Raw genomic sequence first — 112944 nt, 5'->3', positions numbered from 1 at the left:
ACGACCCGAGCGCCGTGGAGATCAAGGTGGAGACCTCGCTGAAGTCGACGCCCAGGGCCGCGGCCTTGGCCCGGTCGATGGTCAGGTCGAGCTGCGAGCCCGCGCTCAGGCCGGTGATGCGGGTATTGGCCAGAATCGGGTTCTTCGCGGCCATTTGCAGTAATTGCTGAGTGCCCGCCATCAGGGCGTTATGCCCCAGGCCGCCCCGGTCTTCCAGACGCATGTCGAAGCCCGCCGCATTCCCCAAAGAGGAAATGGCCGGGGGCACCACCGAAAAGACCATGGAGTCGGGCAAGCCGAACAACAACTGCTGGTTGGCCTTGGCAGCCAGGGCCTGGGCGGAGTTGGCGGCCCCCTTGCGCTCGGAAAAATCCTTGAGCGGCACGAAGGCAATGGCGGCGTTCAGGCCGTTGCCGTTGAAGCTGAAGCCCTGCACCGTCAGGACATCGGCAACCTGGGGCTGCTTCATGTAGAACTTCTCGACCTTTTCGATGGTCTCGATGGTCCGGTTGGCGGTGGAGCCCGCCGGCAATTCGATGTTGGAAATGATGTAGCCCTGATCCTCCTCGGGCAGGAAGGCCGTGGGCAGGCGGAAGTACATGACGCCCAGCACGATCAGCAGCAACAGGTATATGAACATCATGCGCCCGCTGCGCTTCAGGCTGCGGCCGACCCAGCCTTCGTATTTGCCGGTGACGCGTTCGAACGATTTATTGAACCAGCCGAAAAACCCTTTTTTGGTTTCGTGGTGGCCCTTGGGTATGGGCTTGAGTATGGTGGCGCACAGCGCGGGCGTGAAGGTAAGCGCCAAGAAGCCCGAGAAGAAGATGGACACTGCCATGGCCATGGAAAACTGGCGGTAGATGATGCCCACCGAACCACTCATGAAGCCCAGCGGCAGGAACACCGTGGCCAGTACCAGGGTCATGCCGACAACGGCCCCGGTGATCTGCGGCATGGCCTTCTTGGTGGCCTCGCGCGGCGGCAGGCCCTCTTCGACCATGATGCGTTCGACGTTCTCGACCACCACGATGGCGTCATCGACCAGAATGCCGATGGCCAGAACCATGGCGAACATGGTCAGCACATTGATGGAAAAGCCCATGGCCAGCATCACGGCGAATGCCCCGAGGATGGCAATAGGCACCACCAATGCGGGAATCAGCGTATAGCGCACGTTTTGCAGGAACACGAACATCACGATGAACACCAGCACCATGGCTTCGAACAGCGTGTGCACCACTTGCTCGATCGAGATCTGCACATAGGGCGTTGTGTCGTAGGGGATGGAATACGTGATGTTGCTCGGGAAGAAAGCCGACAGCTCTTTCATTTTTTCCTTGACCCCTTGAGCAGTGGACAAGGCATTGGCGTTGGCGGCCAGCGAAATGGCGAAAGCCGCGGTAGGCTTGCCGTTCAGGCGCGCGCCGAACTGGTAGGAGTCGGAGCCGATTTCCACCCGCGCCACGTCGCCGACCGTCACGCGGGAACCGTCGACGTTGGAGCGCAGGACGATGTTTTCGAAGTCCTTGACACTGGACAACTGGCCGTTGACGACGATAGGCGCGGTAACGCGCTGGCTGTCGGGGTTGGGCGGCGCACCGATGATGCCCGCCGAGATGAGCGTGTTTTGCTTGGCAACCGCGGCATTGACCTCGGCCATGCTCAGGCCGTAGCCGACGAGCTTGTCCGGATCGACCCAGATGCGCATGGCGCGCGGCGCCGCGAACAACTGGAACTTGCCCACGCCGGGAACCCTCGAAACGGCATTTTGCACGTTGCGGGTAATGTAGTCGGCCAGCGCGGTCTGGTCCAGCGACCCGTCGGTCGACGACATGGTGGCCACCAGCAGGAAGTTCGAGTTGCTCTGCCGAACCTGCAGGCCCTGCTTGGTCACGGCTTCCGGCAGCTTGGCCGTTACGTTGGAGATGCGGTTCTGAACGTCGACCTGCGCCAGGTCGGGATCGGTGCCAGGCGCGAACGTGGCGGTGATTTCGGCCTGTCCGTAGGAATCGCTGACCGATTCATAGTACAGAAGCCCCTTGGCGCCATTCAACTGGTTTTCGATGATGCTGGCCACCGACTCGGACACGTCTTCCGCGGAAGCGCCCGGGTACGTCGCCTGGATGGTAATGGCCGGAGGCGCCACTTCAGGATACTGGGACACCGGCATGTTGGGAATGGCCAATATGCCGCCCAGCATGATCGCCAGCGCGACCACCCAGGCGAAAATGGGCCTTTCAATAAAAAATTGTGGCATGTGAGCTCACTTTAGTGCTTTGGTACGTTACTGCGGGCATGCAGCCCGCCCGAACATTCGTTCATCGACAGAGGCTGGGCTCTACTTACTTCTTGGCCTGCTGCGGCTTGGAAGCTGCGTCCTTGCCGGCTTCAGCCGCGGGAGCGTGGCCGGCTTCCTTGCCGGCCGCTCCGCCGGCTGCCGGGGCACCGGCGCCCGGCCCGCCGGCCTGGGCGTTTTGCTTCCAGGGTATGCCCTGAACTTTGGCGCCCGGCCGGATCTTCTGGAAGCCCTCGACGACGACGACATCCCCGGGGTTAAGGCCCTTGGTAATGATGTACTTGCCGTTGATCTCGGCGCCCACGCCGACCGGCACGCTGGTGACCTGGCTGTTCTTGACCACCATCAGGCTGCTGAGCCCGTCGGCGGTGCGCTGCACCGCCTGAGTGGGAACCATGAGCGCCTTTTCGTCCACGCCCTGAGGCAGATTGACACGCACATACATGCCCGGCAGAAGGATCTGGTCGGGGTTGTCGAATTCGGCGCGCAGATTGACCTGGCCCGTGGTGGGGTCGACGGAAATGCCCGAGAACAGCAGCTTGCCGTCGTGGTTGTAGAGCGTGCCGTCTTCCAGCACCACCTGCACCTTGGCGGAGCCGTCGGGCAACTGCGCCAGGGCGCCGCTGGCCAGGGCCTTGCGCAGATTCGCCAGTTCGGTGGTGGAGCGGGTCAGATCGACGTAGACGCGGCTGATCTGCTGCACCGTCGCCAACTGAGTAGCCGACGTGGCGCTTACCAGCGCGCCTTCGGTGATCAGCGATTTGCCGATGCGGCCTGTAATGGGGGATACCACCTTGGTATAGCCGAGATCGATGTCGGCAGCATCCAGGGCGGCCTTTGCCGCTGCCACCGAAGCCTCGGCCTGCAGCGCGGCGGACTTGGCGTTGTCGTAGTCCTGCTGGCTGACCGCATGCGCACTGATGAGCTTGGCGTAGCGTTGGGCCAGCAGCCGCGCGCTTTGGGCGTCGGCCTGCGCGCGCTTGAGCTGCGCATAAGCCTGCCCGCGCGCCGCGCGGTACGGGGCCGGATCTATCGTGAACAACAGTTGGCCTTCCTTGACCTCGCTGCCCTGCTGGAATTCGATGCCGGTGACGATGCCGTTGACCCGGGCCCGGATCTGCGCGTCCTTGATGGCTTCGACACGGCCCGGCAACTGCGCGTAGATGTCCGCGCGGGTGGGTTCGACGGTGATCACGCTTACCGGCACCTTCATGTCGCCCATGCCGTGCTGGGATTTGTCGCCGCACGCCGCAAGCATCGCCGCGGACAGCACTATTGTTGCCAAAGCCTTTTGCCGCGCGGACAAATTAAGAATATGCATTTCAACCCCCGACGCAAACACGCCCCGTTCGGGGCGCACTTGCGATGCCTGTAATTTTTGGTAAACGTTGAGTATAAAGCAAAAACAATCTGCCTAGGCAAACAAAATTAACGCAAATTTATGAACAAAACGTTTCAGCGGATTTCATGCGCGCGCAGCAAGCCTGGCTGCCTTGCCGGCACGAGCAACGCCACCTGCAAGCGAGGGCGGCCTTCTTGTGAAGCGCAATACCGCGACGGAATACCTGGGCCTGCTAACCTGAGCCCTGGCGCTTCAGCCAAGCAGCAGGCCGTCGTCGGCAACGGCCTCGCCCCGCACGCGCTCGAACATGGCCAGCAGATCGACCACGCCCAGGCCTTTGCGCTCGTCGCCGGAGACGTCCAGCACCACCCTGCCCTCGTGCAGCATCACGGTCCGGTCGCCCACGTCGAGCGCCTGGCGCATGCTGTGGGTGACCATCAAGGTCGTAAGCCGCTTCTCGCTTACGATGCGCTGAGTAAGCTCCAGAACGAATGCCGCCGTGCGTGGATCCAGCGCCGCAGTGTGCTCGTCCAGCAGCAATATGCGCGAAGGCTGCAGCGTCGCCATCAGCAGGCTGACCGCCTGGCGCTGGCCGCCGGACAGCAGGCCGATGCGGTCGGCCAGGCGGGTTTCCAGCCCCAGGCCCAGCACGGCGAGCCGTTCCGCGAATTCGCTGCGCATGGCCTGCCTGACCGCGCGCGACAGACCGCGCCGCCCGCCCCGATCATAGGCCAGCGAGAGATTCTCTTCGATGGTCAGGTCTTCGCAGGTTCCCGCCATGGGATCCTGGAAGACTCTTGCCACCAGCTTCGCGCGCTTCCAGACGGGCAGGCCGGTTACGTCTGCATCGTCAAGCTCTATCGTTCCGGAATCGACCGGCTGGTCGCCCGAAACGGCATTGAGCAGCGTGGATTTTCCGGCGCCGTTGGACCCGATGACCGTGACGAACTGGCCCGATTCGATGTTCAGGGACAAACCTCGCAGGGCGTGGTTCTCGATGGGCGTGCCGGCGTTGAAGGTGATGTGCAGATTCGAGACCCTTAGCATTGGCGCGCCCTTTTCCCCTTGCTCAAGCGCTGCTTGACCAGCGGGATGACCAGCGCAAGCGTAACCAGCACGGCCGTGACCAGGTTGAGATCCTGGGCGCGCAGGCCGATGAAGTCGGCATTGAGGGCCAATGCGACGAAAAACCGGTATAGCACCGCCCCCACGATGGCGGCCAGAGTCATGACCCAGAGCTTGCGGGAAGGAAAAATGCTTTCGCCCACGATGACTGCCGCCAGGCCGATGACGATAGTACCGATGCCCATGGAAATGTCGGCTCCGCCCTGGGATTGAGCGAACAGGGCGCCGGCCAATGCGCACAAGGCGTTGGAAATGGCCAGCCCCGCGAGCACCATGGCCCCGGTGGCCACGCCCTGCGAGCGCGCCATTCTCGGGTTGGAACCCGTCGCGCGAATGGCCAGCCCCATCTGCGTGGCGAAATACCAGTCCAGCGCCAGCTTTACCGCAAGCACCACGACCAGCAGGATGATCGGCCGCATGATGTAGTCGGCAAGCGAACCGGCCTGCAGCACGGTAAAGACCGTGGGCTCGGAAATAAGCGGCACGTTGGGACGGCCCATCACGCGCAGGTTGATGGAATACAGCGCGATCATCATCAGGATGCTGGCCAGGAGATCCATGATCTTCAGGCGGACGTTCAGCCAGCCGGTAATGGCTCCGGCCAGCGCGCCGGCCAGCGCCGCCGCGAGCGTGGCGAGAAAGGGGTCATGGCCCGAGCTGATGAGGGTAGCCGCGACCGCCGCGCCCAATGGAAAGCTGCCATCGACGGTAAGATCGGGGAAGCGCAGCATGCGGAACGAGATCAAAACGCCCAGCGCCACCAAGCCGAACACCAGGCCTATTTCAAGCGCTCCCCATAGCGAGTACATGGACATGGCGGGAATTTACTTTATTACCTGCGCCGCCGACTTCACAAGTTCCGCCGGCAGCTCGACGCCTTGCTTCCTGGCCGCCGCCGGATTGACGAAAAGCTCGAGCTTGCTGCCGACCTCGGACGGCATCTCGCCCGGCTTGGCGCCCTTCAGAATGCGCACCACCATGTCGCCGGCCTGCACGCCAAGGTCGTGGTAGTTCACGCCCAGGGCCGCGATGGCGCCCCGCTTGACGCTGTCGGTGTCGGACGCAACGAGGGGAATCTGGGCATCGTTGCCTACCTTGACCAGAGCCTCGTAGGCCGACACGACATTGTTGTCGGTGTTGGTATAGATGACGTCCACCTTGCCCACCAGGCTGCGGGCCGCGGCCCCGACGTCGACCGACCTGGGTGCGGTGGCCTCGACCAGGGACATCCCGCGCTCGGGCAGCAGCTCGCGCAGACGCTTGACCACCACCACGGAATTCGCCTCGCCGGGGTTGTAAACAATGCCCACGCGCTTGGCGCCGGGCACCACCTTCTTGATGAGGTCGACCTGCTTTTCCAGGGACAAGGCATCGGAGACGCCCGTGACATTCGTGGCCGAAGCCTGCATCGACGGCACCAGTTGCGCCGCCACCGGATCGGTCACCGCCGCGTAGACGACCGGGATGGTCTTGGTGGCCGCCACCACAGCCTGCGCCGAGGGCGTGGCAATGGCCACGATGACGTCGGGATTGTCGCCGATGAACTTGCGCGCGATCTGGGCCGCGATGGCCGTATTGCCCTGGGCCGACTGGAACTGCCAATGCAGGCCCTTGGCCTCGGTGTAGCCGGCCTTGGCCAGGGCTTGCTTGACGCCGTCCCGAATGGAGTCCAGGGCCGGGTGCTCGACGATGGAGGTCACGGCAACCGATTGCGCCAGCGCCAGCGTGGGCGCAATCATGGCGGCGGCCAATGCGACGCCAAGCACGGGCCTGCGAAGGAAAGATAGAAAGGCGGCTTGCATTTGAACTCCTTCAATATCCAACAATTAAACGATCAGCTCGTCCGTGCCCCTGCGGCCGGCCAGCAAGGCCCGGGCCCAGCGCCGCGCCGGCAGCCCGTAGCGCGACTCCACGTCCTGGGCGCGCTCGAGAAAACGCGCGACCGACACTTGCAGCACCGGCCCCTTGAAGGCCAGCACGACGCGGTTTCCCGCGTCCACTTCGGGCAGCTCGAGCACCCGGCCGCCGAAAGCCTTGCAGATGTTCGCCATATTGCGCGGATAGCTGGCGTGTTCGCCGAACAGGTTCACCGTCATGACGCCCGCATCGTCCAGGGCACGATAACAGCCCTGGTAGAACTCGGCGGAATCGCGTACCGGCCCCTGGGCCGACGCATCGTATAAATCTACCATCAATGCCATGTGGATCCCGATGTTCCGGCTTCTGCCGAGCCAGGCCTGGGCATCCTCGTGGTCAATGCGCGACCGGGACGTTTCGGGAAGCCTGAAGTAAGCGCGGCACATGGACGTTACCGCCGGGTTCCATTCAACGGTGGCGACCTGCGCCCTGGTACGGGCCAGCGTAAAACGCAGCAGGGACCCCGCCCCCAGGCCCAGCACGCCCACATGGCTGTCCCTGTCCGGTTCCAGAAACAGCAGCCAGGCCATCATCTGCTGCGTGTAGGCCAGCACCAGCTCGTCGGGCTTGCGCAAGCGCATGGCGCCCTGCACCCACTCGGTGCCCAGGTGCAAATAGCGGATGCCATCCAGCTCGGACAAGGTGGGGATATCGTCGCTGGACGGGCCGTCGGCGCTCATGCCGCGGGAAATTCCAGGGTCGCCACCACCGGCGTGTGATCCGAGGGCTGCTCGTTGCGGCGCGGCTCTTTGTCGATGACGCAAGCCGCGCACAACGGCGTCAGATCAGTCGAAAGCAGGACGTGATCGATGCGAACCCCCGCATTGCGGCGGAACGAGAACTGGCGGTAGTCCCACCAGCTGAACGATTTTTCGGGCTGCTCGAACTGGCGGAACGCATCGGCCAGGCCAAGCTCGAGCAAGCTGCCGAACGCCTCGCGCTCGGGCGCGGAAACCAGCACCTGCCCTTCCCATTTGACGGGATCGTGCACATCCTCGTCGCGCGGCGCCACGTTGTAGTCTCCCAGCACGGCCAGCCGCGGGTATTGCTCGAGCTGGCTCGCCAGCCATTCGCGCAGCGCCGCGAACCACTTGAGCTTGTATTCGTACTTTTCGCTGCCCACCGCCTGCCCGTTCGGACAATAGGCGCTGACGACCCGGATATCGCCGGCGGCGCTGGGCAAGGTCGCGGCAATGATGCGTTGTTGATGGTCTTCGAAATTGGGCAGGTTGCGCTGTACCTCCCGCCCCTCCAGGCGCGAGACGATGGCCACGCCGTTATAGGTTTTCTGGCCGGCCCAACAGGCCTGGTAGCCCAGTTCGGCAAACGCGTCGAGCGGGAACTTGTCGTCCGCGAGCTTCAGCTCCTGCAGACACAGAGCATCGACGGGGTTGGCCTGCAGCCAGTCCAGCACCTGCGGCAAGCGCACTTTGAGGGAGTTGACGTTCCAGGTAGCGAGTTTCAAGGTAGAAGACAATTTATTGGATTATGAAACGAAGGATGAATCGGCGATGGACCCGCGCAAGCGCAAACACGGCCAAACACAGCAGCGCCAGGGCGGATAAAGCCGCATGTTAACGGATAACCCTTCATGGTGTGCGGTTCAGGGGCTTCGGGGATCCAGGATGTCCCAGGCGGCTCTTTTGCCGCTGGCGCAGTCGGCCAGGCGCTTGCGGGAAAAAGCCACCGCGCGTTCGCGCAATTCGGGCGAGCACCCCAGGGACTGAAGCGCCATGCGCACCGCCGAATCGATGTAGCTGCCGGGATCGGGCACGCCGCAGCGCACGGCCTGGATCACGCCGATCGACGCCCCCATGAGGAAATCCGTCGCCACGGTGGCGTCGTCGAAGTCGAACTGACCAAGCTCTTTGCCCCGGATCAGGTCCTTGGACATCGTGATGGCGATCCGGGACTTATGCGGCCAGGCGTCCATGCGCGTCATGAACGACGCCCACGTCGGGTCCTGCCAGTCGCGCAGGAGGTACAGGCGAAAACCCACGGCAGCCCTTTGCCACGGCTCGCGCAGGAAATCGTACAGCGGGACGATGTCGGAGATCATGCGGTCGCTCATCTCGATGCCCGCCGCCACCAGGGCTTCGTCCAGGGAATGAAAATGATTGTAGAAGCTGCCGCGCGAGATACCGGCTTCCCGCACCACGTCCTCGATGGCCGGCGCCGCGGCATTGTCGCGGGCAAACACCCTTGTGGTCGCATCCAGGATCCTGGCCCGCATCTGCTCGCGTTTTTTTTGGGCCGTTTCAACGCGGTGATCCACGATGCCTGCGTCGCAGGCCGGCGCAGCGCGCGATATCGCCATGATGCTGTCTCCTTCAACACAATGACATTTCATCATTATGACGCATCGGCATTCTGACTGCGGGCAAATCTGCATGGAGCCCGGGCCGGGACGACTATAGCATTCTCATCATGAAATCCACGACAAGCACCATCGAGCCCGCACAGTTTCGTAACGTGATGGGACACTTCGCCAGCGGGGTCACGGTAATCACCTACCACCGCGGCGGCGTCCCGGCCGGGATGACGGCCAATGCTTTCATGTCGGTTTCGATGAACCCGCCGCTGATCCTGGTTTCCGTGCGCGAAACCTCGCAATTCATCGGGCACGTCGGCCTGGGAAGCTACTACGGCGTCAATATCCTGGCCGAGCACCAGCAGGATCTCAGCCTGCATCTCGGCGGCCGCAGCATCGAAGGACTGGAAGTGCCCTTCGACCAGACATTGGCCGCCCCGCTGATCCAAGGCAGCCTTGCCCACATTGTCGCCAGGGTGATAGACATCCACGCGGCCGGCGATCACGTGCTTTACATCGCCCGGGTGGAACATCTGCATTGCGGCGACGAAGCCAAGCCCCTCATCTTCTACAGCGGCGCGTACAAGCAAATTCATACCCACGATCCCGTGCAATGGTCTTCCGAGTTCGGCTGGTAGCCCGGCGACGACCATTGATTTTCAAATATTCCAAGGAGACGACAATGCCAGACACCAACACCGGCGCCAGCCTGGACGAAACCGAACTTCGCACCGAACTCATGAACCGCGCACGCGCCCTGCACCCGCTGTTCAAGAAAAATGCCGCCCAGACCGAGAAAGACCGGCGAGTCGTCGAAGAAAACATCCTGGCCATGGAAGAAGCGGGCCTGCTGCGCATCATGCTGCCCAAGCGCTACGGCGGCTTCGAGGCCCCCGTGCGCACCCACGTGGACGTATGCGCCGTCATCGCCGAGGCCTGCCCTTCCACGTCCTGGGTCATGAACCTGATCGGCGTCTGCGCCTGGTTCGCCTGCCTGCTGCCCGGCAAGGCCCAGGACGAAATATTCGGCGCCAATCCCCTGGCGCGCGTGGCCGGCGTGTTCACGCCCAGCACCCAGACGCACCGGGAATCCGTGGAGGGCGGCCTGGTGGTCTCCGGCAAATGGTATTACGCCTCGGGCTGCCTGCATGCGGACTGGGGACTGATCGGGCTGAGCGAGCAGGACGAAAAAGGCAACCTCATCGAAAACTACCTCGCCTACGTGCCGATGTCGGAGCTGACCATCGAAGACACGTGGTACACCGTGGGCATGCGCGGCAGCGGCAGCAACTGCCTGGTCGGCAAAGACATCTTCGTGCCCGACCATCGCATGTATCCGCTCAGCGCCGCCGTCAACGGCCAATATCCCGCCGAATACAGCGGCATCGAATCGATATACCGCTCGGCCTTCGTCCCGCTGGCGGCCCTGATCCTCGTCGGCCCTCAGCTCGGCATGGCCCGCGCGGCCCTGGAGTACGTCATCGGCATGGCCGGCAAGCGCGCCGTTACCTATACCGTGTACGCCAGGCAAGCCGACTCCGTGACGTTCCAGACCCAGATCGCGGAAGCCGCCATGAAAATCGACACGGCCCATATGCACGCCTACCGCTGCGCCGACGACATCCAGCGGGACGCGCGCAGCGGCAACTATCCCGACGTCAAGGCGCGGGCCCGCCAGCGCTGCGACGTCACCTATGCCATCCGCCAATGCGTCGAGGCGCTGAGCATACTCATGAACATCCACGGCTCGGGCGCCTTCGCCGAATCCAGCCCGATGCAGCGCTGGTGGCGCGACGCGAACACCGCCGCAGGACACGCCGTGGCCCTGCCCATGGTCGCCTCGGAAATCTACGGCAAGGCGCTGCTGGGCGTGGACACCATGGTCACGCCCCTGGTCTGAGCCCGGCGTCGAACGCAAGAACCGGAAGCCAAAAGCCGACCCGGCCGTCCATGCGCGGCGGGGTCGGCTTTTGGCCGTTTTGGTTACAATTCGTCATCACCTCGGCGCTCCCCAACTGGTAATGTTCCGCAAACCGGGATTGCCGAAAACGGGCGCGGCGGCATGTGCGTGCCGCACCCTTGCGCGGGAGGGCCGCCTGGCGCGGCCCGGCCATCCCTTACAACACAAGGTGAATAGATGCATCGAGTTCTTCGCTTCGAACGTGCGCAGCGCATGAAGGAATACATACGCAATCTCGCTCCCGGCATCTTTCTTCAGGAACTCATCAATCGGCCATCCTCCGTCGGAGCAATCTGTCCCAGCTCCCGCTTCCTGGCTTCGAACATGGCACGGCAGGTGCCCGTCGAAGGCGAGGGCCTGGTCATCGAACTGGGCGCGGGCACCGGCGTCGTCACCCAGGCCTTGCTGAAGCGGGGCATTCCCGTCCAGGATCTGCTGGTCGTCGAGTTCTCGCCGGTATTCGTGCAGCGCCTGCGGCAGCGCTTCCAGGGTCTGAACATCGTGCACGGCAATGCGGCCGACCTGTGCCAGTTGGTGCCCCCGGAACGCAAGATCAAGGCCATCGTATCCAGCCTGCCGCTATGCTCCCTGCCGCCCACGGTCACCCAGGTCATCCTGCAGCAGTGGCAAGCCCTGCTGCAGCCTCACGGCGTGGCGGTACAATTCAGCTACCATCTGCGCGAACCCAAATGGCGCGAGCACCTCGACGCGCAACGCACGCACTCGAAAATCGTCTGGGCCAACCTGCCTCCCGCCAATATTTCCACCTTCTCATTCAAGGCCCCGGCCTGAACGCCCCCGCATCATGATTTCCCACAGCCGAACCCTTGCCCCAGCCGCCGACGGCGTCGTCCTGGACGTCGCCTTGGAGGAATTGCGCTTCATCGCCTATGTCGTCGTCAGCGCTCCCGACATCGAGCTGGTTGCCGACTTCGTGCCAAGCGAACAATTCGATGCCGGCGGCGACCTGCACGTCACGGCCATCGCCGACGAATCCGAAGCCGCCAGCCAGGTCGAAGAGCTGGCCTTCAACATGAATCCCGGCGATGCCGCCGTCTTCCTGTGCGCCAACGAAGCCGCCTACGACGCGGCCATCCAGGAGCTGGACTCCGAGTAGGGCCGGCGCGGCTTTATTTGATTCAACCGTTCAGGATTTGCTATTCTTTCATTCTTCGCGTGTTACGGTTGGATGGCAATGTCGGGTTCTGGCAATATTTTCATGGTGGTAGCCCCCAGCGGGGCCGGTAAATCCAGCCTGGTCAACGCGCTGCTGGGTGAAGACCCCGACGTCCTGCTTTCCATTTCGTGCACCACCCGCCAGCCCAGGCCCGGCGAACAAGACGCCAAGCACTACCGCTTCATCGGCAAGGACGAATTCCTGGCCATGCGCGACAACAACGCCCTGCTCGAATGGGCCGAAGTGCACGGCAACTTCTATGGCACGCCGCGCGCCTACATCGAGGACGCCATCGCCGAGGGGCGCGACGTGCTGCTCGAAATCGACTGGCAGGGCGCGCGCCAGATCAAGCAGCATTTTCCCGAAGCCGTAGGCATCTTCATCTTGCCTCCGTCCATCGAAGCCCTTGAAGCCAGGCTCAAAAAACGCGGCCAGGATGAACCCCAGGTAATTTCCAAGCGTTTGCTCGCGGCGGGGGGCGAAATGTCGCACGCTTCAGAGTGCCAATATGTTATTATTAATCAAGAATTTAGCGTCGCACTAACGCAGCTTCGGCAAATCGTGGCCGCCACGCGGCTGCGCTACGCCACCCAGGCGGCCCGCAACGCCGAGCTTTTTTCCAATCTGGGCATCAGCAAAACCATAGCCTGACGCCTCTTCGTTTTCTTTTTCGCACACAGGACACACCCGTATGGCCCGCATCACCGTCGAAGATTGCCTCGAAAAAATCCCCAATCGTTTCAACCTGACTCTGGCAGCCACCTATCGAGCCCGCGAACTGGCCCAAGGCCACGAAGCCCGCATCGCCAGCGACGACAAACCCACTGTCACGGCCCTGCGCGAAATCGCGGATGGCGTTACCGGCCTGGAAATGCTGCGTAAAGTCCCCTCCTGATCAACGGCGGCCCCATGGCGTTTTCCAGTCTACGCGGTGCATCGTCAGGGCTGCTGGCCGTACTCAAAAAGGGGCCTCGCCTGCGCAGGCGCCAGACCAAACGCCCGGCGCCGCCCTCGCCCGCTGCCGACACGCCCCCTAGCACCATTGCATCGCTGGCGCCGCTGACCAAAATCATCAGCCAGTATCTCGACGCCAAAGACGTCGAGCGCGTCAAGGAAGCCTACCGCTTCGCCGACCAGGCCCACCTGGGCCAGTTCCGGGCCAGCGGCGAACCCTATATATCCCACCCCATAGCCGTTACCGAGATCTGTGCCGGCTGGAAGCTCGACGCCGACTCGCTCATGGCAGCCCTGCTGCACGACGTCATCGAGGATCAGGGCATTCCCAAGCAAGAGCTGGCTGAAAAATTCAGCGCCGACGTCGCCGAGATCGTCGACGGGCTGTCCAAGTTGGATCGCCTGGAGTTCGCCACCAAGGCCGAGCAGCAGGCCGAAAGCTTCCGCAAAATGCTGCTTGCCATGGCGCGCGACGTGCGCGTCATCCTCATCAAGCTGGCCGACCGCCTGCACAACATGCGCACGCTCAATGCGGTCAATCCCGAAAAACGCCGCCGCGTCGCCCGCGAAACCCTGGACATCTATTCGCCCATCGCGCACCGGCTGGGCCTCAATGCCCTGTTCCGCGAGCTTCAGGATCTGTGCTTTCAGGCCATTTACCCCAACCGCTACCGAGTGCTGCACAAAGCCCTCATGGCCGCGCGCGGCAACCGCCGCGAAGTCCTGAGCAAGATCACCGAGGCCGTGAAAATCGCGCTGCCCGCGGCCGGCATCGAGGCCGAAGTCAACGGGCGCGAAAAGTCGCTGTACAGCATCTACACCAAGATGACCGAGCAAAAAAAATCGTTTTCCGACGTGCTCGACATCTATGGTTTTCGCGTCATCGTGCACACCCTGCCCGAATGCTATCTGGCGCTGGGCACCCTGCATCAACTGTATCGGCCGGTTCCGGGCAAGTTCAAGGACTACATCGCCATTCCCAAGCTCAATGGCTACCAATCCCTGCACACCACTTTGGTGGGGCCCTACGGCACGCCGGTGGAGTTCCAGTTCCGCACACGCGAAATGGACCACGTGGCCGAGGAAGGCGTAGCCTCGCACTGGCTGTACAAAGAAGACGACGTCACGCTCAACAACCTGCAGAAGCGCACTCACCAGTGGCTGCAGTCCCTGCTCGACATCCAGAGCCAGACCGGCGATTCAGGCGAATTCCTCGAGCACGTCAAGGTCGACCTCTTTCCCGACGCCGTCTATGTCTTCACGCCCCAGGGGAAAATCATTTCGCTGCCGCGCGGCGCCACACCGGTGGACTTCGCCTACACCATCCATACCGACATCGGCAACCAGGCCATCGCCTCGAAGATCAACGGCGAATTCTCGCCGTTGCGCACCGAGCTGCGCAGCGGCGACTCCATCGAAATCATTACCTCGCCCGCGTCCCGCCCCAGCGCGCAATGGCTCAATTACGTGCGCACCGGACGGGCCCGTTCGGAAATCCGCCATTACCTGCGCACCGTCAAGTACGAAGAATCCGTGGCTTTCGGGCAGCGCCTGCTCAACCAGGCATTCAACGAACTGAAGCTGCCCCACCCGGCCGACGACGATCCCGAATGGGAAAAACTGGCCAAGGGCTCGGGCGCCACCTCGCGCGAGGAAATCCTGGCCGACATCGGGCTGGGCAAGCGCCTGGCCGCGGTCGTGGCGCGTCGCTTCGCCCCCGAAAACGCCATGCTGGCCACTACGGCCGCCGCCGTCGACGAAATCACCTCCACGGCCGCCACGCCCATCCTCATCCATGGCAACGAAGGCCAGGCGGTGCAGCTTGCGCCCTGCTGCGGCCCGCTGCCCGGAGACGCCATCATCGGCGGCATCCGTCTGGGCCACGGCCTGGTCGTGCACATGGAGGAGTGCGCGGTGGCGCAGCGCCAGCGCGCCCGCGAACCCGAACGCTGGATACCCGTGGCCTGGGACACCAATACCGCGCGCCATCTTTCCACCCGCCTGGATGTCACCGTCATCAACGAGCGCGGCGTGCTGGGCCGCCTGGCCGCCGAGATCACCGACGCCGACTCCAACATCATCCACTTGACCATGCAGGACGAGGCCACGGCCACCGGCGTGCTGCACCTTACCGTCCAGGTGGACAGCCGCAAGCACCTGGCCCAGGTCATACGGGCCATACGCCACGTGCCGCAGGTGCAAAAAATCGTCCGCCTCAAAGGTTAGAGCACCGAAGGCCGCCGCACGGTGTCTCCCGCGGTTCTTCTTGTTCTTGCGCCCCCCGATGCCCGAGCTGAAAGCCGCCCGCCGGGGTCTGCCCATGGCCTCCCGGCTCGCCGGATCAGGGCTGGAAAGCCCCGATGAATATCGCTGGATCCACCCTCTGGCCGTTAAGGCTTACATTCCAGTGCAGGTGCGGCCCCGTCGCCCTTCCGGTCGAACCCACGCGGGCGATGACCTGGCCGCGCTTCACCGTTTGCCCGACAACCACGTCGAACGCGGACAGATGGCAATACATGGTCACCAGGCCCTGCCCGTGGTCGATGAACACCGTCTTGCCATTGAAGAAGTAGTCGTCGACGATCGTCACCACGCCGTCGGCCGGCGCCTTGACCTGCGTACCCGCCTGCACGGCGAAGTCCAGGCCGGAATGCGGATTGCGCTCTTCGCCATTGAAAAACCGCCGTAGCCCGAAAGGACTGGAAAGGCGTCCGCCGCTGACCGGCCTGTCCAGCAGCACATTGCTGGGCGTCACTGGGCGAAACTGCTCGTACGCACGGATCTGGGCCGCGTACTCGCGCTCGAACCGGACAAGCTGCGCGGGATCCGGATTGACCTGTTTCTTGTTCTTCAGCGTGATGTGCTGTTCTTTGTAGTGCTTCGTCCCCACCTGGAACGGAACGCGGCGGCGCGTCTTGCCATCGCTGACCTCCAAGCTTTGCTCACCGGTGGGCGTTTTCAGGCCCAGACCCACCACAGCCACCCATTGCTGATTCGTATCGCGCACCACCATCACGGATCGTTTTTCGTAGGTAACGCCGGGCGCCTGGCCCTGCCCCAACTCCACGACGGCAATGCCGCCCGGCACAGGATGATTCAGCATCCGGCCAATATAGCCTTGGGCATGCGCCACCCCGACAAACCACAGCGCGCAGCAAAGCGTAATCAAGCGAAACATAGGAATTCCTTCACCGCCTTGCCCTCTCGTTAATCGACCGACGGCCTGAGCGGACGACGCATATTGCAAGTGGCCACGCCAATGAGGGCCAGAGCAAAACCCGCCAATTGCACCAGCCCCAGCTTATCGCCAAACAGCACATAGGCTTCGACCGCTGCCAGCGGCGGGGCCAGGAACATCAGCGAAGCCGCCTTAGCGACTTGCCCTCGGCGGATAATCCACAAAAGCAGCACTGTCCCTATGCACGTCAGCACCACCGACGCCCATAACAACGATGCCCACAGCTGCGGCGACCATACCCAGCGATGCTCGCCCCGTATCCACACGAACAGGCCCGTAAATAACACGGTGCCTATGTTCTGCAGCACCGACGACACGCGAATGTCGACGGCCGCGATGGAGGTTTTTTGCAATATGGTTCCGAATGTGATGGACAATACGGCCAATAGCCCCGTCATGATCGCGCCAATCGTGAACGACGCGTCACCGACGGCGCCGAGCGCCGGCTGAATCACGCAGAACACGCCAACGACCCCAAGCGCCAGGCCCAGCCAGATCCGCCGGGTGGGGATTTCCTTGAGAATGGGAATGGCCAATACGGCAGTAAGCAAGGGCTGTAGCGAACCCAGCAACGCCATCACGGCTGGCGGCAGGCCGTCGGCCACCGCCCAGTATGTGGCCGAAAGGTAAAGCCCCTGCAGCAACATCCCCGCCAGCAGATGCTTGGGCACTTCGCGCCAGGACGGCCAGCGCACATCGGCGCGCAGCGCCACCACGCCGAAGATGACGGCCGAAATACAGACACGCACAAACAGGAACAAGGTGGGGTCGGCGTACGGCACGATCACCTTGGCGACGACGAAGCCGCTGGACCACGTAAAGACGAACAGCCCCGTCAGCAACAACACCATCATGCTTGCGGCTCCGGCACCACCAGGCGTCCGCCGTGCAAGCACAATATACGCTGGCAGCGCGAGGCCAGCGCGGGATCGTGCGTTACCAGAACCAGTGTGGCATCGCCTTCGTCGAGCAGGGAAAACATAAGGTCGATGACCAGAGCGCCGTTGCGCTCGTCCAGGCTGCCCGTGGGTTCGTCCACGAACAGCAGCCGCGGCTGCATGACGAAGGCGCGCGCCAGCGACACGCGCTGCTGCTCGCCTCCCGACAAGGTTTTCGGATAATGATGCAGGCGCGCCTGCATGCCCACGCGCTCCAGCGCGGCGCAGGCCTCATCGCGCGCCGCGCGGCCTGCAAGCTCCAGCGGCAGCATGACGTTTTCCAGTGCCGTCAGGTTGGGAAGCAACTGAAAGGACTGAAACACGAAGCCCACATGGCGCGCCCGGAATGCTGCACGCGCTTCCTCATCCAGCGCGAACATGGGCTGGCCCAGCAAGACCACCTCGCCCGAAGTCGGCACGTCCAGCCCCGCCATCAAGCCCAGCAACGTCGACTTACCCGACCCCGAACTGCCCGTTATTGCCACGGCCTCGCCCGCCTCGACCGTGAAACTGACATCGTCCAGAATATCCAGCGTGCCCGAAGAATCCGCCACCTGGCGGCAAAGGTTTTTGACTTCGATCGAATGGGTATTAGTCATGCTTGGGGACTTGCCTACAGTGATTCCGGGATATTGCAACGCGAGGGATACTTTACCTTACTTACGCCGTGCTATCGAAGGCTTTGCCCTGCTTTATACGGTACGATCGGAATATTCATAAAGCGGAGCCCGATGTTAAACGACATGAAGTTCGACGACAGAACGGTGCCGCAGGAATACTCTGCTTTGGAACCTGTCGGCCCGCATCAAAGAGTCGCCTTGATACGCGTTGACAGGCTCCGATCGAACAGGAATCAGACATGCGTATCCGCCGACGTTCATTCATTGCCGCATTGTGCTGCGCCGCCTGGCTGCCCGCCGCCGCGCACGCCGCGGCAAGCACCAACCACAAGGACATTCTTGTAATCGGCGACAGCCTCTCGGCGGAATACGGTTTGCAGCGCGGCTCGGGCTGGGTGGGCATTGTGGCCGAAAAGCTGGAATCGGAAAAATACGGCGGCGCCATCCATAACGCCAGCATCAGCGGCGACACCACCAGCGGCGGCCGCAGCCGCCTGCCAGCGGCGCTGGCGCGCTACAAGCCCAGCATCGTCATTCTCGAGCTGGGCAGCAACGATGCCCTGCGCGGGCTGTCGCTAAAAATGACCCAGGACAACCTTTCCGCCATGACCGTCGAGGCGCAAAAAGCCGGGGCCCGAGTACTGCTGGTGGGCATGCAAATCCCCTCCAACTACGGGCGCGCCTACACCGAACAGTTCCGCGACCTGTTCCCCCAGGTCGCCGCAGCCCATCACACAGGCCTGGTTCCCTTCCTCATGGAAGGCATGGCCACCAACAAGGCGTTATTCCAGGCCGACGGCATACACCCCAACGAACAAGCCCAATCCATCCTCGCGGACAATGTCTGGAAGCATTTGAAGCCAATGCTGGGCACGGGTTCGTGACTCAGGCGCCACTAATCGCAATCATGAGGCCGTGGCGTGCCTGTGCCGGCAAACGAAGTTGGAGCAAGCCATGGCGGCGGCCGTTTTCGGGGTGCAAGCGAACAGCTGTTTGAGGACGGCGTTTACGGCCAGCCGGGGGCTGGCCGTTCGTCCGAGTTCTGTGAGCGCCCGAAAACGGTTGTCGCCATGGGAAGCCTCGGCATAGCCGAGGCCGCAGCGACCTGAGCGCGCCGGTGCAGGCACGCCACGGCCGCTAAAGAACTCAGAACATGCCGACCGAAATAAACGATAGCTTCAAAATTAGCTTACCTAAAACTACCCATCGAAATAAACACCCTCAAATAAAACATCGGCTCATAAGCAAAGAGCCCAGTCAATGACCGGGCCCCTGAACCGCTAAGCTGACGAAACTCAGCCGTTTACTTCAGCAAGTGCCACTGGCCATCCTTGACCGTGATCAGCTCGCGGCCGCGTTGGTCGAAGCCGCTGTGGTCTTCAGGCGTCATGTTGTAGACGCCTTGAGTAGCCACCAGCTCTTTCGTTTGCTCCAGCGCATCGCGCAAAGCGCTGCGGAACTCCTTGGTGCCGGGCTTGGCCACCTTTTCGGCCTTGGGAATCGCGTGCTCGAGCAACAGCCCCGCGTCGTACACATTCGCACCGAACGTCGCCGGCTTCTCGCCGTACATCTTCTCGTAGCGGGCGATATAGTCCTCGGCCACCTTCTTCGATGCATTGCTGTTGGGGATTTCAGGCAGGACCAGCATCAGGCTGGCCGCCAGCACCGTGCCTTCCACATCCTTGCCGCCCAGCTTCAGGAAAGCAGGCAGCGCCGCACCGTGCGTTTGATAGAACGTACCCTTGTAGCCCTGCTTGTACAGCGTGACCTCGGGCAGAACCGCGGCTGCACCGGTGCCGGCGATCAGCACTGCGTCGGGCTTGGCCGCGAAAATCTTCAGCGCCTGGCCGGTTACCGAGCTGTCGGAACGCTGGTAGCGCTCGGTGGCGACGATCTTGATGTTGTGTGCGGCCGCCATCTTGCTGATGACGTTCAGCCAGTCTTCACCGAAGGCGTCGTTCAGGCCGATGAAGCCCAGGGTCTTGACTCCCGTCTTGACCATGTGCTTGATGAGAGCGTCGGCGATGATGTCGGTGTTCTGGGTGGTCTTGAACACCCATTTCTTTTCCGGCGACATGGGCAGCACGACCGAGGCGGTACCCACCGGCGCCAGCATGGGCGTGCCCGAATCGGCCGCGAACTGGATCACGCTCATGGCGTTGGGCGAGCCCGACGGCCCGATCAGCGCGTCGACGTGGTCTTCGGTGATCAGCTTCTTGAAGTCGGTGACCGACTTGGTGGGATCGCTGCCGTCGTCCAGCGAAATGTACTTGACGGTGAGGTCGCCGATTTTCGTGGGCAGCAGCGGAACCGTGTTGCGTTGCGACTTGCCCACCAGCGCGGTCGGGCCGGTGGCCGAGGTGACCACGCCGATTTTTACCTGAGCCAGCGCCGGCGCGGCGCTGAACGCCGACAGAACGGTGAGGGCGATTGCGATTTGTCTGATCTTCATAATAGTTTTTCTCGTTCGGTTAGGGATGGAAAAAAAGGCAGCCTGTTATTGTTGAACGCCTTGTCTGCAAAGGCCGGCGTCTGGATGGCCTTGGATAACAATAAAACCACTCATCGGCATTGTCCAACATTTATGGACGCAAAGCTCCTTTTTGCGACGAGTTGCAGGGTTTCTTCGGAGAAATCTAGATGACGATGGAGCCTATGCTGGCGCCACCGCACACGTAGAGGTTCTGGCCGGTGACGAAACTGTTGGCTGGGTCGGCGAAGAACATGACGGCGCGCGCCACGTCGTCGGAACGGCCCAGGCGCTGCACGGGAATGCCCTTGGCGATGTTCGCTTCGCGTTCGCTGCCGGCTTCCACCACATCGTAGAACATGTCGGTTTGAATGGGGCCGGGCGAAACGACGTTGACGGTGATGCCCTTGGGCGCCAGCTCCAGCGCCCAGGTTCGGGCCATGCCTATCATGCCCGATTTGGTGGCGGCGTAGGCGGTGCGGGTTTGCAGGCCCAGCGCGCCGCGCGAGGACATCAGCACGATGCGGCCGAAACTTGCCGCCTTCATGGCGGGCAGGCAGGCCTGGGCCAGCGTCATGGCCGACCCCAGGTGGATCTGGGTCAGTCCCTGGAGCTCGTCCAGCGTGACCTCTTCGAGCAGATGGGGCCAGATGACGCCGGCGTTATGGATAAGGTGGGAAACCTTGAATTCCCCGGTTACCTGGGCGGCGGCGGCCTGCGTGGCCTGCGCATCCAGCAGGTCGACCTTCACCGAATGCAGCCGGGCGTGGGTGAAGTCCGGGTCGCGGCGCGCCATGGAAATGACGGTATAGCCGGCATCCAGAAGCTGGCGGCTGATTTCGGCGCCGATGCCGGCGCTGCCGCCGGTGACGATGGCTGTATGGGTAGTGGACACAATGAACTCCTGGGGTGATTGGGGTTACGAAGCGTTGGGCACCAGCGCCAGCACGCGCAAGGGGCTGCCCGAACCACTGCGTATCTTCAGGGGCGCCGAGAAAATGACGGCGCCCTTGGGTGGCAATTGATGCAGGTTGGTCATGCATTGCAGGCCGTAGCGGTTGTTGCCGTGCATGAAGTAATGGCAGGGGTAGGGGGGATCCAGGTGCTGAGCCTGCCCCGCGTCGGTGCCGACCGATTCGGTGCCGAAGCCGTGCACGTCGCGCTCCTTGATGAGCCAGGGCACGACTTGCGCATCGGGGCCGGGCGAGTGCGCGCCGTCGTCTTTCATGTTCAGGTAGTCGTTGGGCTTTTGGCGCTGCGACCAGTCGGTGCGCATGAACACCCACGAGCGGGCGGGAATCGTGCCGTGCCTGGCTTCCCACTGCTTGACGAAATCGATGGTCAGCAGGAAGTCGGGGTTCTCGCGCGATTCGGCCGAGCAGTCGATGACGCAGGCATCGGCAATGAAGGACTCCAGGGGAATGGAGTCGACGGTGTTGTCGGGCAGATCCTTGCCCGAAACCCAGTGCACCGGCGCGTCGAAGTGCGTGCCCGTGTGCTCGGACATGGAAAAATTGTTCCAGTACCAGGCGGGGCCGCGCTCGTCGTAGCGCGAGATTTCCTCGATGCGGAAAGGCCAGGCCTGGCCGAACTCCGGCGGCATGACGATGGTCGGGAATTCGGGCGTCAGGGTTTCGGTCAGGTCGACGATCCGGATCTTGCCGCTTAACAGCTCCGCCATGAACTGGCTCAATACGGTAGTGCTCATTGTTGCTCCAAAAGCCGGCCCGGGATCGGGCCGCAGGCGTGCCGGACGGCTCAGCTTTGCGTGCCGAGTTCGCGCTCCAGCCCCTTGGGGTTGTCGTGCATGCGGGCCAGGAATTCCTGCGCGACGTCGCCGACGTAGGCTTCCTCGACGCCGTCCCGCAGCGCGCGCACAATGGCGCTGGCGATGGCTGAAGGGCTGACGCGCGGGGGAGGCGTAAGCTGCTCCCATTCGTAGTCGATGGGGCCTGAAAATACATTGACGACGCGGATGCCGGCCGGACGCAGTTCGTTGCGCAGGCATTGGCTGGCGGACAGCGCGGCGGCCTGCGAAGCCGACCACATGCCGCGCGACGGCAGATTCAGGTGGGCGTAGATGGACAGCGTGTTCACCCAGGCCACGGCGTTGGCCGTGCCGTCCGCGCCGCGCCCCGCCATGGCCGGGCCGAAGTGCTGGGCCAGGCGCATCAGGCCCAGGCAATTCACGTTGAATGCATCCTGCGCCTTGAGCAGGTCGCGATTGTGCAAAATGCCGCCTTCGCGCGCGTAGTCGGCGGTGTTGACCAGGATTTCCACTTTGCCGCCGATGGAGCGCGAAAGGCGTTCGACCGAGTCGGTGTCGGTGATGTCCAGGGCCTGCGGCAGCACGCGCGGGTCTTCGCACAAGGCGTCGAAGGCGCGGTTCTTCTTCCAGGTGTGCGGGTCGCCCGCGAATACCGTGGTGGCGCCGGCATCGAGCAGGGCCTTGATGACGGCCAGCCCCACCGCCGACTTGCCGTCGGTGACGAGCGCGCGCCGGAACTTGGGATCGCACGAGGTCTCGCGCAGGACTTTGTCGTCTTCCATATTGGGAGTCGCCTTTTCGGGTAGCGCAATCATGACGGCCTGGCCGCTGCGATCCAGTTTGAGGGCCAGCTTGACGGGCTTGCCGTCTTCGCAGTCGCCGTGGACGTGGGCGATGGCGCGCGGGCCCGATTCGAGCTGCACCGTGCCGATGCGCCAGGGCAGCCTTTCCCTGAAGAACAGGTCGTTGCTGTGATGCAGGGTGGTCGATGCCAGCAGCGTGCCGCGCGGGGCGACAGCCTGCCAGAGCAGTTGGTCGGAAAGGCAGCGGTGGCAGACTTCGCGCGGCGGGTACTGAACCGCCCGGCATTCCTGGCAGACCTGCAGGTCGAACCTGCCCGCCGCGGCCGAGGCGGTAAGGCCCAGGGTGCGGCGGCTGCGCGAAGCCGGCGGCAGCGTGGGCTGGCGCGTGCGGGCGACGGGGTTCTTGCGGGGTGGTTTGGACAGGGGCTGGGTCATGCCGCACCTCGCGCCAGAAGCGCCGCGGCGGTGCATATGCCGCGATCGTAGTTGATGAGGCCGAAGCCGCTGACCAGGCCGATGGCGGCGTCCTTGACCTGGGTGCCGCCGGCGGTGCCGGTAAGCTGGCGCAGGGCTTCGACCATGCCCAGGTAGCCGCCGGCGGCGCCCGCCTGACCTCCTGAAAGCTGGCCGCCATTGGTGTTGAAGGGCATCGTGCCATCCACGGTGAATGTGTTGTCGCGCACGAACTGCGGCGCCCCGCCTTTTTCGCACAGGCCCAGGTCTTCCATCTGCAGGAAGTTGATGACGGGGTAGTCGTCGTAGGCCTGCATGAAGTCGATGTCGCCGGGGCCGATTTGGGCCTGTTCGTAGAGATCGTCTTTGTCCATGGACCAGCCGCCGCGATACTGGATGGGGTCGTCGGCCCAGGCGTTGTGGCGTTCTATGGTCGACAGGATGCGCACGAAGGGCAGGCCGAGCGCGACGGCTTTTTCTTCGCGCATCACGAGAAAGGCGTCGGCGCCCGCGCAGGGCATGACGCAGTCGAACAGATGAATGGGATCGGTGATGAGCTTGGCGTCCATGTACTGCTGCAGGGTCAGCGGCTTTTTCATCAGCGCATTGGGGTGGCGCAGGGCGTTGTCGCGCTGGGCCACGCACAATTTGCCGAAGTCTTCGCGCGTGGCGCCCGTCATGCGCATGTAGTTGTGCGTCAGCAGGGCGAAGCTGGCGTTGGGCCCGCCCGCGCCGTAGGGATACACGGCGTCTTGCGCAAAGCGCGAGAACTGGCTGATGGTCTGGCGGAACGAGTCGACGTGGTTGGTGTCGCCCGACAGGCAGGCCACGACGTCGGCGTCGCCGGCCTGCACGGCCCGGGTGGCCCGGCGCAGCGCCACGACGCCGCTGGCGCCGCCCATGGGAATATGGTCGAGCCAGCGCGGCGCCATGTCCAGGTGCTGGGTGAGCCCCACGGCGGTGTCCGGCACCAGCGTAAAGCTGGAAACGCACATGCCGTCGATATCGTGCTTCCGCAGGCCGGATCCGTCGATCAGGGCGCGCAGCGCCTTGCCCAGCCACCAGTGCGCGCTGTGGATGGAGTAGCGCACATAGGGAACGGTAACCGGAACGGTGGCCACGACGCCTTCATAGCTGGCCCGGCGCCGCGTCATGAGCCCACTTCCTGGCGGGTTTTCATGGCGCGGGTATCGATGCATTCGGGCGTGCCCACCAGGGTGGGCGCCTTGGTTTTGAGCTCGCCGCGCTGGATCTTGTTGGTGGCGGTAAGCGGCAGGGCGTCGACGAAAGCCACGTAGCCCGGCGCCTTGTAGTACGACAGGCGCGACAGGCTCCATTTGACGATGTCCTGCGCCAGGTCGGGCATGCCGGCGGCATCGGGCGGCGTGGCGCAGACGATGCAGGCCAGGACTTCGTCGCCGCGTATGGCGTCCGGCACGGCGGCGACCGCCGCCGCCTTGACGGCCGGGTGCTGCAGCAGCACGCTTTCGACTTCCACCGCGGCGATGTTTTCGCCGCTGCGGCGGATGACGTTCTTTTTGCGGTCGACGAATTGCAGATAACCTTGTTCGTTGCGCACGACGATGTCGCCGGTATGGAACCAGCCGCCCTCCCAGGCTTCCTGCGTGGCGGCCTCGTCCTTGAGATAGCCCGAGAAGAAGCCGAAGCGCGGATTGTCGCCGGCATGTTTGACCAGCAGTTCGCCCTGTTCACCGGCGGCCCCAACGGGTTCGCCGGCGTCGTCGATGAGCTTGACCAGCACGTCGTCCCGCTCTTTGCCGAAGCAACTGGTGCCGATGAAGCGCGGTTCGTGATTGGCGATGACCACGGCGCCCGAGCCGGTTTCGGTCATGGCCCAGGCTTCGAGCAGGGGGAAGCCGAAACGCTCTTCGAACGGTGCGTGCAGGCTGCGGTCGATGCCGGCGCCGAAGCCGAAGCGCACATCGTGACTGGTGTCCTGTGTGCTGGGTTCGGCCTTCATGAGAATGGCCGGCATGACGCCCAGGTAATGCACGACGGTGGCGCGCGATTCGCGCACCGTGTCCCACCAGCTTCTGGGGTGGAAGCGGTCCAGCGGAATCAGGCAGCCGCCGGTGACGACCATGCCCATGGTGGAGCAGGCCATGGCGTTCATGTGTACCAGGGGCAGAGGTGTGAGCATGCGTTCGACGCCCGGCCGCAGCGTGGCCAGGCCGCCGATGCCCGCATACCAGTTGCCGGCGTGCAGGAAATATTCGTTGGACAGGATGCAGCCCTTGGGGCGCCCCGTGGTGCCCGATGTATACAGCAGCGCGCATTCGGTGGCGCTGTCGATGGGCTTGCCCGCCAGCGGCGCGGGGGTGGTCGCGGGGGCCGGCGCGTCGTCGGGGCCGATGACGGCCAGGGGGCTGCCGACAGCGTCCGCCGCGGCGCGCAGCACCGCGTGGTGGCTGGGCAGGGCGATGGCGATGCTGATTTCCGAGTGGCCGATCAGGTATTCCAGCTCGGCCGAACGCAGGTCGGCGTTGATGGGCACCACCGAAACGCCCAGTGCGTTAAGGGCGAACCAGTGCAGGAAGAAGGCGGGCCGGTTTTCCATGAGCAGGCCGGCCCGGTGGCCGTGGCCGTAGCCCGCGGCCTGATAGGCGGCTTTCAGGGATTCGATGCTGGCCACGGTTTGCGAATAGCTGTAGTCGCCCGATGGAATTTGATAGATCTGCGCGGTTTCAGGAACGATGTGTAGGAAGGGTTGATCCGGCCACTGCCGGGCGGAACTGGAAAAAGCCTGATATACCGTGGTGGACAAAGTCTGCCCCTTACATGAAGAGTTGAATGCCGTGCAATGCGGCGTCGCTGTTTACGATGTCGACCCGCTTTTGATGGATGCGCAAGGCGCCGTCCACCGTGACCAGCTCGTGCGTGGCCCATCCGGCATAAAGCCATTGCTGCTCCATGCGGGTTTCGACGTAATGGAACGCCGTGCGCACGACGTACTTGCCTTGTTCGGGCTGGTGCCCGGGGTGGGAGGTTTCGATTTCGGGGCGCGCCAGCAAGTGGTGGCTGCGGCTGGGCGGTTGCTGCGAATAGGTGCGAACCCCCGCCAGGCGTTCGACGCGCACCTTGAGCAGCAGCATGTCCTCGTACATCAGCGAGCCTTCCAGCAGCGGGTCGGTCTGGCCTTGGGTAAGGGGCATCCAGTAGTGGGCGTCGTCGGTGAACAGCGCCAGCCATTGCTCGAACTTCTGCTCGTCCAGGAGCCGCGCTTCGGCGTAGATGAAATCGTGGAGTTGTTGATCGTTGAAGGTGTTCATACGGCCTCCGTCATCGATGCTGTCATGTAACGGGCCCAGGCCTGGTATTGATTGCGCATTTGCCATTCGGTCGTGCCGTTGGTGGCTTCGTTTTTACGTTGGCTTTCAGTGGGGTCGTAGAGCCGGGCTACATTGACCCATTCCCGGCCCCTGGACGCCAAGCCCACCTGGGCACGCTCGTAGACTTCGAGGTCGTCGTGGCCGACGATGGAGGTTGGCGAATTGATGAGCCGGTTGTACATAAGCGTGCGCTCCAGGAGCTTGTCCGGCGCGCCCACCAGCTTGAAGGCCCAGGATTCGACCAGCGTCTTGTTGGCCGCAAGCGGCTTGAAGATGCGCAGGGTCTGGATGGGCCCCTTGACCATGATGTTGGGCCAGTACGTGGTGTTGTGGCGCACGTCGCCCAGGATCTCCTTGGTGCGCTCTTCGCCGTAGGCGGCATGCATGGCTTCCATGTAGCCGGGAATGGGCGAGTAGGCGGCGTGGATGGAGTTGTTGACGCCCGTGTGGCCGTGGCCGTTTTCCCAGACGCGAATGCCCATGCCCTCGAAGAAATCGTACGACGAGATGAAGGGCGCGAACTGTTCCACGGCCATGGGAGTGGGGCCTACTTTGCCCGACTCTTCCCATACATGAACGGCGGTACCGGCCGACGATTCGTGCGCGACCATGGGGTGGCAGGTGTCGGTTTGATTGTCCACCAGCATTTTCCAGTTGCAGTCGTGCATGTAGCGCAGCGGCTTGCCGGCGATTTCCAGCTTGCCCTGGGGCGAGCGGGCGATCATGTTGTCGATGGTGGTGAGCGATTCGCCGAAGAACTCCTCGAAGCCTTGCCCTTCGGGGTTCAGCCGGCAAAAAATGAAGTCATGGTAGTCGCGCACGTTCTCGACGGCGGCCATGCCATGGCTGGCTTCGCATTCGTTGAATACTTCGGGGTCGTAGCCGCGTTTCAGGGGCAGGGCCAGCAGGCTGCCGTTGAGCCGGAATGTCCAGGCGTGGTAGGGACAGCGGAAGAACTTGCCGGTGTTGCCGCAGCCTTCGGGGGCGACCTCGACCCCCTTGTGGGGGCAGCGGTTGTGCAGGACCTTGACGGTGTTGTCGGCGTCCCGCACCATGATGACGGGCTGGTCGCCCACGGTGGTGGTATAGAAGTCGCCCGGGTTGGGGATTTGGCTGCCGTGGCCCACGTAGACCCAGGTGTTGGCGAACAAATGCTCCATTTCGAGTTCGAAGATTTCGTCGTCGACGAAGATGTCTTTGTGGACTTCCGTGGGGCGGATCAACGCCTGGACGGCTTGCGGGTTGTTGCGATAGTTCATGGTGTGCCTAAACTGAATGTCGCCGCGGTAGTGGTGTGGGGGTCAGGATGCGGCCGGCTGGCTGGTTTGCTTGAGCATGGTGTCCAGCTGCTTGCCTTGCGGATCGGCCAGGGCGGCGTCGCGCAGCAGCCTCAGGCGGGTTGCCGCATTGGCCTGGCCGGGCAGCTTGGCCGCTTCGCGCAGCAGGCGCTGGTATTTGCTTTCGCCGCGTTCGTGCGTGTCGCTGTAGCCCTTGACCAGGCGGCGGCAGTTCACGATTTCGACGGCCAGGTCGTAGTCCTGGCGCACCGTATCGCCAATCAGCTTCAGCCATTGCGCAAGGCTCTTGGCCTCGACCTGGTGCCGTAGCGTGCCGCGCCGGAAGCGCCGCATACCGCCCAGCCCGTACAGCATCAGGAAGCCCGACAGCGTGCCGCTTTGCAGGAAGCGCCCCTTGCGACAGAACACGTTGATGAAGTTGCTGACGGGCTTGGAGTCTTGCATCCAGCGGCCCAGGCCGGCGGGCATGAGACCGCAGATTTCCGCGACCTGGGGGTGCATGTATTCGGTGGTGTAGACCAGTTGCTCGGGCTTGGCCAGAACCTCGTTGCGCACGCGCTCGAAGCGCGTGCCGCGGGTTTTGAGGTCGGCCACCCGGATGACGTCGTCGTAGGCCATGGCCACGGCCACGTAGCGGGCCGCCGCCGTGGTCAGCGCCCACGACTTGGCCGCGCCGCCGAACTGGCTGTCCAGCGTGTGGATGGTACGCATGTGCTCCAGGTATTCCTTGGCGTAGCGCAGATCCTGGAAGTCGAGCGTGCGGCGCAGGCCGGCCACGAGCATGGGCTGCGCCGGCGCGGGGAAGTTCTGCTTGATGTCGTCGAGCAGGGCCTGCACTTTGGGGTGCGAGGCCTTTTCGGGAATCTCGATGACGGGTTCGTTGCGGGCGACCTTGTCGGCGGTGGCGGGCGCATTGGCGGCCGCCTGCAGCCCGAGGTCGAAGGCCTTGAGGCTGGCGTTCACGCCCAGGCCGGCACGGCGTATGGTTTCTTCGTATTCTTCGCGGGCGAAAGGCAAGGCGCCGCTGCCGGCGATAGCGCCGAACAGGCTGGCGCTGATGACGCTGCCCGCCTGGTCGGCCAGGGCCTGCAGGTTGGTGCAGATGAAGCGTTTGGAGGCCTGGTTGCCGACTTCGATGATTTTGTTCGAATCGCCGATGCCGTTGCCGGGCGCCGCTTTTTCGTTGACCGAATACGCGCGGTGCGAGGAGGCGATGAGGATGCTGCGGTCGGGGGTGACGAAGCCGCGCTGGATGGCGCGCCCCGCTTCCATGAGTTCGGCGGCGACCACCAGGTCGACGTCGCCCGGCGTGGGCATCATGGCCAGGGCCGGCGCGCGGCCGGCGGCCTGCACGGCCGCGCCGGGCATGAGCTCGACGTAGTAGACCGTGGCGCCGGTGCGTTGCGCCACGCCCGGCACCGACGTGGTCTGGGCCCACCAGCCGGCGTTCTCTGCCAGGTCGACGACCCAGTCTGCCAGGACGCCGCCGCCTTGGCCTCCCATGGCGACGATGGCGATCTTGATGGGGGTGCCGGCATGAAATTGCGTTGTGTTTGCCATGATGCGTTTTCTTTTACAAGGAGTATTGGGCTTGGCGGCTGCTGCGGCGGGCTTGCAGGAAACCGATGATGCTTTGGCGCATTTTGGCCATGAACAGGTCCCATTTGCTGGGGTTGTTGACGATGTCGGCGCGATAGAACGACGGGCACAGCACGGCCGCGTGCGCGACCTCGCCGCAGTTGCCGCAGCCCACGCAGGTGTTGTCGACGTAGGCGATGGGGTCTTCGCGCAGCGGATCGGCGCTTTCCTTGATGGTAAGCGAGGGGCAGCCCGAAAGCCGGATGCAGGCGTGGTCGCCGGTGCAGACGTCGGGGTCGACGCCGAAGCGTTCCTTGACCATGCGCTTGCCTTCCTTGACCGCCTTGTTGAACTGCGGCTTGACGCGCCGCTGCTTGTTCAGCATGCACTCGGATTGGGCGATGATGATTTTCGGGCCCTTTTCCTTGGTGGTCAGGGCGTCTTCGATGGTGGCCCGCATTTTCGTGACGTCGTAGGTGCGGTCGAGCGTGCGCACCCATTTCGCGCCCACGCCCTTGACGGCCTCCTCGATGGGGTTGTTGGTGGCGCGGCGCTTGTTGAAGGCGCGCGAGGACAGGATGTCCTGGCCGCCGGTGGCGGCGGAATAGTAGTTGTCGACGATGATGATGACGCCGTCGTATTTATTGAAGACGGCGTTGCCTATGCCCGATGCCAGGCCGTTGTGCCAGAAGCCGCCGTCGCCCATGAACGAGATGGAGCGCTTGGAGGAGGGCACGTTGAAGGCGGCCGCGCTGGCCGCGCCCAGGCCGTAGCCCATGGTGGTGGCGCCCAGGTTGAACGGCGGCAGGATGGAAAACAGATGGCAGCCGATGTCGCAGGAAATATGGTGCTGGCCCAGGGTTTCCTGCGCCAGGGTCATGGCCGCGAAAATGGGCCGTTCGGGGCAGCCCGTACAGAATCCGGGCGGACGTGGCGGCACCACGGTGGACAGGCTTTTTACCTGTTCCTGCAAGGCCAGGGCGCCGTTGCCCGAGGCCGGCGCGGCGCTGAGCTGCCCGCCGTTGACGGCCGCCTGTTCGGCTGTGGGTTCGGCCACCAGCAGTTCCGCTTCCTGTTCTTCGACCAGCGCCTCGGCGATCAGGGCCTGGGCGACGTGCGCATGGGCGGGCGCTGCCTGGGCGGAGGGCGCAGGGCGGGAAATCTCGTTGATTTCGATGGGCTTGGCCGGGGTGGCAGGGGCTTCGGCGGGCCGGACCTTGGGGGTCTTGGGCAAAGCGTAGCCGGCCGGTTCGAGCGAAGGCAGGACGTCGGGCTGATGCGCCTCCAGGAATTTTTGCAGGCTGTCGCGCACCACCGCGGTGGTGTAGTCGCCGGCCAGGGGCAGAAGGTCTTTGCCCGACAAGATGGTGTTGATTCCCGCGTGGCGCAGGATGGTGTTCATGTTCTGCTCGATGAAGTTGGGCTGGCCTTCTTCAAGAAGCAGTACGGCTTTCTTGTTTTTACAGAAGTCGATGACCTCGTCGTCGACCACCGGGTAGGTGACGTTCATCACGTACAAGGGGATGCGGCTGTTGCCGAAGTGGTCGGCCAGGCCCAGAAGCTGCAGCGCCCGGATGACGCCGTTGTACAGCCCGCCCTGCAGGATGAGGCCCAGGTCTTCCAGATCGCCGTCGAAGAACTCGTTGAGCTGGTTTTCCTTGATGAAGTTGACGGCGGCCGGCCAGCGGTTCTGGACTTTCTCGCGCTCGTGCAGGAAGGAAGCCGGCGGCAGCACGATGCGGTTGACGTCGCGCACCGGGTTGGCCATGGCTTCGGCCAGCGTGTATTGCGGGCGCTGGTTGGCCTTTGCCGTGAAGCGGCCGTGCACGTGGCAGCTGCGGATGCGCAATTGCAGGATGACTGGCGTGTTGCTGGCTTCGGAAAGCTGGAAGCCGTCTTCGACGGCCTTGACCATGCTTTCGAGATTGGGGCGCGGGTCCAGCAGCCAGAGCTGGGATTTCATGGCGAACGCGTGGGTGCGCTCTTGCATGATGGAGGAGCCTTCGCCGTAGTCTTCGCCCACGACGACCAGGGCGCCGCCGGTGACGCCGCCCGACGACAGGTTGGCCAGGGCGTCGGATGCCACGTTGGTGCCCACGGTGGATTTCCAGGTGACCGCGCCGCGTATGGGATACATGACGGAAGCCGCCAGCATGGCGGCGGCCGTGGCCTCGGAGGCGCTGGTTTCGAAGTGCACGCCGAGTTCTTCGAGAATGTCCTGGGCGTCGGCCAGCACGTCCATGAGGTTGGAAATGGGTGAGCCCTGGTAGCCGCCCACGTAGCTGACACCTGACTGCAGCAGGGCCTTGGTGACGGCCAATATGCCTTCTCCGCGGAACTCTTCGCCCGCCCCGATACGTAGTTGCTGGACTTCTTTCTTGAATGAACGCTCTGCCATGTTGGACTCCTGCCGGGCTGCTTGATTCTCGCCGTGATTCGACCCGATCCGAACGTGCGGCGATGCGCGCTCTGGACTGATTCTGGTGTGTGTCTCAAATACTTTAGGAGTGAAGCATTCCCTTGTCAATGAGAAACATGAAAATTCATATACTTTGAAAATTTAACTGATATGCCGGTCGATTGCCTATCAGGGCAAACCATTAGGAAGGCTCGGGAAAAGCCGTCGCGCGGGCCTCTTCCCGGCCTGCCCACGGCTTGTCCCGCATTGACGCATACGCGCAATTGGAATACGATTTTTTCTTCACTGTGGCGTGTCCGCACCGGCATATTGCAGTGCAGTATATTTTGGTCGTCTGCAATGCTTGCGAGTTGACGGTCGGGTCTCAGGTAGAGCAATGCAAAAAGTAGAGCAACCCCGTTTCGTACACCGCTATCTGGCTTCCGTGCTGGCCTTGGCCAGCCACCGCATTTCCGCCGAATTCCACATCGAAGTCCGCAATGCGGGGCTTACAGTCACCGAGTGGCGGGTCTTGGGCAGCCTCATCGAAGGCGAAGGGGAAACCGTGGGCGCGCTGGCCGAGCTGGCCATCACCAAGCAGCCAACATTAAGCAAGGTGCTGCCCCGCCTCGAGGCCGAAGGCCTGGTTACCCTGCAAACCGTGCGTTCCGACCGGCGGCAGACCCTGGTCACCATCACGCCCAAGGGCACCAAGCTCATTCGCGGCCTGTGCGACAGCGCCCTGCAGCATCAGCACCGCATCCTGGAAAAGCTCGACCCCGATCATGCCGATCGCCTGGTCGACATGCTGCGCGCCATCATTGCGCATTGATGGCATGACGGGGGCTGCGGGTTTCGTTCACGGCGCGTCTTGATTCGACACGGCCTTGCTTTTGATGAAACGGATGTAGCGGCTGGTTGCCGGAGCTAGCGCCCGCCCAGTATCCAGAATTCGTCGGTCCAGTCCAGGGCCAGCTCCTGGCCGCTGCGGCTCATGAACAGGGCCGGTATCTTGTGCCGGCGCGCGTGCGCCAGTCCTTTTTCCAGGTCCAGGCACAGCAGGGCGGTGGCCAGGCCGTCGGCCACCATGCATTGCGCGTGCAAGACGCTGACCGATTCCAGGGCCTGCCGCAAGGGATGGCCGGTGCGTGGATCCAGCGTGTGCGCATAGCGCCGCCCATGGTGGTGGAAGCAGCGGCGGTAGTCGCCCGACGTGGCGATGGCGCAATCCGTGAGGGTCAGGGGGAAGCTCGACGAGGCGTGGCCGGGCGTCTCGATATCCAGGGCCCATTGCGCGCCTTGTGGATTCCGGCCCCTGGCTTTCAGTTCGCCGCCCAGCTCCACCAGGTAGTGCTCGGTGCCGTGCTCGTCCAGCACGCGGGCGATTTCATCCGCGCCGTAGCCCTTGGCAATGGACGACAGGTCGAATTGCAGGCCGCCGGGCTGCCAGACGCCTCGCAGCGGCTCGTTCAGGGCGGTGCGGCGCCAGCCGGCCGAGGATAGCGCGGCGACGACTTCCGCTTGCGCGGGAGGTTCCTGCACAGGGCCTTTCGGTCCGAAACCCCATAGATCGGTCAGCCGCCCCATGGTTGGGTCGTAGGCGCCGTCCGATTGTTCGGCGATCTGCAGGGCGCGCTGCAAGACGTGGAAGAATTCCGCCGGTATTTGATACCAGCCCGGCTCGGCCCGGTTCAACATGCTGATCACGCTGTCCGGTTCCCAGGTGCTCATTTGATCGACGACGCGATCCAGCGCGGCCTGGATGGCCTGCTGCAGCGGCAGGCCATGATTTTCGGCAGGCCTGCCGCCCGGCCCCTCGTCGGCGTCTGGCCCACCGGCGCCGGGGGCGCCGTTTTCGTGCGCCGCTTCGCGCGGGATAGCGTACTGGACCGTCCAGGTCGTGCCCATGCTCTCGCCCCGCAATTGCGCGTAGACGCCGGCGCGGCCATGGAGACGGGGCCGGAGATCTGGAGTGGAGGAAACCGCCCGGTCTGCGGTGTCGTCTGGCCGGTTCATGTTTCCGCCGCCTTCAGGGGTGTGGCCGCCGCGCGCCTCGATGGCTTATTGCGGCAGGACTTCCAGCGTGGCCGAATACAGCAGGGAGCGCTTGCTGGCCTGGGGCACCGATGTCTTTTGGTCCTGGCTGGAGATATGCAGCCAGTATTGGCCGGGCTGCGGCCATTTCACTTCGAACTCGCCCTTGTCGTTGGTAGTGAGCTTGATGGTGTTCAGCGTGTCGCGGTAGCGGCTGCCGCCTGGCACGATCTCGACGGGAATCTGGGCGGCGGGCTTGCCATCGATGGTGGCGATGAACTTGGCGTGTTCGCCGGAGAACAGATCGTTGGGGTGGGTGACGGGAATCAGGCTGATGCCTTTGTCGATCTTGCCGATGGCGGTGGGCTTGCCCTTGGTGACGAAGGTCTCGACGCGGCTCACGCGTTCCTGCACTTCGAGCCCCTCGGCCTTGGCCGGCACCTTCTTGGCGAGGTCGGCGGCCGGGCCGAACCAGCGCTTCATCTTTCCGTCTTCCTTCCAGCGTGCCGTGGCGCCGTCGCTGGCGATGGCGATGCGGTAGGTGCCGTCCGTGGTCAGGTGGACGTCGAAGCCGCTGCGCAGTTCGCCGCTGAATTTGTTTTCCGCTTCGACCTGCTTGCCGTCGGGGCCGGTGATCTGCAGGGCGCTCAGGTTCATGGGCCGGTGGTTGAAGTAGAACTTGTCGTTGCCGACGGCCGCGTCCACGGTGACCCAGCCTTCGTCGCCCGACAAGACGGTGGCGGAGGGAACGATCCAGATATCGTGGGCTTGCGTGGCGGCGGGCAAAAGAAAGGCCAGGGCCAGTAGTGGGGTGGCGAAACGTTTCATGACGCGGATCTCCAAAAAAACATGGAAGGCGACGGGCTTGCCCGTGGCCGGGTGTTGAGCGGCGGCTCCCGGAAGAGCCAGAATGGAATGGTTACGGCCCGATCCTGGCGGCGCCAGGGTTGCGGGCTGCCTACGGAGCTACCTTGATCTCGACGGCGCCCAGTTCGTGCTGGCCCTGGACGGTTTGCGTATCGGCCTTGGCGGGTGGCCAGGCCAGGGGCAGGCGCAGCAGTTCGCGTCCGCCTTTTTCGCGCGCCGCCTCGATCGACAGTTCGTAGTTGCCGGCGGGCAGCCCGGCCAACTGCTTGCTGTCGACGCGTATGGTTTGAACCCCCGCCGCGCGGGTGGCGCCGCTTACCCCGTCGGCCGGCGCACCCTGGCTGCGCCCGCTGACCCGCCACCATTGGCGCAGGTCCTTGAGGTACTTCTTGCCTTCTTCGTTCTTGGTGTTCTTTTGTTCGTACCAGACGGCGATGTCGCGCACGGTTTTCTTGTCGGCGCTTTCCAGCCAGACCGCCAGGTAGGGGCGATGGTATTCGGTGGCGTCGATGCGCGGAATGGTGACCTGGATGGTCATTTCCGCGGCCTGGGCGCCGGCGCCGGAAATGCCGGCCAGGGCGCATGCGAGAGTGGTCTTGAGCAGGTGTTTCATGGTTAGTGGCTAAAAAGTATCAGCAGGACGGCGGGAAAGACCAGGCCCAGGCCCACCATGGGCCAGGTCGAGATCCGGTTCTTGGAATGCAACTTCAGCAGCAGCAGGCCGGTCAGTCCGAAAATCAGGCAGGCCACCGCGAAAATATCGATGAACCAGCTCCAGACCACGCCGGTGTCCCGGCCCTTGTGCAGATCGTTCAGGTAGGCGATCCAGCCGCGGCTGCTGTGCTCGTATTCGACTTCGCCGCTGGCCCGGTCGATGGAAAGCCAGGCGTCGCCGCCGGGCTCGGGCAGCGATACGTAGACTTCGTCGGCCGAGAACTCGGCCGGCCGGCCATGTATGCGGATGCCCAGTTGCTGGTCGAGCCAGGTTTCGGCAGTGGCGGGCAGCTTGCCCTTTTTGGCCGAGGCCGGCGGCGGCAGTTCCTGCAGCAGGTTCTGGGGCATGGTGGCGTGGCGGGTGATGACCGAAGGCGCGCTTTCGAACAGGGCAGCGTTGTTCAGGGTAAGGCCGGTGGCCGCGAACAGGATCAGCCCGATCAGACTCAAGGCGGAGCTCATCCAGTGCCATTGATGCAGGGTTTTAAGCCAATAAGTACGGCGGCGAACTGAAGGCGAGGGCTTCATACGGGGTTGCAAAATAAGGTAGGGGCGGTGCTGGTGCGCGGGTGTAAAGAGCCGGTTGGGTTGGCCGTGGCAAAAAACCGCTTAATTCTACATGAAATGGGAATTATTATCAGCTAGAGCCTCGCGCGGACCTTTCCGGAGAAACAATTTAAATAATTGAAATCCGGGCTGTTTTCAGAACTTTTTCCCTATGGGGCAGTCATAAAATTAGCACTCTCGGCAACAGAGTGCTAATATCTGATAACGTGGTTTTTCTTTCTAAGGATCGCCCAAAACGATGACATCCAGTTCGCATTCCCTGGCCTTGTCCAATACGGCCTTGACAGCGGCCATTGCAAACCCTGGCGCGCTTGGCACCATCGAAGCCTACATAAGCGCCGTCCATCGCCTGCCCGTTCTCACGCACCAGCAAGAAATCGAGCTGGGCAAAAAAGTGCGCGACGACACCGACCTCGACGCGGCGCGCCAGCTTATTCTTTCGCACCTGCGGCTGGTGGTTTCCATCGCCCGTCAATACCTGGGCTATGGCCTGCCGCATGCCGACCTCATCCAGGAAGGCAATGTGGGCCTCATGAAGGCCGTCAAGCGCTTCGACCCCGATCGCGGCGTGCGCCTCGTCTCGTTTGCCGTGCACTGGATCAAGGCCGAAATCCACGAATACGTGGTGCGCAACTGGCGCATGGTCAAGGTAGCCACCACCAAGGCGCAGCGCAAGCTGTTCTTCAATCTGCGCCGCATGCGCCCCGACGGTTCCGCGCTCAATCCCGAGCAGATCCAGGAAATCGCCGCCGAGCTCAATGTTCGGCCTGAAGACGTCAGCGAAATGGAAGTGCGCATGTCCGGCCACGAAATGGCCCTGGAAAGCCCGCACGACGACGAAGACGCATTTGCGCCCATCGCCTACCTGTCCGACGACGCGCAAGAGCCCACCCAGGTGCTCGAGCGCCGGTTCCACGACGATCAGCAGGGTGCCGGCCTGGCCGATGCCCTGCAGGTCCTGGATCCGCGCTCGCGCCGCATCATCGAAGCGCGCTGGCTGCAGGACGAGGGCGGCGCCACGCTGCACGAACTGGCCGCCGAATTCGGCGTTTCGGCCGAACGCGTCCGCCAGATCGAAGCGGCCGCGCTCAAGAAAATGCGCCAATCCCTGGCCGCGGCCTGATCGCCGCCCCAGGGGCGGCTCGCGGCCGGTTTTGTGCTTTACAACTAAATACAAATTCCCGTAAAAATTGCCGAACTTATTGTCCGGCGGCGACACTAATCATCATGAGCAATATGACTGGTACCTGCTTCTGGCTCGTATCTGTTGTTCATTCGTCCGCTTCTGCTTCTCCTCAATCCCCTCCCTTTTGAAGCGGATGTTTATGGGACACCAGCACGGTGTCCCATTTTTTATGCGCCGCCGCTTTGCGCCGTGCGGGTCGCCCCAAGGTAAAAAGCCCCCTCGGGGGCAGCAAGCCGCTCGCGCGGCGCAGCGAGGGGGCACCTTTTATGCGTCGCGCACCTTGCGCTACACATTCGGCTGTAGCGGCGCCACGTTTCTCCTGTCTATTATCTGAATCCGGAAAGAAAAAAAGCGTATCCTACGCGAACGGGCGCCGGCAGCACGGGCGGAGGAAGCCGTTCGCCGCCACGCTCCCGGCAGGCGGCCAGGCCGGTTCGGGCATCCATGCCGAATCGGCCTCGTGCTTCGCGATGGCGGGCGTTCCGCCTCTCCTGCCGCGGCAAAACGTGTTCATACCATTTCGAGGGTGTCGTTGACGATGGATGTGGGGTTTCTGGTTTTCGGGGTGGCGGTGCTTCTGGCGCTGGTGTGTTTCATGCCGGCCCTGGCCGGCCGCCTGAGCCTGCCGTACTCGGTGCTGCTGGCCATCGTCGGCATCGTCCTGGGCGTGATCATCCATGTGCACGACTGGATGCCCAGAGTGCTGTCGGGCATTTTCAACGTGCTGCAGCACTTCGAGGTTTCCTCGGAGACCATCATCTACGTTTTCCTGCCCATACTCTTGTTCGAAACCTCGCTGGCCACCAATGTGCGGCGTTTGCTCGACGACATCGGTCCCATTCTCATGATGGCCATCGTGGCCGTGGTGGTGTGCACCGTGGCCGTGGGGTTCTCGCTTAGCGCGGCGTCCGACTACGGCCTGGTGGTGTGCCTGATGCTGGGCGCCATCGTGGCCACCACCGATCCGGCCGCGGTGGTCGGCATGTTCCGCGAGGTGGGGGCGCCCAAGCGCCTGACCACCCTGGTCGAAGGCGAATCGCTGTTCAACGACGCGGCATCCATTTCCCTGTATTCGGTGCTGCTTACCATGCTGTACAGCGGCAGTACCGACGTTTCGGTGCAGTCCATTTTTTCCAGCTTCCTGTACAGCTTCCTGTTCGGCGGCCTGGCGGGATTCCTGATCGGACGCCTGGCGTGCTGGTTGTTCATCCTGCTGCGGGGCTGGCCCATGTCCGAGGTCACCCTGACCGTGGCGGTGGCCTATCTGACTTTCTTCATCACCGAGCATTATTTCGGAGCATCGGGCGTGGTTGCCACCGTCATTGCCGGCCTGGTCGTCGGGTCGTCCGGCCGCACGCGCATGTCGCCCACCACGTTCGAGCAGCTCGAGCATTCGTGGTCGCAGTTCGGGTTCTGGGCCAATTCGCTGATCTTCCTGTTTGCCGCCATGTTGATCCCGCGCATGATGACCGACGTGACCTGGGTGGAAATCCTGCTGGTGGCGCTGCTGTTCGTGGTCACGCTGGCCGCGCGCGCCGTCATGGTCTTCGGCGTGCTGCCGCTGCTGGGACGGATGGGGCTCAGCACCAAGGTCAGCCGCTCCTATCGGGCGGCCATGTGGTGGGGCGGCTTGCGGGGCGCGGTGTCGCTGGCTCTGGCGCTGGCGGTCACCGAGCAGCAGCACGTGCCCTACGAAGCCCGCCAGTTCATTGCGGTGGCGACGACCAGCTTCGTCCTGCTGACGCTTTTCATCAACGGCGTGTCGCTGCGTCCGCTTATTCGCAAGCTGCGCCTGAACCAGCTTTCCCCCATCGAGCGCACCATCCGCAACCAGGCGCTCATCGTCGCTCTCGAAGATCTACAGGAAAAAACCGACGAAATCGCCCAGAATGAGCATATCGGCGCCGAGGCCCAGACCCGCATCCGTTCGGTCTTCAACACTACCCTGGCCAGCGCCAACGATGGCCAGGTGCGGCAGTTGACGCAGGACGAAAAGGTGGCGGTGGGCCTGGCCATCGTGGCGTCGCGCGAAGAGGAAATGTTCTTCGAAATGCTCAAGGCCCAGATCGTGGATTGGCGCATTGCCGAGAACGTGCTGGCGCGCGCCGAGCGCATGAGCGATGCCGTGCGCGCCGGGGGGCTGGCCGGCTTCGAGGCGGCCATCGAGGCCGACATGCGCTATTCCATGGCGTTCAGGCTGGCCTTGCGCCTGAATTACGCCTTCGGCTTCCAAAGCTGGCTGGCCAACGAAATCGCCAAGCGTTTCATGAGCCTTCGGACTAAACGCTCCGAAGCCCAGCATTTGCTGGCGTTCGCCCGCAAAGAGCTGCCCCCCATGCTGGGCAACGAAGCCACCGACATCATCGTGCAGGCGCATCAGCGCAGGCTCAAGCGCCTGGACAGCGCGCTGCAGACGCTGAACCTCCAGTATCCTTCGTTCGCCCTGTGGCTGCAGGAATCGTATCTGGGGCGCATGGCCCGCTCCATGGAGCGCATGCGCTATCGCGACATGCTGTCGCAGTTCCTGATCAGCGGCGAGGTGTACGCCGACCTGCTCAAGCAAATAGACCAGCGCTGGGTCTACGTCGAACAGCGGCCGGCCATCGACATCGCCATGAGCGCCGACGACCTCATCAAGCGCGTGCCCTTGTTCGAGGGCATGTCGCCCGACACCCTGCATGCCATCGGCAAGCTGCTCAAGCCCAGGCTGGTGGTGCCGGGGCAAGAGGTCAGCATGCAAGCGGGGCGGACGCGGGCCATGTACTTCGTGGCCTCGGGGGCGGTAGTCATCGTCCTGCCAGACCAAACCACCATCGAGCTTGGCAGCGGCGAGTTCTTCGGCGAAGTCGCCTTGATCAAGGGCATGGAATTCGAGGCCCGTGTCACATCGCTGGGGTATAGCCAACTGCTCATGCTGCAGGAACGCGATTTCAACCAGTTGCTGGAACGCGACCCGCAATTGCGGGAAAAAATCGAAGCGGTCGCCAAGCAGCGCATGCGCGCGCTGGAAGTCTGGAAGCAGTTCCAGTCGGGTGAGCGCCAGCACGAGCCGTTGCCCGACCTGTCGAGCCCGAATTAAAGCAGTTGCTGGATGTCGTGGGCGATGACGCCGGCCTGCGCATTGCCCGGCAGCAGTATGCGGGCCTCGCCGCTTTTGTCCATGATGTAGAACGACGAGCTGTGATCCATGCCGTAGTCCTGCGGCGTGGGGCCCGGCGACTTGGCGTAGTAGGCCCGGAACGATTTGGCCGTTTTGGCCAGTTGCTCGGGCGAGCCGCTAAGGCCGATGAAGCCGGGGTTGAAGGCGCTGGCGTAGCGCTGCATGACTTCGGGCGTATCGCGCTGCGGGTCGACTGTGATCATGATGACCTGGACCTGGTCGGCGTCTTTTTTCAGCAGGCTCATGGCCTGGGCCAACTGTGCCATGGCTGTGGGGCAGACGTCGGGGCAGTGGGTGTAGCCGAAGAAAATGACGGCGATCTTGTTCTTGTAGTCGGCCAGGGTGCGCACCTGGCCGCTGGCGTCCACCATGGCCAAGTCGCTGCCCAGATGGGTGCCGGTAATGTCGCTGCCTTGGATAGCCAGCTTTTTGGGCTTGTCGTTGCAGCCCGCCAAGGCCAGGGTGGCGGCGGCCATCGCCGCGCCCAGCAGCACGCGTCGCTTAGGTTCGAACGGAAGCATTCGGGGTTTTTCCAATAGTCGGCAAGAAAATTAAATAAGCGTTATCCAGTGATCCACCAGCAAGGCCCCGAACAGCAGCGACAGATACAGGATGGAGTAATGGAACAGCTTGCGGGCCAGCTCGTCGCTGTAGTCTTGATACAAGCGCCACGAATACCACACGAACAGCCCGCTTAGCACGACGGCCGCCGCCAGGTAGGGAAAGCCGCTCATGCGCACCATGAAGGGCAATAGCGTGGCCGCGAACAGCACCAGGCTGTACAGCAGCACGAACAGCAGCGTGAACTTCTTGCCGTGCGTGACGGGCAGCATGGGCAGGCCGGATTTTTCGTAATCGTGGTTGCGATACAGCGCCAGGGCCCAGAAGTGCGGCGGCGTCCAGATAAAGATAATGAGCACAAGCACCCAGGCTTCGGCCGGGACGGCGTTGGCAATGGCCGCCCAGCCCAGGGCCGGGGGCATGGCGCCCGAAAGGCCGCCGATGACGATGTTCTGCGGGGTAAGGGGCTTGAGGATGATGGTGTAGATGACGGCATAGCCGATGAAGGTGGCGAACGTGAGCCACATGGTCAGCGGATTGACCCAGTTGTACAGCACCAGCATGCCCAGGCCGCCCAGCACGCCCGAGAACAGCAGCACCTGGATGTTGGAAATGGTGCCGCGCGCCGTGGCCCGCCGGGCCGTGCGCAGCATTTTGGCGTCGATTTCCTGCTCGATGAGGCAGTTGATGGCGAAAGCCGCCGCCGCCAGCAGCCAGATGCCCAGGGTGCCGGCCACTACCAATCGCATATTGGGCAGCCCCGGCGCGGCCAGGAACATGCCGATGACGGCGCAGAATACGGCCAGTTGCGTGACGCGAGGCTTGGTCAGCACCAGATACTGGCGCAGAAGACTGGATTGAGGGACGGAGGCGGTAGTCATGCGGCTATTTTAGAACTATTGGAGCGCGCAATGCGAACCAATAGCGTGACGGTGATCAAAACCAGGCCGGCCGCCCCGCCGTTGTGCAGCACGGCGATAAGCAGGGGCCACTGGAAGAATATGGTGGTCAGACCCGTGAACAACTGGGCCAGCAACAGCGCCAGGAGCAAGGTTGCCGGGGCTTTCAGGCCGGGCTCGGCGCGCAGCTTGAAGCCCAGTACACCCATGTAGATGAATACGATAAAGGCGAAATTCCGGTGTGTCCAGTGTATGGCGGTCAGGGCGTATTGGGAAATCGCCTCGCCCGAGGGCAGCAGGCCCAGCCCGCGAATCAGCGAATACCCGCTGTGGAAGTCCATGGGGGGCAGCCATTCGCCGTGGCAGGTGGGAAAGTCCAGGCAGGCCAGCGCCGCGTAATTGGTGCTGACCCATCCGCCCAGCGCAATCTGCACGAACAGCAGCACCAGGCCGGCCGCGGCCCAGGGCAGCATGGAGCGCGCGGCGGGGGTGATGGGGGGGTGTTCTTTTTCGCGGGCGGCAAGCCAGGTCATCAGCGCGAGCAGGCCGATGCCGCACAGCAGGTGGGTGGTGACGATGATGGGCATCAGCCGGTGCGTCACGGTCCAGGCCCCGAAAGCGCCCTGTACGCAGACCGCCAGCAGGGTAAAGGTGGCGAGCCGGGGCGTGTTGCGCAGTATGCCGCGATAGCGCCATGCCATGTACACGATGGCGATGATCAGCATTCCCAGCAGCGTGCCGGCGTAGCGGTGGATCATCTCGATCCAGGCCTTGGAGAAGCTGACGGCGCCGTAGGGCATGGCCTGCAGGGCCTGCTCGATATGGTTCACGGCGCCCAATGGGCTGGCCTTGCCATAGCAGCCGGGCCAGTCCGGGCAGCCCAGCCCGGAGTCGGTCAGGCGCACGAATGCGCCGAACATGATGAGATCCAGCGTAAGAAACCAGGTGAAGAATACGAGCTTGCGATAGCGGGTTTTGATGCGGTCAACCATGATCGAGCGGGCCCAGGGCCTGTTAATGCTTATTAATCCGAATTTGAATGCACGAACAGGCCCTAGCCTATGTGCGAGTTCTTGAGCAGCTTGCGAATGTCGTCGCGCACCGAGATGGGGTCGGCATCGGGGGGGTATTGCATCATCAGGTTGCCCAGCGGGTCGATGATCCACATGGGCTTGGCCAGTTCGGCGCCGGCATCCTGGGCCGTTGCCTTCGGGGCGAAGTAGGCGGCAAGTTTGGCCGGGTCGCCGCGCAGGATGATGGTGCCCTTGTAGGCGTTGCGGATTTCATCGGCAATAGGGCCGTCGTCGGTCACCAGCCAGACGCGGGTCAGGCGCTCTACGTCCTTGCCCTGGCTGGCGTGCGAATTGCGCAGGACGAACAGCTTGGTAACGCACTCCTTGGGGCAGGCGGACTGGTCGGCGCTGAGCAGTATCCATTTTCCGTCCAGGCTGCGCAGATCGAAAGGCTTGCCGTCCAGCGTCTTCAGGCCCAGGGCGTCGGCGGCCGGAAGGCTGCGCTGGGGGTTGATCAGATGGCCGTAGTTGTTGGTGCCGTTGGGCCGCAGGCCCAGGGCCGGCACGTAATAGGCCAGCAGGGCCAGAATTACGGGAGCCAGGCAAATCGCCAATATCCAGATCAGGGGCGAAATGGAGCGGGGTTTGGATGGGGCGGCGGTTGGGGTGTTCACTGCGGGCTGTCCTTGGGGTTCTCGGGTTGGTTTCGGCGTGAGGGGCTGGATGGAGGCTTCATACGGGCTGCCGGCGCCGGCGCAATGCGCGCCAGGCGACGACCAGCCAGGCAATGGCGGCAATGCCGGCAAAGCTGAACCATTGCAGCGCGTAGCCGCGGTTCTGGGCCGAATCCGTGGAGGGCAAAGGCCATTCTTGCACAAAAGGCGCGGCGCCGGCTGTTGCCTGGCCGCTGCCCGCCGTTTGCTCTAGAACCGCCGGCAGCAATTTTAAGCTGGTTATGCGGCTCAAGTCCTGGAGGGCCAGGTTCTGCACCTTGGGAGGCGCGCCATCGGGGCCCGGCAGCTTGGCGGGCAGCGCGCTGGCGCTCTTGCCGCTGAACGACCAAAGCTCGAACATGCGGGGCACGTGACTGACAAGCTGGCCCCGCACATCCTGCTCGCCCCCGGGGCGAGGCAAGGCGGGCAGGCTGGTCCCCGGAAGTATGGGGCGGGGCAGCCAGCCGCGCAGCACCAGCACGGCCGTGCGGCTGGGGGCGTCGATAAGCAGGGGGGTGGCTACCCAGTAGCCCGGGCGGCCCTTGTAATTGCGGTTGTCCAGGAGTACGGTGAAGTCGTGCAGCCAGACGCCATGAGCGGCGGCAGGGCGCCATTGAACCAGGTCGCCGGCTGCGGTGCGGGTGTCGAGCTGCAGCGGCGCGGCCTTGCGTCCGGCTTCGATGGCCTGCATGATGGCGTCGCGTTGGGCGCCCCGGCGCAATTGCCAGTTTCCCAGCGCGGTGCATACCGCCGCCACGATGGCAAGCAATATAAGCGAAACCAGGGTTCGAAGCGTCGAGTGCGATTTGGCCATGTCTGCAATAATTCGGGTTTTACCGGAGAGTGTTAATGCGTATCATCGTTATCCTGGCGTTTCTGGGCATACTGGGCAGCCTGGCGTCGGCCCTTGTGTACCTGATGCGCGACCAGGGCAAAAGCAACCGGACGGTCAATGCGCTGACCTGGCGGGTAGGGCTGTCGATTGCCCTGTTCCTGTTTGTCTTGTTCGCCCACTACATGGGCTGGATTCAAAGCACGGGCCTGGTTCAGCAGCCTTAGGGCGGCGGACGGCGGCCAGAAAAAAAGGCCGGCAAGGCCAGCCTTTTTAGTCGTTGCCTGAACCGATTCCGGCGCAATGCCCGAACCGGCCGTGGTGAAAAGCTTAAAACCAATAGACGAACAAGTATAAACCCAGCCACACCACGTCGACAAAGTGCCAGTACCAGGCCGCACCCTCGAAGCCGAAGTGGTGGTCGGCGGTGAAGTGCCCCTTGATAAGGCGCACCAGGATGACGGTAAGCATGGTGGCGCCCAGAATGACGTGGAAGCCGTGGAAGCCCGTGAGCATGTAGAACAGCGAACCGAATGCGCCCGAATTGAAGCGCAGGTGCAGTTCGGTGTAGGCGTGGTGGTATTCGTAGGCCTGGCAACCCACGAAACAGAAGCCCAGGATCACCGTAAGCGCCAGCCAGAAGATGGTTTTGGCGCGATGGTTGGCGCGCAGCGCATGGTGGGCGATGGTAAGGGTCAGGCCCGAGGAAAGCAGCAGCGCGGTATTGATGGTGGGCAGCCAGAACGGGCCGACCGACTCGAACGGGGCGATGGTGCCTGCGGGTCCGAGATTTGGCCAGGTGCCCGAGAAGTTGGGCCACAGCAGCGTGCGGTGATCCAGGTTGCTTAGCCAGGGCGTCGTGACTTCGCGGGTGTACCACAGCGAGCCGAAGAACGCGGCAAAGAACATGACTTCCGAGAAGATGAACCAGGCCATGCTCCAGCGGTACGAGTGATCGACCCGGCGGCTGTTCATGCCGCCTTCCGATTCGCGGATGGCGTCGCCGAACCAGCCGAACAGCACCACGATGAGGGCCAGGATGCCGACCAGGAAAATCCAGTGGCCAAGGTAATGCTCGTTGATCCACAATGCGGCGCCGATGCCCATCAAAAGCATGGCGAAGCTGGCGCGAACCGGGTGCGCCGAATCGGCTGGCACGTAGTAGTAGGGTGCCTCGCTGCCGTGAACCGAGTGACTTGCACTCATGTTGATCTCCTGAAACGAATTATTGAACTGACTATACGATACTGAAAGAGTAAGCCGTTAGACCGCGTGGCCGATGAACCAGCGGGCAACCATGATGAGGGCCAGCACGAAAACCAGGGTGGCGATGAGCGCGGCGATGATGAGATGCACGGGATTCAGGCTGGAGATGTCCTGCTGATAATCCTTGCCCTTGCGCACGCCCAGAAACCCCCACGCCACTGCCTTGAGTGTCTGGAAGAAATTGAGCTTGCGCTGCGCAAGTTGACGGATGTCGTCGCTCATGGAAACCTGCCTAGCTGGTAAGAATGGCGCTGCCGCGCACGAAAGACCAAGCCAGGATCGCAATGACGATTGCGGCCAGGATGAGTCCGGTGTTGCGGTTGCGGCGGCGTTGCTCGGGTGTCATGGGCTTAGTTTACTTTACTGTGGGCGGCGTCACGAAGGTGTGGAACGGAGCCGGGGAGGGCACCGTCCATTCCAGGCCTTCAGCGCCTTCCCAGGGTTTGGCGGGGGCGATCTCGCCGCGGCCCGAGTAGGCCTTCAGCACGACATAGACGAACAGCAGTTGCGACAGGCCGAACCAGAAGGCGCCGATGGTGGCCACCTGGTGGAAGTCGGTGAATTGCGCCGCGTAGTCGGCATAGCGTCGAGGCATGCCGGCCAGGCCCAGGAAGTGCATGGGGAAGAAGGTGACGTTGAACGAGATCATGGTCGACCAGAAGTGCCATTTGCCCAGGCGCTCGTCGTACATGCGGCCCGTCCATTTGGGCAGCCAGTAGTAGGCACCGCCGAACAGCGCGAACAGCGAGCCGGCCACCAGCACGTAGTGGAAGTGCGCCACCACGTAGTAGGTGTCGTGCACCGCGATGTCGATGGGGGCGACGGCCACGATCAGGCCGGTGAAGCCGCCGATGGTGAACACGAAGATGAACCCGATGGCGAACAGCATGGGGGTTTCGAACGTGAGCGAACCGCGCCACATGGTGGCCACCCAGTTGAAGATCTTCACGCCCGTGGGAATGGAGATGAGCATGGTGGCGTACATGAAGTACAACTGGCCGGTGACGGGCATGCCGGTGGAGAACATGTGGTGGGCCCAGACCAGGAAGGACAGGATGGCGATGGCGGCCACGGCGTAAACCATGGACGAATAGCCGAACAGGCGCTTGCGGGCGAAGGCGGGAACGATGGCCGAGACAATGCCGAACGCCGGCAGAATCATGATGTAGACCTCGGGGTGCCCGAAGAACCAGAACACGTGCTGGAACAGGACGGGGTCGCCGCCGCCGGCCGCATTGAAGAACGTGGTGCCGAAGTGGCGGTCGGTCAGCAGCATGGTGACGGCCGCGGCCAGAACGGGCATGACCGCGATGAGCAGGTAGGCGGTAATGAGCCAGCACCAGCAGAACAGCGACATCTTCATCATGGTCAGGCCGGGAGCGCGCATGTTCAGGATGGTGACGATGATGTTGATCGCGCCCATGATGGACGAAGCGCCCAGGACGTGCACGCCGAAGATGGCGAAGTCCATGCCGATGCCCATTTGCAGGGACAGCGGCGCGTACATGGTCCAGCCCGCAGCGTTGGCGCCGCCGGGCACGAAGAACGATGCCGTGAACAGGATGGCGCCGACGGGCAGCAGCCAGAAGCTGAAGTTGTTCATGCGGGCGAACGCCATGTCGGAGGCGCCGATCTGCAGCGGAACCATCCAGTTGGCAAAGCCCACGAAGGCCGGCATGATGGCCCCGAAGATCATGATGAGGCCGTGCATGGTGGTGAACTGGTTGAACAGTTCAGGCTGGAAGAACTGCAGGCCGGGCTCAAAGAGCTCGGTGCGCAGCAGCAAGGCCAGCGTGCCGCCTTCGAACAGCATGAACAGCGAGAAGATGAGGTACATCGTCCCGATGTCTTTGTGATTGGTGGCGAACAGCCAGCGGCGCCAACCGTGCGGCATGGCGTGGGCGTGGTCATCGTGTCCTTGGCTGGCAGGGACGTGATCGGCAGTAATACTGCTCATGATGGACTCCTTCCTACTTGACCGGGGCGGCGCCTGCGGCGCCCCTCCGACAAAAACTTGTGAATTTTTCTATGCGCGCATGGGCCGGCTTAGCGCAAGGCCGTGACGTTGGATGGCTGGACGACAGGGTCGGGACCTTTGCCGGCATTGCTCCAGGCATTGCGGGTATAGGTGATGACCGAGGCGATCTCGACGTCGTTCAGCTGATCGCGCCAGGCGGCCATGGCAGTGCCGGGATGGCCGTTCAACACGGTAAGGATTTGGCCCTTCATGGGGGCAAGCACGAACTTCGCGTCGCCATCGAGGGCGGGGAAGGTGCCGGGCAGCCCTTTGCCGTTGGCCTGGTGGCAGGCCACGCAGTTGCTGGCGAATACCTTTTCGCCGCGGGCCATCAGGTCTTGCTTGGTCCAGGTTTTCGTGGGGTCGTCGGCGGCGCTGGCAAGCGCCTTTTTCTGTTCGGCGGCCCATTTTTCGAAGTCGGCCTGAGAAACGACCTTGACGACGATGGGCATGAAAGCGTGGTCTTTGCCGCAGAGCTCGGCGCATTGGCCGCGGTAGGTGCCGGTTTTTTCGGCGCGGAACCAGGTGTCGCGCAGGAAGCCGGGAATGGCGTCTTGCTTGACGCCCAGCTCGGGGACGAACCAGGCGTGGATGACGTCGGCGGCGGTCAGCACGATGCGGACTTTCTTGTTGACGGGAACGACCAGTTCCTTGTTGACTTCCATCAGGTAGAACTGATCGCGCGGGGCTTTGCCCATGATCTGTTCACGCGGGGTGGACAAGGTGGAAAGGAAGTGGACGCCGCTGGCGGGGCCGTCGATGTACTCGTAGCCCCACTGCCATTGATAGCCGGTGACCTTGATGGTCAGGTCGGAACTGGAGGTGTCTTTCATGGCCACGACGGTGCGGGTGGCCGGCAGGGCCATGGCGATGACGATGATGAAGGGGATGATGGTCCAGGCGACTTCGATGCCCATGTGCTCGTGGAACTTGGACGGAACCGGGTGCCGCGACTTGCGGTGCATGACGATGGAATACAGCATTACCCCGAACACACCAACGAAAATGATGGTACAGATAATGAGCATCATCCAGTGCAGCCACATGATGTCATGTGCAATCGGCGTAACCCCCTCGTGGAGATTGAGCTGATTGACCCTGGGGCCTCCAGGCATATCTTTTAACTGTGCACCGGCGGCGCTTGCAAAGAGCAATGAGCCAGTCCCCAGCACCCCTCTCAACTTCTTCATGCTGACCTCGAAATACGGTGTGCTTTCACCAAATGTTGACTTGAATCAAGCATCGTTCAAGAAGCCTTTGGGGAATGCACATATGATTGGATGGCAGGCTGTAAACTAACGAACGCCTCAAACTGCCTGCTCGATTTAATGACTACGAGACGGCAGAATTATAGCGAACATGCCGCTATAGTGGGTTAATAACTATTCTGCCGGCTAAAGTGTTTTAGTATACGTCAGGCGGGTGCGCATGCTTTTAATCTACAATTGCGCCATGAAGCCAGCCCTAGCTCCATCGTTGATGCTCGCCATTGACAAGCGTTATCAACAACTTATAAAGCGCACTCAGAATCTCCCGCCTTTGGGGTCCCGTCCCCTTACCGTGGCGGGGCGCGTGTCGGGCTGGATCACGGCCAAGGCCACGCGCGCCCTGGGCGGCCAGCCTGGCGTCGTCATCGAACCCGAGGCTGTGCATGTCTGCGCCGATCCGGCCTTGCGTCTTTCGCTGAACAAAGTTCTGGAAAACGCGGCGCATGTGCTGCGCGATGCGGGCTGCCTGCGCGGCTGGCGCGGCGAACTGCTCGACGTCATCGGCGAGGGCCGCCGCCTGGGCGTCATCGAACGGGCCGCGCTGCGTCCTTTGGGCCTGTTGACCACGGCCGTGCATTTCAATGCCTGGACCCTCGAGGGGCATTTATGGATAGCGCGGCGCGCGCAAAGCAAGTCCACTGACCCCGGCATGTGGGACACCCTGGCCGGCGGCCTGTCGGCCGCGGGCGAAAGTCACGACGATTCCTTGTTGCGCGAGAGCAACGAAGAAGCGGGCCTGCAGCCCGCCGACATGGCCCGCCGCACGCCGCTGCGCACGATACTGCGCATGCACAGGCGCCTGCCCGAAGGGTATCAGGTCGAGGACGTGCTGGTCAGCGAGTGCGTGCTGGACAGCGCCGTCGTGCCTAGCAACCAGGACGGCGAGGTCAGCGAGATTTGCGCCATGCCGATCGAGCGGGTGTGGGAGCTGGCCTGCGACGGGCAGTTCACCCTGGAGGCCGAACTGGTGGTGCTGGATTGCCTGCGCCAGAACCACGCCGCGGCCTGAGCCGACTTGCCGCTTACGAGCCGGCCTGCGCCCGATGCCACTCGGCCAGCGCCTCCAGGGCGCCGGGCGAGAGCTCGTGCTGTTCGATGGCGGGCCGGGCATTGAAGATCATCAGCGCATAAGGTTCGGCCAGCGCGCTTGCCGGAGCGCACAGGCAAAGCGCCTCGCCTTGCGAGGGCAGGCGTGCGCGCCAATAGTTGATGGCGGCTTCCAGGTCGGCCAGCGTGTACGAGTTTTGCATGATGAATTAGACGATGGGGCGTGGTTCAGTTTAAGCTTACACCATCGGCTGCGTGCACTTGTTTAACCCGAACCCCAGGAGCCAGCATGACTACGCAAAACACCAATCCCTTCGTCTTGCCCGGTTTTGGTCAGGCGGGCGAACTGGGGCAGAATCCGCTGCTTGCCAGCATGGAAATGATGCGCCAGGCCTGGCAGGGCCTGTCCAGCTCCGGCGCCCTCACTGGCGCCGGCATTGCCGCCGCGCCCATGAGCCTCGAAGACCTGGATCGCCGGATCTCCGAAATGCGCGCCGTCGAAAACTGGCTGCACATGAGCCTTTCCATGCTTACCAGCACCATCCAGGGCCTCGAGGTGCAGCGCGCCACCATTGCCACCCTCAAGTCTTTCGCGGTCGTGCCGCATGCCGAAGACGCGGCCGAAGGCCCTTCGCCGCTGGAAGTCGTGCTGGGCCTGAAGCCGTCGGGCCAGGCCAAGATCAAGTCCGTGCACGAAAATGCCGGCCCCTCCTCCGGCGCGGCGGCAGGGGCGTCCGGGGCGGAGCAGGGCCAAGGCTGGTGGAACCTGCTGCAAAACCAGTTCAACACATTGGCGGCCGCAACCTTGCAAAGCGCCGAGGCCGTGCAGGCTGCCGCCGCGCCGCTGGCCGAGCAGGCCGCCGCCGTGGCCAAGAGCGCCGGCAATATGGGGCAGGCTGCCGTAAAATCGCCCGCTGCGAAGCCGGCCAGGCCGGCATCGGCCCGCAAGACGGCGCCGCGCAAACGCGCCGCCGCCAAGCCGCGTTCTTCGTAAAGCCGAATTGCCGGGCGCGCGCCGCATGCCTCGTACGTATGCCGTATATATATTAGGCGGCGCTTGCCGTACAGTGCGCATGGCGCCGCCGCGGTTTCCTTTTCTTTTTATTTGACGAGTCGAATGCTGAACATAGTGATTTTGGCCGCTGGCCTGGGCAAGCGCATGCAATCCGATCTGCCCAAGGTGCTGCACCCCATCGCGGGCAAGCCCATGCTGGCCCATGTCCTGGACAACGCCCGGCCGCTGGATCCCGACCGCGTGGTGGTGGTCGTGGGGCATGGCGCCGAGCGCGTGCAGGGGGCTTTCGCCCACCATGACGGCGTGCAGTTCGTCCTGCAAAGCCCGCAGCAGGGCACCGGCCATGCCGTGCAGCAGGCCGTGCCGCAATTGCTCGAAGACGGGCGCGACGACGCCACGCTGGTGCTGTATGGCGACGTGCCCATGGTGCAGCCCCAAACGCTTACCCGGCTGCTGCAGGCGCGCGCCGGCGGCATGGCGGTGCTTACCGAAACGCTGGCCGACCCCAGCGGCTACGGACGCATCGTGCGCAATGCGCAGGGCCAGGTCGTGCGCATCGTCGAGCACAAAGACGCCAGCGATGCCGAGCGAGCCATCGCCGAGGTCAATACCGGCATCCTGGTCGCGCCCACGGCGCGGCTCAAGGACTGGCTGTCGCGCATCGACAATCAGAACGCCCAGGGCGAATATTATCTGACCGACGTGGTGGGCCTGGCGGTACAGGACGGCGTGCCCGTCAATGCGGCCCAGGCCGACGAGGGCTGGGAAACCCTGGGCGTCAACAGCCGGGTGCAGCAGGCCCAGCTCGAACGCATCTGGCAGGGCGAACTGGCGCGCCGGCAGCTTGAACAGGGCGTGACGCTGGCCGATCCGGCCCGCTTCGATTTGCGCGGAACGCTGGAGTGCGGGCGCGATGTGTTCATCGACGCCGGCTGCGTGTTCGAAGGCCGGGTGGTCCTGGCCGACGGGGTGCGCATCGGCCCGCATTGCGTCGTGCGCGACGCGCGCATCGGCGCCGGCACGCACATCGAGGCCTTCAGCCATATCCAGGACGCCGTGGTGGGCGAATACGCCCGCATCGGGCCTTACGCGCGCTTGCGTCCGGGGGCCGACATCGGCGACCAGGCCCATGTGGGCAATTTCGTCGAAATCAAAAAAAGCAGCCTGGGCGAAGGCTCCAAGGCCAATCACCTGGCCTATATCGGCGATGCGCATGTGGGCGCGCGCGTCAATATCGGCGCCGGCACCATTACCTGCAACTACGACGGCGTCAACAAATTCCAAACCACCATCGAGGACGATGCGTTCATTGGTTCCGACTCCCAATTGGTCGCGCCGGTCACCGTCGGCCGGGGCGCAACCCTGGGCGCGGGCACCACGCTTACCAAGGATGCGCCGGCCGGGCAACTGACCATTTCTCGCACTGCCCAGAAAACCATAGCCGGATGGCAGCGTCCCGTTAAGAAAAAATAACGTGCAAACACCTTCGCCCAGCCCCAGCACGCAACCGCTGCCCGATGGGCTGGAGGCCCCCAGGCGGCATTGGGCGGTCACCACCTTGATGCTGGTGCTGACGGTGGTCTGCCTGGACGCCACCATGGTCAATGTGGCCTTGCCGGCCATGGCCGCCGACCTGCACGTTTCGCCCAGCCGGATCATGTGGGTCATGATCGCCTACAGCCTGGCGGTGGTCGTTTCGCTGCTGCCGTTCGCCTCCATTGCCGAGCGCATCGGGTTTCGCCGTGTGTTCACGGTTGGCCTGAGCGTATTCACGCTGGCGGCCCTGGCTTGCGCCTTTGCGCCGTCGTTTCCGGTGTTGCTGACGGCGCGGGTCGTGCAGGGGTTTGGGTCTTCCATGCTGATGGCCCTTTTCGGCGGCCTGGTGCGCAACATTTATCCCATGAACAAAATGGGCTTCGGCATCAGCCTCAATGCGCTGATGGTGGGGCTCATGGCGGTGCTGGGGCCCACCGTGGGCGCCTTCATCCTGCAGATCGCCTCGTGGCCATGGCTGTTTGTGTTCTACATGCCCATGTGCGTTGCGTCGTATTTCGGCATCCGCTTCCTGCCCGATCTGCCGCGCTCCAGGCATCGCTTCGATTGGTGGGCCTGCCTGCTGAGCGTGCTGGTGTTCGGCTTGTTCATCATCGGCCTGGACATGCTGGCCACCGCGCTTTGGGACGCCTTGCTGTGCATCGTGGTGGCGTCGTTGGCCACGGTGGCGCTGGTCCGGCGTTCGCGCGACCAGACAGCGCCCCTGGTGCCTTTGGACCTGCTGCGCATAACGCCGGTGGCCTATGCCGTGGCGGCGTCGTTCTGCTTGTACGCCTCGTCCATGGCGGCTTTCGTGGCCTTGCCCTTTTATTTCCTGAACGTCCTGGGGCACAGCTATGCGGAAATCGGCATGCTGCTGGGGGCGTGGTCGGTGGGTGTGGCGGGCATGGCCCCCATTGCGGGCCGGCTGTCCGACAAGTACAAGGTTGCGGTCTTGTGCGGCATTGGCGCCGCCGGCATGACGGCGGCGCTGGCATGGGTGGCGGTGCTGCCCGTGGATGCCGGCTTTGCGCTGGTTTGCGCCGTCATGCTGCTGGGCGGCGTGGGATTCGGACTTTTCCAAAGCCCCAACAATCGGGCTATGCTGATAGGGGCGCCGCGCAAACGCAGCGGCGCCGCGGGCGGGCTGCAGGCCACGACGCGCGTTTTCGGGCAAAGTTTCGGAACGGCGCTTACCGCCCTGGCGTTTCATATCAGCACAGAGCACGGCGCCATGCTGGGCCTGGTGGTGGCAATCGTATGCTCGCTGGGGGCGCTGGTTTTGAACGTCGTGCGTTATTTCAGCCCCACACCCGATTTGGAGTTGTAGAGCGCAATGCGTATCTTGCAATTGAACATCGAGCGCGGCTGGCGCGGCGGCGAACGCCAGACCCTGCTCAGCATGCAGCAATTTCGCGCGGCGGGCCACAGCGTCGAGCTGGTGGCGCGCAAGGGCGAGGCATTGGCCAGGGCCGCCGCCAACGATGGCTTTGCCGTGCACGAAGTGGGCGGCGTGGCGGGGCTGGCCTGGTTCCTGTTGCGCTCTGGCCGGCGCTTCGGCATTCTGCACGCCCAAACCGCCAATACTTTGACATGGCTGGCCTTGCTTAAGGCCTGGGTGCGGCGTCCGGTGGTGTTCACCCGGCGCACGGCGTTTCCGCTTTCCGCCGAGCGCTTGCGCAAGACCCTCTGGAAGTGGCGCAAGGCCGACGCTTTTGTCGCCATCAGCGAGGCGGCCGCTGCGCAGCCGCGCAGCGCGGGCCTGCCGGTTACGCTGATCCACAGCGCCGTAGTGCAGCGCCCCATCGATTTGCAGCATGCCCAGCGGTTTGCGGAACAGTATGCGCTGCGCGGCAAGCGTCTGGTGGCCACTGCAGCCGCCCTGACATCCGAAAAAGACCCGTGCACGCTGGTTCGCGCCATCGACATATTGCGCCGGACGCGCGACGACTGCCTTTTCCTGCATCTTGGCGCCGACGGCGATGCCGGCGCGCAGGCCCGGCAATTGGTAAGCGAACTGGGCCTGGAAGCGCACTATGTATTCGCGGGCTTCCAGGATCGCGTCGAAGATCTGTACCGGCTCATGGATGTCTTTGTGCTCAGCTCGCGCGAAGAAGCGCTGGGTAGCAGCGTTCTGGATGCCTTCCTGTATTCGGTGCCGGTGGTGGCGACCGATGCCGGCGGCCTGCCCGAGCTGCTGGCCGACGGGCGCGGCTTGCAGTGCAAGGTGGGCGATGCGCAAGGCCTGGCCGATGCGGTGACTCGGGTTCTGGACGATGCCGACCTGCGCGAAAGCCTGGTCACGCATGCCCACGACTACGTATTGCGCGAACACGACGCGGCCCGCATGGCGCAGCGCTATCTGCAAGTGTATGAGAGTCTGGGCGTGTCGTAATGCGGCATGCAATCTGTAAGTAATTTCGGGGCGATCATATGGCCACGATGGTGCGTGTTTCGAACTTGGAGCGGTGCACGGAAAAAAATGTGCGTACATTGCGCACGTTCGCCTTCGAGGTGAACACGCGGTGGGCCATCTCGTGATAGGCGGGCATGTCCGCAAGCTGCGCAATAAGCACGAAGTCGGGCCCCGGCGATACGCGGTAGCACTGCAGGATGGCGGGCTCGTTGGCCACGCCGGCTTCGAATTCGTCCAGATGTTCGGCGGTTTGCACGTCCAGCGTGATTTCGATGATGGCGGTCAGCGCGCTGCCCACTCTGGCCGGGTTAAGAATGGCCACCTGCTTTTCGATGATGCCTTCCTCGACAAGGCGCCGCACGCGCCGCAGGCTGGTGGGCGTGGAAGCATGCACGCGCTGCGCCAGTTCCAGGTTGGTCAGCGAGCAGTCGGCCTGCAATTGATCCAGGATGCGGCGATCCAGGTCGTCCAGGGCGATAGGGGGCTGTTGCGGCGTGGTCATGTGCGGTTGAGTTTTTGCGATTTTGTGTATTTGCGTTTGCGCGATGTATTGCGGTAAATGCCAGCGGCGCCGTGCAAACTTGTTTCAAGCGTTGATGACTTGGTAACTATTGAATAGCAATCTTTGATTTCTATGCAATTTAAGATAATAAATGATATTTAAATGAAATAAAATCGAATTTCTTATATTCAAAGAAATAAAAATTCATCCTAACAATAAATAAGAAATCAAATTTCTTTAATAGTTACGCACAATACAGCATCAAAGAAATACCAACACGGAGTTTCCCTATGTGCGGCATTGTCGGCGCCGTGGCGCAACGCGACGTTACCCCTATCCTGCTCGAAGGCCTAAAGCGCCTGGAATACCGCGGCTACGATTCCTGCGGCGTGGCGGTCTACGCCGACGGCGCTTTGCGCCGCGCGCGCAGCACCCAGCGCGTCGCCGAGCTCGAACGCGAAGTCCAGGACGAAAAGCTCGCCGGTTTCACCGGCATTGCACATACCCGTTGGGCTACGCACGGCGCGCCCGCCACGCATAACGCCCATCCCCATTTTTCCGGCCAGAGCCACGGCCAGGCCCGCATTGCACTGGTGCATAACGGCATCATCGAAAACTACGAAGAACTGCGCGCCGAGCTCCAAGCCGCCGGCTATACCTTCGAAAGCCAGACCGACACTGAAGTCATCGCTCACCTGGTAGACCATTTGTATGCGGGTGATCTGTTCGAGGCCATCCAGCAGGCCAAGCGCCGCCTGCGCGGCGCCTATGCCATTGCCGTATTCTGCCGCGACGAGCCGCATCGCGTCGTGGGCGCCCGCCAGGGCTCGCCCCTGGTGGTGGGGCTGGGCGACAACGAAAACTTCCTCGCCTCCGACGCCCTGGCGCTGGCCGGCACCACCGACAAATTCATTTATCTTGAAGACGGCGACGTCGTCGACCTGCAATTGGCGCGGGTATGGATACTGGATGCGGCCGGCAAACCCGTCGAGCGCGAATCGCATGTGGTGCATGCCTATTCCGGCGCGGCCGAACTGGGTCCTTACCGCCATTACATGCAAAAGGAAATCTTCGAACAGCCACGTGCCGTGGGCGACACCCTGCTCGATATCGAAAGCATTACGCCCGAGCTGTTCGGCGACGCCGCCTACAAAGTGTTCAAGGACATCGACAATGTGCTCATTCTGGCCTGCGGCACCAGCTATTATGCCGGCCTGACCGCGCGCTACTGGATCGAATCCGTTGCCAAGATTCCCGTCAACGTCGAAATCGCCAGCGAATACCGCTACCGCGACAGCGTGCCCAACCCCCGTTCGCTGGTCGTCACCATTTCGCAGTCCGGCGAAACCGCCGACACCCTGGCCGCGCTCAAGCACGCGCGCAGCCTGGGCATGGAGCAAACCCTCACCATCTGCAACGTCGCCACCAGCGCCATGGTGCGCGAGTGCAAGCTCAACTACATTACCCGCGCCGGCGTTGAAATCGGCGTGGCGTCCACCAAGGCCTTCACCACGCAACTGACGGCCTTGTACCTGCTTACCTTGGCCCTGGCTCAGGTAAAGGGCCGCCTAAGCGAAGAGGCCGAGGCCGATGCCTTGAAAGCCTTGCGCCACCTGCCCGTGGCCATCGGCGCCGTGCTGGCGCTGGAGCCGCAAATCATCGCCTGGGCCGACCGCTTCGCCACCAAGGAAAACGCCCTGTTCCTGGGGCGCGGCATGCATTACCCCATTGCATTGGAAGGCGCGCTCAAGCTCAAGGAAATCAGCTACATCCACGCCGAAGCCTATCCCGCCGGCGAGCTCAAGCACGGCCCGCTGGCCCTGGTCACCGAGCACATGCCCGTGGTCACCATCGCCCCGCGCGACGAACTGCTCGAAAAGCTCAAGTCGAACATGCAGGAAGTGCAGGCGCGGGGCGGCGAACTCTATGTATTCGCCGATGCCGACACCAAGATCGTCGCCACCGAAGGCATGCATGTCATCCGCATGCCCGAGCACTACGGCAAGCTTTCGCCCATCCTGCATACCATACCTTTGCAGTTATTGGCGTATCACACGGCCTGCGTGCGCGGCACCGACGTCGACAAACCCCGCAACCTGGCCAAGAGCGTGACGGTAGAGTAAGGCAGCATTCGGGTGCTCATGAGCCGATTATGAGCTCCGTAATCCGAGCGCTCGAATGCTTAGACCATGCCCGCATGCATCTGACCATTACGGCCTTTGCTTGATTCATCCTTTGATATTGGTGCATTGGGCGCCATAGTGGTCGACGTAGTTCTCCACCACGGTTTCGCGGGTAACGAATCCCAGTGTTCCGTCAGCTCGTTTCACGGTCTCGCGTAAGTAGTAATTTTGAATGGGCATGTGATTTTTGCCCAGTTTGAAGTTGGGCCCGCGCACTGAATCAAAGTGGGCTTTTTGCACGGCGGCGCGCAAAGCGTCGATGTCGTCCAGCCTGCCATGAGTTGCTACCACAGCACTATTGATCAGCATGGCCGTATCGTAGGCGCTGGCCGCGTATTCCGATGGGTAATAGCCGTAACGGTCGACGAATTTCTTGACGAATTTCTTATTGGCTTCGAACGGGAGGTCTTCGACATACTGCGAAACGCCCAGCGTGCCTTCGGCGGAGGGGCCGATTGGCTGCAAGGTTGTGTGATCCACTGTATATACCGAGTAAAGAGGTATTTCGCTTTTCAAGCCGGCTTGCGCCCATTGTTTGACAAAGTTGATTCCGTTGCTGCCGGGCATGAACACAAATACGGCAGCCGGCTTGGCGGCGCGTATCTGACTCAACTCAGGTTGAAAGTCGGTTTGAGATAGCTGAGTGTAGACTTCTCCCACCAGTTCCTTGCCGAGCCCACGCTTGAGGCCGGCGATCATATCGCGGCCCGCTTGATAGTTCGGCGCCAGCGCATACACGCTTTTCACGTTTTGTTGTTTCAAGTATTGGCCCAGCGCCTCGCTGGCACCGTCGTTTTGCTGGCCGACGCTGAAGAAATTGGGCTGGCATTGCGCTCCGGCCAGGTTCGAAGGCCCGGCGTTTGAACTGATCAGCAGCTTGTTGGCGCTTGTTACGGTCTTGAGCGAGGCCAGCAGCACGTTGGAGAAGTTGAAGCCCGCCACAATGTCCACGTGGTCGCGGTCCACCAACCGTTCCACTACGCTCTTGGCGATTTCCGGCTTCAGTTGATCATCGCCATATTCGACCTTGACGTCCAGCCCTCCCATTTTGCCGCCTAGCTCGTTCACAGCGAGTTCAAAGGCATCCCGATAGTGTTTGCCCAGGATGGCGCCCGGTCCCGAGAAGGTGTTTACGTAGCCGATCTTGATTTCGCCAGCCTGAGCCGTTGTACCTGAAGCCCCGAGGGCAGATGCCAGACAGAGGGCGATCCATAGCTTTTTCACAGTGTTCTCCTTGGTCGTCGATATAAATATAGTTGCATCGAAACAATAACATCAAATTATTTGGCGAAAAATTCAGTGATTTCCCTAGTTTTTGGGCGGATTTTATGGGTATAAAGTTGTATTGAGTCAACAATGTTGAATATGATGCGTGTCGTTGGCCTGTTTTTTCCTGCCACGCAAATTTCCCGGGAGTCCCCTAATGTTTGTGCAAAATGTCTGGTACGTCGCGGCCTTCGAGTCCGAGTTTGATCAACCGTTCGTCGCGCGGCGCCTGCTGAATGTTCCAGTCCTGATGTTCCGCACAGCGACAGGGCAGCTCTGTGCCATGGACGACGCATGTCCGCATCGCCTTTTGCCTTTGTCCCAGGGGACGCGGGTGGGAGATGAAATCCGCTGCGGGTATCACGGCATGTGCTTTTCCGCGCAGGGGGAATGCACCCATATCCCGGGGCAGACCAACATTCCGGCCGCCGCCAGGGTCAGGACATATCCGCTTGAGTTGCTCCATGGTTTTGCATGGATATGGCTAGGCGACCAAACGCTTGCAAATCCCGACCTGATTCCCGACGTCCAGTGGAACAACAGCCCCGAATGGGCGTCCTCGCGTGGGTACCACAACATTGAAGCGAACTTTCGCCTGCTTAACGACAACCTGCTCGACCTCAGCCATGAAACCTATGTGCATGGCGCCACCATCGGGAACGATGAGGAAGAGTCCATTGCCAACTATGCTGCCAACGTTACTGTCGAGGCGAACTGTTTGACGCGGGCGCATCGCGAAATGCCCAATATCGAGGCGCCGCCGTTTTTTGCCATGTCCCTCGGGGGGGCATGTGTCATGAATCGATGGCAGTCGGCCATCAATCTGGTGCCGTCCATCAACCTCACCGTCGTGGGTTTTCACCCGGTCGGTCAAGATCGCTCCGGGGCGTTGATTGGCCATGTGCTCCATTTGCTGACACCCGAGACGGAAACCCGCACCCACTATTTCTGGGCTTTTGTCCGCAACTATAAAATCGACGACGCGGCGATGACGGAAACGATACAGAAGGCTATTTCGGATACGTTCGACCAGGACAAAGTCATTCTTGAAATTCAGCAAAGGCAGATGGAAGAACGCAATGTCGAGGTTCCGCAGGTCGCCATCAAGCTTGATCAAGCGCCGATACAAGCACGTCGCCTGCTTGAGCAGAGATTAAAGGACGAAGCGCGGAACCCGGCGCATGTCGTCGCTCCGCCCAGATTGGTTCCAGAGCATTCATTCGCGTTGCCCGAAGAGGTGTAAGGAGTAGGTAGAACGTGTGCCCGCCCCGCTTTTAATTGTCTTTTTCGGACCAACCCAGTTGCAGGCTCAGCCGCTTTGTCAATTCAAGCAGGGCGTGCGCCGGGGTATCTTTGTGCGTGTCCTTCAGGGGACCTATGGGCCCTACGACAGACAGCATGGCCACGGGTGTACACGCCCTGTCGAGCACCGGTGACGCGATGGCGGTAAATCCCGCCAACAGCCTTCCCGCAGAGACCGATAGACGGATTGCCCGGATCTCTTCGCCCTGCGGGGTGCCTTGCATTGGGAAGTCGTCCAGCACCAGCCCTTGCCGGCGTTCGGTTCGCAGTAACGGCGCAATGACCGCCTTGGGCAGGAAGGCGGCATAGGCGCGCCCCATGGCGGAGGTTTGCAAGGGTAGGGCTGTGCCCACCCGGATTTCCAGAACGGTACGGTTGCGTCCGTCGACCCGGTCGATGATGGTGGGCCCGTGTGTGCCCCAGACGGCAAGAAACACGGAAAAGCCCAGTTGATCGGCCAATTGCCGCATCTCGCTGCGCGCAAGATTGATGATGTCGAATTTTTCGAGGGCAGCCAGCCCGAGGCGCAATGCTGCCGGCCCCAGGCTATAGCGGCCGCTGGGCGCTTCCTGGGTAACCAGGCCCAGTTCCAGGAAGCTGACCAGATAAAACCGCAGCTTGCTCGCGGGCATATTGCTGGCTTCGGCCAGATGCTTCAACCCGAGCGGTGTCGGCGACTCGGCCAGACGATCCAGGATATGGAAGCCAATGAGAATCGACTGGATCCCGCGGGGTTTGGTGGTTCGGCTGCCGCCTGGTGGTGAATCCGTACTGTTTTGGTTGGAGAGCGAGAGTTCTTCTGACATGGGTCACCCATACACGTGATCATTGTCATAGTGTAACGGGGAAGCAGTCCGATCATTCACGAGCTTTCTTCGTGGGTGCATGCGGCTGTGGGCGCCCGAGACCGATGATTGTCAAGGTATGTGGGCCGGCAGAGTTCATGTACCTGCCCCGTCACTCCAAGTCGGGATGCCGATCCGTCAATCGCTGGCGGCGCGCCTTCAATGTCTCGATTTGCTGTTCCAGCGCGCCGATTTCCTCGTCGACTTCCTGTACGGTCTGTTCGATATGGTCGTAGGCCTGTTGCAGCAGTGCTCTTGCCTCACGGGGATTCGATGCGGTAGGGGTGTCGCCGCGTAGCGGGCGATTCGCGGTTTCGGGAAGATAGAACGAGGTTATCAGGCCGATTACTGCCGCCATCATCAGATAAATGGCGGGCACCATCAGGTTGTTCGTCGTTTCCACCAGCCAGGCGGCAACCGTCGGGGTCAGGCCGGCGACGATGATCGCGATATTGAATGAACTCGCCAGTGCGCTGTAGCGGATGTGCGTGGGAAAGAGCGCAGGCAGGGTGGATGCCATGACGCCGATCAGGAAATTGAGAAAAATTGCGATCAGCAGCAGGCCTATGAAAATCAAGCCGATATTATCGTGCCCGATTAATTTGAAAGCCGGGAAGGCAACGATCAACAGGCCCAGGCTGCCAAACAGCAAGAACGGTTTGCGTCCGATTTTGTCGCTGAAAAATCCCACGACGGGCTGCACGAACAGCATTCCTATCATGACCACAACGATGATGAGCACGCCGTGATCTTCGGAGTATCCCAGGCTGCTGGACAGATAGGTCGGCATATAGGTCAGCAGCATGTAGTAGGTGATGTTGGTCGTCAGCACCATGCCGATGCAGACCAGTAAAGGTTTACGGTTCTTGGAAAATATCTCGAGGAAAGACACTCTTGGCCGTTCTTTGACGGCGTCGCGGTCTTCCTTTTCCATCTTTTCCAGTTGCTGGGTAAAGGCGGGCGTTTCTTCCGCGGCATGGCGCAGATAAAGGCCCAGCAGGCCGAGCGGCCCTGCGATGAAGAAGGGGACGCGCCACCCCCAGTCCAGGAACGAGCGTTCGCCCAGGAGCGCCTGCAGCAGCACGACCAGGCCCGCGCCCAGCACGAAGCCGGCAATCGAGCCGAAGTCCAGCCAACTGCCCAGGAATCCGCGCCGCCGGTCGGGCGCGTATTCGGCCACGAAGATCGCGGCTCCCGTGTATTCGCCGCCGACCGAGAAACCCTGTGCCAGCTTGCACATCAACAATATGATGGGCGCCCACAGACCGATGGCGGCGTACGAGGGAATCAGCCCGATGCAGAAGGTGCTGATCGCCATGATGATGATGGTGAGCGACAGCACTTTTTGCCGCCCAAAACGGTCTCCCATCACGCCAAAGAAGACTCCGCCCAGCGGGCGAACCAGAAAGGGCACGGAAAATGTGCCCAGTGCGGCGATCGTCTGGACGGCGGGCGAGGCATCGGGGAAAAAGACCTTGCCCAAGGCAAAGGCGACGAAACCATAGACCCCGAAATCGAACCACTCCATGGCATTGCCAAGCGCCGCGGCAGTAACGGCTTTCTTGAGCTTGGCGTCATCGATAACGGTGATGTCGTCGATATGAAGAGGACGAACCTCTGGCGATGGCTGGGATGTTTGAGTCATGAGTTTGATTTTCCGGGGCGAGTCAAGTAAATGTATCGCGCCATCTCGAGGTGCACGAAATGCAGCCGCAACAGATCGAGTCGCTGCGCGAGCAGGCTAATTTCAGCCAAGCCGTATTTGCGGCCGTGCTCAATATCAGTTTGTTCACAGTGCAAAAATGGAAGTGAGCGACAAGAAGCCAAATGGTTCTTCGCTAAAGCTGCTCAATCTGGCCGGGCGCAAGGGGGTGGACGCGGTTCTATAAAGACTGAAGCGACGTGGCCTGTGCTATTCCTGAAATACTTCTTCCAATGTGGCGGCGTCCAGAATATTCAGCGACCAGGTTTCCAGCTGGGCAGAGGTTGCGGCTTTTAGACGTTGCTGGGTTGTTTCGGGCAGGGGGCCGAACTTACGGGTAAGCTGGCGCTGCAGCAGGACGAGCTCGCCTTCTTGTCGACCTTCCCGCCTTCCTTCTTGCCTTCCCTCCTGCAGCCCCTCCATCTTCCACTGGTGCGTCCAGGAGCGTGATTGATCTGCCAACATGTCGGTTATCTCCAGTAAATCGTCCACAGGGGGAACCTGCACCTCGGGCAAGGATCGGGGTAGCAATACGTAGCGTGTCCAGCTTACGAATGCCCGGCGTAGTTCGCGATATTGTGGCCCTTCCGTGTATTTATACACTGTTTGAATAAGCGTTTGCATATCTTCCAGGCCCCGGTTGTGCTCCAGACGAAACAAGAGCGACGCCAGGTTATCGCCAGGTAAACCACCGCGCTCCAGCGCGGCACGCCGCTGTACAGTACTACCGGCAACACTGCGGGCAGCGTTGTGGCCAATAGACCTGGCTCGCGCTGCAGCAGCATTTCGTAGAGCAAGCCGCAATACGTCAGCAGGCGGTAACTGGCGTCGTGCTTGTTCATGCGGTGCCCTTGCGAAGAAGACACCGGCACTATAAAAAGCATGAGCGCTGCTGTGTGGTTCAGTGAACGGCAATGGCCGTGCGGGAAAGTACTATGACCTGTGTGTTGTGTTGCTTAAGGAAACTCCCTTGTTTGTGCGCAGCACCAGCGTCGACAAGCCACGTAACCTGGCCAAGAGCGAGATGGTGGAGTAAGGGGGCTCATAGTCCGCAACCCGCAGCGTCAGGCGTTAAGATGGCGGCATGAGCACAATATCTTCCTACACTCCCGACAGAACCAGCACGACCAAGCAAGTCCAGATCAGAGGCGATGTGTCGTACCGCCTTCGACGCTGGCCGGCGCTGGAAGAGGCAGGGCGGGGCGCCCCTCCGCTTCTCCTTGCGCATGGCTGGATGGACGTGGGAGCTTCCTTTCAGCGTTTTGTGGATACGCTAAGCATCGAACGTGAAGTCATTGCCCTTGATTGGCGGGGTTTCGGGGGGAGCAAGGCGTCGCGGCCCGGCGATAGCTATTGGTTTTACGATTATTACGCAGATCTGGACGCGATCATCGACCATATTTCGCCGCATGCTCCGCTTGACCTTCTGGGCCACAGCATGGGCGGCAACATTGCGATGATTTACGCAGGAACATGTCCGGGGCGTATCCGGCGCCTGGTCAATGTCGAAGGGTTCGGACTTGCGCGAACCTTGCCGTCCGAGGCGCCGGCCAGGCTGGCCCGCTGGCTTTCAGAGCTGAAAACGCCGGCTTCCATGCGGACCTTTGCAAGCTTGCAGGACGTCGCCGACCACCTGATGAAACGCAGCCCGCACATGGACGAACGGTTCGCGCTGTGGCTTGCGGGGGAATGGACCGAACTCAAGGCAGACGGCCGCCGGCATGTGCTGGCGGATGCGGTGCATAAGCGTGTGAACCCAATGTTGTACCGCTGCGATGAGGTTCTTGCTGCCTGGGAAAACATTGAAGCCGCGGTGCTATGGGTGGAAGGGGATAAAGCGAACCAAAACCCGCTGAACCATGAGCGCTACACGCGTGAGGAGTTCGAAGAGCGCCTGGGCAGGATAAAGTCGCTGGAGCGGCTGCGCATCGATGACTGCGGGCATATGGTTCATCTGGATCAGCCTGGTGCACTGGCTCAGGCTGTGGAAAGATTCCTGGATGACTAGCATCTTTGTGAAGCTCGGCACCGTCAACGTGCTTGCGTCCACCGTGTCAAAGAGGCAGTCGCCACGCTGATACGGCTCAGGCCCGTTGAAAGATCTCGGTGCCGCCATTCGGAGCACGCAATCACCCGTGGAATCAAATCGAATGGAATCCGAGTTGCCCGACTCTTTTTGAGGTCATCGTCGGCGACCAAAAACAAGAGAAACCACGAACAGGATCAGAAAAATGATAAATAGAACCTTGGCGATTTCCGCCGCTATCCCTGCGATGCCAAAGAAGCCAAGTAATCCGGCCACTAAGGCGATGATCAAGAACACGATGGCATAGTGCAGCATGACTTTCTCCGTTTGTTCCGTCAGTGCGTTACGGGGGTGATTTTGGCGCCGTCGAGCGCTACGCCGCCTTCCAGGCCTGCGTTATTCATGACGAAGCTCACAACGGGCTGGCTCAGCGTCTGGCTATCTACCGAACCGTTGGCGCCGATGTGCCCGACTGCCACCTTGGCGTCCGCTCCCACCTGCCAGCCATTGCTCGCGCGAAAATGCGCCAGTGCTTCGGCAGAATTGAAAACGTAGACGATGGCCTTGGAGCTTGCCCCTGCCTGCCAGCCAATCGATAATCCGGTCGTGTTGTAGTAGCCCGCCACGCGGCCGTGAATCTGCAACGCGCCTTGGCCGTGTTGCGCGCCGACAATGAATGCGCCTCCGTATACTTTCGGGAATACCAGCACCCCCGCGGCGTGCTGCACCATGCTGCGCGAACCGGCGGCGACATCGTAGAGGCGATTCAAGGTGGACTGTACATCCGCATCGATACGGGCATCAGCAGACTGGGCGCTTGAGGATTCAGGTTTCGGACTATTGGGTGCAGTCGTTGTGCACCCCTCCAGCAGACCTACGCCCAGCGTCAATGTAAAGACCGCCAGAATCGATTTCTTGGATAATCTTTTGTAATGATGGACGTTCATGACAAACTCCCAATGATGAAAATATATGAAATCACGAAACCCCTGTTCCTCGCTATAGGAAGGAATTGAATGGGCCCGCGGATTCCAGGTACCGGTCAATGCCAGTATGCAGACTTATTTACAATGACACGAAGCCATTTTGCTCATCGACACATCGTGTGACCATTCGGAACCAGGAACAAGGCCAGAGTAAAGACAGGCCAAAAGCCGTACCAGACGCAAAAGCTTCATCGTTTCTGATGTTTCTGTATCAAGCGGATAACGCCACGTTGTCCCGCGCGTACAGGGGGCCTACGGGCGCAGCGCGGCGGTCGTGTGGGGTTGCGAACGAGGACTGGCAGGATGCTTGCTTTGATTTTTCTGTTTCGCCAGATACTGTTATGCCGTCTGTCAATTACGCTTACACCTTTTTGCATCGCAGAAACGTCTACAATGTTATGGTCTTACGGATAAGCACGTCACTGAAGGTGTCGTGCTCCAACCTTAACTGAAGACGCCTTTCAAATGTACTCGGCTCCGTGCTGCCTAGGAGTCGGTCACCTCATGCGGTAATCCCAAAAAGCGAAGTCAATCGACCATTCAAGGCTTTTTAATCCGAGCGCATGTGGTTATGGCGCCCGGGGCTGATGACTGTCAAGAAAACTTTATCAAATTGCACTAAACCGCTTTATCGCAAGGTTCATGATCGAACCTTCGCATTTACCGCTGCGATCTGCGTTGCAGGCAGCCTGCTTGCTTCTCCTGGCGCTTGGGCCGGTGAATCCGCCGGTGCCGCCGCGGGTGTGGCGGCGGAGCAGGTCGCTACGCTCGAACCCGCCTTTCAGCCACTGGAGCAAACGCGCCCGGCTGACGCTTGGCTGGAGCCTGCGCCGCTGGAACAAGCGCATTCAACAACAGCTCTGTTGGAGCCTGCCTCACCGGAGTCCGCCCAGTCAGAACCCGCGTTGGGAATCGACCTCGCACAGGTCAAGGACCTGGCTTCGATCGTCGATGAGGCCCGCAAAAAGGCGCAGGTCGAATATCTTTCAGAAAAGCTGGGCCAGCCGCGGCAGACACTGCACCAATATGTGGAGCTTGCCTGGAAGGAGGCCAGCCGCCGCGAGGGGCTTGCTCCCGAACTGTTGATCGCCATCATGCAGAAAGAAAGCGTTTTCCGGCCCAAGGTGCAAAACCGGTATGGCGCGCAAGGATTGATGCAGGTGGTGCGGCGTTGGCATTCAGACAAGCTGCACAAGTCCGAGTCGCTGTTCGACCCGGCTGTGAACGTTCGTGTGGGCACCGACATACTCGAAGAGTATCTGGAATCGTATGACGGTAATTTGTGGAAAGCCCTGGCCAAGTACTCCGGCAATAGTAGTGGCTATGCAAAGACGGTCATCAACGAGTCCCGGAAGCTGGAGCGCGTAGCCGATACGGCTGCGGCTCAGGTGGCGAATGCGCCGGGGTTTTTCGAGGGCGACTCTACGGAAAATGCGGGATGAGGCCCGTCGGAAAACCCTTGGCTTGCTCGGCTCGGGCTATTGCCGGGGTGGTTCCGGTGACGGCTCGAAATACTTCCGTGAAATGCGACTGGCTCGAGAAGCCAACGTCTTGCGCGATTTGAGCGAGGGAGTCCGGCCCGCGCATCAGGTCGATGGCGCGTTCTATGCGTTTTCGCTGCAGATATTGATACGGTGACGCGCCGGCGGTTTTCTTGAACAGGCGTGCAAACTGTGAGCTGCTTAGGTTCAGCAAAGAGGCGAGGTCGTCGACACTGATGTCGCGTGCGAGATGCTGGTGTATGTAGTCGGTAACTCGCGCCATTTCCCTTGGGGGGATTGTGCCGGGCGTCCGGCGCCTTGCAGCCGAAGTCCCATAGCGGTGCTGTACATATCCGAGCAACGCCAAAGACAGGCCTTGCGCGTACATCCGCCCCGATCCGCAGCCACGCTTCAGTTCTCTGTGCATTGCCGTGATCAGGCTTGAAATTGTTTCATCCTCGTCCCGCCTCTGGGATTGAAAGCTGGGAAGCCTGGCTTCACCGTGCGTCAGTTCGGCCAGAATGTCCGGCGTGAACTGCACCGAGACGATTTCGTCGGTTGAGCCGCGCCACTTCCAGCTATCCACCTCGACGCCGGCGTCCTGGAGAGCCAGAACGCCGTGGCTGAATGGCAGGCTAACCGTCGACCTGCCTATCCGGACGTCGCTGCACCCGTTGCCTCCGCCTGAACACATCGCGATCGCCGCAATGGGCAGGTGGAACGCGCGCGCTTCTCCCGAGCCGTGGATCGATGTCACCTCGAGCGGGAAGCCTTGCCAGGCCGCCGGTGTTGAGTCGATCAGTGTTACGCCTGGGGTCGCTATCGGCTTGCCCCGTCGATCGAACAGCAAAGAATCGCCCATCATCTCCCTCCGGTGCCAAGCACCTGTCTTGTTTTGACGGGCAGGATAATGCATTTTCTTTGAGATGGGCACCAGTGATACTACTAGGAGTCTGTAAGCCCAAGTTACCTGGTTAGCTATGGAAATGCTCGTAATGTGATATTCCATGCGCGTATTCCGATATACAGCGGTTGCGGCGGCCGGCAAACTTGCCTGATGCATATTAGTGCATATTGCCAAGCCAGACTTCAACAAAAACAGGAGACGCATCATGAGACTTGATCCTTGTACGCACAAGGCACCAAGCGGTTCGGGAAGGGGGCGCATGTCAATGCGACGGTTGGCCGCAGGCAGTTTGTTGGGGGCGTTGTCCCTCATCGCGCTTACCGGCTGTAACGACGGCGGAAGTGGTTCCGACGAGGCCCTTGCGCCAGTCGCCTTGACCTGCGACAACAGCATAAAGGACGGCTTCAAGCCTGATGACCAAACCACGGTATTGCTCGTCCAGAGCTATAAAAAAGGAGACAAGCTTCCGAACGCCGCATCGGACGGTACGACTACCGTTGCCAGCGACTTGTGCCTGGTAAAGCTGCTTGTTGGTCCGGGACATCCGGGGCCCGACGGAGCGCCATCGACATCTCCCGGCATCGGGATCGAGGTTTGGCTGCCCTCCAAGAGCGCCTGGAATGGGCGGCTGCACGCGCTTGGGGGCGGCGGATGGGCCGGCACCGAAGAAACGGATATCACCAAGATTTCCAGTGGCACCGTGGGCTCCGACGGACGATCGGCCCCGGCCATTGCCGCGGCGGAAGGCGCGGTCACCGCAACCAACGACACGGGTCACAGCAGTGCATTTTCTGGCTTGGACGGTTCGTTCGCCATGAATCCGGATGGAACGATCAATACGACGCTATGGACGGATTTTGCCTCCCGGGGCATTCATGAGGAAGTCATCAAAGCCAAGGCCCTGGCCAAGGCTTATTACGGCTCCGCCCCCACCCGAACCTATTGGGACGGCGGGTCGACGGGCGGGCGCCAGGCGCTCATGCAGGCGCAGCGGTATCCCGAGGACTTCGATGGTATCGTCGCCGGCTATCCGGCAAATAACTGGTCCCGTTTCATCACGGCTGAGCTCTACCCGCAAATCGTCATTCAACGCGACCTGGGCGGCAACTATATGTCTTCGGATCAACTGACGGCTGTTTCGAATGCCGCCATAGCCGCATGCGATGTCGTGGGAGGAGCCCATCTTGGCTACATTCTCGACCCGGCTGCCTGCCGGTATGATCCAACCAAGGACGCAAACGTGTTGTGCACGACAAGCGGCGGTTCGAACAGCAGCGCGGCGTGTGTATCTACCGCGCAGGCCAGCGCCATCAATAAAATCTGGTACGGCATGACCGCGGACGGCAGTGTGCCCGATCCAGCCGTCGACAACGGCTGGGCGGCCAGCCCAAGCGGCATGCAGCGCTGGTATGGCTTGTCTCGCGGAACCAGCCTGTTGGCACTTGCCGGCTCCACGGCGTTTCCCATCGCGACCAGCCAAGTGGCGCTCGAGCTGCAGGACCCCACCTTGGCCGGGCCGCCCTTCATCAACACAACGGGCAACGGCGCCGACAAATGGAAGTCGCTGTCGTACGCAGAGCTTTCAAACGCTTTTGACCGCGGGGTCTCGCTGCAAAGCGCCTTTGGCGACATCAATACCGATAACCCGGATCTGTCGGCCTTCAAGGCGCGAGGCGGCAAGTTGATTCAATATCATGGTTTGGCCGACCCGCTGATTTTCCCTCAGGGTTCGATCAACTACTACGACCGCGTGGTTGCCGCGATGGGCGGCATGTCGGCAGTGCAGGACTTCTACAGGTTGTACCTGGTTCCCGGAATGGCGCATGGGCCGGGGAACGGGACGTCGAACCCCGATGCCAATCCGCCGTATCCTGCCAGCGGGCAAATATATGGCTTGCTGACCGACTGGGTGGAGAAGGGCGTGGCGCCGGACAGCATCGTCGTCAAATCGGCGTCGAGCACTCCGGTTCAAAAAAGCCAGCCGATATGCATGTATCCCAAGAAGGCAACTTTCGTAAGCGGAGACCCCCTCGTCGCATCCAGCTATACCTGCTCTTGATGGTTGAAAAAGCCTTGCCATGAAGTCGCGCCCCGAAAGCCGGAGACTTCCGGCCTTCGGGGTGTTTTCATGCGCAGGCCTTCCGGGCCCTGGATGAATTTGCCTAATGTTTTTTCCGCTACGTTTGTTTTAGATTGCCTGCTTGCAAAGACTCCAGGGGAGAAGCAGGCATGGAAATCTATTGCACTGAATGCTATAGTTTAACTTATCGACGGATATTTAAAACCCGGAGTTTCGTCCGTTGGATGCGAAAGGCAGGCTTGGCTGATAGTGCTTTGCTCAAGGCCGTTTCTGAAATGGCCCAAGGGCTTGTCGACGCTGATTTGGGTGGCTGTGTTGTAAAGAAGCGGGTCGCTTTATCTGGTCATGGCAAGCGCGGTGGCGCTCGAACCATTGTTGCCACAACACTGACAGACCGTTGGTTTTTCCTGTATGGGTTCAACAAGAATGAGCGGAACAATATCGACCCGGCCGAGCTGAAGATGCTTCAAGAAATAGCGAAAGAACTTTTAAGCTTTGATGACCGCCAATTGGCGATTGCCTTGGCCAACGGTGAGATCCAGGAGGTAAGTTGTGACAATACCCAAGCATAAGAGCCGAATTCTGGATGAAATGCACGAGACTGCGCAAGGGCTGCAAAGCGCCGGCCTCATCAGCAAACGCCGCATGCTCGAGTTCGATGTATTGCGCAATCTCGACGTGCACGAAATGCAGCCGCAACAGATCAAGTCGCTACGCGAACAAGCTAATTTCAGCCAGGCGGTGTTTGCGGCCGTGCTCAATATCAGTTTGTCCACGGTACAAAAATGGGAAGTGGGCGACAAGAAGCCAAATGGCTCATCCTTGAAGCTTCTCAACCTGATCGAGCGGAAGGGGATGGGCGCGGTTCTGTAATGATGCTGTCTGCGGCTTCGTTCGCCGGGGATTTGCTTTAATAGAAAGGCGCGCCTTATTAGATCGAGGCCCCGCCGTCCACGCCGATGATTTGGCCTGTAATATTCGAAGCAAGCGGGCTTGCCAGAAAGACGCTCAGCCAGGCCACGTCATCGGCGGACTGCGGCCGGCCCATGGGTACCCATTTGTCGATGCGGCTGTCAAATTCGTCGCTCCGTTCATCCCATAGCGGGGTGCGGATGAATCCTGGGCTGATGGCATTGACGGTCGTCCCAAATGGAGCGAACTGACGCGCCAGAACGCGGGTAAAGCTGTTCACAGCGGCCTTGGATGTCGTATAGGCGGGCAGATAATCCAGCGACCGGGAGGCGGTAAGCGATGAAATGTTGATGATGCGTCCATCTTTGTCGTCGATCAACGCTTGGCGCGCTTCTTTGACAATGACGAATATCGATGTCACGTTGGTTGAAAACACGCGTTCCCAGTCCTGCGGTGCAATGCCCTCGAAGGGATCCCGGGCGGGGGACGTTATTCCCGCGACGTTGACCACCACATTCAGCTCGTTCAGCTTGTCGATCGCCGTGCGAACTGCATGCGCCGTGGCCTGGTGATCCATCAGATCCACCACGAAGGTATGCATGGCGCGCCCTTGAGGCGAAGCGGCGCGGCATGCTTCGGCCACGTCCGCCAGTGCCTCGGCGTCGCGGTCCAGCAAGGCCAGACTTGCGCCTTGCTGAGCAAAAGCCAGGGCGGTGGCCTTGCCGATGCCCTTGGCCGCTCCGGTTACCAGGGCTGTGCGTGTCGAGAGGTCGGCGTACATTTCAGAAAAACGCTCCCAGGCTTTTTTGAGTAATGACGGAATGGTCGAGATAAATCGTCCTTTTCGCAATTCGCCAGCCGCCGCCGCAGCGGCGCAATACATCGTGCCGCTGTCCGCTGAATGCCTCCTCGTCGTGTTCCAGATGCGATCTCCACAAGAGGAAAGCGGAAACCACGGAGACCGAATCTTCCTGCTCCAGCGGCTGCACCTGCACGTTGCCGACGATGTGGCGGGTTCGGGATGGCGGGGTTTCGGCCCATGCGGCGCCGCTCTCCAGTCGCCGGGCCCGATTTGCCAAGCTGGTTTTATCTTCGTCGAAATGAGCCAGCTCGCCCGGCAGGGTCCGCTCATTGCCCAGGTCTTTTCCCATTCGATTGGAAACAATGGGCATCCAGTATTGGATGTCGTCGGTAAACAGATCGATCCAATCCTTGAATCGGCGCTCGTCGAGCATTCTGGCTTCTTCATATAAAAACTGCTCGATTTCATATTGCAGGCCGATGCGCGCAAGGGTTTTGTCGTCGAGGCTGCTGGTCAATACAGTTGTCATGGTTTTTTCCTCCGGATTATTTCGCTGCGCCTGCCGCCGTCGGCCACTTGTCGCTGTTCAGCATCTCCTGCCACCAAAGATAGAACCCGCGCTGATTGATCTCTGATTGAAATCCCCCGGTCAAGCCGGGCAGCTCCGGATGGATGGCCTCATGCTTGACGCCCATCTGGATGTTTTGCGGTACCTGGCGGGCTACCCACCCCCGGCTTGCGTTGGTGCTTTGCACCCAGTTGTCGACATCGTCGACTTCCCAGGTGCCGCTGGTGCCGTGCCGCTGTAGATCATGAATGCGGGTAAGCTGCTTGTGGCTTTCGGGCGCCGACTTATCGACGAAGCACCATCCCCATGCTTCCGTCAGGTTTGGCCCTCGCGGATGCCAGACCCGCATCGTGCCGCCTTGCCACAGCAAAGACATGTTGGGGAAAATGGTGGAATGCATGGGCGAGAGAGTATGCGCCCGCAATGCTCCCAGCCTTTGGGTTGCTTCATCAATACGCGAGCGCTCGTATTCCTGAAACTCCGGCAGGGCCATGTCGATGTAGTCCTCGCGGTTATCTGCCCAGCGCACACCCAAACCATGGCCGCCGGGGATGCAGATTTGAAACCCTTCGTAGCCATAGCCTCGCTTGCGCCGAGGCATGCCCTCGAAGCCGGAGCCCCATGCCGATTGATGGCTTACCGGGCCGTGATAGCTGTCGCCGATGAAGTTGTCGGCGGGGAATTTCCAGTTGGCCTTGATTTGCCATTTGTGGACACCCGGCAGGAATTCGATGCCGCCTTCGCGGCGATCCAGGATCATGTCCAGATACCAGGTCATATCTCCCAGATACTCTGCAAGTGGAGGAGCATCCTTGGAAAAAGTGGCAAATAACAAGCCTTTGTAGCTGTCGATCTGGGCTACGGGAACCAGGCCGTGGGATTCGATGTCCAGTTCGCTGAAATAGACCTCTTTGTAGCCTGGGACATGGCTTAACGAGCCATCGTTCTTGAACGTCCAGCCGTGAAACGGACAGACGAATGTGCGCGCATTGCCCGCGTCTCCACGGCATACCCGGTTGCCCCGGTGGCGGCACATGTTCAGGTAACAGCCAAACTTCCCGTCGCCCTTGCGGGTAACGATGACAGGGTCTTCGCCCATATACGTTGTGAAGTAATCGTTTTCGTTCGGCAGCAGCGATTCGTGTCCAAGAAATAGCCAGCACCGTGCAAAAATGTGTTTCAGCTCGCGTTGATATACATGGGGATCCACGAAGATCGAGCGGTCTAGCAAACCGCGTTCGCCGTCAACGGGAACGTTATCTTTCACGTTCATGTCAGTCAGTCTCCTTGCTGATGAGTTTTGGGGTTGATCCGAAAATCGAACCCGGCTTCAGATGAAGAAAGAATAGACAAGGGTTGGGGGCGCGAATAGTATTCAAGTTTTACATAACGATAACCACAGGTTTACTCATGCGGCTCAAACAACTTGAACAGCTCGTCGCGATTGCCGACGTGGGCAGCATCCGGAAAGCCGCCCAGAAACTTGCCATCAGCCAACCCGGATTGACCAAGAGCATACGGGCTCTTGAAGAGGAATTCCGCGTGCCCATGATCCAGCGCACGAACCAGGGCACCGTATTGACGAAGTACGGGCGCGCGGTAGTGGCCCGCTCCCGGACTGTACTGATCGAGATCGGCCGTATGGAAGAGGAAGTCCTGGATATACAAGGCGACACACGCGGCCATACTTCCATTGCGGTATCGCCGGCGGCGGCCATGATGGTTGTTCCCGGAGCGCTACAGCGTTTGCATCGCACAAATCCGGGGGTCAGCGTGGCTGTGAGCGACGGCCTTTACCCTAAAGTCCTGCCGTTGATTCGTGAGCGTGAAGTCGACTTTGCCGTGGGGCCCCTTCCCGACCATCCGCTGGACAGCGAATTTCTGGTCGAGCCTTTGTTCGAGTCTCCTCTGTGCGTCGCATGCCGGGTTGGACATGCTTGCGAGAGCGCCACGTCGATTCGTGAGCTGAAAGACGCCCAGTGGGCCATCAATGGTCCGGCGCACGGGCCTGGCAGCATCTTTGAAAAAAAATTCAAGGCGCTGGGCGAGACACTGTCGCAACCGGTTCTACGATTTGAGTCTCTCACGACGCTGACGGCCTCGATGCTCAAAAACGATGTGATCTGTATCTTGCCCCGCCAGCTCCTTAATCACCCGTTCTATGCTACGCATTTACGGGCCATAGACATCGAGGAGCCTCTCGCTCCGTTGACCGTCTATTTGATCGCCAGCAGTGCTTCGCCGCTTCCGCCTGCAGCAAGGGCGATGGCCGACGCGCTGCGTCGCACCCCGGCAGGCATATAACTTGGTGTTATTGCCCAAAAGATCAACGATTCTATTCCAATCGTAGGGGTATACCTATACTGCGGTCATTCACGCTACCAACGGGAGACTCTGAATGACTGACAACAAGTCGCGGTCTATACCTCATCCCAATACCTTCGTCGATCCGCATCGGCTGTCGTTGATCAAGGGATATGTCCTCCATGAGAAGCGCACACCAGGCCGCAAGCTGCCGATTGTCACGCCTCATCAGACCATCGGGCCCTTTCATCCACGCTTTTTGATCAAGGATGGGGACCACGACCTGGCCGCGTGGTCGCCGGACGCTCCGCGGGCCGAAGGCGAGCCGATCGTCATCAGCGGCATTCTTGCCGACGAAACGGGCAGGCCGGTGCCCGGTGCGCTGATCGAAGTCTGGTCCGCCAACAGCAAGGGAAAGTACGATCATCCCGCCGATACGTTCGATCAAGCCGTCGATCCCAACTTCAAAGGCTTTGGCCGGACACTGACCAAAGACGACGGCTCTTATCGTTTCGTGTCAATCAAGCCCGGAGCCTACCCCAATCCGGGTTACGACAATTGGTGGCGGCCTCCTCATGTGCATTTCTCGGTTTATGCGGCCGGTGTCATGCATCGCCTGATAACCCAAATGTATTTTCCCAATGAGCCGCTCAACGACGAAGATCCCATCCTGAATAGCATTGAAGATCTTGGCGCTCGTCAAACCTTGATCTGTATTGATGATGGATACGGCGCGGATGGATGGCGGCTGCGCTTTGACATCACCTTGCGCGGCCGGCAAGAAACACAGTTTTTCATCGAAAACGGCGAGTGACCGCCATGGCTCGCCCGGCTTCGCGCGACAACCGCACCGCCATGCCCATCGACAGTATCGCGGCGGTTTTTTCGCTGGAGCATACCGTGTCGCGGTATCTTGAGTTTGAATGCGTTTTGGCGCGCGTGCAGGCCGAATTGGGTTTGATACCCCAACAGGATGCCGTGGACATCTGCGATTGCCTGAGAGATGCGAGTGTGGACTATGCGGCGCTGCGTGCGGCGACGGAGAAGTCCGGATATCCCATTGCCCCGTTGATCCGGCAGTTGACCTCTCAGTGCGGGGCCGCAGGCCGTTCGCTGCATTGGGGCGCCACGACGCAGGACTTGTTGATTACCGTCCGGGCCCAGCAAGTCAATGCATCGTTGCGTCTCATGGCGCCGCAGCTTGCCCGCCTTGGCGAACAAGTGGCCAGCCTGGCCAGCATGTACCGCGCCTCTCCCATGCCCTCGCGATGCTTCGGCGGCCATGCCGGCATCACGACTTTCGGCTTGAGATGCTCCACATGGCTGTCATCGCTTGCACGTACCGCGAACCGCCTGAACGATTTGCTGCAGCGTCCCATGGAGGGGGAGCTATTCGGTGCGAGCGGTACGCTCATGGCCATGGGTGACGCCGGGTTGCAGGTTCAGCTCCGGGTCCTGGGAAGACTGGGCTTGCAGGCACGTTACGCCAGCGCGTCCAGCGCCCGCGATGCCTGCCTGGATGTGGCGCTCTATCTCGCCTTGACGGCATCGGTGCTGGCAAAAATAGCCCAAGACGTCGCTGAGTTGTCCAGCACTGAAATCGGCGAACTGGCCGAACCCGAAACAGGTGGTCGCGACACGTCAAGCACGTTGCCGCACAAAGCCAATCCCATCCTCAGTTGGCTGGTCATGAACGGGGCGGAGCAGGTGCAGGCGCAAGTTTCTTTGGTTCTGCGGTCATCGCGCCAGAACCTGGATCGATCCGGCCAGGGGATGGTGGAGCATGCGGCGCTTCCCGCGGCCTTTATCCAGATGGAAATGTGCTTGCGTACAACCCGGCAGTTGCTGGAAGGCTTGCGTGTCGACACCAGACGCATGCGAAGCAACTGCGATCTGACCGAGGGCCTGGCGTTGAGCGAGCGCATCCAGATGGCGCTCGCTCCACATGTCGGGCGCCTCGCCGCGCACGACCTGCTGCATGCGATCTGCCGGCAAGTGCGTGATTGCGGCGAATCGTTCGCGGAGCGCTTGATGAAGCATGACGAGGTAAGAGCGCATCTTTCCGAGAATACCCTGCGGGATCTACTGGATCCATCCTGCAATATTGGCCTGGCGCCTGAAATCGTCGATCGGACTGTCGCGCAGGCAAGCGATGATTTCGCGCGACTGGCGCAACGTACTGGGGCATATGATGAAACTCAGTGAAAACGAGATTCCCGCCTGCCTTGGGCCCCGCCCGGTTGCGCGAACCCCAGAGTGGAAGGCCCCTTCAGGATCCTGGGATATGCAATTTCATGTGCTTGGCCCGCCTGCCCGCTATCCTTATGCGCCAACAAGGCATTACACGCCTCCGCCTGCAGCACTGGAAAACTACATGGAATTGGCCGGGGTGCTAGGTATAGGGCACGCAGTGGTCGTCCATGCGAATACCCAGGGCCCCGATAACGATATTTACCTGGAAGCCATTGCTCGATGCCCCGAAATGTTGATTGGTGTGATTCAGTGCGCAAGCCACTTCTCCCTTGAGCAGGCGCGCAATATGCAACGCGCCGGGGTCAGAGGCGTACGCTTTGCCTTCAACCCTCAGCATGGGGGCATCTTCGATGCGGCCGCAATCCAATCGGCAGCGCTGATTATCCGGGAAATGAATTGGTATCTTCAGCTTCACATGAGCGCCGAAGATCTGGTTCGGCTGGAGCCCTTCATCGCGTCACTGCCTTGTCGCGTGGTCATCGATCATTTCGGACGGATCGATACAGGATTCGGGATGGACCAACCGGCGTTTCAAACGTTGTTGCGGCTTGCCCAGCACTCGCAAGTCTGGGTCAAGCTGTCGGGCGCGGATCGAATCAGCCGGCTGGAGGATTGGTGTGACGTGGATGTTTATGCCCACGCCCTGGCCGATGTCGCCATCGACCGGTTGGTCTGGGGCTCGGACTGGCCTCACACCGGCTACTTCCGGGCCAGCGATATGCCGGACGACATTGCCCTATTCAACGCCCTCGGACGCTGGTTCGTTGACTCGTCGAGCCGCCGTGCGATCCTTGTCGATAATCCGCGCCGTTTGGCGGGCTTGTCGTAACGACCACGCGCCAATAGCCGAGGCGCGGTATTTTCCAACCCAAAAAGAAGGCTGCCGATACATTCTTGACAACTATTCCATAACAAAACAGGAGACAACATCATGCTGAACAAGCATTGCTTCAAGTGGGCTGCTATTGCAGCCATGTCCACCGGATTGTTCTGTACCGGACTGCCGGCCAGCGCCAAAACGACCACGCTGGTCATTAATGCTTTTCTCCCCGCCCAGGATCCGATGAATACCGATGTGGTCGTTCCCTGGGCCGAAGATGTGATGAAGGCCACTGAGGGCCGGGTGCAGATCAAGATTCCGCCCACCAGCCTGGCAGCTCCCGACCAGCTTTGGAATATGGTCAGAAATAGTGTCGTCGATGGAGCCTATCTTTTCAACGGCAACGTCGCGTCGCAATTGAAATTGATGCAATTGCCGCATTTGCCCTTTTTAGCGACGACCGCCGAGGCCAACTCCATCGCACTTTGGCGCACGTACGAAAAATTCTTCAAAAAGGCCGATGAGTATAAGAATGTCCATCTTTTGGGCGTCATGGTTACCAGCCCGGGCATTATGTACAGCCTGAAGCAGCCGTTGCAGTCGATGCACGGCCTGGACGGCATCAAGGTTTGGGCGTTGCCGGGGGTTCCGGCCAAGATCATGGAAATGACGCAAGCCGGGGTCATTTCCACTCCAGCGGCAAAAATGAGCGAAATCATTGCAGGAGGGGCAGTTGATGCGTATGTGGGGATCTCGGATTTGAATTCCGACATGTTCAAAGTCATTCGCTACGTCAAGAATGCCACGGTTTTCCCGGGCGGGCTGTCGACACCCAGCTTTTCCCTGATCATCAATAAACGAAAATGGGAATCCATAGACGAGGGTGATCGGGAAAAAATCACTGCCCTATCGGGCGAGGCGTTTGCCAGGCGCATAGCCGCATTTGACAAGGCAGAGAAGGTTTCTCACGCCGCGGCCCTCAAGATGGGTATTGCTTATGAAAATGCATCGCCCAAATTCATTGCGGAAATGAAGGAGGGGGCGGACAAGCTGGAGGCCGAATGGATAAAAGCCGCCGATGCTCAGGGCGTAGACGGCAAGGCGGCTCTTGAATATTACCGTGAGCAATCACAATCCTTGGCTGAAAGAAAATGAGCCCCGCCCGACCCGAAGGAGGCTTGCCCGGCCCGGAACGAAGCATGGACAAGGGCGCAGCCGTTTCCATGGCGAACAAAGCGCTGGTGTTTCTGTGCGTTGTATCGCTGAGCTTCATCATGGGGCTGACGTTTTGCGATGTATTCATGCGCTATTGGTTTGCCCGGCCCATTACGGGGAGTGCGGAGATGATCAGCTTTGCCATAGCGATAGTCGTTTTTTCCTCGTTTCCGCTGGTTACGGCAACTGAACAGCATATTACGGTCAGTATTTTGCACGGCAGATTGGGCGCCAAAGGCGCCTGGGTACAGCGGCTGGTCGTTTTGCTGATCAGTCTGCTATGTTGCGCCACGATAGGCCGGCAGTTGCTGCTGAGCGGCCATATGCTGCTTCAAGACAAACAGTACACGATGGTGCTGCACTTGCCCCAGGGCTATTTAAGCTATTTCATGGGCACCCTTAGCTGCGTCGCGGCGCTAGCGGTGTTGTTTCTGCTTGTTCTGCATCTTGGGCTTTGCGCCAACCCCGGTGCAGGAAGGAGTGCAACATGACTCTCGCCTTGATTGGTTTTGCCATTGTGCTTCTGTTGGCTTTTTATGGTGTGCCGCTCGGCTTTTCCATGCTGGCCGTGGGCGTTACGCTCTTTGCGTGGATTCGCGGCTGGGAGCCCGCGCTGTTCATGATGGCGCAAACGATCTACGATCTGGCTGCCAACGACGGCCTGTCCGTCCTGCCCCTCTTCATATTGATGGGGACTTTCATCTATAAGGCGGAGATGGCCGAGGATCTCTACGACTCGGCCTATTCGTTTCTTGGCCATTTGAAAGGGGGGCTTGCCTACGCCACCATCATGGCCAGTGCCGGTTTTGCGGCTATTTCAGGCAGCTCCATCGCCACTGCCGCGACAATGACGCGGGTAGCCATGCCGCCCATGCGGCGGCGAGGCTACGCGGATACCCTGGCCAGCGGCTGCGTCAGCTCGGCGGGCACACTGGGTGCCTTGATACCACCAAGCGTGCCACTGCTGATCTATGGAATACTGACTCAGCAGGATATTGGCGCGTTATTCATCGCCGGCATCGTTCCAGGTATTTTGCTCGGCCTGATGTTCATGGTGGCTGTGCGTTGGACGGTTTTTCGGTACCCCGAGCGGGGACCCGTGGGGGATCGCTCGTCGTGGTCTGTGCGCCTACGCTTGTTGGGCAGGGTGTGGGGGGTGCTCGCCATCTTCTTGCTTGTCATGGGAGGGCTGTACGGCGGGTTTTTTACCGCGACCGAAGCGGCAAGCATCGGCGCCGGCGGATCGCTGCTGTTTGCGATCAGCCGTAAAAAGCTCAGCTTTCGAACCTACGTGGAGTCGTTGCTGGAAGCCTCGAAAATGACAGGGATGATCTTTACCATCTTGTTTGGAGGCAAGCTTTTTGCCAACTTCATCGTTTTGTCCGGGCTGACCAACACCATGGTGTCTTGGATTCAGGCCCAGCATTTCACGGGGCTGGAGGTCATCCTGGTTATCGTGCTGATCTACGTCTTGCTTGGATCCGTGATGGAAGGCCTGTCGATGATGATGTTGACGGTTCCCATCTTCGCGGCCATCGTCGAGCCGTTGGGCATCAATATGATATGGTTTGGCGTTTTCGTGGTGTTGATGATGGAAATTGGCCTTATCCATCCTCCGATGGGCATGAATATATTCATGGTCAAAACCATTATGCCCGAATTACAGCTAAGGACCATTTTCGTCGGGTCGCTTCCCTTCCTGGCCACCGCCGTGGTGACGTTGATGATACTTATCCTGTTCCCTGGTGTGGCGCTGCTGCTTGTCCCGAAGCTGGGATAGGGGGTAAATTCGCCTTCATCAAATTAATTGATAATTATTATCAGTCATGATGTATCGACTGATAATTCTCCCCTTCCTATACTTCTCCTGATAAACATACGCGCGCTTGACGTTGCGATTCATAAAACGATAGGAGACGCGACATGAAGTTTTTCACGAAACTGGGCGTTGCCGCAGCATTGTCTGCCGCGGCGGCATTTTCCCATGCGCAGGAGCCGGTCAAGATCGGCTTCATCACCACGTTGTCCACGCCCGCCGGCTATATCGGCGAAGACGAGCGCGACGGCTTCATGCTGGCGGTCAAGCAGGGCGGCGGCAAGCTGGGCGGCGTTCCGGTGGACATGGTCATCGAGGACGACGGCCTGAAGCCCGGCTCGGGCAAGCAGTCGGCCGAAAAAATGCTGCAGGCCGGCGTGCACCTGTTCACGGGCATCAACTTTTCGAATGTGATGGTGGCGGTGGCGCCGACAGTGCTCAAGGGGGGCGGTTTCTATATCAGCCTGAATGCGGGCGCTTCCAATTTCGCCGGCAAGGCCTGCAACCCCAATTTCTTCTCGGTGGCATTGCAAAACGACTCGTACAGCGATACCTCGGCCATGGCGGCCAACCAGCTGGGGCTCAAGAAAATGGTGCTCATTGCGCCGGCCTACCAGGCGGGCCGCGATGCCATGCATGGTTTCAAGAGCGCCTACAAGGGCGAAATCCTGGCCGAAATCTACACCAAGCTGGATCAGTCCGACTTTTCGGTCGAACTGGCGCGCATCCGCTCGCTGCATCCCGACGGCATTTTCGATTTCCTGCCCGGCGGCGCCGGCATCAATTTTGCCAAGCAGCTTGCCAACTCGGGCTTGAACAAGACCATCAAGATGGTTACCCCGCTGTACTCCATGGACGACCGCATGCTGGCCGCCTCGGGCGATGCCGGCGAGGGCTATTACCTGAGCACGCCTTGGACGGCTTCGCAGGACAATGCCGCCAGCAAGCAGTTCGTGGCTGCGTTCGAAAAGGCCTACAACCGTCGTCCCACGGTGTACGCGGCCACGTCCTACGACACGGCGCGCCTGATCGGCTCGGCGCTCAAGGCCGTCAATGGCGACCTCAAGGGCAAGCCCGACCAGTTCCGTGCGGCGCTGCGCAAGGCCGACTTCGAAAGCGTGCGCGGCAAATTCAGGTTCGGCCCCAATCAATACCCCGTGCAGAACTGGTATCTGGTGCGCGTGGCCCGCAACGCTCAGGGCAAGCTGGACTACGAGCCCGTGAACGTCATTGTCAAGGATCACTCCGATCCTTATGCTTCGCTGTGCAAAATGGATAAATAATTCCAGGACTGTGCTCTGTTGCCGGCGACTTGTCGGCAACGGGCGTATCGGCGGCGCCGGGCGTGGCTTTCCGCCTCCGAGCCGGCAATCCCCTTTTGTCGATGTCATTTGCGGGCCTTCCGTTATGATTGGAAGGCTGCGTTTAACGATGGGGATGAATGGTGGTGTATAAGGCGTACGCCCTGCTGGCATGGGCAACATTTTTCTGGGCAGGCAATTCAATCGCCGGGAAACTGGCTGTGGGTCATGCTTCGCCCATGGTGGTCGTCACGATGCGCTGGGCGGCGGTAATGGTGGCGTTGTACGTTTTCAGCAGAAAACAGATTGCCGCGGACTGGCCGGCGATCCGGCCGCGGCTGGGGTATTTGCTGCTGCTTGGGCTGCTTGGTTTTACGGGGTTCAGCGTTGCGCTTTACTACGCGCTGGTCTTCACCACGGCAATCAATAGCGCCATTTTGCAGGGCGGCATGCCGCTTTTCATATTTTGCGCCAGCTTTGTTCTGTTCGGCAGCCGCATCAGCCTGATGCAGGCGGTGGGGTTCGTGATCTCCTTCATCGGCGTGGTCGCCATTGCGGCACGGGGCGACTTCGGCAACCTGGCCGCCTTCGACATCAACCTTGGCGACGCGCTGATGCTGGCAGCGATTATTTCCTACGGTGTTTACACGGCGGCGCTGCGCAGCAAACCCGCGATGCACTGGGTCAGCCTGATGTTCATTCTGTGCGTGGGGGCGACGCTGTCCGCCTTGCCCATGCTGGCCTTTGAAATGGCGCAAGGGGCCACCATTGTTCCAGACCTGCAAGGCTGGATGGCGATTGTGTATATCGTCATCTTTCCCAGCCTGTTGGGCCAGGTTTTCTACATTCGAGCGGTGGAATTGATTGGATCGAACCGGGCCGGCCTGTTCGTCAACCTGCTGCCCATTTGGGGGGCGTTATTGGCCGTCACCCTGCTGGGCGAGGAATTTCACCTGTATCACGCCGTTGCCCTGGCGCTGATTCTGGCCGGGATCGGTCTTGCCGAGTACAGCGGGCGAAAGTTAAGCAAGCGGCAGTGACCGCTTAAAAAGCCTGATCCCATGCCCGCCCTTGAGGGGTTCGCCATTTTGGCGCTCAGGCCGCCGGTTTGTCGATGGGGCCGTAAGTTGAACCCGCCGAAAGCCGCACGGAGCGCGGCTTTCGGGCCATTTTCCGGTGTCCGTGCGTCATACCGCCTGTATGCTAAGATGAAAATCGCGCTTGAGCTGCTGCATCGCGCGCAGCGCAAGGCCGGGCGATTGAGATGAACCGATCTCAATAGTGGTGGTTAATCGTTAAAGGAGGTCTGTGGCGATGGACAGCACTGACACTTTCAACGCTAAAGGCATATTGAGCGTTGCGGGGAAAAACTACGAAATATACCGGCTCAAGGCCATTGCCGATGCCGGGTATCCGGTTTCCAGTCTGCCCTACAGCCTGAAGATCCTGCTCGAAAACCTGCTGCGCACGGAAAACGGCGCTGACATCACCGCGCAGGACATCAAGGCCCTGGCGGGCTGGGACCCCGACGCCGAATCCAAAAAGGAAATTGCGTTTACTCCCGCCCGCGTGCTGTTGCAGGACTTCACGGGCGTGCCCGCCGTGGTCGATCTGGCCGCCATGCGCGATGCCATGACCGTCCTAGGGGGCGATCCGGACCGGATCAACCCGCTCTCGCCCGTCGAGCTTGTCATCGACCACTCCGTCATTGTCGATACCTTCGGCAGCAGAAATGCGTTCGAGCAGAATGTCCAGCTGGAATACCAGCGCAATGTCGAGCGCTACCAGTTCCTGCGCTGGGGCCAGAATGCCTTCAACGATTTCAAGGTCGTTCCGCCGGATACGGGCATTGTGCACCAGGTCAACCTGGAGCATCTGTCGCGCGTGGTCTTCACGCGGGAAAACAACGGTGTCATAAGCGCCTACCCTGACTCTTGCGTGGGCACCGATTCGCACACGCCCATGGTCAATGGCCTGGGCGTGGTGGCCTGGGGCGTGGGCGGCATCGAGGCCGAGGCCGCCATGCTGGGCCAGCCTATTTCCATGCTCATTCCGAAGGTGGTGGGGTTCAAGCTTACCGGGGCGCTGCCCGAAGGCAGCACGGCCACCGACCTGGTGCTTACCATTACCGAAATGCTGCGCAAGCATCGGGTCGTGGGCAAGTTCGTGGAGTTTTACGGGCCGGGCGTGGCGGCTGTGCCCTTGGCCAATCGGGCCACCATCGGCAATATGAGCCCGGAATACGGCTCCACGATTTCCATATTCCCCATAGATCAAATAACCCTTCAGTACCTGGAGCTCACAGGCCGTTCGCCGGAACAGATTGCCCTGGTCGAGGCTTATGCGAAAGAGCAGGGCTTGTGGCACGATCCCGCTGTCGAGCCGCGCTACTCCGAACGGCTCGAACTGGATCTGTCTTCCGTCGTACCCTCCATTGCGGGGCCCAAGCGCCCGCAAGACCGCATTTCGCTGGCCGATGCCAAGCGGGCATTCCGCGCCGCACTGCCCGAGCTCGTCGGCGATGCGCCCCAGGCCTTGACCGGGTACGACAATGCGGTGGCCGGCACCTTCCCGGCATCGGATCCCCCCTCGCCTGAACAGCCCGAAGCCTATTCCGCCGCGCCGGCGGGGCAGGCCGACGCCAAGGGCGGCGGTCCTCGCGCGTCGAATCCCGCTTCGATCACTTTGGGCGACGGGGTGTCTTGCACCATCGACCATGGCTCGGTCGCTATCGCGGCCATCACCTCCTGCACCAACACCTCGAATCCCGCCGTCATGGTGGCGGCGGCGCTGTTGGCGAAAAACGCGGTGGAAAAGGGCCTGAAGCGCAAACCCTGGGTAAAGACCAGCCTGGCTCCAGGGTCCCGCGTCGTGACCGACTACTACGACAAGGCGGGGCTCATGCCGTATCTCGAAGCCCTGGGCTTCAACCTCGTCGGCTATGGCTGCACCACCTGTATCGGCAACTCGGGCCCGCTGATCCCCGAAGTCAGCCAGGCGGTGAACGCCAACGACCTGGCCGTCGTGTCGGTCTTGTCGGGCAATCGCAACTTCGAAGGCCGCATCCACGCCGAAGTAAAAATGAACTACCTGATGTCGCCGCCGCTGGTGGTGGCCTATGCCCTGGCGGGCACCATGGACTTCGATTGGGCCCAGGATTCCCTGGGCCGCGATCCGCAAGGCAAGGACATCTACCTCAAGGACATCTGGCCAAGCACCGCCGAAGTGGCGGCGGTGGTCGAATCGTCGATCGCATCGGGGATGTACAAAGACGGCTATGCCGACGTGTTCGCCGGCGGCGAGCGTTGGCGCGGCCTGTCCGCTCCGCAAGGGCGGGTGTTCGAATGGGACGATGCCTCGACCTATGTGCGCAAGCCCCCTTATTTCCTGGACATGCCGCGCAACCCGTCGCCGGTGGGCGATATTCTTGGGGCCCGCGCGCTGGCCAAGCTGGGCGATTCAGTCACCACCGACCACATCAGCCCCGCCGGAACCATCGCTCGCAACTCCCCGGCCGCGCAATACCTTGCCGCGCTTGGCGTCGATCCCAAGGATTTCAATTCCTACGGTTCGCGCCGTGGCAACCACGAAGTGATGATACGAGGCACCTTCGCCAACGTGCGCCTGCGCAACCAACTGGCGCCAGGCACCGAAGGGGGCTACACGCGCGACTTCACCCAGGCCGGTGCGCCGGTGGCGACAATCTTCGACGCTTCCCGCAACTATCTGGCCGCGGGCACGCCGCTGGTGGTGCTGGCCGGCAAAGAGTACGGTTCGGGCTCGTCGCGCGATTGGGCGGCCAAGGGTACGCTGCTGCTGGGCGTTCGCGCGGTCATCGCCGAATCGTTCGAGCGCATCCACCGTTCCAATCTGCTTGGCATGGGGGTGCTGCCTCTGCAGTACCTGGACGGGCAGAATGCCGAGACTCTTGGCCTGACCGGAGAGGAAGAGTTCAATATCACCGGCGTTACGCGGCTCAATGATTCGGATCAGGTGGAAAAGGTCAAGGTCAGCGCGGGCGATGTGCAGTTCGAGGCACTGGTGCGCATCGATACTCCCAGCGAGGCCGCCTACTATCGCCATGGCGGCATCATGCAGTACGTGCTGCGCGATTTGCTCGACTAGCGAAGCGTGCGCCTGGCGGTTGGGCCGGGCCGCCGGGAATAGCCCTGGGCAGTCCCGCTGCCTTATCGGCGGTCGCGCAAGTCCTTGATGGCCACCAGCAGGGCCAGCACCACCACCAGGGCAACCACGCCGAAGCCGACCATGACGGCAATGGCCCACGACGACCAGGCCTTGAGCGCGGCAAAGGCGGCCGCCGTGATCATTGCGATGCCTATCGAGGTGCCGATGCGCTGCCCCGTCTGCATGATGGCCCCCGAGCTTCCCGCGTAGTCCAGCGGCACGTCCGCCAGCGTCAGCGCCTGGTTCGGGCTGATGACCGAGCCTTGCGCCAGGCCGATGAACGACAGCGAGAGCACCAGCCACCAAATGCTGGCCATGTCTTTTTCGTGCAAATACGCAACCAGTATGCTCGATGCCAGGCCCAGCAGCGCCAGCAAAATCCCATAGATAACGATTTTGCGGCCGTAGTGCATGACCCGCTTGCCCGCCCAATCGGCGGCATAGGCCGAAACCAGCGCTGCCGGCACGCCAAGCAGTCCGGCTTCGAATGCCGTCTGGCCGGCGCCCATCTGGGCGTAAAGCGCCACCAGCACCCAGACGCTGGTCATGCCCAGAAAGTACAGTGTCATGATCAGGGTTCCGTTGGTGAAACTCGAAATGGAGAAAATATCCAGATCGACCATGGGGCTGCCGCCCCGGCGCGCGTAATGGCGTTCCCACTTGACCCATCCATAGGCCAGCACCAGGCCTGCGGGGAACCATAGCCATGTCAGGGGGGAGTCGTGGGCTTCCATGAAGGGCAGCAGGACGGCCAGCACCGCCAGTCCAAGCAGGCCCGCGCCGACCGGATCCAGCGAGCGCAGAAGGCCGCCAGTCAGGCCCGGCGGAGCGGTTTCAGGGCTTGCCGCGCGGGCGAAGAGAGGGCGGGGAAACCAGAGCAGGCCCAGGACGATGGTGATGATGCCGACGGGGACGTTGACCAGAAAGGTCAGCCTCCAGCCTAGGTCGGGCCCGCCCAGATGGATGAGCAGCCCTCCCAGCACCGGCCCGATGGCAACCGAAAAGCCCACGACGGTGCCCAGGTAGCCGAACGCCCGGCCGCGTTCGGCGCCACGAAAGTATTGCTGGATCATGCCGATGCCCTGCGGGCTCAGCAGCCCCGAGCCCAGCCCTTGCAGGAAGCGCGCGGCGTTGAGCCAGGTGGCGTCCGGAGCCAGACCGGCCGCCACCGACGAGATGGTGAACAGGCCCGTGCCGATAAGGAAAAGCCCACCGCGCCCCATGATGTCGCCCGCGCGCCCCGCGCTGACCAGGACGACGCCAAACGTCAGCGCGTAGCCCGAAAGCACCCATTGAATGTCGGACTGCGAAGCATGGAGCGCATTTTGTATGGAAGGAAGGGTGACGTTGACGATGCTCACGCACACCAGCGACATGAACAGCGCAATCAATAATACGGCCAGAATCCGCCAGCGCGAGGAGTCCGGCTTGAAGCGAGGCTGCTTTTTTGAAGGGGGCGCGGATACTGCGCGTCGATTCATCGATTAGGTTTCCTGCACAGGATGCTTGTAGGCAATCCGGCATTATGCCTGACACGAGACCGGGGCTTAAAACCTCTTGCGGCGCAGGGTTTCCCGTGGAAGCTCGCCGAAGCGCCTGCGGTAGCTGGCCGAAAAATTCCCCAGGCTGGAGATGCCGTATTTCGATACGACCTCCGAAACCGATATGGCCCCGGCGTCGCCCTGCTTGAGTTCTTCGTTTATCTTGTCCAGCTTGACGTTCTTGACGTAGGCCATCGGCGTGCAATGCAGGTAGGTCTGGAAGCCGGCGTAGATGGACCTTACGCTGACGCAGGCTTCCCTGGCGATGTCTTCCGGCGTCAGCGTGCTCTGTGCGTTTTCCAGTATGTAGGCCTGCGCCTTCTTGACGTGGTGGGGCTTGGGCGCCGCGGTTTCGCTGAGCAGTTCGTCGCGGTAGTTGTGTTCCAGGTTGATGAGCATGGTGCTCATCAAGAGTGACTCGGCCTGGGCCTGGACGAGGGGATTCCGCAGGCTGGACGAGGGCAGATTGAGCTGCCGCGTCATGTGTGACATCAGCCTCACCAGCTCCTGGCTGCCGTGTTGATCAAGATCGACCCTGGGCGAGAACTCCAGCGGCCTGTCCAGGCGCCGCTGCAGAAGTTGTTCCAGGAACTGCTCGAGCCCGCTGCGTTCTACCGCCAGCACCACATTGTCGCAGTACTTCGACATCCTGAGTTCCAGGTCGAGCGTGGGTGAAACCACGTACGCGATGCCGGGAGAAACCTGGATGACGGAGCTGCCTACCCGCACTTCTTGCTTATTGGCGTGGATGGGAACCTGGAAGAGAAAAAGGGTTTCAAGCTTTCCCGGATAGACGTGGACGTCCGCGCCGTGGTGGATGTACATGAACGACAACCGGCCGAACGCAGTGCGGCCGACTTTTACGCTCAGCGACTGCTTGCGGTCGAGCAGGGTCAGGGCGTGCGGCTTGATAGCCTGACCGATGTACTGCTTTGTTTCATCCAGATCGCTCGAGATGAAGTTGTCGTGATAGCTTTTTGCGCGGCGCAGGCGTGTAGTTTCGGAATACATGCAACCCATCTCAAATTCGTGTCACGTCGTATTGCGTCCAATTGATGCAACTGTACATATGCTAATACGCGCGGCTTGTCTGTTTGTTGAGGGTTTCTACCTAGACGGGAGACGAGGAAAGGACGCTGTTCGTCCAGAGAATGCAGGCGACATCCGCCGCGTGCAGATATTTCATCGCGTGCCGGTCGCTGCGAGGATAGCTGCACTATGCTCGACCTCATGTTTTCCGGTGCTTCCAGATAGCCGCCGTCGCGTGCTGTGAAGCGGAGGGCGCCGGAAAAGGCTTTGGCCGTCCGTGGAGGGGACTCCAGGGGCTGGGCTGGAATCCCGTACCTGTTGGAGGTTTTGATGAGGGCTGCCCTGATAAGAAAGCATGGCGATCCCAGTGTTCTGCAACTGGAAGAGATTGCGGTTCCAAAACCGGGCAAAGGCGAGCTATTGATAAAAATGCTTTCCACCTCGGTGAATCATCGTGATGTATGGATACGCAAAGGGCATCCGCACCCGGCTTATCACGTGGACTTGCCGACTGTGCTGGGCGTGGATGTCTGCGGCGTGATTGAAGAGGCGGGTGAAGGTGTCGATCCTGCTTTCAGGCCGGGAGACCGCGTAATCGCCAACCCCTATATCCCTTGTGGGAAATGTGATCGTTGCCGGCGCGGCGAATTTCAATATTGTCCGAATTTCACCGTTTATAACGGCAGTTACGCCGAATATGCGGTTATTTCCGCAAATAATGCCGTCAAGATTTCGAAGGAGGTTCCTGTTGCGCATGCCGCTGCGTTCCCCAACAGCTACATCACCGCCTGGCAGATGCTGGTCGGAAAGGTAGGCGTGGGCCCTGCGGATACGGTCTTCGTGTGGGCTGGAACCAGCGGCTTGGGCAGCGCCGCCATCGAAATTGCGAAATTGGCGGGGGCCAGGGTCATTGCCAGCGCGGGAACCGAAGAAAAACTCGAAATGCTGAAGGCATACGCCCCCGATTTGATCGTCGACCACTACAAGCCCGACATGGTGAAACGGGTCATGGACTTCACCGAGGGCAAGGGGGCATCCATTGTGTTCGAGCACGTGGGCAAGGCGAGCTGGCAACGAACGCTGGAGCTATGCGCTTTCGGCGGTTCGATCGTGACGGCCGGCGCGACGAGCGGCGACGAGGTCGCCATGGACATTACTTATGCATTTGTGAAGCAGATCAGGATCTTCGGTTCGAGGCTGGGCACGATGAAAGACCTTTCGGACAGTGTCAGGCACTTGAATTCGGGCTATTTCAAGCCTTTGATCGGGCGGGCCTTGCCGCTTGAAGACATCGTGCAGGCTCACGAGTTGATGGAGGCGGGAAAAATAATCGGCAAGATAACCCTGGAATATTGAGAGTAAAGAATACCGGGGGCGAAGCACGGCATTACCCCAAAGGAACGAGGCAGCGGTGAGCACAAATACATCTGAATCCCTGGCAACGACGGACTCCAAGCGCCAACGGGCGCGTACCGCGCCTTCCATACAGCGCTACGCCCTGTTGATCGCGCTTGTTGCCGTCATCGCCGTTTTCTCGGCCTTGCGGCCAACGACGTTCTTCACGATAGGCAACTTGACGACCATACTCAGTACGCAGGCCGCTCTCGTGATTCTGGCCATCGGAGTCACGATCGCCCTGCTTGTCGGCGAGTTCGACTTGTCCGTGGCGTCGGTCATGGGGATGTCGGCAAGCGCGGTTGCCTACTTTACGACGAATGCCGGCATGGATCCCGTTGCGGCATGCTTGGTTGCCCTGGTGCTGGCCGTGATCGTAGGCGCCGTCAATGCCTTGTTCGTGGTGCAACTGGGGATCAATTCGTTCATCGTCACCCTCGGTATGGGCACGTTGGTAACGGGGCTTGCGGTTGGAGCGTTCGGCTCGATGACGATAGGCGGTCTTCCGGATGGCTTCACGGCTGTTTTCCAGACGCAGCTGCATGGCGTGCAGTTGTCGTTCATCTACATGATCGTCATTGGAATGTGTTTTTACATTGCGTTGAGCTTCATGCCGGTGGGCCGCAGCATGTTCTTCACCGGCAACGCCCGCAAGGCGGCCATGCTGGCGGGCATACGCACGAACCTGATACGAACGGTGTCGCTGATCCTTGCCTCCGTGTTGTCGGCGCTGGCGGGAATCGTTCTTAGCGGCCAGACGGCCGCGGCGTCGCCGACGATCGCCAACGCTTTTCTCCTGCCGGCCTATGCGGCGGTGTTTCTTGGGTCGACGGCCTTTACGCCTGGGCGCTTCAACGTCTGGGGCACGATATGGGCCGTTTATTTTCTTGCTGTTGGCACGACGGGTCTGCAGTTTCTCGGTCTGCAGAGCTGGGTGGTGAATGTATTTGAAGGCGCGGTGCTGATTCTTGCCGTGGCCTTTGCCGAGATATTCGCGCGAAGTTCCCGCCATTGAGTACGCCGCCTATCGCATATCCGCAGAGCGAGTATATGCGCGGCTTTGAATAAGGAGTGAGATCGTGATAATGCCCGGAAAAAGAAAGGCCGTTGTAAGCACTGTGGCCGCCGCGTTTTTGTGTGCCGGGGTGTTTGCCCTTGGCAGCGCATCCGCAGCGCCCGCCGCTTCGGGGGCCGCGCCCGCGCCGGCGGCGGCGTCCGATGTTGTCGCGCAAATGCGGCAATTGATTGAAGAACACTCGGCCAGGCCCAAGTTCACCCCGCCCGGCCCTCCCCTGGACATCTCCTCGCTGAAGGGCAAGACCATTGCCATTCAAGTTGTCGATGCCCGCATCGGCGCCATCATCGGCGTCGCCGAGGCGGTTAAAGAGGCAGCCGCCAGGGCGGGCTTGAAAACGACGGTATTCGATGCCAAGAGCTCGCCCGTCAGGATGCAGCAAGGGTTTCAGGAAGCCATCAACAACGGGGCGAACGCCATCGTGAACGATGGGGACGTCGTCAAGATCATTGCCAACCAGATCAAGGCGGCCAGGGATAAGGGCATTCCCACCGTCGAAGCCATCAACTCGCCGCCTGTCGTTGGCGTGCCCGGCCAGGGCTCGGATCCGAACACCTATGGCAACGTGGCGCCGGACTCGTACCTTACAGGGCAGTTGTCGGCGGCGGCCGCGATCGTCAATACCAACGGACATGCCCATGTCGTGATCATGAATACGTCCGAGGTCAGCGCATCGCCGACCATTGTCAAAGGCATGAAGGACACCCTGGCCAAATGCGCCACCTGCTCGATCGTGCAAATCACCGATACGCCGCTGGCAGAGTGGTCGACGGCCATCACCGGGCTGACCACGACAATCGTGCGCAGCCACCCCGAGGTCAACTATCTTCTGCCGATTTACAGCGATATGGGAATTTTCGCGGCGGCCGGGGTTCAGCAGGCCGGCGCGACGGGAAGAGTGCATATCGCGTCGTTCAACGGCACGCCGGCCGCACAGGCGCTGGTAAAGAAGGGCGATATCTACGCGGCCAATACGGCGCAGGATAACGAGTGGATCGGCTGGGCTGTCGTGGATCAGGCCATGCGCGGCATGCTCAAGCAGGAGCCTGCGAATCCGATCTCGCCGGTGCGGTATGTGGCGACGAAGGACTTGAAGAATGTCGATACGTCGTCATCGAAAGCCTTGTCGACAGCCCTTTTTGGCGATGACTACAAGCAGGGGTTCCTGAAACTATGGGGCTTGCAGTAATGGCAGCCGGGCCCAAGCCGCTGGCGGCTTCCACTGCCGTGTTGAGCGTGCGGCAAGTGGACAAGCGGTTTGGGCACACGCATGCCCTGCAGAATGTTTCTCTCGAGGTTTTGCGGGGCGAGGTGCATGCATTGCTTGGCCATAACGGATCGGGAAAATCGACCCTGGTCAAGATTGTCAGCGGGGTGGTCAATCCGGATCGTGGATCCGTAGCCATTGACGGGCGCGATGGCAGGCCCGCCCAGGTCGGTGTGGTGCACCAGGACCTGGGCTTGTGCTTCGACGCGACGGTGCTTGAGAATTGCTGCATGTCGAAGTACCAGCCTGCCCGGTTCGGCACCATAGACTGGGCCGCGGAGCGTCGAATCGTCAAGCCTCTGCTCGAGTCGCTGGCCGCCGAGTTCGGGGCGGAGGCGCTGGTGCGCGATTTATCACCGGCAAACCAGACCATTGTGGCGATTGCCAGAGCCTTGAAGAACGCCGCGCCCCATGGTTCCCTGGATCTGCTAATTCTCGACGAAGCCACGGCAAGGCTGCGGGGCCGCGATGCCGACAAAGTATTGGCCACGGCCAGCCTGGTGGCGAAACAGGGGGGAGGCGTGCTTATCGTCACGCATCATATGCTCGAGGTCCTGCAGGCCGCCAATCGCGCCACGGTGTTGATGAATGGCCGCGTCTCCGGTGTCGTCGAGGTTGCGGGAATCACCGAGGAGAAGCTGCTGGAACTGGCCAGCGGGCGCCGGCTGGCGGCCGTCCATCAGAAAGGAAAGGTGCAGCCATTGGCGGATGCTTCCCGCCGCGATATCGTTCTTAGCGTGTCCGATATGCACGGCGACCGCTTTTCTTGCGAGCAGGAGATCACGATAAGCGCCGGCGAGATTGTCGGGCTGACCGGCGCTCCCGGTGCGGGCTATGAGGAGGTTCCGTACCTGATTGCCGGAGCATTGCGTGCAGGCAGCGCCAGGGTGACGGTGGCGGGGCGGCGGGTGCCGCGCGCGGGCACCTATGCAAGCCGTCGCCATGGTATTGGCCTGGTGCCCGCCGAGCGATTGGCGCAGGGGGTGCTGCTGCAAGCCAGTGTTCGCGAGAACCTTTCGCCCTTGGCTCGCGCACGACACACATTGGCGCGTTTGATCTCCAAGCGTCGTGAACTTGCCTGGGCGGGCGAGGTATGCCGCGACTTCCAGGTCGTCGCCGAGCACCCCGACATGCCGATCGCCACGCTAAGCGGCGGGAATCAGCAAAAAGTATTGCTGGCCCGCGTGCTCGAGGACAGCCCCAAGGTCCTGCTGTTGCATGAGCCCACCGAAGGCGTAGACGAAATGACACGGCGCGATCTTGTTGCGCTGATACGCAAAGCCGCGGCCAACGGAGCGGCCGTGCTCTACGTGTCTTCGGACATCGAGGAGGTTGCCGAGTGCTCGGATCGAGTACTGGTCGTGCGCGATGGAGCCGTTGCGGCGGAATTTCCTCGCGGGCCCGATATTGTGGACAGCCTGTATGCTGCCAGTTATCTCACTCACGAAAGCGATCAATACGATGTTCGCCCATGAATCATGCGTAGTGCCGCTAGCGGCATAAGCCGAGGTAGTTTTCAGTAGTGCCTGGATTCCAAGTATTCACCATGCCATCAAGGAGGCCTGTATGTCACGAAAATTAATCAACCCCCCCAGCTTGCATCCGGCGCCTGGCTTCAGCCACATTACCGTTGCCGAGCCGGGAACCATCGCCTACTTTGCGGGTCAGGTCGCCCTGGCGCCGGATTTTTCCATCATCGGGGGCGACGACCTGGGGGAGCAGACCAAGGCGGCCATGCGCAATATCGGGGTGGCGCTCGAGGCGGTCAACGCCACCTGGGACGACGTCGTCCGCCGCACGATCTATACCTTGCATCCCACCGAGTACGAAGTCATGACCGCGGCCATCGAGGAAATCCAGGGCAGCAAGGACCATCCGGCCCAGACGATCATCGGGGTGACCGGGCTGGCGGTTCCCGGATTGCTGATCGAAATCGAAGTGACTGTCCGGCTTCCCGCGTAAACAGCCAAGCCAGGCCAGGCCGCGCGCGGTAGCACGCCGTGGCCGGCCTGGCTGGTGATTTTTCAGATATCGAAAGGCATAGGAGCGCAATCGCAATGCGTGCAGCGAGAATCTACAAACATGGCGGCCCCGAGGTGTTTCAGGTCGAGGACGACGTTCCCATTCCAGCGTTCGGCCCCGCCGATCTTCTTATCCGGCAAACCCGCACGTCGGCCAATCATCGCGATGTCTGGATACGGAAAGGGCTTTCCGACGACACGTTCCAGATCGAGCTGCCCGCCATCCTTGGCGTCGATTTTTCCGGCGAAGTCGTTGAGGTCGGCAAGGATGTCACGCAGTTCGCGGTAGGCGACCGCATCGTGGCCAACCCGCAATTCGCCTGCGGGCACTGCCACGCCTGCCGGGGCCAGCGCCCGCAATACTGCATGAATGTGGACATCGCCAACGGTTCTTACGCGCAATACGCAAGAGTTCCCGAGGGCCAGGCGATACGCCTGGATAACTCGGTCAGCGCCGATGCGGCGGCATGCTTTGCCAACACCTATATAACCGCCTGGGAAATGCTTATCAATCGGGCCAGGCTCACGCCGGAAGACACCGTCTTCATCTGGGCCGGAACCAGCGGTGTCGGGAGCGCCGCCGTGGACATCGCGAAACTGGTCAATGCAAAAATCATTACCACGGCCGGCCAGCCGCACAAGCTCGACATACTGCGGCAAAGAACGTCGGGGCTGGTGCTGGATCATCATAAAGACGACATCGTCGCGCAAGTCATGGAGGCCACCCAAGGCGTGGGCGCCAGCGTCGTGGTGGAGCACACCGGCGCGGCCACCTGGGAGCGTTCCATGCTGCTGGCCAGCGCCGGCGCGCGGATCGTGAACGCGGGGCTGACAACCGGCCAGATCCTGAAAACCGATGCGGTCATCATGATCATCAAGCAGTTGAACATCATGGGCTACAGCCTGGGAACCATGGCGGGAGCCCGGGCGGCCGTATCCTTTTTGAACAGCGGCAGTCTTTCGCCATTGATCGGCCAAACCGTCCCGCTGTCGCGGATCGGCGATGCGCACCGGCTGCTCGATGAAGGAGGTGTGGCCGGGAAGATACTGGTGAATCTGGAAGAGTAGCTAGGCGGCGCGCATCTCCTCCGCCAGTAAATTCGCTCCCGGCGACGGGTGATCGTTTTCACGCCGCAGCATGCCAATTTGGCGCAGCGTTTCGGGCAGGGCGATGGGCAGCCGCGCGAGCATGCCCGCCGATATCTCGCGCGACAGTTGGCGCGGGGAAATGGCGGTGATCATATCGCTTTCCAGAAGCACTTCGCGGATGATGGTCAGGTCGGTGGTTTCCAGCGCGACGTCCGGCGCCGGGGCGCCCCGCGCGGCGGCCGCGCTTTCCAGCAGCGCCCGGGTGGATGTATGCCTGTGCGGCATGACCCATTGCGCTCCGGCAAGATCGTGAAAGCCAATGCGTTTTCTTAGACTCAACGGATGCCCGCTGCGGGCGACGATGGCCATTTCGTCGTCGGCCAGGGGCTCTCTGGAGAGCCCCTCCGTATATTTCGGAGGCCGCAAGGCGCCGATGATGAAGTCGATCTCGCCGCCGCGCAAAGCGGCGGCCAGCGTTTCAAAAGGCCCCTCCGTCGTGGAGACCCGCAAACCGGGGTGTTTGCGCAGCAGCCGTGTGACCGCCGTGGGTAAAAGATCGGTGCTTCCCAGGGACAAGGCGCCAACCCTTATTTCACCTTGTTCGACGCCTCGGATCGCAGCCAGTTCGTCGGCGGCGATCCTGATTTCGTTCAAAGCCAGGCGCAAGTGCCGTACGAGTGTTTCGCCGGCTGGCGTAGGGTGCATGCCGCGTACCGTTCGTTCGAACAGCCGGATTCCAACGAGCTGTTCGATATTCCTCAAGGCCAGGCTTACCGCCGGCTGTGAAATGGCCAGGACACTGGCAACAGTACCCATATGCCGTTGGCTTCTCAGTTCGACCAGGACGTTCAACTGGCGCTCGGTCATGTGCAGATCGTAGATGGGCGCATGCTTGCCGAGCCCCGTGGATGCAGTAATTTCCCGGAAGGCGGTGTCCATGTAGGCAAAAGCTCGCTCCACGCGGTTCAGCAACGCATCACCGAATTCCGTGGGCAGCATGCCATGCACCGAGCGTTCGAACAAGGGAGCCTCCAGCTCGCTTTCAAGCTGCGAAATGGCGCGTGTCACCGCCGATTGGGCCCGGCGCAGGGTTTTGCTTGCTTCCGAAACGCTGCCGCAGCGGCAAACCTGGTAGAAGGCCCGCAAATAGCGAAGAGACAGGGGAAGCCCCTCGCTGGCCGGAGGGCGGCCGGTTATCTCCAGCATAGTCGGCCTATAAGCGTTTTCGATAGTTCCACGGTCAATTTTCGTCTGTTCATCGACTGTTCGCGCACGTAAGCTGTTTTTGTCCGATTTTATTTTCAAAACATCATGGCGGTTCAAGATCGCTACCAGGGGAAGGAATAGCTGATGGCTGCTGCACAGTCTTTCAAAGTACCAGGCTATGTGGCCGAACGGGTAACCAAGAAGCGCGGTCGACTGCGTATTTTCGATCATTTCGATGCCGTTGAAAGCGCGTTGGTGGTGATCGACATGCAGAAATTCTACGTCGATGACGTGGCGCCCGCACTCGAAATCATTCCGGCCATCAACCGGCTGGCCGCGGGCTTTCGGGCCCGCGGCGGCGTGGTCGCATGGGTCAGCATGACAGTGGGGAAGGACGGCCAAAGCTTGTGGCCGCTGTATCACGACAATTTCTTTTTGCCGGAGCAGGGCGCGCGCCATCGCGACCAGCTTACGGAGGGGGCCGACGGCCACCGCCTTCATCCCGATCTGGAGGCTCAGGCCGGCGACATCTATGCCAGCAAGGCGCGGTTCAGTGCTTTTTTGCCGGGCAAGGCCGACTTGCATGAACAGCTTGTGGCGCGTGGTATCAAGAATGTCGCCATAACCGGAGTGGCAACCAATTTTTGCTGCGAAACGTCCGCCCGGGACGCCATGATGCTCGACTACCGGGTCGCGATGGTCTGGGACGCCAACGCCGCGCGTTACCCGGAAGACCACCAAATAGGCTTCACGACGGTTTTCCAAAGCTTCGGCGACGTCGTGACGGCCGATGAAATGCTGGATGAAATGCTGAAGTGAGTGCTGGCGAGGCCGGCGTGGCGGCATGGAGTCGGCTTCAGTGACCCAATAAAATCAATTGGAGACATAGAATGAAAGCAATGCTTAAAACAGCGCTCGCGCTGGGCTGTCTTGCGTTCGCCGCGGCGACGCATGCGGCGGAGCCGTTCAAGATCGGACTCATCCTCCCAATGTCGGGGCCCTTCGCTTCGACGGGAAAGCAGATCGATGCTGCCGTTCGCTTGTATATGAAACAGCATGGAGATGTCGTGGCTGGCCGCAAGATCCAGGTGATTTTGAAAGACGACGGTGGCGTGCAGCCCGAATTGACCAAGCGCCAGGCGCAGGAGCTGGTCGTGAAGGAAAGGGTGGATGTCCTGGCCGGCTTCGGGTTGACGCCGCTGGCCTTTGCAGCCGCCCCGGTTGCCACGCAGGCGAAGGTGCCCATGGTCGTAATGGCCGCCAGCACGTCGTCCATCGTCAGCAAGTCGCCGTATATCGTCCGCACGTCCATGACGGAAGCCCAGGTCACCACGCCCATGGCCGAATGGGCCGCCAAAGATCCGAAGGGAAGGATGAAAACCATGGTGACTCTGGTTTCGGACTTCGGGCCGGGTATCGACTCTGAAAAGGCCTTCGTCAAGCGCTACACCGATGCGGGGGGCAAGGTTCTGGAGTCGATACGCATTCCAAAGGACAACCCCGATTTCTCGCCTTTCATGCAGCGCGTCAAGGATTTGAAGCCCGACGGACTTTTTGTTTTCCTGCCAACCAATCAGGGTGTCACGCTGATGAAACAGTTCCGCGAACGCAAGCTGCGCGATGCGGGCATCCAGCTTACGTCCACGGGAGGGCTGCTCGACGACGACCTTTTGCCCTCCATGGGCGACGAAGCGCTTGGCGTGGTGACTTCTGGCCATTACTCGGCGGCCCATGACTCGCCGGAGAACAAGGCCTATGTCGCTGGTTTTCGCAAGCTTACCAATAACTCCATGCGGCCCGACTTGATGTCCGTTGGAGGCTACGACGGCATGCATCTGATCTACACGGCTCTCCAGAAGGCGGGTCCCAACGCCACGGGGAACCAGCTCCTCGAGGCGATGAAGGGTCAGGCGTGGGTGAGCCCGCGCGGGCCGGTCCGCATCGACGCTGCAACCCGCGACATCGTGCAGAACGTCTATTTGCGACGCGCCGAGAAAATCGGCAACGAAATCTACAACATCGAGTTCGCCAAAGTGGAAAACGTCAAGGATCCGGGCACTGTTCTGGGAACTTTCACCACTATCCCGCGAGCCGGTAGGCCGGGGTTCCGGCGTGCATGCGACCGACGCAATAGCCCGGCTGGGCGATTTGCGTATCGCCGCAGCTACTGCTTACTGGCCGATTTGCGGGCAAGCGTGTCGTGCCAGGCCTTATGACGAAGGAGTTCAACATGACTGACTGGAGCATCTGGAGTTTTTGCTATGCCATGGGCAAACTGCCTTATGATTTTCTGAGCGGCTCGCCGATCCACAGCAACCGTGGCAAGGTCGATGCGCCGATGCTGGTTACCCTGCTGCGCTCGCTCGACGGAGAAAATGTGCTGGTAGATACCGGCTTCGAGGCCGCCGCCTCGATGACAGGAGCCGGCTTTGCCAACTTTGTCCGCAGCGACCTGCTGTTGCAGCGGTTTGGCCATGCGCCCGACAGCATCGGCAAGGTCGTGCTCACGCACATGCATTTCGACCATGCGGGCAATTTTCTTAATTTTCCGAATGCCAGAATCTACCTCCAGCGCTACGAGTACGACGCCTGGAAGCAGGTGATCGATCAGCACGACACCTCCAAGGTGACCAAGGCCGACTGGGCCTTCTCGTCGTTGAACCTGAATGACTTCGCGACGCTGGAGCGCGCCATCGACGCCGGCCGGGTCGAGTTCCTGGAGGGTGACGTCGAGATCGCCGACGGGGTGACTTGCCGGCTTGCGAAGGACACGCATACCTTCGGCAGCCAGTGGGTGGAGGTTTCCACCGCCCGGGGCGGGTACGTCGTCGCGGGCGATTGCTGTTATACGTTCGAGAACCTCGCCCGCATGTGGCCCCCGGGCTATACGCAGGGAAATCCGTGGAATATGCTGCGCGAGTTCAAGAACATGAAGGCTGTCGCCGGAGCGGATCTGGCAAGGCTGATCCCCGGTCACGACATCGAGCTGTTCAATCGCTATCCTTGCGGAGAGCGGGACGGGGTCCGCTTTGTAGAGGCATCGCTTGCTGAAGGGCACGTGTCGTTGCTGGGGGCAGCCTAGTCACTCCGTCGATTTGGGAGGGTGATATCGAGATTGCGGTCGCAGACGCAAACCGGGCGTAGATGCAGACATAAGTAATGCAATTGCATTGCCTAAATAATGCGTTTGCATTATCATGTTATGAATTCTTTGTTCTGCCGGAAATCTTATGTCAACCACCCTCGAGGTCGAATCCACGCTCACCGATCGTTATCAGACTACGGTGCCGGAAACCGTGCGCCGCGCTTTACGGCTGAGCAAACGCGACAAAATCCACTATACGATCCGCCCCGATGGCGAGGTGGTGCTTACTCGCGCCAAGGCCGTCGAAGGCGACGATCCAGTACTTGGTCAATTCTTGGACTTCCTGGCCCGTGATATTGCCAGTCACCCCGAGCGTCTGCAAATTGTGGACGCCAATTTCGTCCAGCGTCTTCAGTCGCTGGTCGGCGATGTAGACGTGGATCTTGATGCTGCGCTGTCGGCTGACGATGAATGAGTGCGGGCAAGCCGGCGCCTCTGGTCATTCATGGCTGGACGATTTTCGCGCACCCGTTGTTTCTGGCGCAGCTCGAAGCGTTGGCGCGACAGGTCGAGCTCTTCAAGCAAAAGGATCCTGTCGGATACACCAAGAAGAACGCCAGCAAGCGATTGGCTGCCATCCTGAAATTGGCCTTCGAGGCCATACCGCAGGATCCGGGCAGGCCTGAGTATCGCCAAGGAGGTACTCTTGGCGAGGAGCACAAGCACTGGTTCCGCGCAAAGTTTTTCCAGCAGTACCGGTTGTTCTTTCGCTATCACGCGGCAAGCCGGGTAATCGTGTTCGCCTGGGTCAACAATGGAGGCACCAAGCGGGCTTTCGAAAGTAGCGAAGACGCTTATCGTGTATTCCGCAAGATGCTGGAAAGCGGCCATCCGCCGGATGACTGGGATCGCTTATTGGCCGAAGCCCATGCCGAAGGGCGACGTTTGCTGCGGTTCATTGCTGGCGTTGCGCGATAGATTCCGGGCAGCCCCTCCTGCCGAACCTTAACCTGGATCGATCCCACCCATCCATCAGCGGTGGCCGGAGCCTGGATCAGTCATCAAGGCAGATCGATGCCGTATTTCCCGGGTGCAATGACGCCGTTGGGATCCAGGGCCTGCTTGATGGCGGAGCAGGCGTCGACGATGGCGGGCATGCGGTGTTCGTGATGAAGCTTTTGGTACCTTGTCGGCGCCCGTCCCACCGATAGCCCGCGGCTGGCGTAGCATTCCGACAGGGCGCGGTAGCAGGTGTCGGCGCGGGCTGCTTCGTCGGGATCGCGCCGGTTGAAGACCAGGGTGTGGATGCTGCGGGCAAAGCGCGCACCGCATACGTTCGAGACCAGGTACTCCATGCCGTGTTGCTCGCAGATTGCCCGGGCCTGCCGCTGGAAGCTGTCGGCGATTTCTCCGATCATGGGCGTGCCCGGCAGAAACCAGGCGGTGCCGCCGCCCGGCCGCCATTTGAGCATGCGCAATTCTCCGTCGCAAGGCTTGCCGTAATAGTTTTCGCGAGCCACTTCAAGGGCCGGTATTCCGTCGGCTTCCTCGGGAGGAACATAGCGTATTTTCGACGACTTTGCGAAATGGGCGCGCAGGCGGTTCAGTTGCGGGGCGACGGCCTCTTTGCTGGCGCCGTAGAGCGCGCCGGAAATATTCCATGCCCCCAGCCCGTGTTTTTTCCGTAGATCCCGGCGGGCTTCGTCGCTGATCTGCCTGGTGCCCGATGTGGCGGCGTATTCGGGGTTCACGTCTTCGGCGGCAATCAGGTACAAGTCGTTGACGACGCGTATCAGGGTCGGCACGAAGTTGTTTTGTTTCAGCGGCCGAACCAATTCGATGATTTCGCCGAGATCGCCGTCGTCGGGCGCGTCGAAGAAAAACGGTTCGATGTGAGGTGGCCGGGGCATCAGCCACATTCCGGCGCGGGTGGCGATGCCGTAGTTGGATTGCGCGAACAGGCCGTCCAGCGCAGGCCCGAAACTGTATTTCGAAACATGCCAGTTCAGTCTTTCGTCGGCCCGCAGTCCGCCGTCGCCGGTGCGGATGATTTCGCCGTTGCCGAGCACGATTTCCATGCCGCAGGTCATGCCGAAGTGGTCGGCTGCCGGCCCCTGGCCGCCGCCTTTGTCCAGCGCATTGCCCAGCAAGCTGCCTTGGGGCGGTCCCGCCGTGGGCGATATCATCAGTTTGCTGTTGCGATTTTGCAGTTCGTCATACATGGCCTGGAAGCTGACGCCCGGCTCGATGACGCAATAGCCCAGGGCTTCGTCGATTTCCAGAATGCGGTTCATGCGCCGGCCCAGATCCACGACCACCTGGCCGGCATGCATGGGCGATTTGGTGCCCAGCCCGATGTTCAGGCCCGTGCTGACGGGAAACAGCTCGATCCGATGGGTGTTGGCGGCGCGCACGATTTTCTGCACGTCGTCCGTGGAGCCGGGGTAGATCACCGCCGACGGGGGATTGTCGGGGCCGGGCAGGGTGTGCTCGCCGTAGCGTTGCAAGGTATCGGCGTTTGTCGTGATGGCATCGGGGCCGAGTTCATCGGCGATGAGTCGGACAAATGCCTCGAAGCCGGTTTGCGTAGCGTTGGTTGACAGGGTCATGATGGTTCACCAGAGCAAGTCGGTGGTTTCGGATTCGGAAACGGGTTCGGCCGTCGGGTACGCCTCTTCGGAAGGCGGTGGAACCGGCTTTTCCACCGGCTGGAATGATTCCAGGCCTCGCGGCGCCGGGCCGCCCGTCGCCCAGTCGATCAGTTGCACGACGTGTGCAATGGGAGTCTCGGCATACAGGGAAATCTGTATCAGGCAACCCATGTTGCCGGCGGCAACGACATCGGGATTCGTGGCCCGGATATTGTCTGTTTTGCGTTTGCCCAGCCTTTGCGCGATTTCGGGTTGCAGAATGTTGTAGGTGCCTGCCGAGCCGCAGCATAAATGTGCCTCGGCGATGTCCATGACGGCGAAACCGGCTTTTTTCAGAATGGCTCGCGGCTGTGCCGTGATTTTCTGGCCATGCTTGAGAGAGCAGGAGTCATGGTAGGCGACGCGCGCGCCAAGATGCCTGTCGCTCACGGGCAACGGTATTTGGGTCAGAAGCTGGGTGATGTCCAGGCAGGCGCGTTCCACTCGGGTGGCCCGCTCCAGGCGCAGGGGATCGTTTGCAAACAAGTCGCGGTAGTGGCTGATGACCGAACCGCAGCCCGAGGTCGTCACGACAATGGCGTCGATCTGCTTGCTGGAAAGCAGCGAATCCCATTGTTCGATCAATATTTCGGCCTGGCTGGTGGCTTTTGCCGTATCGCCCAGATGCAGGCTCAATGCGCCGCAGCAGGCGCTGCCCAGTCCGGAGTCCACCACCTGCACGCCCAGCCGCGCCAGCAGTCGGCGCGTCGCATCGTTGATTTCTTCGCCAAGGACGGATTGCGCACAGCCATCCAGAAGGGCCACTTTTTTTACGGGGGGGCTGGGGGTGGCTGCCTCAGGCAAGGAAGGCGTTTCCCCTTTTCCGCGCCGGGCCAGGGCGTTCAGCCCCCTGGCTCCGGAGAGCCTGGCCAGGGCGCCGGCCGGCCCCGGCAGTCCACCGGCCGGGCCGTGAATGGGTTTTGCCAGCCGCAGCGACCAGCGCAGCAATCGCGGACTCGTCAAGATATAGGCCAAGGCTTTGCGTAGCATGCGTTCCGGACGGCTGCGCGCGCCGGACGACTCAATATAGTCTCGGGCCGTGTCGATCAGCTTTCGATAGTCGACGCTTACCGCGCAGGTCGTGACGCAGGACAGGCAGGAAAGGCATCTATCCAGATGCTTGACGGTTGTTGGCTTGGGTTGGCCCCCCGAGTCCAGCATCTCCTTGATCAAGGCTATCCGGCCCCGCGGCGAGTCGTTTTCTTCGCCGTCCAGGACATAGGTCGGGCAGACCGATGTGCAGAACCCGAAGTGCACGCAGGTTTCGGCAATCTGTCGTCCTTCCTGCAGTTTTTCGCTATGTATAATCGTTGCCATGGCTGCGACAGTAGGTAGTTGGTGTAGCCTGTTTCCATGTAGTGAAGGCCGGAACGGGCCGGCTCAGGCTTTAATGTAGCGATGTTCATGCAGAACGGCTTGGCTGAGCGCGCCATGTCACTTGACTGACGGCGCCAGCCGCGCCACGACAAGGCGGTGCACATGCAGACAAATCATTTACCGCAGGCAACCGGCGAGGCATGGCGGCAATGGCAGCCTCGCGGTTCGAAGAAGCAGCGGGTTGATTACTGGAACGAGGCCATTTGCCAGGCGGTTCTGGATGTCGAGATGACGGTGCCGGGTCTCGACGAAAACGGTTCCTTCATCGGCGATATCCGCAGCCTGGATCAAGTCAATGCCAGATTCATCAATTTCAGGTCGTCGGGCCACGGCGTGGCCCGTACCGCCAGGCAGGTGGATCGCAGCGACAGCAAATACCTGATGATCAGCCTTCAACGCCGGGGCCGCAGCTGCCTGACGCAACAGAAGCGCGAAATCGTGCTGGGCCCCGGGGACATCGGCGTCGTCGATAGCGGGCTGCCGTTCGAGCTGCATTTTCCAGAGCTTGTCGACAGGCGCATAGTCATGATGCCCAGGCAGCTGCTGACATCCCGGCTGCGTTCTGTGACAAACGGGAGGGGGCCTTGGCGCGTCGACTCGGGCTCCGCGCTGGCTCCGGTGGTTGTACAGCTCATACAGATGCTTACCGAGCATACCCAGCCCATCGCCGACCGCCATGCGCAGCTCATGCTGGGAAGTATTGCCGATTACCTGGCCCAGTGCCTGGGCGACGAAGACAGGTCATCCGCCCACGCGTCAAGCCGGGCAGTGTTCGACCGGCTGATTCAGCACATTGCGCAAAATATCGCTTGCCCCGAAATGAACGCTGCGGCCAGCGCGGCGGCCGTCGGCATTTCGGTGCGCACGGCGCATCGCTTGTTCAAGCAGTTCTGCGACACGAGCTTTGAACAGTATGTCATCCAGCAGAGGTTGCTGTTGGCCAGGAAAGGCCTGGAGTCGGGGCTCTGCGCCACGGTATCGAGCGCTGCCTTTGCGGCGGGGTTCAACGATCTTTCGCATTTCACCCGGCGGTTCATCGCCTGTTTCGGTATCAAGCCGTCTTCGTTGATCGGCCGGGGGTAGGGCGGGCCTTGCAGCCGGCACGGGCAGAAGGCCCTCTTGGCAATGATAGCGTTCAGCGGGCTGGCGTATCGAGGGAGGTGTGGCGTAGTCCCGGTTAGCTAGACTTCGGCCCACTCCCGCAACAGATTGTGATAGTGGTTCGTCAGGGCAAGAGCTTCTTCGGTTTCGCCGTGCCTGGCCCGCAGTCGTTGAATAGTCTGGTCCAGTTCGAACAGCATGCTGCGGTGCTGGTCGTCGCGGATCATGCTTTGGATCCAGAAGAATGAGCATACCCTTGCGCCCCGCGTGACTGGCGTTACGCAGTGCAGGCTGTTCGAGGGATAAAGAATCATGTCGCCGGCGGGGAGCTTGACTTCGTGCTCTCCGTAGGTGTCCTTGACCACGAGTTCGCCGCCTTCGTAGTCCTCGGGCTCGCACAGGAACAACGTGGCGGAAAGGTCGGTGCGCAGCCAGCCGGCGCCGTCCGGCAAGGCGCGCACGGCCCCGTCGATATGAAAACCGTAATGCTCCGAGTCTTCGTAGCGGTTGAATAGCGGCGGGACGGTGCGCGCCGGCAGGGCGGCGGCGAAGTATAGCGGGTTCCTGGCCAGCGCGCGCAGGACCTTTTGGCCCAGTTCGCGCGCGGCAGGACTGTCTTCGGGCAACTGCCGGTTGCGCTTTACCTGCGCACCCTGCGAGCCCACCGTGCTGCGGCCGTCAGTCCATTCCGAGCGCTCCAGCGCCTGCCGAATTTCGTTGAGTTCGGCAGGTGTCAGAACCTGCGGAATGTGCAGCATCATGACGACGCGTGTCCTTTATGCTTTCGGTCAATAAGAGAAGTTGGCCGTCAGTATAAAGCTGCGAGGAGCTCCGGGGAAGTAGCGATATCCGCTCTTGTTGATGGAGGCGACGTAGTCTTTGTCGAACAGGTTGTAGACGTTCAACTGCAGGTTGAGGTTCTTGTTGACCCGGTAACCGGCCATGGCGTCGAAGACCCAGTACGATTCTGTGCCATCCGGCGTGCCGGCCGCGCCGTCGGTGCCGCGCGTCAGGCCGCCTACGTAGCGCGCGCCGCCGCCCAGGGTGAAGCCGTGGGGCAGCTTGTAGGTGGACCAAAGCGAAAACGCGCTGCGGGGCGTGTAGCTCAGGTTGTTCGAACCGTCGTTGGTAATGGACGGGCCGGCCGAAACCTTGGCGTCCTGCAGGGTGTAGCCCGCGCTGACCGACCAGTTCGGGGTGATCTGGCCCGCCATGCCAAGCTCGATACCTTGCACACGCTTCTCGGCGGTTTGCTGGTAGGTGCCGTCATCGGCCTGCTGGACGTCGTTCGAGACGTCGGTGCGGAACAGCGCCGCGGTAAGCAGGAGCTTCCTGTCCAGCACTTCCCATTTCGTGCCGATTTCGAAGGTTTTCGCCTTTTGAGGTTCGAAGTCGACGCGGTTGGCGCTGTTGCCGTCTTCGGCCAGCGTAAAGTTGGAGCCTCCTGGAGGCTGCTGCGAAACAGCGTAGTCGGCGTAGATGTTGCCGTTTGGCGTGAGGCGATACAGCACGCCCAGCTTCCAGTCGACCAGGTTGCCGCTTTTGGTGGCGCCGTCGATGGTCGTGACGGGCGTGCCCGTTGGCGCGCCGTTGCACGCCACGGCGTTGCGTCCAGTGCCGCCGCAAGCCGTGGCGCTGGTGTATTCGGTGCGGTAGTGGTCCAGGCGCAGGCCGCCGTTGACCTGCCAGCGGTCGTTCAGTTCGACCGTGTCGAACGCATAAATGGCGACGGTGTCGGTTTTGCCGTAGGAATTGGCGCCATTGCGCGTCGGCTTTCCATAGTTGACGTTGCTGTCGGGGTAATAAATGCTAACCGTTGAGTAGGCCGGACTATCCGGGTTGGTGAGCCCGTAGTTGGTTTGTTTTTCGCGCGTCAGTTCCAGGCCCATGCTCAGGTCGTGCTTGAGGCTGCCGGTCTGGAACTTGGTCGTGATATTGGTCTGGTTGGTCAGGATCTCGTTGACGATGTCCTTGGAGTTGGCCATTCTTCGCATCGACCATGTGGATAGATCGTTCGGGTCGCCGACAGTCAGGTAGCTGGCGCTGGCCATGAAGGAGCTCAGCAGGTAGTCCTGGCTGGTGCGCGCCCAGCGCGTGGTGTTGCGGATGGTCGTGTTTTCCGAGAGGTCGTGTTCGAACCGCAAGGTCTCCATGTCGGTGGTGGAGTTGTCGTGATCCGCCTTCGTGCCGTAGAAGTTGTTGGTATCGACGCGAGGTGCGGAAGCGAAATAGGAAAATGCGTTGCTGGGCGCCGAGTAGCCGGGCAGGCCGATGGTGGATACGCCGCCGTCGGGGGTGTTTTTCTGCTCGACGTGGTAGATGTCCAGGAATACCCGGGTTGGCGTGCCCAGGCCGAAGGCGAAGGAGGGCGCGATGCCCCAGCGCTGGTTGTCCACCTTGTCGCGGCCCGCGACGTCGGTGCCCATGCCGAAGGCGTTGAGCCGGAAAGCCATGGTTTCGCCCAGTTTCTTGTTCCAGTCGATGGTGCCGCGCTTGTATTTGTCGCTGCCCAGGCCCAGGCTGGCGTCGAAGCTGTCTTTGAGTTTCGGCTGTTTGCTGACCAGGTTGATCGACCCGCTGGGGGCGCTGCGGCCGTAGTCCGAACCCGACGGGCCTTTGATGACTTCGACCTGGTCGATGTTGAACATGTCGCGATGCACACTGCTGGTGTCGCGGATGCCGTCCACGAAGATGCTGTTCGACGTGTCGAAGCCGCGCATGTAGACGGAATCGCCGGTGCTGGTGTTGCCGTTTTCGCCGGCATAGAAGGCGCCCACGCCCGGCACATTGCGCAGTGCCTCGGTCAGGGTGGTGGCCTGCTGGTCTTGAATAAGCTTCTTGTTGATGATCGTCACGGTTTGGGTGGTGTCGACCAGCGGCTGGGAGAACTTGGGCGAATCCAGCGACTCGGATTTGTAGGTATCTTGTGTGCCGGTTACCGTCACGCTGGGCAGCGTGACCACGCTGTTCGAGCTTGCGGGCGTTGCGCTTTGCGCAAGGGCTGCGACCGGGCAGCATAGCGCCAAACCGGTAAGGACAGTTGTAACGCTGGGCGAGAATGCGGCAGAGCCGGATAGCAGCCGGGGGGCACGCTTGCGGCTTTTGATATGAGACATGAGGGCGACCCTGAGAATGAAAATAATAAAAAGCCGCCCGCCGTATAGTGCGGCAGCCGACGCCCGCCTGATTGAGCTGGTTGAAATACAACGAAACCGATTATTTGTGGCGGATGGTTACTACTTGTTGATGGGTTTGAATGTTAATGGTAATCAATCTCAAATGCAAGTTTGACATTGATGAGTGTTGGATTTGCGTAAAAAAAGATCGAAATAAAGATAGTTTTCAGATTTTTTGTCAGAGATTGCCTGGTGAAATGAATACAAAGTCCTGTTTGATTGACGGGGGTTTCTCCGCATGGATTGTCGTAGGCTACGCGGACTATGCTTCAAAGTTCCGATCCGTCGCAACGCTCGTAGGGAGGTGCTTATGAGTGCCGTCGACACGTGCGATATTCCCGTGTGTGACCGTAATGATTTTTGGGCCCAAGCGGTCTCGCAGGTCTTTGCCTCTCTGGATGTAAGTCCGGACAGACGCCGGGAAATCCGTTGCCGGTTGTCCTGGCGGGATATTGGGCGTTCCCGGATGGTGTTCACTTGCGGGACCCCGCAAGTGGTATGCCGGACAGCCGCCACGATTGCGTCAGATCACTCCGAGAACATCATTCTTATGTACCAAAAGAGGGGTTTCGGCACTTTGTTGCACCAGGGCAGGTCTGTGGATCTCAAACCGGGGACAATGGTGGCAATGGATACCCGCAGCCCTTATCGCCTGAGCTTTCTGACCGAGTTTGACCAGCAGGTATTCCGGTTTCCCTCCAGCGTCCTTGGCAATAGCGCTGAAGATTTGATTCCATTGACGGCGACTACGCTCGTCCCAAGCTTTGCCAGCCGGTTGCTGCTGGCTGGCTTTGCTCTGGCGGAGCAAAACCCCGCCGAGCTGGGAAGCGGCCCCGAAAGTCCCTTGCTTGACTTGGCCAGGCTTGCTCTGGCGCCGCAGTTGTCCGCCAGTCGATCGGCGCCGATGGCGGACAGACTCTGGCACGCTCGTCATTACATAAAGGCCAACCTTGGCATGTCGGAGCTTTCGCCGGAAAGTGTGGCGGCCGGTTTGGGAGTTTCTTTGCGCACGTTGCAAAAAATATTTGCGCTCGAAGGAGATCACCCAGCTTCCTACATTCTGAACGAAAGATTGACCCGAGCTGGCGAAGCCTTGATTTCTCCTGGGCTGCGCTCCCGGACGATTCGGCAAGTGGCTGAATCTCTTGGATTCAACGACCCAAGCCACTTCTCAAGGGTGTTCCGCGACCGTTATGGGATGACGCCTCGCGATTGGCGCAAAGCGGCGCTGCGGGGGTAGGAATAAGCTTGGCGGACTGTGCGCTTTTAGTCGAATTTGCTTCGTTTTTCGTCCATTGTGCTTGTAAGAGTGGCGGTAGAGTCAATCTGCCAAGTAGAGCAGATTGTTCGACCACCACTCAAAATGGAGACATGGATCATGCAAGCCCGTCAAAAAATTCTCAACGGACGCGATGCGGTTAGAGTTGCCATCGTTCAGACACCGCCCGCCTTCCTGAACAAAGACAAGACCCTGGATATTGCCTGCGCGAAGATTCGGGAGGCCGCGGCAAACGGTGCCAACGTTATTGCCTTTAGCGAAACCTGGGTTTCGGGTTACCCATATTGGGGAGAGGGCTGGGAAAGCCGCCTGGACGCATGGGTCTCGGTGCGCACGGCGTTCTACGACAATGCGCTCATGATACCCAGCGACGACACGCAGCGCCTTTGCGATGCGGCGGCGCGTGCCAACGCGGTTGTCGTCATCGGATGCAATGAACTCGACTCCGATCCCGCAAGCCACACCATCTATAACACGCTGTTGTTCATCGACAACCATGGCAAGATCCTGGGCAGGCACCGCAAGATCATGCCCACGTTCGTGGAGCGCGCCGTCTGGGGGTGCGGCGACGGCAGCGGAATGCGCACCTATGCGACCGACTTCGGCCGGATCGGCGGATTGATCTGCGGCGAGCACTTGATGACCCTTGCCCGCGCGCACATGATTTCCCAGGGCGAGGATATTCATCTTGGGGTATTCCCCGGAGCCTTCCGTCTGCATACCGGACCCAGCCTCGAAGAGCAGGACGAAACCGGGGAGCATTTTTGGGGGTATGCATCTTGCAGGGCGCATGCCTTCGAGGCGGGCGCCTTCGTCATGGCCTCTTGCGGCATCATGGACGAATCGGCATTGCCCGAGAATTTTCCACTGCGGGATACGTTGAATATTGGCTATGCCAAAGGAGGCAGCACAGTCTATGCCCCCATCGGCGTATCCATGGCGGGGCCCATTCATGGCGATACGATCATCTACGCTGACTGTCCGGCGCAGATGATAAAAATCGCGAAGGCAATCATCGATACTTGCGGTCATTACTCGCGCAACGACTTGTTTACCTTGAATGCCGGCCCTTCGGTGCCGGCCAAGGTGGTTCGCGCTGTCGAATCCACCAGCAGGGGAGCTTTGAACCGCATCGCGGATGCCTATGAAATATCCAGCGCTGAGATCGATGCCGCGACGCAGCGGATTGCCATGGATCTCGAAGCATAGCGCCGGCTCTCCAGCTCTGTGTATCGGCCTTGTTCCCGAGGCTTACCCGCCGGAGTTCATATGCTCCAGAATCTCGGCGGTGGACATGACGTCGGCGTATTTGGCGTCCATGTCGATCAGGCTGGTGGCATGGCTGGACTGCAGGCGGTCGAAGCAGGCATCGTCCGCCACGGCAATGCGGTAGTTGGCGCTGAACCCGTCTACCACTGTTGCACGCACGCAACCCGAAGTGCTGCATCCGGTTACGATCAACGAGTCCACGCCGAGCAGGGTAAGGTGGGATTGCAGGGGCGTTCCGAAAAAAGCGGAAGGTTTTTGCTTGCCGATGATCAGATCGTCGGGCTGGGGTTTGATGGCATCTACGATCTCGTCTGGATGAAGCGGGGATTCAGGCCGGGTTTGGGAGTCTGGCCGTGAGCGCGCGTGTTTCCAAAGCCACGATCCCATATCCCATTTATCTTCCCGGTATGCGCCCCGGGTGTATATGACGGGCCGCTTCCGGGCGCGGAACGCGGAGGCCAGCCGCCCGATGTGCTGGATGGCGGACCAGGCGTCCTCGCCGCAGGAGTTGGGCCAGCGCCGTATGGAGTCAAGTATGGGTTCGGGCCGATCTCCGCAGAAGCCATATGTCACATCGACGATCAGCAGCGCCGGCGCGGCGCCGAAGCCCATGCGGGCGCCATAGCCCGAAAGCGCCATGACTTCCCTGTCTCGATCGGTAAGGTAATGGAATTTTGATTCAGGCGTGCTCATGGCGCGGATGCTCAACTGAAGATTTCGGTGCAGCCGCGCGCTTTCTCGAGCGAGGCCAGTTTGCGTACGAAGTAATTCCACGAGTGCTCGACGTGTATCGGGGTCATGATCTGTTCCCGGCGCTTCTGCCGCACAGGGGCGGGCGGGAAGGTCGCCGTGGCCCGTGCCTGGATGCCATGGAAGTGGATGCGCGCGGCCCGTTCGAGGAACACGCCCACGCATACCGCATGGGCTATCGACGTGCCGCAGAACGTGACGCCATGATTGGCCATGAGGACGGCGAAGTGGCTGCCGAGGGTGTGCGCAAGCGCCTCGCCGTCTTCCTTGGCGGTCAGCAGCGCGGTTTCATCGCGGTGGCAAGGCAGGACGTCGAAGTAGTCGGCATCCAGCGTAAACGGCGCGAGGGGGGAATCGAACGAGGAGAGGGTGCTGGCGTAGGGGGGGTGGGTGTGGGCGACGACGGTCACGTCCGGACGATTGCGAAGAATCTCGGAATGAATGGGCCATTCCGAATGCCGGCCGCCTTCTCCTTCGAGCTTGGCGCCGTCGTAGTCGACAAGCACGAAGTCGTTGGCCGAAACGATTTCGCCGAGCCCGCGCGCATTGCGCTTGAGCCAAAAGCCGCGGCCTTCGGGATCCCGCAGGGAAACGTGGCCCAGCGTCATGTCCCCGTGGCCTTCCATTTCGAGGATGCGGCAGGCCACGGCAAGCTGGTTCAATTGTTCTTTCAATGTCATTTCAAATCTCTAAAGGTGATGGACTGGAGTCCTGGGCAGCTCCCTTGGGCTCCCAGAAGACCAGGCGGTTGCGAATGGCGATGACGATCCGGTCCAGAACGAAGCCCATGATCGCCACGGCTATCACACCCGCATAGGAGGAGGCGTACATGAAGGACGCCGAAGCATACGAAATGTAGTAGCCCAGCCCGACGCTTTCGCCGATCATCTCGGTGACGATCACGACCACCAGGGACAGCGGCAGCGCGACCCGGATGCCCGACATGATGGAGGGAAGCGCCGCGGGAAGCAGGACGCGGAAGAACGTGCGGAAAGGGTCGGCCCCCATATTGTTTGCGCTCCAGATGAGCC

Annotated in this window: 107 protein-coding genes (1 of these 107 only partly in view); 49 read left to right on the top strand and 58 right to left on the bottom strand. The window is 61.2% G+C overall.

Annotated elements, in window-relative coordinates; all coding sequences use genetic code 11:
• The 8 genes from VNT00_RS07000 to VNT00_RS06965 all read right to left on the bottom strand — a co-directional run.
• Positions 1 to 2260, bottom strand: the 5' portion of a protein-coding gene (locus VNT00_RS07000; RefSeq protein ID WP_325585862.1) for an efflux RND transporter permease subunit. 944 nt of this gene lie to the left of the window's left edge; 2260 of the gene's 3204 nt are visible here — the first part of the coding sequence; its start codon is at positions 2258 to 2260; its stop codon lies beyond the left edge, outside the window.
• Between the two features lie 85 nt (positions 2261 to 2345).
• Positions 2346 to 3620 carry an efflux RND transporter periplasmic adaptor subunit gene (locus VNT00_RS06995; RefSeq protein WP_325585860.1) on the bottom strand — a complete coding sequence of 425 codons (1275 nt, stop codon included), beginning with the start codon at positions 3618 to 3620 and terminating at the stop codon, positions 2346 to 2348.
• Positions 3621 to 3893: 273 nt separating this feature from the next.
• The gene (locus tag VNT00_RS06990; protein ID WP_325585858.1) at positions 3894 to 4688 is read right to left on the bottom strand and encodes an ABC transporter ATP-binding protein; all 795 of its coding nucleotides are present in this window, start codon (positions 4686 to 4688) and stop codon (positions 3894 to 3896) included.
• Complete coding sequence (locus VNT00_RS06985; protein ID WP_325585857.1) at positions 4682 to 5581, bottom strand: ABC transporter permease; 900 nt, start codon at positions 5579 to 5581, stop codon at positions 4682 to 4684. The genes VNT00_RS06990 and VNT00_RS06985 overlap by 7 nt, the downstream gene beginning before the upstream one ends.
• 9 nt (positions 5582 to 5590) lie before the next feature.
• Positions 5591 to 6568: an ABC transporter substrate-binding protein gene (locus VNT00_RS06980; RefSeq protein ID WP_414650901.1), complete on the bottom strand. Its 978-nt coding sequence runs from the start codon at positions 6566 to 6568 to the stop codon at positions 5591 to 5593.
• A gap of 24 nt (positions 6569 to 6592) precedes the next feature.
• On the bottom strand, positions 6593 to 7363 hold the full coding sequence (locus VNT00_RS06975; protein WP_325585856.1) for a class I SAM-dependent methyltransferase: 771 nt from the start codon (positions 7361 to 7363) through the stop codon (positions 6593 to 6595).
• Positions 7360 to 8148: an exodeoxyribonuclease III gene (gene xth, locus VNT00_RS06970; protein ID WP_325585855.1), complete on the bottom strand. Its 789-nt coding sequence runs from the start codon at positions 8146 to 8148 to the stop codon at positions 7360 to 7362. The genes VNT00_RS06975 and xth overlap by 4 nt, the downstream gene beginning before the upstream one ends.
• 138 nt (positions 8149 to 8286) lie before the next feature.
• Positions 8287 to 9000: a TetR/AcrR family transcriptional regulator gene (locus VNT00_RS06965; protein ID WP_325585854.1), complete on the bottom strand. Its 714-nt coding sequence runs from the start codon at positions 8998 to 9000 to the stop codon at positions 8287 to 8289.
• 110 nt (positions 9001 to 9110) lie between these two features.
• On the opposite strand from VNT00_RS06965, the gene VNT00_RS06960 reads away from it, so the two are divergent.
• The 7 genes from VNT00_RS06960 to VNT00_RS06930 all read left to right on the top strand — a co-directional run bounded on the left by VNT00_RS06960 (position 9111) and on the right by VNT00_RS06930 (position 15311).
• Positions 9111 to 9632, top strand: coding sequence for a flavin reductase family protein (locus tag VNT00_RS06960; RefSeq protein WP_325585852.1), 522 nt, complete (start codon positions 9111 to 9113; stop codon positions 9630 to 9632).
• A gap of 44 nt (positions 9633 to 9676) precedes the next feature.
• Positions 9677 to 10894, top strand: a complete 1218-nt coding sequence (locus tag VNT00_RS06955; RefSeq protein WP_325585850.1) for an acyl-CoA dehydrogenase family protein — start codon at positions 9677 to 9679, stop codon at positions 10892 to 10894.
• Positions 10895 to 11131: 237 nt separating this feature from the next.
• Positions 11132 to 11746, top strand: a complete 615-nt coding sequence (locus VNT00_RS06950; RefSeq protein ID WP_325585848.1) for a class I SAM-dependent methyltransferase — start codon at positions 11132 to 11134, stop codon at positions 11744 to 11746.
• Between the two features lie 13 nt (positions 11747 to 11759).
• The gene (locus VNT00_RS06945; RefSeq protein ID WP_325585847.1) at positions 11760 to 12071 is read left to right on the top strand and encodes a hypothetical protein; all 312 of its coding nucleotides are present in this window, start codon (positions 11760 to 11762) and stop codon (positions 12069 to 12071) included.
• A gap of 102 nt (positions 12072 to 12173) precedes the next feature.
• Positions 12174 to 12782 carry a guanylate kinase gene (gene gmk, locus VNT00_RS06940; RefSeq protein ID WP_414650900.1) on the top strand — a complete coding sequence of 203 codons (609 nt, stop codon included), beginning with the start codon at positions 12174 to 12176 and terminating at the stop codon, positions 12780 to 12782.
• Positions 12783 to 12822: 40 nt separating this feature from the next.
• Complete coding sequence (gene rpoZ / locus VNT00_RS06935) at positions 12823 to 13026, top strand: DNA-directed RNA polymerase subunit omega (RefSeq protein ID WP_325585843.1); 204 nt, start codon at positions 12823 to 12825, stop codon at positions 13024 to 13026.
• Between the two features lie 14 nt (positions 13027 to 13040).
• Positions 13041 to 15311, top strand: coding sequence for a RelA/SpoT family protein (locus VNT00_RS06930; RefSeq protein WP_325585841.1), 2271 nt, complete (start codon positions 13041 to 13043; stop codon positions 15309 to 15311).
• A gap of 115 nt (positions 15312 to 15426) precedes the next feature.
• On the opposite strand, the gene VNT00_RS06925 is transcribed toward VNT00_RS06930, so the two are convergent.
• Genes VNT00_RS06925 through VNT00_RS06915 form a run of 3 tightly spaced genes read right to left on the bottom strand, consistent with a single transcriptional unit; the run spans position 15427 to position 17860 of the window.
• Positions 15427 to 16263, bottom strand: coding sequence for a peptidoglycan DD-metalloendopeptidase family protein (locus VNT00_RS06925; RefSeq protein WP_325585839.1), 837 nt, complete (start codon positions 16261 to 16263; stop codon positions 15427 to 15429).
• Positions 16264 to 16292: 29 nt separating this feature from the next.
• A complete protein-coding gene (locus tag VNT00_RS06920) occupies positions 16293 to 17177 on the bottom strand; it encodes a DMT family transporter (RefSeq protein WP_325585837.1) in 885 nt (294 codons plus the stop codon).
• Positions 17174 to 17860 (bottom strand): ABC transporter ATP-binding protein, encoded by a 687-nt coding sequence (locus tag VNT00_RS06915; protein ID WP_325585835.1) that lies wholly within the window; start codon positions 17858 to 17860, stop codon positions 17174 to 17176. Before VNT00_RS06915 ends, VNT00_RS06920 begins: the two co-directional genes overlap by 4 nt.
• Positions 17861 to 18120: 260 nt before the next feature.
• Here VNT00_RS06915 and VNT00_RS06910 point away from each other — a divergent pair, with 260 nt between their 5' ends.
• The gene (locus tag VNT00_RS06910) at positions 18121 to 18765 is read left to right on the top strand and encodes an arylesterase (protein ID WP_325585833.1); all 645 of its coding nucleotides are present in this window, start codon (positions 18121 to 18123) and stop codon (positions 18763 to 18765) included.
• A gap of 419 nt (positions 18766 to 19184) precedes the next feature.
• Here VNT00_RS06910 and VNT00_RS06905 read toward each other — a convergent pair whose 3' ends face one another.
• From VNT00_RS06905 to VNT00_RS06860, 10 genes are all read right to left on the bottom strand, one after another.
• On the bottom strand, positions 19185 to 20333 hold the full coding sequence (locus VNT00_RS06905) for an ABC transporter substrate-binding protein (protein WP_325585831.1): 1149 nt from the start codon (positions 20331 to 20333) through the stop codon (positions 19185 to 19187).
• A 184-nt stretch (positions 20334 to 20517) separates the two neighbouring features.
• Complete coding sequence (locus VNT00_RS06900; RefSeq protein ID WP_325585829.1) at positions 20518 to 21246, bottom strand: SDR family NAD(P)-dependent oxidoreductase; 729 nt, start codon at positions 21244 to 21246, stop codon at positions 20518 to 20520.
• Positions 21247 to 21270: 24 nt separating this feature from the next.
• A complete protein-coding gene (locus VNT00_RS06895) occupies positions 21271 to 22059 on the bottom strand; it encodes a cyclase family protein (protein ID WP_325585827.1) in 789 nt (262 codons plus the stop codon).
• A 50-nt stretch (positions 22060 to 22109) separates the two neighbouring features.
• Complete coding sequence (locus VNT00_RS06890; RefSeq protein WP_325585825.1) at positions 22110 to 23357, bottom strand: SDR family NAD(P)-dependent oxidoreductase; 1248 nt, start codon at positions 23355 to 23357, stop codon at positions 22110 to 22112.
• The gene (locus VNT00_RS06885; RefSeq protein WP_325585823.1) at positions 23354 to 24529 is read right to left on the bottom strand and encodes a thiolase family protein; all 1176 of its coding nucleotides are present in this window, start codon (positions 24527 to 24529) and stop codon (positions 23354 to 23356) included. The genes VNT00_RS06890 and VNT00_RS06885 overlap by 4 nt, the downstream gene beginning before the upstream one ends.
• Positions 24526 to 26160, bottom strand: a complete 1635-nt coding sequence (locus tag VNT00_RS06880; protein ID WP_325585822.1) for an AMP-binding protein — start codon at positions 26158 to 26160, stop codon at positions 24526 to 24528. The genes VNT00_RS06885 and VNT00_RS06880 overlap by 4 nt, the downstream gene beginning before the upstream one ends.
• A 10-nt stretch (positions 26161 to 26170) precedes the next feature.
• A complete protein-coding gene (locus VNT00_RS06875) occupies positions 26171 to 26665 on the bottom strand; it encodes an aromatic-ring-hydroxylating dioxygenase subunit beta (RefSeq protein ID WP_325585821.1) in 495 nt (164 codons plus the stop codon).
• Entirely contained in the window at positions 26662 to 27984 is a 1323-nt protein-coding gene (locus VNT00_RS06870; protein WP_325585819.1) for an aromatic ring-hydroxylating dioxygenase subunit alpha, read from the bottom strand. The genes VNT00_RS06875 and VNT00_RS06870 overlap by 4 nt, the downstream gene beginning before the upstream one ends.
• 42 nt (positions 27985 to 28026) lie before the next feature.
• Complete coding sequence (locus VNT00_RS06865; protein WP_325585817.1) at positions 28027 to 29583, bottom strand: indolepyruvate oxidoreductase subunit beta family protein; 1557 nt, start codon at positions 29581 to 29583, stop codon at positions 28027 to 28029.
• 13 nt (positions 29584 to 29596) lie between these two features.
• Entirely contained in the window at positions 29597 to 31999 is a 2403-nt protein-coding gene (locus tag VNT00_RS06860) for an indolepyruvate ferredoxin oxidoreductase subunit alpha (RefSeq protein ID WP_325585815.1), read from the bottom strand.
• A 397-nt stretch (positions 32000 to 32396) separates the two neighbouring features.
• On the opposite strand from VNT00_RS06860, the gene VNT00_RS06855 reads away from it, so the two are divergent.
• Complete coding sequence (locus tag VNT00_RS06855) at positions 32397 to 32831, top strand: MarR family winged helix-turn-helix transcriptional regulator (RefSeq protein WP_325585813.1); 435 nt, start codon at positions 32397 to 32399, stop codon at positions 32829 to 32831.
• Positions 32832 to 32926: 95 nt separating this feature from the next.
• Here the strand turns inward: VNT00_RS06855 and VNT00_RS06850 are convergent, their stop codons facing one another.
• The 4 genes from VNT00_RS06850 to VNT00_RS06835 all read right to left on the bottom strand — a co-directional run bounded on the left by VNT00_RS06850 (position 32927) and on the right by VNT00_RS06835 (position 36142).
• Positions 32927 to 34015 carry an FAD:protein FMN transferase gene (locus tag VNT00_RS06850; protein ID WP_325585811.1) on the bottom strand — a complete coding sequence of 363 codons (1089 nt, stop codon included), beginning with the start codon at positions 34013 to 34015 and terminating at the stop codon, positions 32927 to 32929.
• Between the two features lie 45 nt (positions 34016 to 34060).
• Positions 34061 to 34861 (bottom strand): DUF4198 domain-containing protein, encoded by an 801-nt coding sequence (locus VNT00_RS06845; RefSeq protein WP_325585809.1) that lies wholly within the window; start codon positions 34859 to 34861, stop codon positions 34061 to 34063.
• Positions 34862 to 34991: 130 nt separating this feature from the next.
• Positions 34992 to 35504: a DUF2271 domain-containing protein gene (locus tag VNT00_RS06840; RefSeq protein WP_325585871.1), complete on the bottom strand. Its 513-nt coding sequence runs from the start codon at positions 35502 to 35504 to the stop codon at positions 34992 to 34994.
• Between the two features lie 11 nt (positions 35505 to 35515).
• Positions 35516 to 36142: a PepSY-associated TM helix domain-containing protein gene (locus tag VNT00_RS06835; RefSeq protein ID WP_325585807.1), complete on the bottom strand. Its 627-nt coding sequence runs from the start codon at positions 36140 to 36142 to the stop codon at positions 35516 to 35518.
• A gap of 277 nt (positions 36143 to 36419) precedes the next feature.
• Here VNT00_RS06835 and rpoH point away from each other — a divergent pair, with 277 nt between their 5' ends.
• Both rpoH and VNT00_RS06825 read left to right on the top strand, forming a co-directional pair.
• Positions 36420 to 37304, top strand: coding sequence for an RNA polymerase sigma factor RpoH (gene rpoH, locus VNT00_RS06830; RefSeq protein WP_325585805.1), 885 nt, complete (start codon positions 36420 to 36422; stop codon positions 37302 to 37304).
• Positions 37305 to 37905: 601 nt separating this feature from the next.
• Positions 37906 to 40446 (top strand): cation:proton antiporter, encoded by a 2541-nt coding sequence (locus VNT00_RS06825; protein WP_325585869.1) that lies wholly within the window; start codon positions 37906 to 37908, stop codon positions 40444 to 40446.
• On the opposite strand, the gene VNT00_RS06820 is transcribed toward VNT00_RS06825, so the two are convergent.
• The 5 genes from VNT00_RS06820 to VNT00_RS06800 all read right to left on the bottom strand — a co-directional run bounded on the left by VNT00_RS06820 (position 40443) and on the right by VNT00_RS06800 (position 44527).
• Positions 40443 to 41048: an SCO family protein gene (locus VNT00_RS06820; RefSeq protein ID WP_325585803.1), complete on the bottom strand. Its 606-nt coding sequence runs from the start codon at positions 41046 to 41048 to the stop codon at positions 40443 to 40445. The genes VNT00_RS06825 and VNT00_RS06820 overlap by 4 nt on opposite strands.
• Positions 41049 to 41078: 30 nt before the next feature.
• A complete protein-coding gene (gene cyoE / locus VNT00_RS06815) occupies positions 41079 to 41969 on the bottom strand; it encodes a heme o synthase (RefSeq protein ID WP_325585801.1) in 891 nt (296 codons plus the stop codon).
• On the bottom strand, positions 41966 to 42979 hold the full coding sequence (locus tag VNT00_RS06810; RefSeq protein ID WP_325585799.1) for a COX15/CtaA family protein: 1014 nt from the start codon (positions 42977 to 42979) through the stop codon (positions 41966 to 41968). The genes cyoE and VNT00_RS06810 overlap by 4 nt, the downstream gene beginning before the upstream one ends.
• A 62-nt stretch (positions 42980 to 43041) precedes the next feature.
• The gene (locus tag VNT00_RS06805; protein ID WP_325585797.1) at positions 43042 to 43674 is read right to left on the bottom strand and encodes an SCO family protein; all 633 of its coding nucleotides are present in this window, start codon (positions 43672 to 43674) and stop codon (positions 43042 to 43044) included.
• Positions 43675 to 43732: 58 nt separating this feature from the next.
• Positions 43733 to 44527 (bottom strand): SURF1 family protein, encoded by a 795-nt coding sequence (locus VNT00_RS06800; protein ID WP_325585795.1) that lies wholly within the window; start codon positions 44525 to 44527, stop codon positions 43733 to 43735.
• A gap of 35 nt (positions 44528 to 44562) precedes the next feature.
• Here VNT00_RS06800 and VNT00_RS06795 point away from each other — a divergent pair, with 35 nt between their 5' ends.
• A complete protein-coding gene (locus tag VNT00_RS06795; protein WP_325585793.1) occupies positions 44563 to 44772 on the top strand; it encodes a twin transmembrane helix small protein in 210 nt (69 codons plus the stop codon).
• 103 nt (positions 44773 to 44875) lie between these two features.
• On the opposite strand, the gene VNT00_RS06790 is transcribed toward VNT00_RS06795, so the two are convergent.
• The 5 genes from VNT00_RS06790 to coxB all read right to left on the bottom strand — a co-directional run bounded on the left by VNT00_RS06790 (position 44876) and on the right by coxB (position 49018).
• Entirely contained in the window at positions 44876 to 45751 is an 876-nt protein-coding gene (locus VNT00_RS06790) for a cytochrome c oxidase subunit 3 (RefSeq protein ID WP_325585791.1), read from the bottom strand.
• Positions 45752 to 45808: 57 nt separating this feature from the next.
• Complete coding sequence (locus VNT00_RS06785) at positions 45809 to 46033, bottom strand: DUF2970 domain-containing protein (protein WP_325585789.1); 225 nt, start codon at positions 46031 to 46033, stop codon at positions 45809 to 45811.
• 10 nt (positions 46034 to 46043) lie between these two features.
• A complete protein-coding gene (locus VNT00_RS06780; RefSeq protein WP_325585787.1) occupies positions 46044 to 46157 on the bottom strand; it encodes a cytochrome oxidase small assembly protein in 114 nt (37 codons plus the stop codon).
• Positions 46158 to 46166: 9 nt separating this feature from the next.
• Positions 46167 to 47768, bottom strand: a complete 1602-nt coding sequence (ctaD, locus tag VNT00_RS06775; RefSeq protein ID WP_325585785.1) for a cytochrome c oxidase subunit I — start codon at positions 47766 to 47768, stop codon at positions 46167 to 46169.
• 89 nt (positions 47769 to 47857) lie between these two features.
• Positions 47858 to 49018, bottom strand: coding sequence for a cytochrome c oxidase subunit II (gene coxB / locus VNT00_RS06770; RefSeq protein ID WP_325585784.1), 1161 nt, complete (start codon positions 49016 to 49018; stop codon positions 47858 to 47860).
• A gap of 262 nt (positions 49019 to 49280) precedes the next feature.
• On the opposite strand from coxB, the gene VNT00_RS06765 reads away from it, so the two are divergent.
• Positions 49281 to 50105 carry an NUDIX hydrolase gene (locus VNT00_RS06765; protein WP_414650899.1) on the top strand — a complete coding sequence of 275 codons (825 nt, stop codon included), beginning with the start codon at positions 49281 to 49283 and terminating at the stop codon, positions 50103 to 50105.
• 13 nt (positions 50106 to 50118) lie between these two features.
• Here VNT00_RS06765 and VNT00_RS06760 read toward each other — a convergent pair whose 3' ends face one another.
• The gene (locus VNT00_RS06760; RefSeq protein ID WP_325585782.1) at positions 50119 to 50346 is read right to left on the bottom strand and encodes a DUF3717 domain-containing protein; all 228 of its coding nucleotides are present in this window, start codon (positions 50344 to 50346) and stop codon (positions 50119 to 50121) included.
• A gap of 86 nt (positions 50347 to 50432) precedes the next feature.
• On the opposite strand from VNT00_RS06760, the gene VNT00_RS06755 reads away from it, so the two are divergent.
• The 4 genes from VNT00_RS06755 (at position 50433) to VNT00_RS06740 (ending at position 55086) form a co-directional block, all read left to right on the top strand.
• Positions 50433 to 51137 carry a PhaM family polyhydroxyalkanoate granule multifunctional regulatory protein gene (locus VNT00_RS06755; protein ID WP_325585780.1) on the top strand — a complete coding sequence of 235 codons (705 nt, stop codon included), beginning with the start codon at positions 50433 to 50435 and terminating at the stop codon, positions 51135 to 51137.
• Positions 51138 to 51260: 123 nt separating this feature from the next.
• Positions 51261 to 52631, top strand: coding sequence for a bifunctional UDP-N-acetylglucosamine diphosphorylase/glucosamine-1-phosphate N-acetyltransferase GlmU (gene glmU / locus VNT00_RS06750; RefSeq protein ID WP_325585778.1), 1371 nt, complete (start codon positions 51261 to 51263; stop codon positions 52629 to 52631).
• A gap of 1 nt (position 52632) precedes the next feature.
• Positions 52633 to 54021: an MFS transporter gene (locus VNT00_RS06745; protein WP_325585777.1), complete on the top strand. Its 1389-nt coding sequence runs from the start codon at positions 52633 to 52635 to the stop codon at positions 54019 to 54021.
• Between the two features lie 6 nt (positions 54022 to 54027).
• Positions 54028 to 55086, top strand: a complete 1059-nt coding sequence (locus VNT00_RS06740; protein ID WP_325585775.1) for a glycosyltransferase family 4 protein — start codon at positions 54028 to 54030, stop codon at positions 55084 to 55086.
• A 34-nt stretch (positions 55087 to 55120) separates the two neighbouring features.
• On the opposite strand, the gene VNT00_RS06735 is transcribed toward VNT00_RS06740, so the two are convergent.
• A complete protein-coding gene (locus VNT00_RS06735) occupies positions 55121 to 55609 on the bottom strand; it encodes an Lrp/AsnC family transcriptional regulator (RefSeq protein WP_325585773.1) in 489 nt (162 codons plus the stop codon).
• A 290-nt stretch (positions 55610 to 55899) separates the two neighbouring features.
• On the opposite strand from VNT00_RS06735, the gene glmS reads away from it, so the two are divergent.
• On the top strand, positions 55900 to 57732 hold the full coding sequence (gene glmS / locus VNT00_RS06730; protein ID WP_325585771.1) for a glutamine--fructose-6-phosphate transaminase (isomerizing): 1833 nt from the start codon (positions 55900 to 55902) through the stop codon (positions 57730 to 57732).
• 105 nt (positions 57733 to 57837) lie between these two features.
• Here glmS and VNT00_RS06725 read toward each other — a convergent pair whose 3' ends face one another.
• The gene (locus VNT00_RS06725) at positions 57838 to 59016 is read right to left on the bottom strand and encodes an ABC transporter substrate-binding protein (RefSeq protein ID WP_325585769.1); all 1179 of its coding nucleotides are present in this window, start codon (positions 59014 to 59016) and stop codon (positions 57838 to 57840) included.
• A 199-nt stretch (positions 59017 to 59215) separates the two neighbouring features.
• On the opposite strand from VNT00_RS06725, the gene VNT00_RS06720 reads away from it, so the two are divergent.
• On the top strand, positions 59216 to 60301 hold the full coding sequence (locus VNT00_RS06720; RefSeq protein ID WP_325585767.1) for an aromatic ring-hydroxylating dioxygenase subunit alpha: 1086 nt from the start codon (positions 59216 to 59218) through the stop codon (positions 60299 to 60301).
• 31 nt (positions 60302 to 60332) lie between these two features.
• Here VNT00_RS06720 and VNT00_RS06715 read toward each other — a convergent pair whose 3' ends face one another.
• Entirely contained in the window at positions 60333 to 61166 is an 834-nt protein-coding gene (locus VNT00_RS06715) for an IclR family transcriptional regulator (RefSeq protein WP_325585765.1), read from the bottom strand.
• Between the two features lie 151 nt (positions 61167 to 61317).
• Positions 61318 to 62850: a glycine betaine/L-proline transporter ProP gene (proP, locus tag VNT00_RS06710; RefSeq protein WP_325585763.1), complete on the bottom strand. Its 1533-nt coding sequence runs from the start codon at positions 62848 to 62850 to the stop codon at positions 61318 to 61320.
• A gap of 59 nt (positions 62851 to 62909) precedes the next feature.
• Between proP and VNT00_RS17880 the strand changes: the two genes are divergently transcribed.
• Entirely contained in the window at positions 62910 to 63017 is a 108-nt protein-coding gene (locus VNT00_RS17880) for a helix-turn-helix domain-containing protein (RefSeq protein WP_414650898.1), read from the top strand.
• 100 nt (positions 63018 to 63117) lie between these two features.
• Here the strand turns inward: VNT00_RS17880 and VNT00_RS06705 are convergent, their stop codons facing one another.
• Positions 63118 to 63399, bottom strand: coding sequence for a DUF4351 domain-containing protein (locus VNT00_RS06705; RefSeq protein WP_325585762.1), 282 nt, complete (start codon positions 63397 to 63399; stop codon positions 63118 to 63120).
• 56 nt (positions 63400 to 63455) lie between these two features.
• A complete protein-coding gene (locus tag VNT00_RS06700; protein ID WP_325585760.1) occupies positions 63456 to 63749 on the bottom strand; it encodes a hypothetical protein in 294 nt (97 codons plus the stop codon).
• 242 nt (positions 63750 to 63991) lie between these two features.
• Here VNT00_RS06700 and VNT00_RS06695 point away from each other — a divergent pair, with 242 nt between their 5' ends.
• On the top strand, positions 63992 to 64915 hold the full coding sequence (locus VNT00_RS06695) for an alpha/beta fold hydrolase (protein ID WP_325585758.1): 924 nt from the start codon (positions 63992 to 63994) through the stop codon (positions 64913 to 64915).
• A 174-nt stretch (positions 64916 to 65089) separates the two neighbouring features.
• Here the strand turns inward: VNT00_RS06695 and VNT00_RS06690 are convergent, their stop codons facing one another.
• Together VNT00_RS06690 and VNT00_RS06685 are read right to left on the bottom strand one after the other, a co-directional pair.
• Positions 65090 to 65248, bottom strand: coding sequence for a DUF1328 domain-containing protein (locus VNT00_RS06690; protein WP_325585756.1), 159 nt, complete (start codon positions 65246 to 65248; stop codon positions 65090 to 65092).
• Between the two features lie 20 nt (positions 65249 to 65268).
• Positions 65269 to 65880, bottom strand: coding sequence for a BPSL1445 family SYLF domain-containing lipoprotein (locus tag VNT00_RS06685; RefSeq protein ID WP_325585754.1), 612 nt, complete (start codon positions 65878 to 65880; stop codon positions 65269 to 65271).
• A 626-nt stretch (positions 65881 to 66506) separates the two neighbouring features.
• Between VNT00_RS06685 and VNT00_RS06680 the strand changes: the two genes are divergently transcribed.
• The gene (locus tag VNT00_RS06680) at positions 66507 to 67361 is read left to right on the top strand and encodes a transglycosylase SLT domain-containing protein (RefSeq protein ID WP_325585752.1); all 855 of its coding nucleotides are present in this window, start codon (positions 66507 to 66509) and stop codon (positions 67359 to 67361) included.
• Here VNT00_RS06680 and VNT00_RS06675 read toward each other — a convergent pair.
• A complete protein-coding gene (locus VNT00_RS06675) occupies positions 67342 to 68409 on the bottom strand; it encodes an AraC family transcriptional regulator (RefSeq protein ID WP_325585750.1) in 1068 nt (355 codons plus the stop codon). The genes VNT00_RS06680 and VNT00_RS06675 overlap by 20 nt on opposite strands.
• A gap of 58 nt (positions 68410 to 68467) precedes the next feature.
• On the opposite strand from VNT00_RS06675, the gene VNT00_RS06670 reads away from it, so the two are divergent.
• The 3 genes from VNT00_RS06670 to VNT00_RS06660 all read left to right on the top strand — a co-directional run bounded on the left by VNT00_RS06670 (position 68468) and on the right by VNT00_RS06660 (position 71260).
• On the top strand, positions 68468 to 70366 hold the full coding sequence (locus VNT00_RS06670) for a tannase/feruloyl esterase family alpha/beta hydrolase (RefSeq protein ID WP_325585748.1): 1899 nt from the start codon (positions 68468 to 68470) through the stop codon (positions 70364 to 70366).
• Positions 70367 to 70536: 170 nt separating this feature from the next.
• The gene (locus VNT00_RS06665) at positions 70537 to 70959 is read left to right on the top strand and encodes a type II toxin-antitoxin system RelE/ParE family toxin (RefSeq protein ID WP_325585746.1); all 423 of its coding nucleotides are present in this window, start codon (positions 70537 to 70539) and stop codon (positions 70957 to 70959) included.
• Entirely contained in the window at positions 70940 to 71260 is a 321-nt protein-coding gene (locus VNT00_RS06660; protein ID WP_325585744.1) for a helix-turn-helix domain-containing protein, read from the top strand. Before VNT00_RS06665 ends, VNT00_RS06660 begins: the two co-directional genes overlap by 20 nt.
• A gap of 58 nt (positions 71261 to 71318) precedes the next feature.
• On the opposite strand, the gene VNT00_RS06655 is transcribed toward VNT00_RS06660, so the two are convergent.
• The 3 genes from VNT00_RS06655 to VNT00_RS06645 are packed head-to-tail and all read right to left on the bottom strand — an operon-like array spanning position 71319 to position 73942.
• Positions 71319 to 72080, bottom strand: coding sequence for an SDR family NAD(P)-dependent oxidoreductase (locus tag VNT00_RS06655; protein ID WP_325585742.1), 762 nt, complete (start codon positions 72078 to 72080; stop codon positions 71319 to 71321).
• A 1-nt stretch (position 72081) separates the two neighbouring features.
• Positions 72082 to 72618, bottom strand: coding sequence for an aromatic-ring-hydroxylating dioxygenase subunit beta (locus tag VNT00_RS06650; RefSeq protein WP_325585740.1), 537 nt, complete (start codon positions 72616 to 72618; stop codon positions 72082 to 72084).
• Positions 72619 to 72646: 28 nt separating this feature from the next.
• Positions 72647 to 73942, bottom strand: coding sequence for an SRPBCC family protein (locus VNT00_RS06645; RefSeq protein ID WP_325585738.1), 1296 nt, complete (start codon positions 73940 to 73942; stop codon positions 72647 to 72649).
• A gap of 137 nt (positions 73943 to 74079) precedes the next feature.
• Here VNT00_RS06645 and VNT00_RS06640 point away from each other — a divergent pair, with 137 nt between their 5' ends.
• The 10 genes from VNT00_RS06640 to VNT00_RS06595 all read left to right on the top strand — a co-directional run bounded on the left by VNT00_RS06640 (position 74080) and on the right by VNT00_RS06595 (position 86503).
• Positions 74080 to 74973 carry a LysR substrate-binding domain-containing protein gene (locus VNT00_RS06640; RefSeq protein WP_325585736.1) on the top strand — a complete coding sequence of 298 codons (894 nt, stop codon included), beginning with the start codon at positions 74080 to 74082 and terminating at the stop codon, positions 74971 to 74973.
• A 94-nt stretch (positions 74974 to 75067) separates the two neighbouring features.
• The gene (pcaG, locus tag VNT00_RS06635) at positions 75068 to 75787 is read left to right on the top strand and encodes a protocatechuate 3,4-dioxygenase subunit alpha (RefSeq protein WP_325585734.1); all 720 of its coding nucleotides are present in this window, start codon (positions 75068 to 75070) and stop codon (positions 75785 to 75787) included.
• A 5-nt stretch (positions 75788 to 75792) separates the two neighbouring features.
• Positions 75793 to 77178, top strand: a complete 1386-nt coding sequence (locus VNT00_RS06630; RefSeq protein ID WP_325585732.1) for a lyase family protein — start codon at positions 75793 to 75795, stop codon at positions 77176 to 77178.
• Between the two features lie 79 nt (positions 77179 to 77257).
• A complete protein-coding gene (locus VNT00_RS06625) occupies positions 77258 to 78055 on the top strand; it encodes an amidohydrolase family protein (RefSeq protein WP_325585730.1) in 798 nt (265 codons plus the stop codon).
• 102 nt (positions 78056 to 78157) lie between these two features.
• The gene (dctP, locus tag VNT00_RS06620) at positions 78158 to 79201 is read left to right on the top strand and encodes a TRAP transporter substrate-binding protein DctP (RefSeq protein ID WP_325585728.1); all 1044 of its coding nucleotides are present in this window, start codon (positions 78158 to 78160) and stop codon (positions 79199 to 79201) included.
• 44 nt (positions 79202 to 79245) lie between these two features.
• Positions 79246 to 79752, top strand: coding sequence for a TRAP transporter small permease (locus tag VNT00_RS06615; RefSeq protein ID WP_325585726.1), 507 nt, complete (start codon positions 79246 to 79248; stop codon positions 79750 to 79752).
• Complete coding sequence (locus VNT00_RS06610; protein WP_325585724.1) at positions 79749 to 81041, top strand: TRAP transporter large permease; 1293 nt, start codon at positions 79749 to 79751, stop codon at positions 81039 to 81041. The genes VNT00_RS06615 and VNT00_RS06610 overlap by 4 nt, the downstream gene beginning before the upstream one ends.
• Before the next feature lie 143 nt (positions 81042 to 81184).
• Positions 81185 to 82360 (top strand): ABC transporter substrate-binding protein, encoded by a 1176-nt coding sequence (locus tag VNT00_RS06605; RefSeq protein WP_325585722.1) that lies wholly within the window; start codon positions 81185 to 81187, stop codon positions 82358 to 82360.
• A 158-nt stretch (positions 82361 to 82518) separates the two neighbouring features.
• Positions 82519 to 83418 carry a DMT family transporter gene (locus VNT00_RS06600; protein WP_325585720.1) on the top strand — a complete coding sequence of 300 codons (900 nt, stop codon included), beginning with the start codon at positions 82519 to 82521 and terminating at the stop codon, positions 83416 to 83418.
• A 274-nt stretch (positions 83419 to 83692) separates the two neighbouring features.
• Positions 83693 to 86503, top strand: a complete 2811-nt coding sequence (locus VNT00_RS06595) for an aconitate hydratase (protein ID WP_325585718.1) — start codon at positions 83693 to 83695, stop codon at positions 86501 to 86503.
• A gap of 62 nt (positions 86504 to 86565) precedes the next feature.
• Here VNT00_RS06595 and VNT00_RS06590 read toward each other — a convergent pair whose 3' ends face one another.
• Both VNT00_RS06590 and VNT00_RS06585 read right to left on the bottom strand, forming a co-directional pair.
• Entirely contained in the window at positions 86566 to 88044 is a 1479-nt protein-coding gene (locus VNT00_RS06590) for an MFS transporter (RefSeq protein ID WP_325585716.1), read from the bottom strand.
• Between the two features lie 66 nt (positions 88045 to 88110).
• Positions 88111 to 89115 carry an AraC family transcriptional regulator gene (locus tag VNT00_RS06585; RefSeq protein WP_325585714.1) on the bottom strand — a complete coding sequence of 335 codons (1005 nt, stop codon included), beginning with the start codon at positions 89113 to 89115 and terminating at the stop codon, positions 88111 to 88113.
• A 336-nt stretch (positions 89116 to 89451) separates the two neighbouring features.
• On the opposite strand from VNT00_RS06585, the gene VNT00_RS06580 reads away from it, so the two are divergent.
• The 6 genes from VNT00_RS06580 to VNT00_RS06555 all read left to right on the top strand — a co-directional run bounded on the left by VNT00_RS06580 (position 89452) and on the right by VNT00_RS06555 (position 95959).
• Complete coding sequence (locus VNT00_RS06580; RefSeq protein ID WP_325585712.1) at positions 89452 to 90489, top strand: alcohol dehydrogenase catalytic domain-containing protein; 1038 nt, start codon at positions 89452 to 89454, stop codon at positions 90487 to 90489.
• Between the two features lie 55 nt (positions 90490 to 90544).
• Complete coding sequence (locus VNT00_RS06575; protein WP_325585710.1) at positions 90545 to 91543, top strand: ABC transporter permease; 999 nt, start codon at positions 90545 to 90547, stop codon at positions 91541 to 91543.
• A 217-nt stretch (positions 91544 to 91760) separates the two neighbouring features.
• The gene (locus tag VNT00_RS06570) at positions 91761 to 92792 is read left to right on the top strand and encodes a substrate-binding domain-containing protein (RefSeq protein WP_325585708.1); all 1032 of its coding nucleotides are present in this window, start codon (positions 91761 to 91763) and stop codon (positions 92790 to 92792) included.
• A complete protein-coding gene (locus VNT00_RS06565) occupies positions 92777 to 94345 on the top strand; it encodes a sugar ABC transporter ATP-binding protein (protein WP_325585707.1) in 1569 nt (522 codons plus the stop codon). The genes VNT00_RS06570 and VNT00_RS06565 overlap by 16 nt, the downstream gene beginning before the upstream one ends.
• 91 nt (positions 94346 to 94436) lie before the next feature.
• Entirely contained in the window at positions 94437 to 94832 is a 396-nt protein-coding gene (locus VNT00_RS06560; protein WP_325585705.1) for a RidA family protein, read from the top strand.
• 95 nt (positions 94833 to 94927) lie between these two features.
• Complete coding sequence (locus tag VNT00_RS06555; RefSeq protein WP_325585703.1) at positions 94928 to 95959, top strand: alcohol dehydrogenase catalytic domain-containing protein; 1032 nt, start codon at positions 94928 to 94930, stop codon at positions 95957 to 95959.
• Here VNT00_RS06555 and VNT00_RS06550 read toward each other — a convergent pair whose 3' ends face one another.
• Positions 95960 to 97186: a LysR family transcriptional regulator gene (locus VNT00_RS06550; RefSeq protein ID WP_325585701.1), complete on the bottom strand. Its 1227-nt coding sequence runs from the start codon at positions 97184 to 97186 to the stop codon at positions 95960 to 95962.
• A gap of 144 nt (positions 97187 to 97330) precedes the next feature.
• On the opposite strand from VNT00_RS06550, the gene VNT00_RS06545 reads away from it, so the two are divergent.
• The 5 genes from VNT00_RS06545 (at position 97331) to VNT00_RS06525 (ending at position 101249) form a co-directional block, all read left to right on the top strand.
• Complete coding sequence (locus tag VNT00_RS06545) at positions 97331 to 98005, top strand: cysteine hydrolase family protein (protein ID WP_325585699.1); 675 nt, start codon at positions 97331 to 97333, stop codon at positions 98003 to 98005.
• Between the two features lie 71 nt (positions 98006 to 98076).
• Entirely contained in the window at positions 98077 to 99402 is a 1326-nt protein-coding gene (locus VNT00_RS06540) for an ABC transporter substrate-binding protein (RefSeq protein WP_414650897.1), read from the top strand.
• Between the two features lie 14 nt (positions 99403 to 99416).
• Positions 99417 to 100268 carry an N-acyl homoserine lactonase family protein gene (locus VNT00_RS06535; protein ID WP_325585697.1) on the top strand — a complete coding sequence of 284 codons (852 nt, stop codon included), beginning with the start codon at positions 99417 to 99419 and terminating at the stop codon, positions 100266 to 100268.
• A gap of 148 nt (positions 100269 to 100416) precedes the next feature.
• Positions 100417 to 100746: a type II toxin-antitoxin system PrlF family antitoxin gene (locus VNT00_RS06530; protein ID WP_325585695.1), complete on the top strand. Its 330-nt coding sequence runs from the start codon at positions 100417 to 100419 to the stop codon at positions 100744 to 100746.
• Complete coding sequence (locus VNT00_RS06525) at positions 100743 to 101249, top strand: type II toxin-antitoxin system YhaV family toxin (protein WP_325585693.1); 507 nt, start codon at positions 100743 to 100745, stop codon at positions 101247 to 101249. The genes VNT00_RS06530 and VNT00_RS06525 overlap by 4 nt, the downstream gene beginning before the upstream one ends.
• Positions 101250 to 101332: 83 nt before the next feature.
• Here VNT00_RS06525 and VNT00_RS06520 read toward each other — a convergent pair whose 3' ends face one another.
• Positions 101333 to 102880: an FAD-binding oxidoreductase gene (locus VNT00_RS06520; RefSeq protein ID WP_325585691.1), complete on the bottom strand. Its 1548-nt coding sequence runs from the start codon at positions 102878 to 102880 to the stop codon at positions 101333 to 101335.
• Between the two features lie 6 nt (positions 102881 to 102886).
• Positions 102887 to 104278, bottom strand: a complete 1392-nt coding sequence (locus VNT00_RS06515) for a heterodisulfide reductase-related iron-sulfur binding cluster (protein WP_325585689.1) — start codon at positions 104276 to 104278, stop codon at positions 102887 to 102889.
• A 162-nt stretch (positions 104279 to 104440) separates the two neighbouring features.
• Here VNT00_RS06515 and VNT00_RS06510 point away from each other — a divergent pair, with 162 nt between their 5' ends.
• A complete protein-coding gene (locus VNT00_RS06510; RefSeq protein ID WP_325585687.1) occupies positions 104441 to 105421 on the top strand; it encodes a helix-turn-helix domain-containing protein in 981 nt (326 codons plus the stop codon).
• A 98-nt stretch (positions 105422 to 105519) separates the two neighbouring features.
• Here the strand turns inward: VNT00_RS06510 and VNT00_RS06505 are convergent, their stop codons facing one another.
• Together VNT00_RS06505 and VNT00_RS06500 are read right to left on the bottom strand one after the other, a co-directional pair.
• A complete protein-coding gene (locus tag VNT00_RS06505) occupies positions 105520 to 106200 on the bottom strand; it encodes a Fe2+-dependent dioxygenase (RefSeq protein WP_325585685.1) in 681 nt (226 codons plus the stop codon).
• A gap of 27 nt (positions 106201 to 106227) precedes the next feature.
• The gene (locus VNT00_RS06500) at positions 106228 to 108555 is read right to left on the bottom strand and encodes a catecholate siderophore receptor Fiu (protein WP_325585683.1); all 2328 of its coding nucleotides are present in this window, start codon (positions 108553 to 108555) and stop codon (positions 106228 to 106230) included.
• A 370-nt stretch (positions 108556 to 108925) separates the two neighbouring features.
• Here VNT00_RS06500 and VNT00_RS06495 point away from each other — a divergent pair, with 370 nt between their 5' ends.
• Together VNT00_RS06495 and VNT00_RS06490 are read left to right on the top strand one after the other, a co-directional pair.
• Positions 108926 to 109855, top strand: coding sequence for a helix-turn-helix domain-containing protein (locus tag VNT00_RS06495; protein ID WP_325585681.1), 930 nt, complete (start codon positions 108926 to 108928; stop codon positions 109853 to 109855).
• Between the two features lie 138 nt (positions 109856 to 109993).
• The gene (locus VNT00_RS06490; RefSeq protein WP_325585679.1) at positions 109994 to 111103 is read left to right on the top strand and encodes a carbon-nitrogen hydrolase family protein; all 1110 of its coding nucleotides are present in this window, start codon (positions 109994 to 109996) and stop codon (positions 111101 to 111103) included.
• Between the two features lie 42 nt (positions 111104 to 111145).
• Here VNT00_RS06490 and VNT00_RS06485 read toward each other — a convergent pair whose 3' ends face one another.
• The 3 genes from VNT00_RS06485 to VNT00_RS06475 all read right to left on the bottom strand — a co-directional run.
• The gene (locus tag VNT00_RS06485) at positions 111146 to 111856 is read right to left on the bottom strand and encodes an isochorismatase family protein (RefSeq protein ID WP_325585677.1); all 711 of its coding nucleotides are present in this window, start codon (positions 111854 to 111856) and stop codon (positions 111146 to 111148) included.
• 11 nt (positions 111857 to 111867) lie between these two features.
• Positions 111868 to 112593, bottom strand: coding sequence for a class II aldolase/adducin family protein (locus VNT00_RS06480; protein WP_325585676.1), 726 nt, complete (start codon positions 112591 to 112593; stop codon positions 111868 to 111870).
• 1 nt (position 112594) lies between these two features.
• Positions 112595 to 112944: ABC transporter permease (locus VNT00_RS06475; protein ID WP_325585674.1), on the bottom strand; the 350-nt coding region annotated here is incomplete at its 5' end.

Source organism: Eoetvoesiella sp., from assembly GCF_035555955.1.
Lineage (GTDB): Bacteria > Pseudomonadota > Gammaproteobacteria > Burkholderiales > Burkholderiaceae_B > Eoetvoesia.
Note: the sequence above shows the minus strand (reverse complement) of the source record. Positions and strands in the feature narration are given on the sequence as shown.

Excerpts from the sequence above, each read along its gene's own strand:
- VNT00_RS06995 (WP_325585860.1), bottom strand. The coding sequence starts at position 3,620 with ATGCATATTCTTAATTTGTCCGCGCGGCAAAAGGCTTTGGCAACAATA.
- VNT00_RS06990 (WP_325585858.1), bottom strand. The coding sequence starts at position 4,688 with ATGCTAAGGGTCTCGAATCTGCACATCACCTTCAACGCCGGCACGCCC.
- VNT00_RS06985 (WP_325585857.1), bottom strand. The coding sequence starts at position 5,581 with ATGTCCATGTACTCGCTATGGGGAGCGCTTGAAATAGGCCTGGTGTTC.
- VNT00_RS06980 (WP_414650901.1), bottom strand. The coding sequence starts at position 6,568 with ATGCAAGCCGCCTTTCTATCTTTCCTTCGCAGGCCCGTGCTTGGCGTC.
- VNT00_RS06975 (WP_325585856.1), bottom strand. The coding sequence starts at position 7,363 with ATGAGCGCCGACGGCCCGTCCAGCGACGATATCCCCACCTTGTCCGAG.
- VNT00_RS06965 (WP_325585854.1), bottom strand. The coding sequence starts at position 9,000 with ATGGCGATATCGCGCGCTGCGCCGGCCTGCGACGCAGGCATCGTGGAT.
- VNT00_RS06960 (WP_325585852.1), top strand. The coding sequence starts at position 9,111 with ATGAAATCCACGACAAGCACCATCGAGCCCGCACAGTTTCGTAACGTG.
- VNT00_RS06955 (WP_325585850.1), top strand. The coding sequence starts at position 9,677 with ATGCCAGACACCAACACCGGCGCCAGCCTGGACGAAACCGAACTTCGC.
- VNT00_RS06950 (WP_325585848.1), top strand. The coding sequence starts at position 11,132 with ATGCATCGAGTTCTTCGCTTCGAACGTGCGCAGCGCATGAAGGAATAC.
- VNT00_RS06945 (WP_325585847.1), top strand. The coding sequence starts at position 11,760 with ATGATTTCCCACAGCCGAACCCTTGCCCCAGCCGCCGACGGCGTCGTC.
- gmk (WP_414650900.1), top strand. The coding sequence starts at position 12,174 with ATGGTGGTAGCCCCCAGCGGGGCCGGTAAATCCAGCCTGGTCAACGCG.
- rpoZ (WP_325585843.1), top strand. The coding sequence starts at position 12,823 with ATGGCCCGCATCACCGTCGAAGATTGCCTCGAAAAAATCCCCAATCGT.
- VNT00_RS06930 (WP_325585841.1), top strand. The coding sequence starts at position 13,041 with ATGGCGTTTTCCAGTCTACGCGGTGCATCGTCAGGGCTGCTGGCCGTA.
- VNT00_RS06925 (WP_325585839.1), bottom strand. The coding sequence starts at position 16,263 with ATGTTTCGCTTGATTACGCTTTGCTGCGCGCTGTGGTTTGTCGGGGTG.
- VNT00_RS06920 (WP_325585837.1), bottom strand. The coding sequence starts at position 17,177 with ATGATGGTGTTGTTGCTGACGGGGCTGTTCGTCTTTACGTGGTCCAGC.
- VNT00_RS06915 (WP_325585835.1), bottom strand. The coding sequence starts at position 17,860 with ATGACTAATACCCATTCGATCGAAGTCAAAAACCTTTGCCGCCAGGTG.
- VNT00_RS06910 (WP_325585833.1), top strand. The coding sequence starts at position 18,121 with ATGCGTATCCGCCGACGTTCATTCATTGCCGCATTGTGCTGCGCCGCC.
- VNT00_RS06905 (WP_325585831.1), bottom strand. The coding sequence starts at position 20,333 with ATGAAGATCAGACAAATCGCAATCGCCCTCACCGTTCTGTCGGCGTTC.
- VNT00_RS06895 (WP_325585827.1), bottom strand. The coding sequence starts at position 22,059 with ATGAGCACTACCGTATTGAGCCAGTTCATGGCGGAGCTGTTAAGCGGC.
- VNT00_RS06890 (WP_325585825.1), bottom strand. The coding sequence starts at position 23,357 with ATGACCCAGCCCCTGTCCAAACCACCCCGCAAGAACCCCGTCGCCCGC.
- VNT00_RS06885 (WP_325585823.1), bottom strand. The coding sequence starts at position 24,529 with ATGACGCGGCGCCGGGCCAGCTATGAAGGCGTCGTGGCCACCGTTCCG.
- VNT00_RS06875 (WP_325585821.1), bottom strand. The coding sequence starts at position 26,665 with ATGAACACCTTCAACGATCAACAACTCCACGATTTCATCTACGCCGAA.
- VNT00_RS06870 (WP_325585819.1), bottom strand. The coding sequence starts at position 27,984 with ATGAACTATCGCAACAACCCGCAAGCCGTCCAGGCGTTGATCCGCCCC.
- VNT00_RS06865 (WP_325585817.1), bottom strand. The coding sequence starts at position 29,583 with ATGGCAAACACAACGCAATTTCATGCCGGCACCCCCATCAAGATCGCC.
- VNT00_RS06860 (WP_325585815.1), bottom strand. The coding sequence starts at position 31,999 with ATGGCAGAGCGTTCATTCAAGAAAGAAGTCCAGCAACTACGTATCGGG.
- VNT00_RS06855 (WP_325585813.1), top strand. The coding sequence starts at position 32,397 with ATGCAAAAAGTAGAGCAACCCCGTTTCGTACACCGCTATCTGGCTTCC.
- VNT00_RS06850 (WP_325585811.1), bottom strand. The coding sequence starts at position 34,015 with ATGAACCGGCCAGACGACACCGCAGACCGGGCGGTTTCCTCCACTCCA.
- VNT00_RS06845 (WP_325585809.1), bottom strand. The coding sequence starts at position 34,861 with ATGAAACGTTTCGCCACCCCACTACTGGCCCTGGCCTTTCTTTTGCCC.
- VNT00_RS06835 (WP_325585807.1), bottom strand. The coding sequence starts at position 36,142 with ATGAAGCCCTCGCCTTCAGTTCGCCGCCGTACTTATTGGCTTAAAACC.
- rpoH (WP_325585805.1), top strand. The coding sequence starts at position 36,420 with ATGACATCCAGTTCGCATTCCCTGGCCTTGTCCAATACGGCCTTGACA.
- VNT00_RS06825 (WP_325585869.1), top strand. The coding sequence starts at position 37,906 with ATGGATGTGGGGTTTCTGGTTTTCGGGGTGGCGGTGCTTCTGGCGCTG.
- VNT00_RS06820 (WP_325585803.1), bottom strand. The coding sequence starts at position 41,048 with ATGCTTCCGTTCGAACCTAAGCGACGCGTGCTGCTGGGCGCGGCGATG.
- cyoE (WP_325585801.1), bottom strand. The coding sequence starts at position 41,969 with ATGACTACCGCCTCCGTCCCTCAATCCAGTCTTCTGCGCCAGTATCTG.
- VNT00_RS06810 (WP_325585799.1), bottom strand. The coding sequence starts at position 42,979 with ATGGTTGACCGCATCAAAACCCGCTATCGCAAGCTCGTATTCTTCACC.
- VNT00_RS06800 (WP_325585795.1), bottom strand. The coding sequence starts at position 44,527 with ATGGCCAAATCGCACTCGACGCTTCGAACCCTGGTTTCGCTTATATTG.
- VNT00_RS06795 (WP_325585793.1), top strand. The coding sequence starts at position 44,563 with ATGCGTATCATCGTTATCCTGGCGTTTCTGGGCATACTGGGCAGCCTG.
- VNT00_RS06790 (WP_325585791.1), bottom strand. The coding sequence starts at position 45,751 with ATGAGTGCAAGTCACTCGGTTCACGGCAGCGAGGCACCCTACTACTAC.
- VNT00_RS06785 (WP_325585789.1), bottom strand. The coding sequence starts at position 46,033 with ATGAGCGACGACATCCGTCAACTTGCGCAGCGCAAGCTCAATTTCTTC.
- VNT00_RS06780 (WP_325585787.1), bottom strand. The coding sequence starts at position 46,157 with ATGACACCCGAGCAACGCCGCCGCAACCGCAACACCGGACTCATCCTG.
- ctaD (WP_325585785.1), bottom strand. The coding sequence starts at position 47,768 with ATGAGCAGTATTACTGCCGATCACGTCCCTGCCAGCCAAGGACACGAT.
- coxB (WP_325585784.1), bottom strand. The coding sequence starts at position 49,018 with ATGAAGAAGTTGAGAGGGGTGCTGGGGACTGGCTCATTGCTCTTTGCA.
- VNT00_RS06765 (WP_414650899.1), top strand. The coding sequence starts at position 49,281 with ATGAAGCCAGCCCTAGCTCCATCGTTGATGCTCGCCATTGACAAGCGT.
- VNT00_RS06760 (WP_325585782.1), bottom strand. The coding sequence starts at position 50,346 with ATGCAAAACTCGTACACGCTGGCCGACCTGGAAGCCGCCATCAACTAT.
- VNT00_RS06755 (WP_325585780.1), top strand. The coding sequence starts at position 50,433 with ATGACTACGCAAAACACCAATCCCTTCGTCTTGCCCGGTTTTGGTCAG.
- glmU (WP_325585778.1), top strand. The coding sequence starts at position 51,261 with ATGCTGAACATAGTGATTTTGGCCGCTGGCCTGGGCAAGCGCATGCAA.
- VNT00_RS06740 (WP_325585775.1), top strand. The coding sequence starts at position 54,028 with ATGCGTATCTTGCAATTGAACATCGAGCGCGGCTGGCGCGGCGGCGAA.
- VNT00_RS06735 (WP_325585773.1), bottom strand. The coding sequence starts at position 55,609 with ATGACCACGCCGCAACAGCCCCCTATCGCCCTGGACGACCTGGATCGC.
- glmS (WP_325585771.1), top strand. The coding sequence starts at position 55,900 with ATGTGCGGCATTGTCGGCGCCGTGGCGCAACGCGACGTTACCCCTATC.
- VNT00_RS06720 (WP_325585767.1), top strand. The coding sequence starts at position 59,216 with ATGTTTGTGCAAAATGTCTGGTACGTCGCGGCCTTCGAGTCCGAGTTT.
- VNT00_RS06715 (WP_325585765.1), bottom strand. The coding sequence starts at position 61,166 with ATGTCAGAAGAACTCTCGCTCTCCAACCAAAACAGTACGGATTCACCA.
- proP (WP_325585763.1), bottom strand. The coding sequence starts at position 62,850 with ATGACTCAAACATCCCAGCCATCGCCAGAGGTTCGTCCTCTTCATATC.
- VNT00_RS17880 (WP_414650898.1), top strand. The coding sequence starts at position 62,910 with ATGCAGCCGCAACAGATCGAGTCGCTGCGCGAGCAGGCTAATTTCAGC.
- VNT00_RS06700 (WP_325585760.1), bottom strand. The coding sequence starts at position 63,749 with ATGAACAAGCACGACGCCAGTTACCGCCTGCTGACGTATTGCGGCTTG.
- VNT00_RS06695 (WP_325585758.1), top strand. The coding sequence starts at position 63,992 with ATGAGCACAATATCTTCCTACACTCCCGACAGAACCAGCACGACCAAG.
- VNT00_RS06690 (WP_325585756.1), bottom strand. The coding sequence starts at position 65,248 with ATGCTGCACTATGCCATCGTGTTCTTGATCATCGCCTTAGTGGCCGGA.
- VNT00_RS06685 (WP_325585754.1), bottom strand. The coding sequence starts at position 65,880 with ATGAACGTCCATCATTACAAAAGATTATCCAAGAAATCGATTCTGGCG.
- VNT00_RS06680 (WP_325585752.1), top strand. The coding sequence starts at position 66,507 with ATGACTGTCAAGAAAACTTTATCAAATTGCACTAAACCGCTTTATCGC.
- VNT00_RS06675 (WP_325585750.1), bottom strand. The coding sequence starts at position 68,409 with ATGGAATATCACATTACGAGCATTTCCATAGCTAACCAGGTAACTTGG.
- VNT00_RS06665 (WP_325585746.1), top strand. The coding sequence starts at position 70,537 with ATGGAAATCTATTGCACTGAATGCTATAGTTTAACTTATCGACGGATA.
- VNT00_RS06655 (WP_325585742.1), bottom strand. The coding sequence starts at position 72,080 with ATGTACGCCGACCTCTCGACACGCACAGCCCTGGTAACCGGAGCGGCC.
- VNT00_RS06645 (WP_325585738.1), bottom strand. The coding sequence starts at position 73,942 with ATGAACGTGAAAGATAACGTTCCCGTTGACGGCGAACGCGGTTTGCTA.
- VNT00_RS06640 (WP_325585736.1), top strand. The coding sequence starts at position 74,080 with ATGCGGCTCAAACAACTTGAACAGCTCGTCGCGATTGCCGACGTGGGC.
- pcaG (WP_325585734.1), top strand. The coding sequence starts at position 75,068 with ATGACTGACAACAAGTCGCGGTCTATACCTCATCCCAATACCTTCGTC.
- VNT00_RS06630 (WP_325585732.1), top strand. The coding sequence starts at position 75,793 with ATGGCTCGCCCGGCTTCGCGCGACAACCGCACCGCCATGCCCATCGAC.
- VNT00_RS06625 (WP_325585730.1), top strand. The coding sequence starts at position 77,258 with ATGCAATTTCATGTGCTTGGCCCGCCTGCCCGCTATCCTTATGCGCCA.
- dctP (WP_325585728.1), top strand. The coding sequence starts at position 78,158 with ATGCTGAACAAGCATTGCTTCAAGTGGGCTGCTATTGCAGCCATGTCC.
- VNT00_RS06615 (WP_325585726.1), top strand. The coding sequence starts at position 79,246 with ATGGACAAGGGCGCAGCCGTTTCCATGGCGAACAAAGCGCTGGTGTTT.
- VNT00_RS06610 (WP_325585724.1), top strand. The coding sequence starts at position 79,749 with ATGACTCTCGCCTTGATTGGTTTTGCCATTGTGCTTCTGTTGGCTTTT.
- VNT00_RS06605 (WP_325585722.1), top strand. The coding sequence starts at position 81,185 with ATGAAGTTTTTCACGAAACTGGGCGTTGCCGCAGCATTGTCTGCCGCG.
- VNT00_RS06600 (WP_325585720.1), top strand. The coding sequence starts at position 82,519 with ATGGTGGTGTATAAGGCGTACGCCCTGCTGGCATGGGCAACATTTTTC.
- VNT00_RS06595 (WP_325585718.1), top strand. The coding sequence starts at position 83,693 with ATGGACAGCACTGACACTTTCAACGCTAAAGGCATATTGAGCGTTGCG.
- VNT00_RS06590 (WP_325585716.1), bottom strand. The coding sequence starts at position 88,044 with ATGAATCGACGCGCAGTATCCGCGCCCCCTTCAAAAAAGCAGCCTCGC.
- VNT00_RS06585 (WP_325585714.1), bottom strand. The coding sequence starts at position 89,115 with ATGTATTCCGAAACTACACGCCTGCGCCGCGCAAAAAGCTATCACGAC.
- VNT00_RS06570 (WP_325585708.1), top strand. The coding sequence starts at position 91,761 with ATGCGGCAATTGATTGAAGAACACTCGGCCAGGCCCAAGTTCACCCCG.
- VNT00_RS06565 (WP_325585707.1), top strand. The coding sequence starts at position 92,777 with ATGGGGCTTGCAGTAATGGCAGCCGGGCCCAAGCCGCTGGCGGCTTCC.
- VNT00_RS06560 (WP_325585705.1), top strand. The coding sequence starts at position 94,437 with ATGTCACGAAAATTAATCAACCCCCCCAGCTTGCATCCGGCGCCTGGC.
- VNT00_RS06555 (WP_325585703.1), top strand. The coding sequence starts at position 94,928 with ATGCGTGCAGCGAGAATCTACAAACATGGCGGCCCCGAGGTGTTTCAG.
- VNT00_RS06550 (WP_325585701.1), bottom strand. The coding sequence starts at position 97,186 with ATGCTGGAGATAACCGGCCGCCCTCCGGCCAGCGAGGGGCTTCCCCTG.
- VNT00_RS06545 (WP_325585699.1), top strand. The coding sequence starts at position 97,331 with ATGGCTGCTGCACAGTCTTTCAAAGTACCAGGCTATGTGGCCGAACGG.
- VNT00_RS06540 (WP_414650897.1), top strand. The coding sequence starts at position 98,077 with ATGAAAGCAATGCTTAAAACAGCGCTCGCGCTGGGCTGTCTTGCGTTC.
- VNT00_RS06535 (WP_325585697.1), top strand. The coding sequence starts at position 99,417 with ATGACTGACTGGAGCATCTGGAGTTTTTGCTATGCCATGGGCAAACTG.
- VNT00_RS06530 (WP_325585695.1), top strand. The coding sequence starts at position 100,417 with ATGTCAACCACCCTCGAGGTCGAATCCACGCTCACCGATCGTTATCAG.
- VNT00_RS06525 (WP_325585693.1), top strand. The coding sequence starts at position 100,743 with ATGAGTGCGGGCAAGCCGGCGCCTCTGGTCATTCATGGCTGGACGATT.
- VNT00_RS06520 (WP_325585691.1), bottom strand. The coding sequence starts at position 102,880 with ATGACCCTGTCAACCAACGCTACGCAAACCGGCTTCGAGGCATTTGTC.
- VNT00_RS06515 (WP_325585689.1), bottom strand. The coding sequence starts at position 104,278 with ATGGCAACGATTATACATAGCGAAAAACTGCAGGAAGGACGACAGATT.
- VNT00_RS06510 (WP_325585687.1), top strand. The coding sequence starts at position 104,441 with ATGCAGACAAATCATTTACCGCAGGCAACCGGCGAGGCATGGCGGCAA.
- VNT00_RS06505 (WP_325585685.1), bottom strand. The coding sequence starts at position 106,200 with ATGATGCTGCACATTCCGCAGGTTCTGACACCTGCCGAACTCAACGAA.
- VNT00_RS06500 (WP_325585683.1), bottom strand. The coding sequence starts at position 108,555 with ATGTCTCATATCAAAAGCCGCAAGCGTGCCCCCCGGCTGCTATCCGGC.
- VNT00_RS06495 (WP_325585681.1), top strand. The coding sequence starts at position 108,926 with ATGAGTGCCGTCGACACGTGCGATATTCCCGTGTGTGACCGTAATGAT.
- VNT00_RS06490 (WP_325585679.1), top strand. The coding sequence starts at position 109,994 with ATGCAAGCCCGTCAAAAAATTCTCAACGGACGCGATGCGGTTAGAGTT.
- VNT00_RS06485 (WP_325585677.1), bottom strand. The coding sequence starts at position 111,856 with ATGAGCACGCCTGAATCAAAATTCCATTACCTTACCGATCGAGACAGG.
- VNT00_RS06480 (WP_325585676.1), bottom strand. The coding sequence starts at position 112,593 with ATGACATTGAAAGAACAATTGAACCAGCTTGCCGTGGCCTGCCGCATC.